97 protein-coding genes and 2 pseudogenes (1 of these 99 cut by a window edge) are annotated in these 115,343 nt (G+C 73.8%); 50 read left to right on the top strand and 49 right to left on the bottom strand.

Going from position 1 to position 115,343, the window contains the following annotated elements; genetic code table 11:
- Positions 1-1,445, bottom strand: partial view of a class III lanthionine synthetase LanKC gene (gene lanKC, locus AC07A6_RS08055; protein WP_478776486.1) — the 5' portion only. Its footprint begins 1,153 nt before the window's first position; only the first 1,445 of its 2,598 coding nucleotides appear in the window; the start codon lies at positions 1,443-1,445; its stop codon lies beyond the left edge, outside the window.
- Between the two features lie 293 nt (positions 1,446-1,738).
- On the opposite strand from lanKC, the gene AC07A6_RS08050 reads away from it, so the two are divergent.
- The 4 genes from AC07A6_RS08050 (at position 1,739) to AC07A6_RS08035 (ending at position 10,152) form a co-directional block, all read left to right on the top strand.
- Positions 1,739-4,750, top strand: a complete 3,012-nt coding sequence (locus AC07A6_RS08050) for a type 2 lanthipeptide synthetase LanM family protein (protein WP_478776485.1) — start codon at positions 1,739-1,741, stop codon at positions 4,748-4,750.
- Positions 4,751-4,834: 84 nt separating this feature from the next.
- Positions 4,835-5,041 (top strand): hypothetical protein, encoded by a 207-nt coding sequence (locus AC07A6_RS08045; protein ID WP_362463540.1) that lies wholly within the window; start codon positions 4,835-4,837, stop codon positions 5,039-5,041.
- Positions 5,042-5,167: 126 nt separating this feature from the next.
- The gene (locus AC07A6_RS08040) at positions 5,168-8,137 is read left to right on the top strand and encodes a helix-turn-helix transcriptional regulator (protein WP_478776484.1); all 2,970 of its coding nucleotides are present in this window, start codon (positions 5,168-5,170) and stop codon (positions 8,135-8,137) included.
- A 197-nt stretch (positions 8,138-8,334) separates the two neighbouring features.
- Entirely contained in the window at positions 8,335-10,152 is a 1,818-nt protein-coding gene (locus tag AC07A6_RS08035; RefSeq protein ID WP_478776483.1) for an AfsR/SARP family transcriptional regulator, read from the top strand.
- Between the two features lie 53 nt (positions 10,153-10,205).
- Here the strand turns inward: AC07A6_RS08035 and AC07A6_RS08030 are convergent, their stop codons facing one another.
- The 6 genes from AC07A6_RS08030 to AC07A6_RS08005 form a co-directional block, all read right to left on the bottom strand.
- Positions 10,206-12,344: a prolyl oligopeptidase family serine peptidase gene (locus tag AC07A6_RS08030; protein ID WP_478776482.1), complete on the bottom strand. Its 2,139-nt coding sequence runs from the start codon at positions 12,342-12,344 to the stop codon at positions 10,206-10,208.
- An 11-nt stretch (positions 12,345-12,355) separates the two neighbouring features.
- A complete protein-coding gene (locus AC07A6_RS08025; protein ID WP_478776481.1) occupies positions 12,356-13,873 on the bottom strand; it encodes an MFS transporter in 1,518 nt (505 codons plus the stop codon).
- The gene (locus AC07A6_RS08020) at positions 13,870-14,799 is read right to left on the bottom strand and encodes a DUF6895 family protein (protein ID WP_478776480.1); all 930 of its coding nucleotides are present in this window, start codon (positions 14,797-14,799) and stop codon (positions 13,870-13,872) included. Before AC07A6_RS08020 ends, AC07A6_RS08025 begins: the two co-directional genes overlap by 4 nt.
- Positions 14,800-14,801: 2 nt before the next feature.
- Entirely contained in the window at positions 14,802-15,998 is a 1,197-nt protein-coding gene (locus AC07A6_RS08015) for a radical SAM protein (RefSeq protein ID WP_362463688.1), read from the bottom strand.
- 38 nt (positions 15,999-16,036) lie between these two features.
- Positions 16,037-16,999 (bottom strand): DUF6895 family protein, encoded by a 963-nt coding sequence (locus AC07A6_RS08010; RefSeq protein ID WP_478776479.1) that lies wholly within the window; start codon positions 16,997-16,999, stop codon positions 16,037-16,039.
- A 71-nt stretch (positions 17,000-17,070) separates the two neighbouring features.
- On the bottom strand, positions 17,071-18,252 hold the full coding sequence (locus AC07A6_RS08005; RefSeq protein WP_478776478.1) for a glycosyltransferase: 1,182 nt from the start codon (positions 18,250-18,252) through the stop codon (positions 17,071-17,073).
- Between the two features lie 528 nt (positions 18,253-18,780).
- Between AC07A6_RS08005 and AC07A6_RS08000 the strand changes: the two genes are divergently transcribed.
- The 6 genes from AC07A6_RS08000 to AC07A6_RS07975 are packed head-to-tail and all read left to right on the top strand — an operon-like array spanning position 18,781 to position 25,393.
- Positions 18,781-19,866: a radical SAM protein gene (locus AC07A6_RS08000; protein WP_478776477.1), complete on the top strand. Its 1,086-nt coding sequence runs from the start codon at positions 18,781-18,783 to the stop codon at positions 19,864-19,866.
- A complete protein-coding gene (locus AC07A6_RS07995) occupies positions 19,863-20,525 on the top strand; it encodes an iron-containing redox enzyme family protein (protein WP_362463566.1) in 663 nt (220 codons plus the stop codon). Before AC07A6_RS08000 ends, AC07A6_RS07995 begins: the two co-directional genes overlap by 4 nt.
- On the top strand, positions 20,522-20,764 hold the full coding sequence (locus AC07A6_RS07990; protein WP_386272640.1) for an aroma-sacti cluster domain-containing protein: 243 nt from the start codon (positions 20,522-20,524) through the stop codon (positions 20,762-20,764). Before AC07A6_RS07995 ends, AC07A6_RS07990 begins: the two co-directional genes overlap by 4 nt.
- A gap of 40 nt (positions 20,765-20,804) precedes the next feature.
- A complete protein-coding gene (locus AC07A6_RS07985) occupies positions 20,805-23,930 on the top strand; it encodes an adenylate/guanylate cyclase domain-containing protein (RefSeq protein ID WP_478776476.1) in 3,126 nt (1,041 codons plus the stop codon).
- A complete protein-coding gene (locus AC07A6_RS07980) occupies positions 23,927-24,760 on the top strand; it encodes a S8 family peptidase (protein ID WP_362463571.1) in 834 nt (277 codons plus the stop codon). The genes AC07A6_RS07985 and AC07A6_RS07980 overlap by 4 nt, the downstream gene beginning before the upstream one ends.
- 24 nt (positions 24,761-24,784) lie before the next feature.
- A complete protein-coding gene (locus AC07A6_RS07975) occupies positions 24,785-25,393 on the top strand; it encodes a GAF domain-containing protein (RefSeq protein ID WP_478776475.1) in 609 nt (202 codons plus the stop codon).
- A 17-nt stretch (positions 25,394-25,410) separates the two neighbouring features.
- On the opposite strand, the gene AC07A6_RS07970 is transcribed toward AC07A6_RS07975, so the two are convergent.
- From AC07A6_RS07970 to AC07A6_RS07945, 6 genes are all read right to left on the bottom strand, one after another.
- Complete coding sequence (locus AC07A6_RS07970) at positions 25,411-27,291, bottom strand: ABC transporter ATP-binding protein (RefSeq protein WP_478776474.1); 1,881 nt, start codon at positions 27,289-27,291, stop codon at positions 25,411-25,413.
- Complete coding sequence (locus AC07A6_RS07965; RefSeq protein ID WP_478776473.1) at positions 27,288-28,982, bottom strand: ABC transporter transmembrane domain-containing protein; 1,695 nt, start codon at positions 28,980-28,982, stop codon at positions 27,288-27,290. The genes AC07A6_RS07970 and AC07A6_RS07965 overlap by 4 nt, the downstream gene beginning before the upstream one ends.
- Positions 28,979-30,526, bottom strand: a complete 1,548-nt coding sequence (locus AC07A6_RS07960) for an AMP-binding protein (protein WP_478776472.1) — start codon at positions 30,524-30,526, stop codon at positions 28,979-28,981. Before AC07A6_RS07960 ends, AC07A6_RS07965 begins: the two co-directional genes overlap by 4 nt.
- Before the next feature lie 31 nt (positions 30,527-30,557).
- Entirely contained in the window at positions 30,558-32,306 is a 1,749-nt protein-coding gene (locus AC07A6_RS07955; RefSeq protein ID WP_478776471.1) for a condensation domain-containing protein, read from the bottom strand.
- Positions 32,303-34,036 carry a carbamoyltransferase family protein gene (locus AC07A6_RS07950; RefSeq protein WP_478776470.1) on the bottom strand — a complete coding sequence of 578 codons (1,734 nt, stop codon included), beginning with the start codon at positions 34,034-34,036 and terminating at the stop codon, positions 32,303-32,305. Before AC07A6_RS07950 ends, AC07A6_RS07955 begins: the two co-directional genes overlap by 4 nt.
- A 69-nt stretch (positions 34,037-34,105) precedes the next feature.
- Entirely contained in the window at positions 34,106-34,693 is a 588-nt protein-coding gene (locus AC07A6_RS07945; protein WP_362463591.1) for an XRE family transcriptional regulator, read from the bottom strand.
- A gap of 528 nt (positions 34,694-35,221) precedes the next feature.
- Between AC07A6_RS07945 and AC07A6_RS07940 the strand changes: the two genes are divergently transcribed.
- The 9 genes from AC07A6_RS07940 (at position 35,222) to AC07A6_RS07900 (ending at position 46,923) form a co-directional block, all read left to right on the top strand.
- The gene (locus AC07A6_RS07940) at positions 35,222-36,613 is read left to right on the top strand and encodes a KamA family radical SAM protein (RefSeq protein WP_478776469.1); all 1,392 of its coding nucleotides are present in this window, start codon (positions 35,222-35,224) and stop codon (positions 36,611-36,613) included.
- Between the two features lie 57 nt (positions 36,614-36,670).
- Positions 36,671-37,801 carry a capreomycidine synthase gene (gene vioD, locus AC07A6_RS07935; RefSeq protein WP_478776468.1) on the top strand — a complete coding sequence of 377 codons (1,131 nt, stop codon included), beginning with the start codon at positions 36,671-36,673 and terminating at the stop codon, positions 37,799-37,801.
- Positions 37,802-37,806: 5 nt separating this feature from the next.
- Positions 37,807-39,858, top strand: a complete 2,052-nt coding sequence (locus tag AC07A6_RS07930) for an amino acid adenylation domain-containing protein (protein ID WP_478776467.1) — start codon at positions 37,807-37,809, stop codon at positions 39,856-39,858.
- Between the two features lie 108 nt (positions 39,859-39,966).
- A complete protein-coding gene (gene vioC, locus AC07A6_RS07925) occupies positions 39,967-41,001 on the top strand; it encodes an arginine beta-hydroxylase, Fe(II)/alpha-ketoglutarate-dependent (RefSeq protein ID WP_478776466.1) in 1,035 nt (344 codons plus the stop codon).
- 7 nt (positions 41,002-41,008) lie between these two features.
- On the top strand, positions 41,009-41,746 hold the full coding sequence (locus tag AC07A6_RS07920) for a hypothetical protein (RefSeq protein WP_478776465.1): 738 nt from the start codon (positions 41,009-41,011) through the stop codon (positions 41,744-41,746).
- A gap of 39 nt (positions 41,747-41,785) precedes the next feature.
- Positions 41,786-43,825 (top strand): NAD-dependent epimerase/dehydratase family protein, encoded by a 2,040-nt coding sequence (locus tag AC07A6_RS07915; RefSeq protein ID WP_478776464.1) that lies wholly within the window; start codon positions 41,786-41,788, stop codon positions 43,823-43,825.
- A gap of 29 nt (positions 43,826-43,854) precedes the next feature.
- Positions 43,855-44,547 carry a PIG-L deacetylase family protein gene (locus AC07A6_RS07910; protein ID WP_478776463.1) on the top strand — a complete coding sequence of 231 codons (693 nt, stop codon included), beginning with the start codon at positions 43,855-43,857 and terminating at the stop codon, positions 44,545-44,547.
- Positions 44,540-45,772: an ATP-grasp domain-containing protein gene (locus AC07A6_RS07905; protein WP_478776462.1), complete on the top strand. Its 1,233-nt coding sequence runs from the start codon at positions 44,540-44,542 to the stop codon at positions 45,770-45,772. Before AC07A6_RS07910 ends, AC07A6_RS07905 begins: the two co-directional genes overlap by 8 nt.
- Positions 45,773-45,843: 71 nt before the next feature.
- A complete protein-coding gene (locus tag AC07A6_RS07900) occupies positions 45,844-46,923 on the top strand; it encodes a glycosyltransferase family 2 protein (protein WP_478776461.1) in 1,080 nt (359 codons plus the stop codon).
- Here AC07A6_RS07900 and AC07A6_RS07895 read toward each other — a convergent pair.
- Positions 46,888-48,507, bottom strand: a complete 1,620-nt coding sequence (locus AC07A6_RS07895) for a CocE/NonD family hydrolase (RefSeq protein ID WP_478776460.1) — start codon at positions 48,505-48,507, stop codon at positions 46,888-46,890. The genes AC07A6_RS07900 and AC07A6_RS07895 overlap by 36 nt on opposite strands.
- 34 nt (positions 48,508-48,541) lie before the next feature.
- On the opposite strand from AC07A6_RS07895, the gene AC07A6_RS07890 reads away from it, so the two are divergent.
- The 4 genes from AC07A6_RS07890 to AC07A6_RS07875 are packed head-to-tail and all read left to right on the top strand — an operon-like array spanning position 48,542 to position 52,635.
- A complete protein-coding gene (locus AC07A6_RS07890) occupies positions 48,542-50,062 on the top strand; it encodes an AMP-binding protein (RefSeq protein WP_478776459.1) in 1,521 nt (506 codons plus the stop codon).
- Positions 50,059-51,075: a macrolide 2'-phosphotransferase gene (locus tag AC07A6_RS07885; protein WP_478776458.1), complete on the top strand. Its 1,017-nt coding sequence runs from the start codon at positions 50,059-50,061 to the stop codon at positions 51,073-51,075. Before AC07A6_RS07890 ends, AC07A6_RS07885 begins: the two co-directional genes overlap by 4 nt.
- The gene (locus AC07A6_RS07880; protein WP_478776457.1) at positions 51,072-51,908 is read left to right on the top strand and encodes an alpha/beta fold hydrolase; all 837 of its coding nucleotides are present in this window, start codon (positions 51,072-51,074) and stop codon (positions 51,906-51,908) included. Before AC07A6_RS07885 ends, AC07A6_RS07880 begins: the two co-directional genes overlap by 4 nt.
- Entirely contained in the window at positions 51,898-52,635 is a 738-nt protein-coding gene (locus tag AC07A6_RS07875) for a nucleoside 2-deoxyribosyltransferase domain-containing protein (RefSeq protein ID WP_478776456.1), read from the top strand. The genes AC07A6_RS07880 and AC07A6_RS07875 overlap by 11 nt, the downstream gene beginning before the upstream one ends.
- Here the strand turns inward: AC07A6_RS07875 and AC07A6_RS07870 are convergent.
- The 5 genes from AC07A6_RS07870 to AC07A6_RS07850 all read right to left on the bottom strand — a co-directional run bounded on the left by AC07A6_RS07870 (position 52,611) and on the right by AC07A6_RS07850 (position 57,450).
- Positions 52,611-53,183 carry a GNAT family N-acetyltransferase gene (locus AC07A6_RS07870; protein WP_362463636.1) on the bottom strand — a complete coding sequence of 191 codons (573 nt, stop codon included), beginning with the start codon at positions 53,181-53,183 and terminating at the stop codon, positions 52,611-52,613. The two genes, AC07A6_RS07875 and AC07A6_RS07870, sit on opposite strands and share 25 nt — an antisense overlap.
- 41 nt (positions 53,184-53,224) lie before the next feature.
- A complete protein-coding gene (locus AC07A6_RS07865) occupies positions 53,225-53,962 on the bottom strand; it encodes a Sua5/YciO/YrdC/YwlC family protein (RefSeq protein ID WP_478776455.1) in 738 nt (245 codons plus the stop codon).
- Positions 53,959-55,179 carry a 2-isopropylmalate synthase gene (locus AC07A6_RS07860; protein WP_478776454.1) on the bottom strand — a complete coding sequence of 407 codons (1,221 nt, stop codon included), beginning with the start codon at positions 55,177-55,179 and terminating at the stop codon, positions 53,959-53,961. The genes AC07A6_RS07865 and AC07A6_RS07860 overlap by 4 nt, the downstream gene beginning before the upstream one ends.
- A 134-nt stretch (positions 55,180-55,313) precedes the next feature.
- A complete protein-coding gene (locus AC07A6_RS07855) occupies positions 55,314-56,432 on the bottom strand; it encodes a fatty acid desaturase family protein (RefSeq protein ID WP_478776453.1) in 1,119 nt (372 codons plus the stop codon).
- Between the two features lie 7 nt (positions 56,433-56,439).
- Positions 56,440-57,450 (bottom strand): ferredoxin reductase, encoded by a 1,011-nt coding sequence (locus AC07A6_RS07850; RefSeq protein WP_478776522.1) that lies wholly within the window; start codon positions 57,448-57,450, stop codon positions 56,440-56,442.
- Between the two features lie 131 nt (positions 57,451-57,581).
- Between AC07A6_RS07850 and AC07A6_RS07845 the strand changes: the two genes are divergently transcribed.
- Positions 57,582-58,721 carry a PucR-like N-terminal domain-containing protein gene (locus AC07A6_RS07845; RefSeq protein ID WP_478776452.1) on the top strand — a complete coding sequence of 380 codons (1,140 nt, stop codon included), beginning with the start codon at positions 57,582-57,584 and terminating at the stop codon, positions 58,719-58,721.
- A gap of 22 nt (positions 58,722-58,743) precedes the next feature.
- On the opposite strand, the gene fabG is transcribed toward AC07A6_RS07845, so the two are convergent.
- A complete protein-coding gene (fabG, locus tag AC07A6_RS07840) occupies positions 58,744-59,535 on the bottom strand; it encodes a 3-oxoacyl-ACP reductase FabG (protein WP_478776451.1) in 792 nt (263 codons plus the stop codon).
- Between the two features lie 686 nt (positions 59,536-60,221).
- On the opposite strand from fabG, the gene tsaD reads away from it, so the two are divergent.
- A complete protein-coding gene (gene tsaD, locus AC07A6_RS07835; protein ID WP_478776521.1) occupies positions 60,222-61,280 on the top strand; it encodes a tRNA (adenosine(37)-N6)-threonylcarbamoyltransferase complex transferase subunit TsaD in 1,059 nt (352 codons plus the stop codon).
- 46 nt (positions 61,281-61,326) lie between these two features.
- Here the strand turns inward: tsaD and AC07A6_RS07830 are convergent, their stop codons facing one another.
- Positions 61,327-63,063 carry an amidase gene (locus tag AC07A6_RS07830; RefSeq protein ID WP_478776450.1) on the bottom strand — a complete coding sequence of 579 codons (1,737 nt, stop codon included), beginning with the start codon at positions 63,061-63,063 and terminating at the stop codon, positions 61,327-61,329.
- 174 nt (positions 63,064-63,237) lie between these two features.
- Between AC07A6_RS07830 and AC07A6_RS07825 the strand changes: the two genes are divergently transcribed.
- Positions 63,238-63,960 carry a TetR/AcrR family transcriptional regulator gene (locus tag AC07A6_RS07825; RefSeq protein ID WP_362463652.1) on the top strand — a complete coding sequence of 241 codons (723 nt, stop codon included), beginning with the start codon at positions 63,238-63,240 and terminating at the stop codon, positions 63,958-63,960.
- A gap of 64 nt (positions 63,961-64,024) precedes the next feature.
- On the opposite strand, the gene AC07A6_RS07820 is transcribed toward AC07A6_RS07825, so the two are convergent.
- From AC07A6_RS07820 to AC07A6_RS07805, 4 genes are all read right to left on the bottom strand, one after another.
- Positions 64,025-65,590 carry an InlB B-repeat-containing protein gene (locus AC07A6_RS07820; RefSeq protein ID WP_478776449.1) on the bottom strand — a complete coding sequence of 522 codons (1,566 nt, stop codon included), beginning with the start codon at positions 65,588-65,590 and terminating at the stop codon, positions 64,025-64,027.
- Positions 65,591-65,806: 216 nt separating this feature from the next.
- Positions 65,807-65,932, bottom strand: coding sequence for a hypothetical protein (locus tag AC07A6_RS07815; RefSeq protein WP_478776448.1), 126 nt, complete (start codon positions 65,930-65,932; stop codon positions 65,807-65,809).
- Entirely contained in the window at positions 65,929-66,225 is a 297-nt protein-coding gene (locus AC07A6_RS07810) for a hypothetical protein (RefSeq protein WP_478776447.1), read from the bottom strand. The genes AC07A6_RS07815 and AC07A6_RS07810 overlap by 4 nt, the downstream gene beginning before the upstream one ends.
- Positions 66,226-66,322: 97 nt before the next feature.
- Positions 66,323-67,027, bottom strand: coding sequence for a winged helix-turn-helix transcriptional regulator (locus AC07A6_RS07805; protein WP_362463664.1), 705 nt, complete (start codon positions 67,025-67,027; stop codon positions 66,323-66,325).
- A gap of 152 nt (positions 67,028-67,179) precedes the next feature.
- On the opposite strand from AC07A6_RS07805, the gene AC07A6_RS07800 reads away from it, so the two are divergent.
- The 7 genes from AC07A6_RS07800 to AC07A6_RS07770 all read left to right on the top strand — a co-directional run bounded on the left by AC07A6_RS07800 (position 67,180) and on the right by AC07A6_RS07770 (position 72,592).
- Complete coding sequence (locus tag AC07A6_RS07800) at positions 67,180-68,550, top strand: FAD-binding oxidoreductase (RefSeq protein WP_478776446.1); 1,371 nt, start codon at positions 67,180-67,182, stop codon at positions 68,548-68,550.
- A 166-nt stretch (positions 68,551-68,716) separates the two neighbouring features.
- Entirely contained in the window at positions 68,717-69,058 is a 342-nt protein-coding gene (locus tag AC07A6_RS07795) for an ArsR/SmtB family transcription factor (protein WP_478776445.1), read from the top strand.
- Positions 69,059-69,132: 74 nt separating this feature from the next.
- Complete coding sequence (locus tag AC07A6_RS07790; protein WP_478776520.1) at positions 69,133-70,788, top strand: SulP family inorganic anion transporter; 1,656 nt, start codon at positions 69,133-69,135, stop codon at positions 70,786-70,788.
- Positions 70,785-71,207 carry a pyridoxamine 5'-phosphate oxidase family protein gene (locus AC07A6_RS07785; RefSeq protein ID WP_478776444.1) on the top strand — a complete coding sequence of 141 codons (423 nt, stop codon included), beginning with the start codon at positions 70,785-70,787 and terminating at the stop codon, positions 71,205-71,207. Before AC07A6_RS07790 ends, AC07A6_RS07785 begins: the two co-directional genes overlap by 4 nt.
- On the top strand, positions 71,204-71,629 hold the full coding sequence (locus AC07A6_RS07780) for an ATP-binding protein (RefSeq protein ID WP_478776443.1): 426 nt from the start codon (positions 71,204-71,206) through the stop codon (positions 71,627-71,629). The genes AC07A6_RS07785 and AC07A6_RS07780 overlap by 4 nt, the downstream gene beginning before the upstream one ends.
- 16 nt (positions 71,630-71,645) lie before the next feature.
- Entirely contained in the window at positions 71,646-72,056 is a 411-nt protein-coding gene (locus AC07A6_RS07775) for an STAS domain-containing protein (RefSeq protein ID WP_478776442.1), read from the top strand.
- A 200-nt stretch (positions 72,057-72,256) separates the two neighbouring features.
- On the top strand, positions 72,257-72,592 hold the full coding sequence (locus AC07A6_RS07770) for an ArsR/SmtB family transcription factor (RefSeq protein ID WP_045946683.1): 336 nt from the start codon (positions 72,257-72,259) through the stop codon (positions 72,590-72,592).
- 161 nt (positions 72,593-72,753) lie between these two features.
- On the opposite strand, the gene AC07A6_RS07765 is transcribed toward AC07A6_RS07770, so the two are convergent.
- Genes AC07A6_RS07765 through AC07A6_RS07755 form a run of 3 tightly spaced genes read right to left on the bottom strand, consistent with a single transcriptional unit; the run spans position 72,754 to position 73,558 of the window.
- Positions 72,754-72,912, bottom strand: coding sequence for a DUF6126 family protein (locus AC07A6_RS07765; RefSeq protein ID WP_362463279.1), 159 nt, complete (start codon positions 72,910-72,912; stop codon positions 72,754-72,756).
- Positions 72,909-73,115 (bottom strand): hypothetical protein, encoded by a 207-nt coding sequence (locus AC07A6_RS07760; protein WP_362463281.1) that lies wholly within the window; start codon positions 73,113-73,115, stop codon positions 72,909-72,911. The genes AC07A6_RS07765 and AC07A6_RS07760 overlap by 4 nt, the downstream gene beginning before the upstream one ends.
- Positions 73,112-73,558 (bottom strand): ATP-binding protein, encoded by a 447-nt coding sequence (locus AC07A6_RS07755; RefSeq protein ID WP_478776441.1) that lies wholly within the window; start codon positions 73,556-73,558, stop codon positions 73,112-73,114. Before AC07A6_RS07755 ends, AC07A6_RS07760 begins: the two co-directional genes overlap by 4 nt.
- A gap of 70 nt (positions 73,559-73,628) precedes the next feature.
- Here AC07A6_RS07755 and AC07A6_RS07750 point away from each other — a divergent pair, with 70 nt between their 5' ends.
- A complete protein-coding gene (locus tag AC07A6_RS07750) occupies positions 73,629-73,805 on the top strand; it encodes a hypothetical protein (RefSeq protein WP_362463287.1) in 177 nt (58 codons plus the stop codon).
- A 66-nt stretch (positions 73,806-73,871) separates the two neighbouring features.
- On the opposite strand, the gene AC07A6_RS07745 is transcribed toward AC07A6_RS07750, so the two are convergent.
- Both AC07A6_RS07745 and AC07A6_RS07740 read right to left on the bottom strand, forming a co-directional pair.
- Complete coding sequence (locus AC07A6_RS07745; protein WP_478776440.1) at positions 73,872-74,615, bottom strand: carbonic anhydrase; 744 nt, start codon at positions 74,613-74,615, stop codon at positions 73,872-73,874.
- A 114-nt stretch (positions 74,616-74,729) separates the two neighbouring features.
- Positions 74,730-75,707, bottom strand: coding sequence for an ArsR/SmtB family transcription factor (locus tag AC07A6_RS07740; RefSeq protein ID WP_478776439.1), 978 nt, complete (start codon positions 75,705-75,707; stop codon positions 74,730-74,732).
- Between the two features lie 228 nt (positions 75,708-75,935).
- Here AC07A6_RS07740 and AC07A6_RS07735 point away from each other — a divergent pair.
- A pseudogene (locus AC07A6_RS07735) lies at positions 75,936-76,290 on the top strand (hypothetical protein); the annotation flags it as partial.
- Complete coding sequence (locus AC07A6_RS07730) at positions 76,280-76,885, top strand: DinB family protein (RefSeq protein ID WP_478776438.1); 606 nt, start codon at positions 76,280-76,282, stop codon at positions 76,883-76,885. The pseudogene AC07A6_RS07735 and the gene AC07A6_RS07730, both read left to right, overlap by 11 nt.
- Positions 76,886-76,993: 108 nt before the next feature.
- On the opposite strand, the gene AC07A6_RS07725 is transcribed toward AC07A6_RS07730, so the two are convergent.
- The 6 genes from AC07A6_RS07725 to AC07A6_RS07700 form a co-directional block, all read right to left on the bottom strand.
- The gene (locus AC07A6_RS07725; RefSeq protein ID WP_478776437.1) at positions 76,994-77,923 is read right to left on the bottom strand and encodes a fatty acid desaturase family protein; all 930 of its coding nucleotides are present in this window, start codon (positions 77,921-77,923) and stop codon (positions 76,994-76,996) included.
- A 106-nt stretch (positions 77,924-78,029) separates the two neighbouring features.
- Positions 78,030-79,295, bottom strand: a complete 1,266-nt coding sequence (locus tag AC07A6_RS07720; protein WP_362463305.1) for a lysine N(6)-hydroxylase/L-ornithine N(5)-oxygenase family protein — start codon at positions 79,293-79,295, stop codon at positions 78,030-78,032.
- A 62-nt stretch (positions 79,296-79,357) separates the two neighbouring features.
- Positions 79,358-80,566, bottom strand: a complete 1,209-nt coding sequence (locus AC07A6_RS07715) for an ATP-grasp domain-containing protein (protein WP_478776436.1) — start codon at positions 80,564-80,566, stop codon at positions 79,358-79,360.
- On the bottom strand, positions 80,566-81,333 hold the full coding sequence (locus AC07A6_RS07710) for a hypothetical protein (RefSeq protein ID WP_478776435.1): 768 nt from the start codon (positions 81,331-81,333) through the stop codon (positions 80,566-80,568). Before AC07A6_RS07710 ends, AC07A6_RS07715 begins: the two co-directional genes overlap by 1 nt.
- Entirely contained in the window at positions 81,327-82,553 is a 1,227-nt protein-coding gene (locus AC07A6_RS07705; RefSeq protein ID WP_478776434.1) for an argininosuccinate synthase-related protein, read from the bottom strand. Before AC07A6_RS07705 ends, AC07A6_RS07710 begins: the two co-directional genes overlap by 7 nt.
- A 115-nt stretch (positions 82,554-82,668) precedes the next feature.
- Positions 82,669-83,949, bottom strand: coding sequence for a hypothetical protein (locus tag AC07A6_RS07700; RefSeq protein WP_478776433.1), 1,281 nt, complete (start codon positions 83,947-83,949; stop codon positions 82,669-82,671).
- A 426-nt stretch (positions 83,950-84,375) separates the two neighbouring features.
- On the opposite strand from AC07A6_RS07700, the gene gpmI reads away from it, so the two are divergent.
- From gpmI to AC07A6_RS07650, 10 genes are all read left to right on the top strand, one after another.
- The gene (gene gpmI / locus AC07A6_RS07695; protein WP_478776432.1) at positions 84,376-85,845 is read left to right on the top strand and encodes a 2,3-bisphosphoglycerate-independent phosphoglycerate mutase; all 1,470 of its coding nucleotides are present in this window, start codon (positions 84,376-84,378) and stop codon (positions 85,843-85,845) included.
- 10 nt (positions 85,846-85,855) lie between these two features.
- Positions 85,856-86,698 carry a TauD/TfdA family dioxygenase gene (locus AC07A6_RS07690; RefSeq protein ID WP_478776431.1) on the top strand — a complete coding sequence of 281 codons (843 nt, stop codon included), beginning with the start codon at positions 85,856-85,858 and terminating at the stop codon, positions 86,696-86,698.
- Positions 86,699-86,826: 128 nt separating this feature from the next.
- Positions 86,827-87,684, top strand: coding sequence for an isocitrate lyase/phosphoenolpyruvate mutase family protein (locus AC07A6_RS07685; protein ID WP_362463323.1), 858 nt, complete (start codon positions 86,827-86,829; stop codon positions 87,682-87,684).
- A complete protein-coding gene (aepY, locus tag AC07A6_RS07680; RefSeq protein ID WP_478776430.1) occupies positions 87,681-88,799 on the top strand; it encodes a phosphonopyruvate decarboxylase in 1,119 nt (372 codons plus the stop codon). Before AC07A6_RS07685 ends, aepY begins: the two co-directional genes overlap by 4 nt.
- Positions 88,789-89,940 (top strand): phosphonoacetaldehyde reductase, encoded by a 1,152-nt coding sequence (locus tag AC07A6_RS07675; RefSeq protein ID WP_386273986.1) that lies wholly within the window; start codon positions 88,789-88,791, stop codon positions 89,938-89,940. Before aepY ends, AC07A6_RS07675 begins: the two co-directional genes overlap by 11 nt.
- Before the next feature lie 17 nt (positions 89,941-89,957).
- Positions 89,958-95,084, top strand: a complete 5,127-nt coding sequence (locus AC07A6_RS07670; RefSeq protein ID WP_478776429.1) for a S9 family peptidase — start codon at positions 89,958-89,960, stop codon at positions 95,082-95,084.
- A 38-nt stretch (positions 95,085-95,122) separates the two neighbouring features.
- Positions 95,123-96,376 (top strand): ATP-binding protein, encoded by a 1,254-nt coding sequence (locus AC07A6_RS07665; protein WP_478776428.1) that lies wholly within the window; start codon positions 95,123-95,125, stop codon positions 96,374-96,376.
- Between the two features lie 58 nt (positions 96,377-96,434).
- On the top strand, positions 96,435-97,325 hold the full coding sequence (locus tag AC07A6_RS07660) for a hypothetical protein (protein WP_478776427.1): 891 nt from the start codon (positions 96,435-96,437) through the stop codon (positions 97,323-97,325).
- The gene (locus AC07A6_RS07655) at positions 97,322-98,542 is read left to right on the top strand and encodes an MFS transporter (protein ID WP_478776426.1); all 1,221 of its coding nucleotides are present in this window, start codon (positions 97,322-97,324) and stop codon (positions 98,540-98,542) included. The genes AC07A6_RS07660 and AC07A6_RS07655 overlap by 4 nt, the downstream gene beginning before the upstream one ends.
- Positions 98,529-99,497: a hypothetical protein gene (locus AC07A6_RS07650; RefSeq protein ID WP_478776425.1), complete on the top strand. Its 969-nt coding sequence runs from the start codon at positions 98,529-98,531 to the stop codon at positions 99,495-99,497. The genes AC07A6_RS07655 and AC07A6_RS07650 overlap by 14 nt, the downstream gene beginning before the upstream one ends.
- Positions 99,498-99,526: 29 nt before the next feature.
- On the opposite strand, the gene AC07A6_RS07645 is transcribed toward AC07A6_RS07650, so the two are convergent.
- From AC07A6_RS07645 to AC07A6_RS07605, 9 genes and pseudogenes are all read right to left on the bottom strand, one after another.
- A complete protein-coding gene (locus AC07A6_RS07645) occupies positions 99,527-99,790 on the bottom strand; it encodes a class I SAM-dependent methyltransferase (RefSeq protein WP_478776424.1) in 264 nt (87 codons plus the stop codon).
- 32 nt (positions 99,791-99,822) lie between these two features.
- Positions 99,823-100,163: pseudogene (locus tag AC07A6_RS07640) on the bottom strand (M15 family metallopeptidase domain-containing protein); the annotation flags it as partial.
- Positions 100,164-100,287: 124 nt separating this feature from the next.
- On the bottom strand, positions 100,288-101,640 hold the full coding sequence (locus tag AC07A6_RS07635; protein WP_478776423.1) for a phosphotransferase: 1,353 nt from the start codon (positions 101,638-101,640) through the stop codon (positions 100,288-100,290).
- A 26-nt stretch (positions 101,641-101,666) separates the two neighbouring features.
- Positions 101,667-102,758: a protein-L-isoaspartate O-methyltransferase family protein gene (locus AC07A6_RS07630; RefSeq protein WP_478776422.1), complete on the bottom strand. Its 1,092-nt coding sequence runs from the start codon at positions 102,756-102,758 to the stop codon at positions 101,667-101,669.
- Positions 102,759-102,802: 44 nt separating this feature from the next.
- On the bottom strand, positions 102,803-104,272 hold the full coding sequence (locus AC07A6_RS07625) for an NUDIX domain-containing protein (RefSeq protein ID WP_478776421.1): 1,470 nt from the start codon (positions 104,270-104,272) through the stop codon (positions 102,803-102,805).
- A gap of 61 nt (positions 104,273-104,333) precedes the next feature.
- Entirely contained in the window at positions 104,334-105,677 is a 1,344-nt protein-coding gene (locus AC07A6_RS07620; RefSeq protein ID WP_478776519.1) for an MFS transporter, read from the bottom strand.
- Positions 105,674-105,850: a hypothetical protein gene (locus AC07A6_RS07615; protein WP_478776420.1), complete on the bottom strand. Its 177-nt coding sequence runs from the start codon at positions 105,848-105,850 to the stop codon at positions 105,674-105,676. The genes AC07A6_RS07620 and AC07A6_RS07615 overlap by 4 nt, the downstream gene beginning before the upstream one ends.
- Positions 105,847-107,859, bottom strand: coding sequence for an ABC transporter ATP-binding protein (locus AC07A6_RS07610; RefSeq protein ID WP_478776419.1), 2,013 nt, complete (start codon positions 107,857-107,859; stop codon positions 105,847-105,849). The genes AC07A6_RS07615 and AC07A6_RS07610 overlap by 4 nt, the downstream gene beginning before the upstream one ends.
- A 374-nt stretch (positions 107,860-108,233) precedes the next feature.
- Complete coding sequence (locus AC07A6_RS07605; RefSeq protein WP_478776518.1) at positions 108,234-108,608, bottom strand: hypothetical protein; 375 nt, start codon at positions 108,606-108,608, stop codon at positions 108,234-108,236.
- Between AC07A6_RS07605 and AC07A6_RS07600 the strand changes: the two genes are divergently transcribed.
- Positions 108,501-108,743: a hypothetical protein gene (locus tag AC07A6_RS07600; RefSeq protein ID WP_478776526.1), complete on the top strand. Its 243-nt coding sequence runs from the start codon at positions 108,501-108,503 to the stop codon at positions 108,741-108,743. The genes AC07A6_RS07605 and AC07A6_RS07600 overlap by 108 nt on opposite strands.
- A 171-nt stretch (positions 108,744-108,914) precedes the next feature.
- On the opposite strand, the gene exaC is transcribed toward AC07A6_RS07600, so the two are convergent.
- Entirely contained in the window at positions 108,915-110,438 is a 1,524-nt protein-coding gene (gene exaC, locus AC07A6_RS07595; protein ID WP_478776418.1) for an acetaldehyde dehydrogenase ExaC, read from the bottom strand.
- 56 nt (positions 110,439-110,494) lie between these two features.
- Positions 110,495-111,781 carry a GAF domain-containing protein gene (locus tag AC07A6_RS07590; protein ID WP_478776417.1) on the bottom strand — a complete coding sequence of 429 codons (1,287 nt, stop codon included), beginning with the start codon at positions 111,779-111,781 and terminating at the stop codon, positions 110,495-110,497.
- Between the two features lie 197 nt (positions 111,782-111,978).
- Here AC07A6_RS07590 and AC07A6_RS07585 point away from each other — a divergent pair, with 197 nt between their 5' ends.
- Entirely contained in the window at positions 111,979-112,569 is a 591-nt protein-coding gene (locus tag AC07A6_RS07585; protein WP_478776416.1) for an MOSC domain-containing protein, read from the top strand.
- A 48-nt stretch (positions 112,570-112,617) separates the two neighbouring features.
- Positions 112,618-112,794, top strand: a complete 177-nt coding sequence (locus AC07A6_RS07580; RefSeq protein ID WP_478776415.1) for a hypothetical protein — start codon at positions 112,618-112,620, stop codon at positions 112,792-112,794.
- Here the strand turns inward: AC07A6_RS07580 and AC07A6_RS07575 are convergent.
- Positions 112,791-113,267 carry an SAM-dependent methyltransferase gene (locus tag AC07A6_RS07575; protein WP_478776414.1) on the bottom strand — a complete coding sequence of 159 codons (477 nt, stop codon included), beginning with the start codon at positions 113,265-113,267 and terminating at the stop codon, positions 112,791-112,793. The genes AC07A6_RS07580 and AC07A6_RS07575 overlap by 4 nt on opposite strands.
- Before the next feature lie 88 nt (positions 113,268-113,355).
- Positions 113,356-114,144 (bottom strand): hypothetical protein, encoded by a 789-nt coding sequence (locus AC07A6_RS07570; RefSeq protein WP_362463486.1) that lies wholly within the window; start codon positions 114,142-114,144, stop codon positions 113,356-113,358.
- 144 nt (positions 114,145-114,288) lie between these two features.
- On the opposite strand from AC07A6_RS07570, the gene AC07A6_RS07565 reads away from it, so the two are divergent.
- Positions 114,289-115,203 (top strand): oxygenase MpaB family protein, encoded by a 915-nt coding sequence (locus AC07A6_RS07565; RefSeq protein ID WP_386270790.1) that lies wholly within the window; start codon positions 114,289-114,291, stop codon positions 115,201-115,203.
- Positions 115,204-115,343: the final 140 nt, after the last annotated feature.

Below are 115,343 nucleotides of genomic sequence, written 5' to 3'. Positions count from 1 at the left end.
GGGCGGCCGGGGCCGTCCTCGTCCTGCGCCCGCTCCGGCGCCCGGTGGAAGGCGGTCGCCCGCTGCCACAGGTCCTGCGGCACGGCCACGTCCACCAGGTCGCGGCGCAGCAGTTCGAGGTTGCCGGGCGCGTGCTCGGCGGTCTCGTTGAACGGCGCCAGGAAGGCGAGCGCGACCGCGGCCGTGCCGTACCGGTCCCGCAGCAGCGGGTCGGTGCCGGCCCGGACCAGGCCGGGCGGCGGCGTGAACCCGGGGGTGCTGACGCCGGAGGGCGCCGCGGACAGCGCCGTGGCCGCCTCGAAGTCCACCAGCCGGAGCCCGCCCGACGGGGAGACCATGATGTTGCCCGGGCTGAGGTCGCCGAACTGGTAGCCGGCGGCGTGCAGCCGCCCGAGCGTGGCGTCCAGCTGGTCCAGCAGGTTCCGGCACTGCGCGTAGTACCCGGCGACGGATCCGTCCGTGCGGTCGGCGCGGGCCAGCGGGGTGCTCCGGCTCAGCCAGCCGACCAGCGGCTGCCCCTCGACGAACTCGGTGACGAGGAAGTCGTGCTCCCACTCCGTGAAGTGGTCCAGCGGCTCCGGCCCCACCCCGGGTGCAGCCGCGTGCAGTTCGCGCAGCACGTCGTACTCGTGCCGCAGCCGCTGCTGCGCGTCGGTGCCGTCGAAGACCAGGCCGTTGTGGGCGCGGGCCTCCTTGAGGAAGACGGTGCGGCCGGTCCGCCGGTCCAGGGCCTGGTAGGTGCCGCCCGCGTTGCTCAGCCGCACCGCGCGGGTCACCTCGTAGTCGCGGATCAGGATGGGGCCCGTGTGCGGGGGCTCCTCCTGCTCCACGAAGGGGTCGGTGATCCCCGGCGGCATCAGGAAGGCGGGCACCCGCACGTCCACGGCCTCCCGGCCGGAGCCGTCGGTGACCAGGCCCTCCCGGGTGCCGTCGGCCCGCAGCCGAGTGCGGGGACCGAAGGCTCCGTAGCGGTAGTGGACCGTCCGCGAGTCGCGGAAGCGCCGGTCGGTGAGGACGTAGGGGCCCTCTTCCCCGTCGAGCGCGTCACGCAGGCGCTCCAGCAGCCGGCGGGCGGTCGCCTCGTCGGGCGGGTAGACGGCGCAGAACTTGCCCGACTGCGCCCGTGCGGCGTGCTTGTGGTGGAGGAACAGGAAGAACAGCCGGGCGCGCAGGTGCTTGAACGGCACGCCCTCGTCGGAGCAGATCCCGGCGACCGTGTCGAGCACGTGCTGGGCCCGCTCCAGCCGCGCCGACACGTGGATCTTCCAGCCCTGTTCGGCGAGTCCGGACCGGGGGCTGCCCCAGAACGTCCAGATGCCCTGGTCGGCGCTGCGCAGGCCGACCGGCGCCGTGCCGGGGACGAAGCGCGGCCCGGGGTCGGCCACGCTGGTCAGCGGCAGGAAGTACTCCCGGTCCGCGAGCGCCTCGCCGAAGCCTTCGAGCACGGGATCTCCTTGCGGGATGTGGGGCGGCCACAACGGTCGTGCCAGACGCTAGGAACGGCGGGTATGGAAACGGTTCGGCAACGCCATGCGACCGGTATCGGCCGAGATCACCCTCCGCGGTCGCTCCGACGGCCGGCTGTCGGGGGCGGCTGCGGGCCCGCTTGACCCCTGCTTGAGGTCCGGTGGTGCCCGAGTGGAAGAACATGGGGGCTCCTTCCCCATGTGGGGGGTGGCGCCTTCCGTACAAGATCGTGCGTGGGCCCGGAGCGGAGGGTCGGGGTCGAGGAGGGGCGATGGGGGCAGGACAGGTGCGGACCGAGGTTCCGCTGTCGGCTGTGGAGCGGTGGTGGGAGCCCGGGCTCGTCGGCGGTGGCGCCGGTCGAGGGCTGCCGGACTGGGCCGCGTTCGCCGAAGCGGCGGCGGCCCGCGCACCCGAGCAACCCCTGGCGCCGGAGGGGGACTTCCCGGGGCTGAGCGGTTTCGAGTGGGTGCTGCGCCCGTTCACCCGCGGTGCGGGGGAGCGGCTGGAGCGGGGCGTGTCGGCACGGGCGCGGCGGCTCGTGGACCTGGCCGCCGTACGGGACGACCTGGAGCGGCACCTCAGCGGCCGACTGGCCCGGGCGGCGGCGCGGACGCTGGTGCTGGAGCTGTACGAGGTGCGCAGCGCCGGGCGGTTGGACGGGGACGACACCCGGGCCCGGTTCCGGGACTTCCTGGGGCGGACCGCGTCCCGGCGCGGCCTGGCGGCCCTGCTGGCCGGCCGGCCGGTGCTGGCGCGGATCCTGGGACGGGCGGCGCTGGACGCGGCGGACGCCCTCGCGGAGGCGCTGGAGCGGCTGGCGGACGACCGGGCCCGGCTGGCCGCGGGCCTCCTGGGCGGGGACCCGGGGCTGCTCGTGGGCGTCGCGCCGGGCGCCGGCGACGGGCACCGGGGCGGCCGGAGCGTGATGCTGCTGCGCTTCGCCGACGGGACCCGGCTGGTGTACAAGCCGCGGCCGCTGGCCGTGCACCGCCACTTCAACGACCTCGTCGACTGGTTCAACGGGCTGCCGCACTCCGCGGACCTGCGTACGCTGCGGCTGCTCGACCGGGGCGGCTACGGGTGGGTGGAGTTCGTCGCCGCGGGACCCTGCGCCGATGCCGCGGAGATCGAGGTGTTCTACCGCCGCCAGGGCGCGCTGCTGGCGCTGCTGCACCTGATCGACGGCACCGACCTGCACCACGAGAACCTGATCGCCGCCGGCGCCCACCCGGTGCTGATCGACGTGGAGACCCTGTTCCACCCCCCGCTGGCGGCGACCGCCACGGAGGACCCCGCGGCGCGCGCGCTCCACGACTCGGTGTACCGGGTCGGACTCCTGCCCCAGCTCATGGTGGGCGACGACAGCGCCCTGGACGTGTCCGCGGTGGGCGGCGGCCGGGAAGCGGTCTCGCCCGTCGCCCGGGCCACCTGGGCGGACGCCGGTACGGACCGGATGCGCCTGGTGCGCAGGGCCGGGACGTTCGGGGAGTCCGCCAACCGGCCGCGGCTCGCGGACGGCACGCCCGTCGAGCCGGCGGACCACGTCGACGCGCTCTGCGCCGGATTCCGCACCGCGTACGCGGCCATCGCCGCGGCCAGGGGGGAACTGCTCCACGGGACGCCGCTGTTGAGGGCGTTCGCCGACGACGAGGTGCGGGTGCTGGCCAGGCCCACCTGGGTGTACAGCACCATGCTCGACGAGTCCACCCACCCCGACCTGCTGAAGGACGCGGCTGAGCGGCAGCGGGCCCTGGAGACCCTGCGGACCGACGACTCCGGGGCGGCCCTCACGCCCGACCTGGTCGACGAGGAGATCGCCCAGCTCTGGGCGGGAGACGTACCGCTGTTCACCGCCCGGCCGGGCACCGACCGGCTGTGGGGCGTGCCGGAGCGGCCGCTGGCCGGCCGCGCGGACCGGTCCGGGATCGCCCGGGTCGCCGCCCGGCTCGCCGCCTTGGACACGGTCGACCGGCAGGACCAGGAGTGGATCGTGCGCGCCGCGATGGCGACGGCCTCCTGCGCGCCCGTGCACCGGCCCGTCGGGGAGCGGCGCGCCCGTGCGGCGGAGCGCGCCCCCGAGCCGGAGCGGCTGCTGTCGGCGGCCCGGTCCGTCGGGGACCGGCTGGTCTCCCTCGCGTACCGCCGGGGACCGCGCACCAACTGGATCGGCCTGGAGCTGCTGGACGAGCGCTACTGGCGGATCGGCGCGATGCCGGCCGACCTGGCCGGCGGGTACACCGGGCCGGCGCTGTTCCTGGCCCAGTTGGCGGCGCTCACCGGGGCCGGCCACTACGCGGAGGTGGCCCGGACGGCCCTGGCGCCGGTGCCCGGACTGCTCGACGCGCTGCGCGCCCGGCCCGCCGACCTGGGCGCGGTGGGGTCGGGGGCCTTCTCGGGCCTCGGCGGCATCGCGTACGCGCTCGCCGAGACGGCACGGCTGCTGGACGATCCGGAGGCCGGCTCATGGGCGGCCGCGATGCTGCGGCTGGCCGGCACGGCGGCCCGGTCCGAGCCGGAGCACGGGGTGGCCGCGGGCGTCGCGGGCGGGCTCGCCGCACTGCTGGCCGCCCACCGGGCCGGTGCCGGGGGGCCGGAGACCTGGCGGGACGCACAGGCCGCCGCGGACCGGTTGGCGGCGGCGGATCCCACGGCCGGCGGGCGGGGCTTCACGACCGGGGCCGCCGGGCGGGGCTGGGCCCTGCTGCGGTTCGCCGAGGCCGCCGCGGGATCCGGGAGCGTGGCGGCCGGGGGCGCTGAGCGGTACCGGTTCGCGGGCCTGGCCGCACTGCGGGCGGCCGTCGACGGCGAGCCGGCCGGCGGCCGGGGTCCGGGGGGCCACGGGGCAGCCCCCGCGGACCCGCCCGGCCCGTCCGCATCCGGGGCGCGGGCGTCGGCCTGGTGCCGGGGGCGCGCCGGCATCGCACTCGCGGTGCTGGACGCGCCGGGCGCCCTGGCGGACCAGGCCCTCGCGACCTGGGCGCGCGGGACCGTCGAGGCGCTGGGCCGGGACCTGCCGGCCGCCGACGACAGCCTCTGCCACGGCGAGGCCGGGGTGTGCGAACTCCTCGGCCACGGCGCGGCCCCGGAGGCACGCGCGCACTGGATCCGCCGGGTCGGGGCGCTCCTGGCCTCCGTGGAGGAGACCGGTTCCCGCAGCGGCGCCCCGGACGGAGTCGCGCATCCCGGCCTGCTGACCGGGCTGGCGGGGATCGGCCACGGACTCCTCCGGGCCGGGTTCCCGGAGCGCGTGCCGTCCCTGCTGCTCCTGCACACGTCCGGCTAGGGGGGCCGGGTACACCGCATCACCGCATCACCGCATCACCGCATCACCGAGCACGACGACCACTCTCACGCACACGAAAGACGGATGGCGACCATGCAGATCAACGACTCGGTCAGGTACCTCGACAGCAGCGCCGGCGCGGAGACCGCGGCCCTCGACCACCCGCTGGGCGAGGTGGCGTTCGGGGCGAGCGGGACGCTGGGGCTGCGCAGCCGGCTGCTCAGATCGGCCGAAGCCGACACGGCCTTCACCATGGACATGCCCTGGACCACCGGCACCTGCCCGTTCTGAGGCGCGGCGGGGGACCGGCCCGCCGCCCGGCGGCGTACTCGGGATGACGTATTGACAGCTCAGGCAAAGGGCCGGGGAACCCCCGGCCCTTTGCCGTGCCCGAACAAGATCAAGTAGCCTGCGCTCATGCGAGCGACGTCGTCGGTCATCGTGGGGCGGGACGCCGAGATCCGGCTGCTGGACGAGGCCCTGGAGAGTGTCAAGAGGGGTGCCGGACGGGCGCTGTTCCTCGTCGGTGAGGCGGGCATCGGCAAATCCCGGCTGGCCGGCGAGTCGGCCCTGCGCGCCTACGAGCGGGACATGCCCGTGCTGCGCGGCCGCGCCACGTCCACCGGGCTCGTCGTGCCGTTCCGGCCGCTGGTCGAGGCGCTGTCCTCGCGGTTCCGGGCGGCGGGTGCCCCCGACGACCCCGAACTCCAGCCCTACCGGCCCGCGTTGGCCGGACTCGTACCGGAGTGGCGGTCCGGCACAGTGGCGCCCGGATATGCGATCTCGCTGGTCGAACTGGCCGAGGCGCTCCTGAGGTTGCTGGCCGTGCTCGGCCGCGAGCGGGGCTGCGTGATCCTGCTGGAGGACCTGCACGACTCCGACACCGAGACGATCGCGGTCGTCGAGTACGTCGTCGACAACGTCGCCGAGCTGCCGGTCCTCCTCGTCGGCACGCTGCGGCCCGACCCCGGCCCGGCGCTGGACCTCGCGCTCGCCGCCGAGCTGCGCAACACCGCCTACCTGCGGGAGTTGGGGCCGCTGGACGAGGCCGCCGTACGGGACATGGCGGCCGCGTGCCTGGACGTCGGACCGGGTGAGGTGCCCCCGGCCGCCCACCGCCACCTCGCGCAGTGGGCGGCCGGGAACCCGTACCTGGTGGAGGTGCTGCTGGCCGACCTGCTGGACACGGGACGGCTGAGCAGGGCCGACGGCGGGTGGCAGCTGGCCGAGCACGGCGGGGCGGCGGTTCCGACGGGCGCGGTCCGCAGCTGGGCGCGCCGGCTGGACCGGCTCGACGAACCGGTGCGCGAACTGCTGCTCGTCGCGGCGACGCTCGGCGGCCGGTTCTCCGTCGGGGCCCTGCGGGCGGTGACCGGGCTCGACGACCGGGCGCTCTTCGCCCACCTCCGGTCGGCCTCCGAGGTGGGGATCATCGCCCCGGACGGGGCCGCCCACGACCACTACGCCTTCCGGCACGCCCTGACGGCGGACGCGCTCCGGGCCTCCCTGCCGCCCGCCGAGCAGGCGGCGCTGGCCCGGCGCGCGGCCTCGGCCATCCAGGAGTCCGCCAGCGAACTCTCCGGCGACCAGCGTCAGTTGGTGGCCACCCTGCAACTGGCGGCGGGCGACATGGTGGCGGCGTCCCGGCAGTTCGCCGAGGTCGGCCGGCAGATGCTCGATGCCGGCGCGTCGGGCTCGGCCGCTGTGCTGCTGGAGCGCGCCCGGGGCCTGGCGACCGACGCGGAGCGGGACGAGATGACCGTCCAACTGGCCATCGCCCAGGCCGAGTCCGGGCGACTGGACGAGGCGGCCACGCTGCTCGACGACCTCCCGCCGGCGCCTGCCGGGTCGCGGGCCGCGGAGGAACGGGCCCAGGCGCACACGCAGGTCGCATGGGTCGCGACCATGGGCGAGCAGCAGGAGGAGGCGCACCGCCGGATCCGGGCCGCCCGCACCCTGCTGGGGGCCGCCCCGCGCCCGGAGCAGGAGGCGGCGCTCGCGGTGGTCGAGGGCCATCTCGCGCTGCTGCCGGAGCAGGACGGCGGGGGCAGGGGCCACGGTCCGGTGGGCCGGGGCGATGACGACGGCCGCGAGCGACTGGCAGCGGCGGAACGTTCCGCCCGGTCCGCCGCGCTCACCGCCGAGCAGCGCGGCCGGCCCGTGGTGGCCTGCCAGGCCTGGCAGCTGCTGGCCATGCTGTCCCGGGAGCGCGGCTTCGACGAGGCCGACGCCTGCCTGGAGCGGATGCTGGCGGTCGCCGAGCAGCACCGGCTCGCCGTCTACCGGACCGAGGCGTTGGTCCGGCTCGGCACCAACGCGTTCATGCGGACCGGTGAGGCGACGCGGCTGGAGACCGCCCGCACGGCGGCCCACGAACTCGGTTCGCTGACCCTGCTCCAGACCGTCGACGGGTTCCTCGCCATGCAGAGCGTGCTGGCCGGGCGGTGGGACCGGGCCCGGGAGGTCGTCGAGCGGCTGGTCGAGGCCAGCGCCCGCCTCCAGAACCTGTCGACCCACCGCTACCTGCTCCTCGTCGACGCCACGCTCGCCGCCCACCAGGGGCGGGCCCGCGACCAGGAACGCGCCCTGGTCCGGTTCCGCCGGGCCGGCGGCGAGGAGTCCATGCTCGTGCCCCTGCAGCGCGGACTGTGCCAGGCCGTGGGCGCGCTGATGGGGGAGGACCGGGAACGCGCGAAGGCCGAGCTCGACGCGGCGCTGGCCTGGGAGCGGGAGCACCCGAGCTTCTTCTACCTCAGCGGCCGTTACGGGCTCGGCCCCCTGCTGCGGATCCTCGACGGCGAGGACGCCGGCCGGGAGGCGTACCGGGAGGCGCTGGCCTCGCCGGGCGGGCAGTTGGCCTGGAACCGGATGTTCCTCGGCATGGCGGACGCGGTGCAGCGCGGCCGGGACGGCGACGCGGCCGGTGCGCAGCGCGCCGTGGAGCAGGCCGGCCGGGCGGCGGCGGTGTTCCCGCAGGCGTGGCACCTCGCCCTGCGGCTGACCGCCGAAGCGGCGCTCGCCGACTCCTGGGGAGAGCCGGTCGCCTGGCTGCGGACCGCCGAGGAGTACTTCCACGAGGCCGGCGTACCGACGGTGGCCGGGGCCTGCCGGGCCGTCCTGCGGCAGGCGGGGGTCAGCGTCCCGCAGCGCCGGGGCGGCCGGGAGCGGATCCCCGCGGAACTGCGCACCGCGGGCGTCACGCCGCGCGAGTACGAGGTGTTCGTGCTGCTGGCGGAGCGGCCCGGCAACCAGCAGATCGCCCAGAGCCTGTGCATCTCGCCCCGGACGGTGGAGAAGCACATGGCGAGCCTGATGCTCAAGACCGGCTCCGCGGACCGGGCTGCGCTGTGCGCCCTGTCCGCGCGGTGCGCGGCGGACCCGCACTGACTGCGGCCGACGGGAGCCGGGATGGGGGTCCCGCCCGTCTATATGGGGGCCCGCTCCCCTATATGGGGGCCGGTTCCCCCATACGGGGGAGCGGGCGGGCGCGACTCTGCGGGCCCGGCACCGATGTGCGCAGGGTGCGGGCCGCCGATGATCGAGGGGACCCACCCACTCCCCGTCCCCCTCCGGAGGTTCGTCCGATGCCGCGTCCGTTCGCGCAGCCCGCAGCGTCACCCGGCACGCTCAGGTTCTCCGTCCTCGGCCCGCTCACGGCCCACCGCGGCGACCGGGCGCTGAACCTCGGCCCGTTGAAGCAGCGGGTCGTGCTGGCGACCTTGCTCGGCTCCGCCAACACCCCGGTGTCCGTGGACACGTTGACCGACGCGGTCTGGCACGAGGACCCCCCGCGCACCGCCCGCAAGAACCTCCAGGTGTACGTGAGCGCCCTGCGCGCGCTGCTCGCCGACGACGACCCGGACCGGCCGCGGCTCACCCACACCTGCGGCGGATACGTGCTGCGCGTGGCGGAGGACGAGCTCGACCTCCTGCGCTTCCGCTCCCTGGTACGGGAGGCCGAGGGCCAGGAGCCCCGCCCGGCCGCCCGGCTGCTGCGCCAGGCCCTGGACCTGTGGCAGGGCCCGCCGCTGGGCGACGACCTGCGGCAGTCCTCCCGGCTGGCCGAGGAGGCCGAGCGGCTGGAGCTGCGCCACCTGACGGCCTACGAGAGCTGGGCGGAGGCCGAGCTGGAGCTGGGCGGCGCACCGGCGGTGGTCGAGGGGCTGCGCGACCTGGTGGAGCAGCACCCGCTCCGGGAGCGGCTGCGGTCCGCCTGGATGTGCGCGCTGAGCCGGTCCGGCCGGCAGGCCGAGGCGCTCGCGGCGTACGACGACTACCGGCAGCTCCTCGCCCGCGAACTGGGCCTGGAACCGGGGGGCGCCATGGCGGCCCGGTACCGGACGGTCCTCGCCGGCGACGGCCGGGCCGCGGCGGCCGCGGCCGCCCGCCCGCCGGCTGCCCGGCCGCCGGCCGTGCTGCCGCCCGACCTCGTGGACTTCACCGGACACGGCGAGGAACTGCGCTACCTCGTCGACCTCTTGGAGGACGACGGCGCCGGCCGGATCGTGCTGCTGTCGGGCCCGGCCGGGGCCGGGAAGACCGCGCTGGCGGTGCGGGCCGCCCACCAGCTCGGCGACCGGTTCGCCGACGGTCGGCTCTGCGTCTCGCTGCGCGACGCGGACGGCCGTACCCGCCCGCTGTCGGCGGTGCTCGCGGAGCTCGGGGAACGGACCGGCCAGAGCGGGCTGTCCGGGCCCGAGGCGTGGCGGGAGTGGCTGGCCCGGCACCGCGTGCTGGTGGTCCTGGACGACGTGCCCGACGAGCGCGCGGTACGGCCGCTGCTCCCGTGCGGCGGGCGGGGCCGGGTGCTGCTCACCGCACGCGGCCAGCTGGGCGGTCTGGCGCCCGTGCACCGGATCGGGGTCCCGCCACTGGGCACGGCCGAGTCCCTGCAACTGCTCGCGGGGCTCGTCGGCCAGGGCCGGGTGAGGGCCGACCGGGAGGCCGCCCTGCGCATCGTGCGCGCCTGCGGCGGGTCCCCGCTGGCGGTCCGGGTGAGCGGGATGCGGCTCGCGGTGCTCCGCCACGTACCGCTGTGGGAGTTCGCGGACCGGCTCACCGATCCGGCCGGGGCGCTGGACGAACTGACCTCCGGGGACGTCTCCGTCCGGCAGTGGCTCGCCCACGGCTGGGAGGCGCTGCCGGAGGACCGGGGCCGCGCCGCGGGACGGCTGGCCGCGGGCACCGGGGAGGGCCCCTTCGGCCTGACCGAGGCGGCCGAGGCCCTCGGCTGCGACGAACGGAACGCGGTGCGGGTGGTGGAGGCGCTCATCGACGCCGGAATGGTGACGTCGCCCTGCGGCGAGGTCACCGCCCACGCGGCCCAGTACGAACTGCCGCACCTGATACGGCTGTACGCGCGCGGCTCGGGACTCGGCACCCCCGTGCTGACCCCGGGCTGAGCGGCCCGGGCACCGGGCCCGGCCGCCCCCGTCGGGCGGCCGGAACCGGTGTGTCAGAGGGACTCCGGACCGGGACGCCCCGGGGCCGGCAGGCCCACGTGCCCCGCCAGGAAGGTGAGGCACTCCGCCTGCAGGGCCACCGCCCGGGACGCCGACCGGTCGCCGTGGCCGACGCCGCGCTCCAGCCGCAGCAGCACCGGACCGGTTCCGGTCGACGCGTGCTGGAGCGCCGCGCACATCTTGCGGGCGTGCAGCGGATCGGTCCGGGTGTCGCCGTCCGCGGCGACCAGCAGCACCGCCGGGTAGGCGGTCCCGGGCACGACCCGGTGGTAGGGGGAGTAGCCGAACAGCGTCGGCAGCAGGGCCGGGTCCTGAGCGCTGCCGTACTCGGGCGTCCAACTGGGCCCGAGGCCGGAGCGCTCGTAGCGGACCATGTCCAGCAGGGGGGCCATGCACACCACGGCGGCGTACTTCTCCGGCTGCTGGGTCAGGGCGGCGCCGACCAGCAGCCCGCCGTTGGAGCCGCCCATGATCGCGAGGCGGCCCGGTGCGGTCCAGCCCTCCGCGAGCAGGTGGTCGCCGGCCGCCGCGAAGTCGTCGAAGGTGTTCTGCTTGTTCCTCCCGCTGCCCGCCCGGTGCCAGGCCTCGCCCTCCTCCCCGCCGCCGCGCAGGCCCGCCCAGGCGAACACCCCGCCGGCCCTGACCCAGGCGAGGACCTGGGCGCGGTACCGGGGGGACATCGTCTTGCCGAAGCCGCCGTAGCCGGTGAGCAGCGCGGGGCGCGGCACGTCCGGACGGCCGGTGGGGGAGATCACGAACATCCGCACCACCGTGCCGTCCCGCGAGGGGAAGGCGACCTGGCGGGTGACCGCGCCGCCCAGGCCCGGGGTGTCCGGGGCGTCGCGCTCCCAGCGCACGGCCCGACCGGTCAGGGCGTCGAAGCGGAGCAGCCGGGGCGGGGTGACGAAGTCGGTGTAGGCGAAGTAGGCCTCGTGGCCGCCGGGCTGCCCGGCCGAGAAGTCGCCGACCGCGCCGGTGCCGGGCAGCGGTACCGTGCCGACCTGCCGGCCCTCGACCAGGTCGTGCACGGTCACCTCGGCCACCGTGTCGCGGGTCCAGGCGGCCAGCCCGAGCGGGTGCTTGACCTCGGGGCCGGACAGCACGACGAGGTGGGTCAGCACCGCGTCGGGCCGTTCGGGGACCACCTCGCGCCAGGCGGCGGGGCCCAGGTGCAGCTCGTCCGGCCGGCACGCGACGACGCGTCCGCGGGCCGCGTCGCGGTCGGTGCGCAGCCACACCAGGTCCCGCGGGCCCGTGCCGGACACCGCGTACAGGCGGGTGGCGGCGTCCATGCCCTCCTGCACGGGCCGCAGCTGCGGGCGCTCGACCGGCCCCGCCGACAGGTCGGCGAGGTAGAGGTCGGTGCCGCGGCCGGTGCCGAGCGTGGCCGTGACGCCGAGCCAGCGGCCGTCCGCGGTCACGGAGACGCTGTAGAACTGGGTCTTGTCCCGCCCTTCGCCGAAGACCACGGCGTCGGTCTCGGGGTCCGTGCCGATTCGGTGCAGGCACACCCGGCGGTGGTAGCGCCCCTCGCCGGGGTGCAGCCGGGGGTCGAGGTTGCGGACGTAGAAGAACGCCGCACCGCCGGGCAGCCAGCCGATCGACGACCTGCGCACCCGGTCCACCGGGCCGTCGACGATCTCCCCGGTGGCCACGTCCAGCACCCGCAGCAGCGAGTCCTCCGTGCCGTTGCGGGACACCTGGAAGGCCAGCAGAGTGCCCTCCACTGAGGGCTCCCAGGCGTCCAGCACGGTACGTCCGGACGGGTCGAGGGCGCCGGGGTCCAGCAGCACCCGCTCCGTCGTGTCCGCCCCGGCCTCCGCCACCATGAGCACCGGATGTTCCCGACCGGCGTCCTGGCGCAGCCAGAAGACCCGGCCGCCGCGCACCTCGGGCGCCCGGACGTGGTCCACGGCGTCGATCGCCGCCACCTCCGCCCGCCAGCGCTCCAGGTCCGCCCAGGAGGACCGGTCCGCCTCGAACAGCTCGTCCTGCTCCGCGCCCCAGCGCAGCGTCGCGGGGGCCCCGGCGTCCTCCAGCAGGCGGTACGGGTCGGGGACGGGCACGCCGTGCAGTTCCTCGACGAGGTCCTGCCGGTCCGCGTGCGGATAGCGGCGGGGCTCTGGGGTCACGTGTCGCTCTCTCATCGTTCGGTGGGTCGGAGTTCGCCGGAGTCGTCGATGCCGTGGTGGCCTGCGGGTTCCTCGTCGTCGCGGTGGGCGACGACCTCGGCCCGCTCGTGCGACCCGGGGTGCGCAGTCCCGGTCCCGGGCATGTCCGTCGTCTGTCGGGTGGGGAGTCCGCGGCGCGTGCCGTGCCCGGACGGACGGGTCTTCGGCCGGGAAGCGGAGCCTTCGGTGCCGGGCAGGGCGGCCATCGCGAAGAAGCCGGCCAGGAGGACGATCAGTCCCGAGGCGGCGATGACCGTGTCGACGGGGCCGAAGCGGAGCCCGCCGAGCGAGCCCCCGACGTCCTGCAGCAGAGATCCGGCGAGCCAGCCGGACAGGACGGCGGAGAGCATCGACGCCAGCCTCGTCACCGGGTAGAACACCGCCATCACCCGGCCCCGGTACTCCGGGGGCGCGGCCGCGAGCAGCAGCGGCGACATCGCGGTGTTCAGCATGGTGAGCGGAACGGTGAACACGAACAGCAGGGCGACACCGCCCGCGAAGCCGGTCTGCCGGGAGTAGGCGACCAGCAGCACACCGCTCACCAGCAGGGCGATCCAGGTGGTCCGCCGAGCCCCGAGCCACTGCACCGCCCGGCCCCCGGCCAGCGCTCCCGTGATGCCACCCGCACCCATGGCCATGCCGAGGTATCCGTAGAGGTCGGCGTCCGCGTGGAGGTTGTCGGTGGCGAAGAAGACGTTGAGCGTGCCCAGCGCCCCGGTGCCGAACTGGCCGATGGCGGAGAGCAGGAGCAGCGTCACCAGGAACCTGCTGCCCGCGAAGAAGCGCAGTCCGTCCGTGAACTCCCGCCGCAGCGCCGGCCCTTGCCGCTTGGCGGGCCCCCGTGCGCCGCCCGGTCCGGCGGAGCCCGTGCCGGCCCCGGGTACGCGGATGGAGCGGATGGCGACGTAGGACAGCGCGTACGTCAGGCCGTTGAAGAGCAGGGCCCACTGCAGCCCGGCGGTGAACAGCAGCGGTGCGGCCAGCGGCGGCCCGATGATCCAGGCCGTCTCGCCGGTCGCCTGCCCGATGCCGGCGGCCCGGGCGCGGTCGGCGTCCCCGCTCACCAGGTCCGCCAGGACCGCGAACCGCGCCGGGGAGAAGAACTGGCCGGCCGCGTTGAGCAGGAGCACGGTCGTGTAGATCAGTGCGAGCCAGACACCGGCCGGAAGGGCGCCGGCCGGCAGGAAGGTGAGGACCGTCAGCACGGCCACCACGGCGCCGCGGAGCACCTCGGTGCGCAGCATCGTGGCGAGCTTGTCCCAGCGGTCGACGAACACGCCCGCGAGCGGGCCGATGACCAGCACGGCGATGCTCGACGCCAGCACGATCCCGCTGACCGCCAGCGGCGCCCACGACTCGCCCTTCGCCAGCACCGTGGCCACCCACAGCACCAGCGTCGTGTTGAAGACGGCGTCCCCGACGGACGAGACTGCCTGGCCGAACCAGAGCCGGGTGTAGTCGCGGTTGATCAGGGTCAGCCGCGGCTTCATGACGGCCTCGGCGAGGAGACGACCAGCGCCATGAGGGCGGTGACCAGGGTGGTGTGGTAGGCCTTCGCGAAGAACTCCGCGGCCGGGGCCGACGGGTCCGCCCGGAGCGCGGCCGACCGGCCGGGGATCGCCCCGTCGGATCGCTGGGCCCGCACCAGGCATTCCACGGCCGCGGCTCCCGAGGGCGTGTCCAGCGGCTCGCTCCCCAGGATGTACTGGGTGAGGACCAGCTCCGCGGCCAGGTCCCACCGGTCGTGTTCGACGCAGTGGACCAGCAACCGGTCGACCAGGTCCCGGGCGTGCGCCAGGGCGGGCCCGTCCAGCCCGGGGGCGGTCCGGCCGAAGTCGCCGAGGTAGAAGGCGGTGTGCGTCACGCCGTACGCCTGCGGTTCGGTGAGCGGAGCCCCGTCCGCTGACGCCGGGTCACCCGGCCCGGCGGCGCGGAACGCGACGAGCGGGCTGTCCGGCAGGAGTTCGGCGTACGGTTCGAGGGTGTGGCGGACACCGGCCTTGTCCGCGTAGTGGCGGACCTCGATGCGCTGGTAGGCGGACTTCCCCTGCGGCGAGAGGACCCGGGCGTCGAGTCCGGCGAGCGTCGCCCGCACGTGGGTGCCGTCGATCGCGTCGGGGGCCAGGGCGGCGTAGATCAAACCGTACGTGGACCCGTGCGTCGGGATGTCGGCGAACAGCCGGGGAAGGTCCGGGTCCTGCCAGAGCCTGCGGACCAGGGCACCCGCCCCGCCCAGCTCGTCCGTGGGGTCGGGCAGGCGGGCCGCGCAGTGGCAGAGCAGCGCCAGTTCCAGCGCCGCCTTCGCCCGTCCGAGGGGTGCCGACGGGGCACCCGCCGCGAACGGGTCGAAGTGGTCCAGGTTTCCGCTCAGCCAGCCGAGCGCGCCGGCGGAGAGCCGGTCCAGGGGTGCGGACATGACTACAGGCGCCCCGTCTCTTGCAGGTAGTCGAGCAGCGCCGTGTCGACGGAGTCGCGGAACCTCGCCAGCGTCCGGGCGTCCTCGTCGTAGCGGTAGAGGTCCTGGCAGCCGATCCACTTGTCGCGGGTCTCCTCGCCCGGCAGGTAGCCGTCGGCGACCGTGCCGACCTCCCAGTCGGGCTTGCCCGCGGTCTCCCAGCAGCTGGCCAGGGTGCCGTCCGCGCTGACCACCGCGCCGTAGCGGCCGTCGGTGTGGCCGCAGGTGGCGCAGGTCTGGTCGGCGCCGGGGCGGCCCACGTTGAAGCCGAGGTCGAGCGCCCGGCGCTGCCAGCGGGAGAAGGCGGCCGGGAGTTCGCCCGTGTGCAGAAGGCTGTTCTCGTAGCCGACGCCCACGTCGCCGATCCGGGCGAAGTACAGGGTGCAGCGGGCGGGGTCGAGCGCGCCCGCGAGCCGCTCGACCAGGGAGTCCACGCCGTGGAAGGTCTCCTGGGAGACGTTCACGCGCAGCGTCCACTTGATCGACGTGTCCTCGGAGGCCTTGGCGATGTTCCCGACGATCTTGTCGAAGGTGGCGCCGCCGTCCGCCCGGCCGATCCGGATCCGGTCGTGGTCGGGCTTGTCGCCGTCGAACGTGACCTGGACGGCGTTGAGTCCGAGGTCGGCGAGCCGGCGGGCGAGGGACGGGGTGAGCAGCGTGGCGTTGGAGATCATCCAGGCCGAGGTCGGCGCGATCTCCGCGGCCCGCTCCAGCAGCTCCAGGCAGCCGCGCGGGTTGAGCAGGGGCTCCCCGCCGAAGAGCAGGATCCGGAGCTTCTCCAGGCCGACCGCGGCCATCTGCCGCTCGGTGAAGCCGAGGATGTCGGTGATGGTGTCCGAGGTGAGGCGGGTCTGGGCGATCCGCGGCGGCCGGCTGCCGCCCAACTGGTCCTGGGCGGTGTTCTGGAAGCAGTACCCGCAGCCCAGGTTGCAGTGGGTGCTGGTGAGGACGGTCAGCGAGTAGGACCTGATCCGGCCGGCGCCGAACATGCCGGTCTCGTGCAGGCGCTGCTCCGCGTCGGGGAGCAGGCCGCCTTCGGGGGTGACGTGCCGGTCGCGGAGCCGGGCCACCCCGCCCGGGCCCAGGAACCACCAGTTCCGCTCGCCCTTCAGGAGGCGGGCGCCGGAGGGGAGGGGGGCGGGCGGCGTGGTCGGGCTCAGGTTCACCGGCAGGCCGATGTTCACCGCTTGGTCGATGCTCACAGGGTCTCCCGTACGGCCGTTGCCGCTGTCAGGGCGGGGTCGTCGGTCCGGCCGCCGGTGATGACGAGCGTCACCAGCGCCACGACGAGGGTCACTTTGTAGGACTTGCGGAAGTAGTGCTCGGGCGTGGCGTCCGCCGGGATCCGCTCGGCGGCGGTGCGGCCGGGGATCGATCCGTCGGGGGCCTGGGCGGCGCAGAGCATCCGCAGGGCGGCCGCGCCGGAGCGCGTGCGCAGCGGATCCGCGCCCAGGCAGTGCTGGGCGAGCAGCAGCTTCGCCGCCACGTCCCAGTCGCCGAGCGCCACGTAGTGGTCCGCCAGCCGTTCCACCACGCGCAGCGCCCGCTCCTGCTCCCCCGCGGACAGCGGGAGCTCGCGCAGGCCGAAGTCGCTGAGGTAGAAGAGGGTGTGCGCGACCTGGCAGCCGTCCAGGTCGGCCACCGGCAGCGTGGCGGCGCGGGGGAGCGGACTCGCCTCGTACAGCTCCTCGTACGGGGCGAACAGGTGCGGGACGCCGGCGAGGTCGGCGTAGAACCTGGCCTCCAGGTGCACGAACGGCGGCTTGCGGCCCGGCGTCAGATGACTGCCGGCCGCCAGCCGGGCCAGCATGGCGCGGGGCGCCTCGCTGTCGGGCCCGGCCGGTGCCAGCGCCGCGTAGATGAGCTCGAACTGGCGCACGTGCCGCTCGTCGACGGCGAGGAGCTCGCGGAAGTCGGGGCGCTGCCAGACGCGTTCGACGACCTGGGTCACCTCCGCCAGGGCGGGGTCCGCGGGGGCGCACTTCTCCCAGTAGCGGCGGACCATCGCGAGCTGCAGCAGGGCCTTCACGCGCGGGGTCACCGGCAGTTCGGTGTATGCGGCGGGGGAGTCGAGGTAGGCCGCGTGCCGCCCCAGCCACCGCCGCGCGCCCGCCGACAGGCTCGCCACGGCCTGGTCGGGGCCTGCTGATCGCGTACTCATGGTTCTCCTTCGGGGAAACGGACGCCTCGGCCGAGGGGCGGTGGAGGCCTCGGCCGAGGGAGCGGTGGGGCTTACGCCGCGGCGCCGGCCGGGGCAGTGGCCGGCAGCCCGGCCGCCTCCTCGACGGCGTCGGCCGCGCGTGCTGCGCTGTCCGTCACGGCCAGCCGGCTGCCGAGCACCTGGGCGCGGACCCGCAGACCTTCGTCCCACCACGCGGACTCCAGCAGCGCCGTAGCCGCCACGGACGGGTCGTTCGGGAAGTGCACGGCCACGCCGGCCCGCAGGCAGGCGCCGGTGAGCAGGGTCTGCTCGGAGCCGTTGGGCGACAGCGCGAGGGGCTTGCCGCGCAGCAGCGCGGCCAGCACGGGCGCGGAGGTGCCGCTGCTCAGCACGAGGTTGGCGCGGTCGACCAGCGGTCCCAGCCAGCGCTTGCGGACCAGCAGGATGTCGGCATCGGGGGCGGGCTGCGGGTCGGTCGAGCGGCCCTGTTCGACCACGGCCTGGAACCGGCCGCCGGTGAAGGCCTCGTTGAGCCGCGGCCACAGGCTCCTGCCCTCGAAGAAGCGGCCGAGGTGGACGTAGACCACGGGCTTGTCGGAGCGCGACAGGTGGTCCCCGATCGCCTCGACGTCCGCCGGGTCGGGCGTCGGTTCCCAGGACAGCGGGCCCACGTGCCGGACCCGCTCGGGCAGTTGCGCACCCGGGTACTCCAACTCCGGATCCCCGCGCAGCAGCAGCGCGTCGCCCAGCAGCGGTTCGTCCCCCCACCGGGAGGCGCGCCCCGCCAGACCGGCCTCCTCCCGGAGGTCGGAGTAGAGCCCCAGGCATCCCTCGGTCCGGCTCCGCCGGGTCCGGCCCAGGTGCGGCTCGTCGTCGCCGCCGGTCCGGTAGTCCCACAGGTGGGCCGCGAGCCCGACCACCACGACCGGGATGTCCAGTGTCTCGGCGGCGAGCAGGGCGCCGTTGCAGAGTACGGAGGTGACCAGCAGGTCGGCCCCGGTCTCCCGGGCCGCGCGTACGGTCGCGCGGTACTGTGCCGCGCCCTGCGGCCCCCACCACGTGGCGGAGAACGCACGGTGGCCGCCGAAGTCCTCGGCCGCCGCGAACGGCAGTCCGGCATCGGCGGCGACGGGCGCTGCGGTGGCCCGGCCCAGCACACTGACGTGATGGCCCCGGCGCCGTAGTTCCCGGCCGGCCGCGACCGCCGGGTAGAGGTAGCCGCCGTCACTGAGCGGACAGAGAAGGATCTTCATGGTGTGCCGCTCCTCACGTTGTGGCGGATGCCAGGGTGGCCGCGGGCCCCCGGCTCTTGGCAGCAGCTGCCGAGAGCCGGGGGGCCCGCGCGGTCATCAGGCGAGATGAGCAGTCATCACATCTCGTGGGAGTGGTTGATGATGCACGAGCCGGCCTCGGCCTCTTCGTCCTCGCGGTGGGCGACGACCTCGATGTCCTCGTTCTCGGTCTCGGGGGTGATGTTCTCGCTCATGTTCTTCTCCTTCGGTTTGTCGGCGTCGTTCCGCCGTCTGAGAAGAAAGTTAGGGAGCCCGGGTACGGGAACGCCTGGCCGGCGGTTCGGCACCGGTATACCCCGAGGCCACGTACGCGGTACGACCCCGAAACCCCGCCGGACGCCCCGCCGCGCCCCGCCGTACGACCGCTGCGACCTGCGGACCAACCGATCACCAGGCGTTCTCGAACCGGAAGTTGGCCGCGCGCGGAGACGATCCGGGCCTGATCCGCGCGCGACACGAGCGCACGGCGCGAGTACATGAGGGGGAGACGTGGAACTGGCGGAGCTCATAGGCCTGCGGCCGGTGCCCTGTGGCGGCCTGCTGGTGGCGCTCACCCGCCGCTGCCCCATGAGTTGCGCACACTGCTCCACCAACTCCTCCATGGCGGCCTCCGAGGAGCCCGACCAGGAGCACCTGCTGCGCTTCATCGGTTCGTTCGGCGCGGAGGACCGCCCCGAAGTGGTCATGCTGACCGGCGGCGAACCGCTGCTGCTGCCGGAACTGGCCGCCCGCCTGGCCTCTCTCGCCCGCGCCGCGGGCTCCCGCACGGCACTGCTCAGCGGGATGTTCTTCGCCCGCGGCGGACGCGTCCCGGACCGGATCATGCGGGCGATCACGTCCCTCGACCACTTCTCGGCGAGCCTGGACGTCCACCACGAGCGCGAGGTCCCCCGCGCGGACGTGCTGTGCGCCCTGCGGGCCGTGCTCGACGCCGGGATCCCCGTCAGCATCCACCTCACCGGCACCGGAGGCGACGACCCGTACCTGGCGGACGCCGTCGCGGACATCCGCCGCACCTTCGCCGGCCGGGTGCCCCTGCTCGTCAACGAGGTCCGGCCGCTCGGCCGCGCCGCGGGCCTGGTCCGGGCGACACCGGACGGACCGGACGGCACCGTGGCGGCGCCCTGCACCCTCGCGGCCTGGCCGGTGATCGCCTTCGACGGGACCGTGGCCGCCTGCTGCAACCAGTGGACGGTGGACCGCCGCCCCGTACCCCCGCACCTGCGGCTCGGACACATCGCCGACGACGACTGGCAGGCCGTCCGCGAGCGCTCCCTCGCCTCCCCGGTGCTGCGGATGCTGCGCTCCGTCGGCCCCCGGCGGCTGCACGCCCGGTACGGGACCTCGCCCGCCCCGGCCGGCTACTGCCGCAGCTGCCACGCGCTCGCCGACCGCCCCGAGGTCCTCGCGGGCGCGGCCCGCGACGCCGGCGGCCGGGTCGGCGAACTCCTCGACCGGCTCAGCACGGAGCAGCAGCTCGCCGCCGGGCCCGCCGCCCTGGTGAGCCGCATGGGCTGCGCCCGCTACGCGCACCTGGTCGAGACGCTCCCCGCTCAGGAGAAGAGCCACCGATGACCGTCACCGCATCCTTCGCGCTCACGACCAAGCTCGCACCCACCACCACCGCCCTGAGGGCCGCGACCGCGGCCCTCTGGCGGCCGGACGGGCTGCGGCAGCGGTACCTGCGCTACCTGGCCGCCATGTACCCGCTCGTCCGGGCCTCGGTGCCGCTGCTGGAGCGGGCCGCCGAACGGTGCGCCGAGCTCGACGACCCGGCCGCGCGGACCCTCGCGGCGTACTGCACCCGCCACGCCGAGGAAGAGCGCGGCCACGACACCTGGCTGCTGGAGGACCTCGCCGCCGCCGGCGCCGGGCCGGCCGCCGTGCCGCACCCCCTCGTCGTCGAACTCGCCGGGGCGCAGTACTACCGGATCGAGCACGAGCACCCCATTGCACTGCTCGGCTACGTCGCGGTCCTGGAGGGCAACGCCCCCGGGCCCCGGCTCGCCGACCGCCTCGCCGAGGCCACCGGCCTCCCCGACGCCGCGTTCCGCACCCTGCGGGAACACGCCGAGCTCGACGGCGGCCACCTCGACGACCTCCACCGGGTGCTCGACGCCCTCGCGCCGACCCCGACCCGGCAGACCGCCGTCTCCGTCAGTGCCCTGCACACGGCGGACCTGCTCACCCGGCTCTTCCTCTCCCTCGCCGACAACCCCGGAGAACACCCGTGACCGACCACACCGTGCCGTACGACGACGCCCCGTCCGACGCGTCCCCGTCCGAGCCCACGCTGGAGGCGCTGGCCGCCGCCGGCTTCGAACTCGACGCGCTCAGCGAAGAGCAGCACGAGGTCCTGCGCGCGCTGGCCCCGGAGGAACTGGCCCTGCTCGTCGACATCAGGGGGCGGCTCGACGCGGCCGCGCCCGAGGTGCAGGCCCACGCCGACGTGGCGGGCGGCGCCCTCTTCTGACACCGGCCGCCCCGCCGTCCCGCGTCCACCGGAGGAATCCATGCCCTGTACCTCGTGCCGGAGCGCACTGCCGCCCGGCGCCCGGTTCTGCCCGTCCTGCGGCAGCCCGTGCGCCCCCGGGCCGGCCACGGTCAAGCCGACCGGCCGCAAGGTCGTGACCGTCCTCTTCTGCGACCTGGTGGGTTCCACCGCGCTCTCCGGAGCACTGGACGCGGAGACCCTGCGCTCGGTGACGCTCCGCTGGTTCGACCTGATGAGGCTCCGGATCGAGGAGCAGGGCGGCACCGTGGAGAAGTTCATCGGGGACGCCGTGATGGCCGTCTTCGGCGTGCCGACCGTACGGGAGGACGACGCCCGCCGGGCGGTCGCCGCCGCCCTGGCCATGCAGAAGGCGCTCGCCGGACTCAACGTCCGGCTGGAGCAGGGCGTCGGCGTCCGGCTGGAGATGCGCATCGGTCTCAACACCGGCCAGGCGGTGACGGGTTCGGCAACCCTGCGGCAGGCGATGGTCTCCGGCGAGGTGGTCAACGTCGCCGCCCGCCTGGAACAGAACGCCGTCGCCGGAGAGATCCTCATCGGACCGGACACCCTGGCGGCCGCCGGGCCGGGCGTCCGGACGACCGAGACCGGACCGCTGCTCCTCAAGGGCAAGACCGACCGGGTCGCCGCCCACCGCCTGCTCGGCCTCGACGAGGCGGAGGGACCGGAGGCGCTGCGCCGCTTCGACCTCGCCTTCATCGGCCGGACCCGCGAACTCGCCCTCCTCGACCAGGCGCTGGACCGTGTGGTCCGCACCCGCGGGGCCGGCCTCGTGGTGGTCGGCGGGGAGGCGGGCCAGGGCAAGACCAGGCTCGTCCGCGAATGGCTCCACAAGGCGCCGGCCACGGCCGGCGGACCGCGCCACGGCTTCGGGCACGTCCGGGCCCGGGGCGAACAACCCAGCCTCGGGCCGCTCGCCGAGGCCGTGGCCGACCTGCTGGAGACCGCCGGCCCGGTCGTACCGTCGCCCGAACTGGACCTGCTCCACCAGGGCCTGCTCCTGGACGGCACGCCCAACCCGTCACCGGCGGACACCTGCGCCGCGCTCGCCAAGGTCCTCGCCGGGCTCTCCGCAGCCGAGCCGGTGGTCCTGGTGATCGACGACTGCCACTGGGCCGCGCAGCCGCTCTTCGACACCCTCGACCGGCTGCTGCGGGCACTCGCCGACGCGGCCGTCCTGATCGTGCTGCTCACCCGCCCCCAACTGTTCGACGTACGACCCGAGCTGGCACTGGACGCCGTGCCGCTCGGCGGGCTCTCCGACGCCGAGGCGCAGCTCCTCGCGGCCGAGCTCACCGGGGGCGCGACCGACGGCGAGCCGCTCGGTCCCCGGGTCCTGGCCCGGGTGGGCGGAAACCCGCTGCACCTGGAGCAGTTGCTGGTCGCGGGCGACCCCGTCGACGCGGACCGCGTCCCGCTCCCGCTCCAGGCCCTGATCGGCGCCCGGATCGACGCGCTCGACCCGCCCGAGCACCGGGCCCTGGGCCTGGCCTCCGTCCTCGGTGGCGACTTCACCGCCGACGAACTGACCGCGCTCGCCGGACAGCCCGCGCCGGAGTGGACCGGAGCCGCCCTCCACCCCGTGCTGCACCGGTTGGTCCGGCACCGCCTGATCAGGCCGGACGGCGGGGCGTTCCGCTTCGCCGGCGGGCTGATCCAGGAGGTCGTCTACACCAGCCAGTCCAAGCAGGACCGGGCCGACCAGCACGAAGAGGCGGCCCGCCTGGACTCGGTCCGCCGGCGGGGCAGCGCGGCGGTCGGGGGCCATCTGGAACAGGCCTACCGCTACCGGGTCGAGCTGGGCGCCCAGGACGCCCACACCGACGGGCTGCGCCGGCGCGCCGCCGACGCGCTCGCCGAGGCCGGGCGGCTGGCACTGGCGCACGCCGACCCCGTGTGGGCCGCCGACGTGCTGTCCCGCGCCGCGGCCCGCTACGCGGCGGGCGAGCCGGGCAGCACGGCGACCCGCCGACGGCTCGGCCAGACGCTGCTGGACCTGGGGCGCGGCACCGAAGGCCGAGCGCTGCTCGAAGAAGTACTGGCCGAGGCCCGGGCCGACGGCGACGAGGACGTGGAGACCGCGCACGCCCGCCTCGCCCTGGCCTCGGCCGGCCGGTCCACGGGACCGGACGAGTCGCCGGCCGAGGCAGCCGGCGCCACCCTGCCGGTCTTCGCGGCCGCCGGCGACCACCTCGGCCAGGCCAAGGCCTGCCTGAGGCTCGCCCAGCGCGCCCAGGAACAGGGCCGGCACCGGCCGGCCGAGGGCCTGCTCGCCGACGCGCTGGAGCACGCGGTACGCGCCGACGCCGAGCCGGAGCGCGCCGCGGCCCTCGGCGCGATGGGGGTCTCGCTCTGGCGCGGCCCCCAACCGGTCGAGGCCGCGGCGGCCCGCTGCCGTGAGCTCCTCGCCGACCAGGGGCCCGGCCGCCGGGCCGTCCGGCTCACGCTCAACTGCCCGCTGGCGGTGCTGCTGGCCCTCCACGACGACCGCGACGGAGCCCTGGCCTGCCTCGCCGAGGCGGAGCAGCTCGCGCAGCGGCTCGGCTACGCCGAGGCCGACGCCTTCCTGCCGATCTTCACCGCCACCGTGGCCGACCTGACCGGCCGCCGGGAGGAGGCACTGCCGAGCCTGGAACGGGCCGCCACCGCCGCGCGGGAGCTGGGTGCCACGGCACTGCTGCGCAGCGCCCTGGCCGACGCCGCCCGCATCCGGCTGGACCTCGATGACTGGCGCACCGCCCGCGACACCCTCGCCGAACTGGACGGGGAGCGGGCCGGGCCGGCCCGACCACGCGCCGAGTCGGCCGACCTCGACGGCCTGCGCGCCCGGATCGCCGCCGCGCGCGGGCAGGCCGCGACCGCCACCCGGTTGGCCGCCCGGGCGCTCGTCACCGCCGACCGCACCGACTCGCCCATCGTCCAGGGCACCGCCGCCCTCGACATGGCCCGTACCGCCCTCGCGCTGGGGCGCCAGGCCGACGCAGCCGCGGCGGCCGCGCGCGCCCGGAGGCGCTTCGCGGCGAAGGGCCATCTCCCCGCCGTACGCCAGGCCGAGGCAGTGGTCGCCCGCTGCCACGGCCGTACCTCCGGGCACGGTCCCGGAGCCGGAAAGGAAACACCACGATGACCACCGCGCAGCACCCTGCGCCCGCACTCACCTGGGGCCTGCGAGGGCGAGGCCCCGCGGACGTACCCGTCGAGGCCGACGGCCCGCCCGAACCGCCGGGGGAAGGCCTCCTCGGCGGCACCGGCCGCGGCATACGCGTCTGCGTGGTCGACTCGGGCGTCGAACGGGACCACCCCATGGTCGGCCCGCTCGACCGCTCGTGGCGGGTCTTCAAGGACGCCGACGGGGTCCACGTCGAGGAGACGGAGGACGGGGACGCCTGCGGTCACGGCACCGCCTGCGCCGGGATCATCCGGCGCACCGCTCCGGAGTGCGAGATCTCCAGCGTCCGGGTGCTCGGCGACCGGTTCTCCGGCAGCGGGGACGTCCTGCTCGAAGGGATCCGGTGGGCCGTGCGCCAGCGGTTCGACGTGGTCAACCTCAGCCTGTCCACCACCCACGACCGCTTCGTGGACGAGCTTCGCCGGCTGGCCGACGAGGCGTACTTCCAGCAGACCGTGATCGTCGCCTCCGCGCACAACACCCGCGTGGAGAGCTTCCCCTGGCGCTTCTCCTCGGTGATCTCGGTCGGCAGCCACCAGGAGGACGACCCGGACCTGCACCTGTACAACCCCGAGCCGCCGGTGGAGTTCTTCGCCCCCGGCCAGAAGGTCCAGGTGGCGTGGCTCGGCGGCACGTCGATCCGCAGCTCCGGCAACAGCTACGCCACGCCGTTCATCGCGGGGCTCTGCGCGCGGATCCTGTCGAGCAGCCCCCGGCTCACGCCGTTCCAGCTCAAGAACGCCCTGTACCTGTCCGCAGCCAACGTCCGTGTCCACGGACGCCGGTAACAACCGGCACCGGAAGGAAGCCCCATGACCCAGACGATCGCACCCGTCGTGAACGCAGCACCCCGGCCGGATCCCGCCGTGGCGGAGCTCCTGCAGTCGGTGGTGGACACCGCGCGCGCCATCTTCGGCGCGCAGGCCAGTTCCATCATGCTCCTGGACGCCGCGGCGGACGAGCTCAGCTTCGAAGCCGTCTCCGGCCAGGGACAGGAGTTCCTGGTGGGCCGGCGGTTCCCGGCCGGCCGCGGGATCGCCGGGTGGGTCGCCGCCTCGGGGGAGCCGATGGTGGTCGACGACCTGCGCGACAGCATCGCCTTCGACCGGGACATCGCCGAGTCCACCGGCTACGTACCGGACGCGCTGATGGCCGCCCCGCTCATCCGCGGGGACCGGGTCCTCGGCGTCCTGGAGGTGCTCGACCCGTCCCCGCAGGCCCGGTCCGGCCTGCCGGAACTCGACCTGCTGTGCCTCTTCGCCCGGCAGGCCGCCGTGGCCCTGCACGTGCTGACCACCCGCCCGGCCCGGGTGGCCCCGGAGCCCCCCGACACCCGGGACACTCCCGACGGCCCGGACGGCCCTTCGCGCACCGAGCTCCTGCGCCTGCTCACCGAAGCCCGCCGCCTCCTCGGAGAGTGACGGCGGGGCCGGGTGCTTCACCCGCCCCCGGACCAGGAGCGCCACAGGGCCGCGTAGGCCCCGCCGGCCGACAGCAGTTCGGTGTGGCTGCCGAGTTCGACGATCCGGCCGGCCTCCATCACCGCGATGCGGTCGGCGTCGTGCACGGAGTCCAGCCGGTGCACGATCGAGATGACCGTGCGGCCCTCGATCAGGGCGGCCAGCGAGCGTTCGACGCGCCGTGACGCGGTCGAGTCCAGCAGGGCGGTGGCCTCGTCCAGGACCAGGGCGTGCGGGTCGGACAGCAGCAGGCGGGCCAGCGCCAGCTGCTGGGCGTGGGAGGGGGAGACGGGGGCTGCGCCCGGGCCGATCCCGCTGTCCAGGCCGTCGGGCAGGGAGCGGGCCCAGTCCGCGAGGAGGACGGTGTCCAGCGCCTCCCAGAGGCGGGCGTCCGCCGGTCCGGACGGGGCCGCGGTCTCCTCGGCGGCCTCCGTCTCCTCGACGGCCTCCGTCTCCTGGGCGGCGGCCAGGGTCAGGTTGTCCCGCAACGTGCCCGAGAACACGTGCTGCTCCTGGGTGACCAGGACGACCTCCCGCCGCAGCTGGCCCACCGGCAGCCGGGCCACGTCGGCGCCGCCGATGCTGACGGTCCCCCGGGTGGCGTGGTGCACCCCGGCGATCAGCTTGCCGAGGGTGGACTTGCCCGCCCCCGAGGCACCGACGACCACCAGCTTCTCGCCGGGGGCGACGGACAGGTCGATGCCGCCGAGCACCTCGCGGCCGGGGCCGTAGCCGAAGCCGACGCCCTCCAGGCGCAGGGCGTGCCCGTCCAGCACGGCGGCCGGCCGCGGTTCCTCCCTGGGCAGCCGTTCGACACCGAGGATGCGCCGCAGCGCGGCGTTCCCGATCTGGAGTTCGTCGGTCCAGGTCAGCAGGTCGTTGAGGGGTTCGCCGAGGGCCTGGACGTAGAGGACGACGGCGGTCAGTTCCGCCAGCCCGACCTCGCCGCGCTGGTAGGCGAGACCGCCGATCAGGAGGGTGAGCGCCATCGGGACCATGGTGGCCAGGTCCAGGCTGGGGAACCAGACGGTCTGCAGCCAGGTCGTGCGCTGCCGGGTGCGGACCACCCGGTCGACGGCCGCACCGTGGCGCCCGGCCTGCCGGGGGCCGAGCCCGAGGGCCTCGACGGTGGCGGCGCCGCGGGTGCTCTCGTGCGTGACGGCCAGCACGTCGGCCTCCTGCGCGAGCAGCCGCTCGTACGCGCGGGTGGCGCGCGGCCGGTACCACCACGTGGACAGGGCGGCGAAGGGCACGCCGGCCAGCAGGCCGAGGGCGAGCAGCGGAGAGGTGAGCAGGATCGCCGCGAACGTGAACACCAGGGTGACGGCGGCCAGCGCGATGCGCGGGACGGCCTGGCGGATGCTCTCGTTCAGCCGGTCGGCGTCGTTGGTGGCCCGGCTGAGCAGGTCGCCGGTGCCGACGGCCTCCACCTCGGACAGCGGCAGCCCGAGCACGCGGCGGACGAAGCCCTCGCGGGTGCGGGCCAGGACGCGTTCGCCGAGCAGGGTGGCCTGGGTGCGGGCGGCGCGGGCGAGGAGGGCGTGGGCGACGAGGATGGCGACGAAGGTCAGGGCGAGGACGTCGACCCGGCCGGCGGTGGTGCCGTTCTTGATGGACTCGACCAGGTGGCCCAGCAGCCGCGGGCCCGTCAGTCCGGCCACCAGGGCGGCGGCGAACAGTCCGAAGGTGAGCGCCAGCCGGCGCGCCTCGGTGCGGACGAACGCGCCGGTCCAGGCACGGACCTCGGCCCGGTCGGCGAGGGGCAGCCGGCCGGCGGCGGACGGACCGGCGGGAGCGGGGTCCTCGGTGCTGCCGGCGGCCGCCGCCGGGGCCCGGGTGGAGGCGGGGGTGGTGGTCATGAGGGCACTCCTGCGGAGCGGTCGGGGCCGGCGGGGGCGGCGTCCGGGTCCGCGGCGAGGCGGACCGTGCGGTCGGCGGCGCCGCGCCAGAGCGGGCTGTCGGTGAGCACCACCGTGGTGCGTCCGGCGCGCAGCGCGGCGACCCGGTCGACGATGCGGGCCTCGGTGTGGGCGTCGACGGAGGCGGTGGGGTCTTCCAGGACGAGGACGTCGGGGGCCGCGAGCAGGGCGCGGGCGAGGACGAGGCGCTGGCGCTGGCCGCCGGACAGGGCGCGGCCGCCCTCGTCCAGCCACGCGTCCGGCCCGCCGGGCAGGGCCGCGACGACGTCGGAGGCGTCGGCGGCGTACAGGGCCCGGGCCAGCTCTTCCCGGGACCGGGCGGATCCGGCGCTCAGTTCCTCGCGCACGGTGCCGCTGAAGAGGGTGTCGGCCGGTCCGGAGCGCAGCAGCCGTGCGGAGAGTTCCGCGGGGTCCACCCGGTCCAGCGGTACGCCGCCCAGCCGGACGGGCGCGGGGCCGGCGGGCCCGGGGCGGGCGAGCCGGTCGGCGAGGCCGGCCATGCGGTCGGCCGGGCCGGTGAGCACGGTGAGCCGGCCGGCCTCGGCGGTGATGCCGCTGTCGGCGTCGGTCAGGTCGAGGGCCCCGGCGGGCAGCGGTTCGGGGTGCTCGGGCCGGGCGGCGTCGGGGGTCAGGCGCAGCAGGGTGCAGACCCGGCCGGCGGCGACCTTGGCGAGGCTGAGGGTCTCGGCGGCCTCGGTGGCCGTGCTCACGGGCAGGGTGAGGAAGGCGGAGGCGCCGTAGAACGCGACGAGTTCCCCGGCGGTGATGGTGCCGTTCAGGGCGAGCCGGGCGCCGAGCCAGACGATCCCGACGGTGACCAGCCCCGGCAGGAAGACCCCGGCGGCCTGCAGCCAGGCCTCCATGCGGCCGGCGGACTCGCCGGCCCGGCGGACCTGCTGGCTGGTGCGGCGGAAGCGGGCGGCGAAGGCCGCCTCGCCGCCGATGCCCCGCAGGATGCGCAGCCCGGCGACGATGTCACCGGCCTGGGAGGTGGCGACGCCCATCAGCTCGCGCTGGGCCTCGTCGCGTTCCTGCAGGGGCCGCAGGAGCGGGCCGATGCCGAGCACCGCGGCGGGGACTCCGACGAGCACGGCCAGTCCGAGGACGGGCGAGGTGACGGTGAGCGCCACGGCGACGAGGACGGCGGCGACGACCGCGCCGACGGTGCGGCCGATGACCTCGAAGGAGTTGCCGATGCTCTCCACGTCGGCGGCGGCGGAGGCCGCGACGTCCCCGGAGCGGGCCTTTCCGCGCAGGGTGGCGCCGAGGCGGACCACCTGGCGCATCAGCACCCGGTGCGTGGTGGACAGGGCGTGGGCCTCGGCCCCGACGGCGGCCTGGATCAGGCCGGCGCCGGCGAGGGCCTGCAGGACGCCGAGACCGAGGGCGAGCAGCGACCACAGGTACAGGCCGGTCTGCCCCGTGTCCTGCCCGGCCGCGTCGATGGCCCGGCCGATGACCAGCGGGACCAGCGCGAGGGGGATCATCCAGAGCACGCCGAGCGCGGCGGCGAGCACCAGCGGCCAGGGCCGGATCCGGACCAGCCACCACAGGTAGGCCCAGGGGCCGCGGGAGTCCGCCTCGGGGACGGCGGCGGGGGCGACGGAGGCGTCGAAGAGCCGGTTGCTCACAGGTACCGGTCCAGGGTGCCCGCGCGGTCGACCTTGCCGGTGCGGGTGTGCACCAGTTCGGGCACGGCGATGATCCGGTCGGGGACCAGGGGGGCGGGCACCGCGTCCCGCATCCGCTCGCGCAGGTCCGCGGTGGTGCCCCCGCTTCCGTCAGGTCCGTCTCGCCCGTCCCGTCCGTCCCGTCCGTCCTGTCCGTCCCGTCCGGAGAGGACGACGAACGCGACCAGCGCCATGTGCTCGCCCTTGCGGTGGCCGGCCGCGGCGACGGCCGTGACGCCGGGGAGCCGGCCCAGTGCCCCCTCCACGTCGAGCAGGTCCACCCGGTGGCCGCGGATCTTGACCTGGTGGTCGATCCGGCCGTGGAAGACGAGCGAGCCGTCGTCGGTCTCCGTGACGAGGTCCCCGGTGCGGTACCAGCGTCCGGTGCCGAGCGCGGGGTCGGGGTCCGGGAACCGGTCGGCGGTCCGCTCCGGGTCGTCCACGTAGCCCAGGGCCAGCTGGGGCCCGGCCAGGAGGAGTTCGGCCGGCCCGTGCGGTGCGTCCGGGCGGGGTACGAGCGCCTGCCGTACGGCGGGCAGCGGCCGGCCGATCGGCACCCCGTCGGGGAAGGAGGCGGGTGCGCCCGGCCCGGCGAGGACGGCGCTGTGGGTGACGAGCGCGGTCTCGGTGGACCCGTAGGTGTTGAGCAGGACGACGTCGTCGGCGCCGAGCCGCCGCCAGCGCTCCAGCATGTCGGGGCGGACGGCCTCGCCGCCGATCACGACGGTGTCGACCGAGGCCGGCACGGTCCGCCCGGCGTCCAGCAGGTGGCCCGTCCAGACGTGCCAGTAGTCGACGGGCAGGTTGACCAGGGTGATCTCGTGGTCGGTCAGGACCCGGTCGAGATCGGCCTCGCCGTCCTCGTCGAGGACGACGAGCCCTCCGGCCAGCAGGACCGGCAGGACCTCCTCCAGGCTGGTGTCACCGTCCATGCGGTGGAAGTTGAGGGCGACCGTGCCGGGCCCGACGCCGTACTGCCGCCGCAGCGGGGGCAGTACGGCGTGGAGGGCGCCGTGCGGGACCGCGGCCGCCTTGGGGGCGCCGGTGGAGCCCGAGGTGAACAGCACGTACGCGGGGTCCTCCGCCCGCACCGGCTCCCCGGCTTCGCGCAAAGGGGCCTGTGTGCGGCCCCAGTTGGGCCGCAGCACCCGGTCGACGGCGGGCAGCGCCTCCGGGCCGGCGGTGGCGATCAGCTCCCGGCAGCCCAGCCGGCGCAGGGCCGCGTCGGCGTGGCCGGCGGGGCCGGCGGCCACCGGGACGTAGGCGCGGCCGGCGGCGAGGACGCCGAGGACGGCCGCGATGTCGCGGGCGGCGTGGTGGACCTGGACGGCCACCGGCGGCTGTTCGCCCGCCGGGCCGCGGGTGGCCACCAGGTCGGCCACGGACCCTGCCCAGCCGGCCAGTTGGCCGTAGCCGACGGTGACTCCGTGGTCGACGACCGCGGGCCGGTCCGGGTCCGAGCGGGCGAGGGCGAAGAAGGGGTCGAGCAGGCTGGGCAGGGTCATGGCAGGGGGTTCCGGTCCGTCCGTGGGGCGTTCAGCGGGTGGGTGCCTCGGGGGCGGGGGGCGACAGTGCGGTGAGGAGGTCGCCGAGCAGGTCCCGGTGGCGGGCGGCGAGCGCCCGCACGGTGGCCGCCCGGTGCAGGGCGGTGGAGTACCACCACTCGACGCGCAGCGTCCCGTCGTCGGTGGTGGCGATCACCTCCACCGCGTGCGGGCGGGTCCAGTGGGGAGCGGTGATGTCGCCCACCGGTTCCGGGGCCATCTCCGTCAGCAGGGTGCCCAGCGGGAGGGAGTCGACGTCGTCGCCCTCGTAGTCGAACGAGACGTCGCTGGGCGGGGCGGCCCGCAGGACGGCCGCGGTCCGGGGCCGGCCGTGCCGGGCGAGCGCTCCGTGGCCGACCCCGCCGCCGGGGAGGGCCGCGAGGTGGCCCACGGTCCGGGTCAGGCGTTCGGCCGGCGTTCCGGGAGCCAGGTCGAGGCGGACCGGGACGGTGGAGGTGAACCAGCCCGTGGTGCGGGACAGATGGGCGTCCCCGACGGTCTCCTCGCGGCCGTGGCGCAGCAGGTCCACGCGTACGGCCGGCTCCCCGAGCCGCTCGCCGAGGGCCTCCCCGAGGGCGTGCAGCACGAGGTCGCCGGGGTGGGCCCGGTGGGCCCGGGCGGCGGCGTGGAGGCGGGCGGTGAGCTCCGGCGGGAACTCCTCCAGGTGCGTGGCGGCGGTGGCCGCGGTGTTCCCGGCCCGCGGGTCGGCGGCCGCCTCCGTGCCCTCCCCGGCCGCGGGCCGGTCCGGCGCAAGCGTGGCGGGGGTGCGGGCGACCTGCGTCCACCACTCCGCCTCGGCCTCCGCCTCGGGGGTGCGGGCATGGGCGGCCAGGGCCTGGGCCCACTCGGGGTACGAGGTGCCCTCGGACGGCCAGACGTCGTCCCGGCCGGCCTCCAGCGCCGTGTAGGTCTCCTCCAGGTCGGCGAGCACCACCGACCACGACAGCATGTCGATCGCGAGCTGGTGGAAGACGATCAGCAGCCGGCCGGGCCGGGAGGGGCCGGCGTCGAACCGGACGAAGCGGGCCACGCGCCCCGCCCGCGGGTCCAGGGAGCGCTGCTCCAGCTCGCACCGGAGGGTGACGGCCGCCGCCAGGTCGGCGTCGGCGAGTTCGGAGATCTCCACCGTGTCGAGCACGGGGCCCAGGGCGTCGGCGGGCGGCCCGTCGGTCGCCAGGGCCGCCGTCCGCTGCCGGGGCCGCCGGGCGGGGCGCTCCTCGACGGCCAGGCGGAGCGAGGCGTGGCCGGCGACCAGCCGCCGCACGGCCTCGGCGAACAGGTCCGCATCGATGCCCGGCCGGGTGGTGAAGAGCATGGCCTGGTTCCACTGGCCGCGTTCGCCCGTCTGCTCCTCCCAGGCCTGTTCCTGGGACGGGGTGAGGACGACCGGGTCGTGGGCGGTGCCGGGCGGGGCGGTCTCGGTGCCGCCGCGGCGGGCGGCCCGTTCGGCGACCAGCACGGCCAGGGCGGCCGCCGTCAGTCCGGGGGCGAAGAGCTCGCGCAGCTGCACCCGTACCCCGTACGCGGTCTCGATGCGGCGGGCGGTGCGGATCAGGTCGATGGAGTCCACGCCGAGGTCGCGCAGCGGGGCGGCGAGGTCCGTGTCCGGGGTCAGGACCGCCTCGGCGAGCCAGCCGGTGAGCCGGCCGTGGACCTCCTCGGCGGCGGGCCCGGGCGGGGGGACGGGCGGCGCGGTGCTCGTCCCGGCCGGGGGAGCGTCCTGGCGTGCCGGGGCGGTCACGCGCCGGCCTCCCGGAGGGCTCCGGCGGGGCGGCGCACGAGGAACGGGCCGAGGGCGAGGGCGTCCAGCGGCAGCCGGTGGAAGGTGGCGAGGGCGTCCCGGGGCGTGCACACCACGGGTTCGTCACGGCCGTTGAAGGAGGTGTTCATGACGACGGCGGTTCCCGTGTGCCCGCCGACCTCGCCGATGAGGCGGTGGTAGAGCGGGTCGACGGCGGCGGAGACGGTCTGCGGACGCGTGGTGCGGTCGCTGTGGACCACGGCCGGCATGGCCGCGGCGCCGGCCTCGGTCACCGGGGTGGTGACGATCATGTACGGCAGCGGGGTGGCGGTGCCGATCAGGGACTCGGCGACCTCCTCCTGCATGCTGGGGGCGAACGGGCGCCACGCCTCGCGGTCCTTGATGCGGATGTTGACCCGGTCCCGGGTGGACTCGGGGTCCGGCACGGCGACCAGGCTGCGGTGGCCCAGGGCGCGGGGGCCTCCCTCGGCGCGGCCCTGGAACCAGCCGGCGACCCCGCCGGAGGCCAGGACGCCGGCGGTGGCCGCCGCGATGTCGGCGGGCTCGCTGAAGGCGGTGCCGGTGGCCTCCAGGGCCTCGCGGATCTCCCCGGCGGACCACTGAGGGCCCCAGGCGACCGAGCCGGTCATGGGCAGGATCCGGTCGCCCTCCTCGGCGGCGGCCCAGACCGCGGCCCCCAGCGAGACCCCCGCGTCGCCCGCGATCGGCTGGACGAAGAGGTCCTGGACCTCGGGCATCCGCAGGAGCTTGCCGTTGAGGGTGGCGTTGAAGCCGACCCCGCCGGCGATCATCAGCGTGGTCTCGCCGGTCTCCCGCAGCAGGCCGCGGACCAGGCCCGTCACGGCCCGCTCCAGCGCGGCCTGCGTGGTGGCGGCGAGGTCCCGGTACTCGAACGGGTCCCGGTCCGTGACCTTGGTGTACCGGCCGGAGCGCGGGTCGAAGCGGCGCACGGTGCGGTTGGGGGCGTCCTGGAGGGTCTTCTCCAGGTGCTCCAGCCAGTACCGGATGGTGGCCGTCTCCTCGTCGGTGCTGCCGGTCGAGCGCAGACCGGGCGGGACGACGCCGACGGTGAAGTCCTCGTCGGTGAAGCCGAGGGCGCCGCCGAAGGTGAGGTCGCCGGGGGTGCCGTAGGAGGCCAGGCCCATCATCTTGCCGGCGTTGTCGGCGCCCAGGCCGGCGTAGGCGCAGACGGCCGCGTAGAAGTAGCCGAGGGACCAGCCGGGGGTGTGGGAGCGCAGGGTCTTGATCCGGCCGTCGATGCCGACGGCGAGGGTGGTGCTCGCGTTCTCGCCCTGGCCGTCCAGGACGAGGACGGCGCCCCGGTCGCGTCCCGAGAGGAGGTAGGCGCTGGCGGCGTGGGCGACGTGGTGGTCGACGAACGTGAGCCGGGGGTCGCGTGCGCGGGGGAAGAGGGTCTTGGGCAGGAGGTGTTCGAGGGCGTCGGCGTCGCTGTCGAACCAGTCCAGGCCGCGGTCCGCGAAGAGCGTGGGCAGGTCCCACCCGTGGGCGACGACGTCGATGTCGTCCAGGGTGAGACCGCCCTCCGCGAGGCAGTAGGCAGCGGCGTTCAAGGGTGCCTCGCCGTAGGCGTGCTTGTTGCGGGTGAAGCGTTCCTCCTCGGCCAGGGCGATGACTTCGCCGTCCACGACGAGGCAGGCAGCACCGTCGTGGCTGGCGCCGGGCCAGCCGTTGACTCCGAGCACACGCATGGTCAGTCCCCAAGGGTCGGTCGTCGGGTCTGCCGGGTGCGCCGGGGGCCCAGGCCGCCGGCGTTCCGGTCACGCCAACGGATCTTGGCGGTCCGCCGGGTTGTACACGACCAGGGAGTTTGTGCGGAGATCCGCGGCGAAGATCGCGGAGGCCGCCTTGAGCACGGCGTTGGCGTGCCGCAGTTCCTCGACCTCGCTGCGCAGCCGGCGCAGTTCGGCCCGCTCGTCGCCCGTCAGGGTGTCGGCGGCGAGCCGGCGCCGGACGGGGCGGGCCCCGGGGGCGGGCGGGGCGGAGGACGCGGAGGTGCGGGGCGCGGCCGGCCGGGCGGCGGGGGCGGGTCCCCCGTCCGCGGGGCGGCGGTGGCCGGCGGCCGGCTGGGGCGGCACCAGGCCGGGGGTCCGCGGCTGGCCGCGGGCGGGGGAGTCGTGTGCTTCCAGTTCGCCGCTGAGCCGGTACCAGCGGCGGGTCCACGGCTCGGGGTCGCCGCCGCAGGCGACCACGTAGGCGAGGGTCACTTTCAGCGAGGGTTTGTGCAGCCCGCGGGCCGCTTCGGCGAGGGTGGCCACGGAGTAGTGGGCGATTCTGGCCATGGTCCGGTAGGAGGGGTTCCCTGCCTGCCTGCGCAGCAGGCGCAGGTCGTGGGCGAATTGCTCCAACGGTCCTGCCGTGGGGTCCAGTAACCGCTCTGGCCTGGGCATGCTTCTCCCCCTGCTCATCGATGGTGTTGAACGAAGCACATGGTCCATCCGGGCCGTACAACCTGGTCGGGGCGGACGGCCGGGCGGTGCGCCGAGCTGGAGGCCCCGAGGGCGACCGGGAATCCTCTGCACCGGATCTCTCGGACATTGGTACATGCCACTGACAAATCGATCAATCGCCAGTCGAGAATTCCGGCCACTTCCGACGCGGGTCGTCCGATTTCGGTTCCCTGCCGAACCGGCGGGTCACCGCCCGTTCCCCGGGCATTCCGCTTCGGCCGTACGGCAGAGGACTGTACGAGGTCGCTCCCGTGTGGCGACCCGTACAGGAGCCCGTGCAACCCTCCGTCCCCGCCGGCCGGTTGTACAGGGGCGTACGGCAGCAGCGCCCCGTACAACCTGACCTCGTGTACAACGCCGGCGCTCTGCAAGATCGGTTGACGTCAGGCGATACGGCCGAAACCGACGGGATTGGGTGGCGGGTTGGTGGACACAGGACGCAGCCAGACGGAATCACCGGCTCTCGAAGCCGTCTACGCGTACCGGAGCCGTCCGCTCGTGGAACCCGACTGGAGACGCTTCCCCGGCTGGCGCGAGGTCACCGAGGCCGAGTGGGCGGATCCGCAGTGGCAGCGCGCCCATTGCGTCAAGGACGCGAAGGGGCTGCGCGCAGTCGTCGGCGACCTGCTCGACGAGGAGTTCTACGAGGACTGGGAGCAGGACCGGTTGCACCGGGCCACGATGTCGGTGCTGCTGCCGCCCCAGATGATCAACACGATGGCCGCGGAGGCCTCGGCGGCCCGCCCCGGCGAGCTGACCAAGGCCTTCTACGACGACCCCGTACGGCGCTACATGCTGCCGGTCTTCTCCGACCGGCACCCGGTGTGGCCCTCGCACCCGATGGCCAGCCGGGACTCGCTGCACGAGCAGGACATGTGGGTGGTGGAGGGCCTGACCCACCGCTACCCCACCAAGGTGCTGGCGGAGCTGCTGTCGACCTGCCCGCAGTACTGCGGGCACTGCACCCGGATGGACCTGGTCGGCAACTCCACCCCGCAGGTCACCAAGAACAGGCTCCAGCTCAAGCCGGTCGACCGGGCCGAGCGGATCCTGGCGCACCTGCGCGCCTCCCCGGGCATCCGGGACGTGGTGGTCTCCGGCGGCGACCTGGCGAACATGCCCTGGCCGCGCCTGGAGCGGTTCGTGGACGGGCTGCTGGACATCGAGTCGATCCGCGACATCCGGCTGGCCAGCAAGGGCCTGATCGGGCTGCCGCAGCACTGGAACTCCGCCCCGGTGCTGCGGGGCGTGGAACGCGTCGCCGCCAAGGCGCGCTCCCGGGGCGTACGCCTCGCGCTGCACACCCACGCCAACGCCGCCCAGCAGGTGACGTCCGGCGTGGCCCGCGCTTCCTGGGCCCTGCTCGGGGCCGGTCTGCACGACGTACGCAACCAGGGCGTGCTGATGCGCGGGGTCAACGACAGCGCGCACGACCTGCTCGACCTGTGCTTCGCGCTCTGCGACCACGCCGGCATCACTCCGTACTACTTCTACATGTGCGACATGATCCCGAACGCCGAACACTGGCGGGTCCCGCTGCACAGCGCCCAGCTGATCCAACGTCAGATCATGGGCTACCTCCCGGGGTTCGCCACTCCGCGCATCGTGTGCGACGTGCCGATGGCCGGCAAGCGGTGGGTGGACCAGGCGGACGCCTACGACCGGGAACTCGGGGTCTCGCACTGGAGCAAGAGCTACCTCACCCCGCTGGAGGCGGCGGACCCGGACGCCCACAGCGGCTCGTACCACTACTACGACCCCATCGACACGCTCCCCCTCTCCGGGCAGCGCTGGTGGCGGGAAACCCGTCAGGGGTAGAGAAGGGACAGTTGCACAGCCATGAGCAGTCTCCGTCCACGGCGTGAAGAACCTCCGGTGCTGGAGGAGTGGTACCGCCGCCACCTCGGCCCGGACATCCACGACATCAGCTCCAGCGGGGTCCACCCGTACACCTTCGCCGAGATACGCGACCTGTGCCGGATCTCCGCCGCCGACCTCGACGAGATCGTCATGGACGACAGCGTCTCGCAGGGCGGGGCCGGTGTCCGCGCGGCCATCGCCGACCGGTACGCGGGCGGTGACGCCGGCCGGGTGCTGGTCACGCACGGCTCCAGCGAGGCCATCGCGCTGACCCTGAGCACGCTGCTGCACCCCGGCGACCGGGTGGTCGTCCAGGAGGGCATCTACCACTCGCTCGGCCACTACCCGCGGGCGGCCGGATGCGAGGTCGTCACCCTGCCGGCGACGGCGGTCCGCGACGGCGAGATCGACCCGGAGGTGCTGACCGCCCTGGTCACGCCGGGCACCGCGGCCGTGATCGTCAACTTCCCGCACAACCCCACCGGAGTCTCCCTCTCCGCCCAGGGCCTGAAGGCCCTCACGGAGCGGACCGCCCTCACCGGCGCCACGCTCGTCTGGGACGCCGCCACCGCCGAGATCGCGCACCGCTGGGACGTGCTGCCCGATCCTGCTGCGGGCGGCGGTGACACCGTGTCCTACGGCACCTTCTCCAAGACGTTCGGCCTGCCCGGCCTGCGCGTGGGCTGGGCCGTCGCACCCGAGCCCCTGCTCACGGCCACCTTCCCGCTGCGCGACCGGACCACCCTGTTCCTGTCGCCGCTGGTCGAGCTGATCGCCGAGCGGGCGATGCGCCACGCCGACGTGCTGATCGGGGCCCGGGCGGCCGAGGCCCGGCGCAACCTGGCGCACCTGACGCAGTGGATGGCCGAGCACGAGGCGCTGGGGCTGGTCCGGTGGACCCCGCCCGAGGGCGGGGTGTGCGCGCTGCCCGTTTTCCGCGAGCTGGAGCGGGCCGGCGCCGGCCCCGAGGCGGTGGAACGGTTCTGCCTGGAGCTGCTGGACCGGCACCGCACCCTGCTGGTTCCGGGCACGGCCTTCGGCGCGCCGCACGGCGCCCGGCTCGGCTTCGGCGGCCCGGAGGAGGCCTTCCGGGCGGGCCTCGACGGCCTGTCGGCCTTCCTGCGCACCCGCGGGCCGGGCCGGTGACCGCCGTGACCGGGAGCGGCCACGGGCTCGACGGGCTCGACGTGCTCGACCTGTGGGAACGGTCGGTGCGCGCGCATCCCGACCGGCCGGCTCTGGTGACCCCGCACCGGGTGCTGGCGTACGGCGAGGCGGACCGGCTGACCGACGCCTGGGCCGACTCGCTCGCCGGGCGGGGCGCCGCCCCCGGCCGGCTGGTGGGCCTGGCCTTCGGCGATCCCGCCCGTACGGTCCTCGGGATGCTGGCGGCGCTGAAGGCCGGAGCGGGCTTCACCGTCCTGGACGACCGGCTCCCCGACGCCGCCCGCGCGGCGCTGGTCCGCCGCACCGCGGCCGCCGTCTGGCTGGGCGACGGCGACCACGCGCCGGAGGCCGCGTACGTACCGGCGCCGGCGCCCGGCGCACCGGGCCCGGCGGACGGCGGCCCGGCCGGGCCGCGGCTGCGGGCGCGGGCCGGCGGGTCCGACGTGGCCTACGTGCTGTTCACCTCCGGCTCCACCGGGCAGCCCAAGGGCACGGTCGTCGAGCGGGACGCCCTGGGCCGGTTCGCGACCGCCGTCGCCGAGCGGCTCGCGCTGACCCGGGACGACCGCTGGCTCCAGGTGGCCTCGCTGGGCTTCGACGTCCTGATCGAGGAGGTGTTCCCCGCCTTCGCGGCCGGTGCGGCGGTGGTGTGCCGGCACGACACCCGGGCCCTGGACGCCGAGGAGCTCCACGTCACCCTGGCCCGCACCCGGACCACCGTGGTGGAACTGTCCACCCAGTACTGGCTGGAGTACGCCCGCTGGCTGGAGGCCGCCGGGGAGACCACCCCGCAGGCCCTGCGCACCGTGGTGGTCGGCGGCGAACGGATGGACCCGCGGCCCTACCGCGACTGGCAGGACCGGCAGCCCGCCGCCCTCGCCCACGTGTACGGCCTCACCGAATGCACGGTCAGCTCCACCTTCTACACCGGACGGCTGCCGGCCGACGCCGACGAGGTGCCGCTCGGCACTCCGCTGCGGGACGTGGAGATCACCGTCCGGCGCGACGGCCGGCCGGTGCCCGACGGCGAGACCGGGGAGATCCACATCGGCGGTCCGCTGCTGGCCCGCGGCTTCCTCGACGACGACGCGGCCACCGCCCGGCGCTTCGTCCCCGACCCGCACGCCACCGCACCCGGCGCCCGCGTGTACGTGACGGGCGACCTCGGCCGCGTCGACGCCGACGGGCAGCTGGTGTTCCTCGGCCGGGCCGACGACCAGATCAAGATCCGCGGGCACCGGCTGGAGCCCGCCCGGGTGGAGCGCGCCCTGTGCGAGGCGGCCGGCGTGGGCCAGGCCGTGGTCTTCCCCGACCCCGCGACCGGCACGGTCCTGTGGGCGTTCACCGTGCCCGCCGATCCGGCGGCGGCCCCGCCGCCGGGGGAGGCCGTACGGCTCACGGGCGCGGACCGGGACGCGCTGCTCGCGCCGCTGGAGGCGCAACTGCCGGACTGGGCGGTGCCGCGGGTGCTCCACCGGGTGGCCGCCCTGCCGAAGAACCCGCACGGCAAGATCGACAAGAAACTGCTGGCCACCTGGGCGGCCGGCCCGGCGACGACCCCGGGCCAGACCCCGGGCCAGGCTCTGGGTCAAGCTCCGGGCCAGGCTCTGGGCCAGGCTTTGGGTCAGGCCTCGGGCCAGGCTCTGGGTCAGGCCGCGGGCCAGGCCTCCGCAAAGGCTCCGGGCCAGGCTTTGGGTCAGGCCCCGGGCCAGGCCCCGGGACAGGCTGCACCGGCCCCGGTCCGTCAGGACCCCGGCGGCGGGGCGCACGGCCCGGACGGGGGCGGGGAGCCGCTGGACGCCACGCTGGGCCTCTTCCGCGAGGTCCTGGGCGACCCGCGGCTGGGTCCCGACGACAACTTCTTCGACCACGGCGGCCAGTCCCTGCTCGCCATGCGCCTGCTCGCGCGGCTGCGCGAGTCCCACCCCGGCGCCGCCGGACTCCGGGCGAGCGCGCTGTTCGCCTCGCCCACGCCCCGGCTGCTCGCCGCGGCGCTCACGGCCCCGTCCTCCGGCGAACCGCCGGCCGGACGCTGAACCGGCGGATCCGCGCCACCGGCCACCCGCACCACCCGAGGGCCCCGGCCCGGCTCCGGCCGGCCGCGGGCAGCAGCAACCATCCCCGACCACTCAGCGAGAGTTGGCATGTCGAACCTCACCGACCAGTCCACGCACGGCTACACCCTGACGCCCGACGAGGCCTCCGCCACGGCGGACCTGTGCCTCGCACTGGCCTCCGCCTACCCGTCCTTCGGCGACCCCGGGCTGCTGCACGACCTGCCCCGGCTGGCCGCCGGCCTGCCGGAGGGCGTGCAGCGGTTCCTGCGCGAGTTCCAACTGGCCGACCGCCACGGCCACGCCGTGATCAGCGGCCACGACTTCGACCAGGAGCGCATCGGCCCCACCCCCGAGCACTGGCGCGGCCGCCGGCGCCCCGGCCCGGAGTTCCCCGAGGAGCTCCTCCTGATGCTCTACTCGGCGCTGCTCGGCGAGCCGTTCGGCTGGGCCACCCAGCAGGACGGGCACCTCGTGCACGACATCTTCCCGATCCGGGCGCACGAGAACGACCAGCTCGGCATGGGCAGCAAGGAACTGCTCACCTGGCACACCGAGGACGCCTTCCACCCCTACCGCAGCGACTACCTGATCCTCGGTGCGCTGCGCAACCCGGACCACGTCCCGACGACGGTCGGCGAGCTGGACCTGTCCTCGCTGTCCGCCGACGACGTCGACGTCCTCTTCGAACCCCGCTTCCACATCGCGCCCGACGAGTCGCACCTGCCGAAGAACAACACCATCGCCTCCGAGGAGGAGGCCGCGCGCTTCGCCACCATCCAGCGGATGATCGACGAACGGCCGCTCGGCCCGCTGCTGTACGGCTCGCGCGTCGACCCGTACATGCGTCTCGACCCGTACTTCACCTCCGTCCCCGAGGACGACACCGACGCCCGGCGCGCCTACGACGCGCTGTTCAAGGTGGTGGACGCCGCGATGCGGGAGGTCGTGGCGGACCAGGGGGACGTGCTGTTCATCGACAACCACCGGGCGGTGCACGGCCGGCTGCCGTTCCGGGCCCGCTACGACGGCACCGACCGCTGGCTGAAGCGGGTGTGCGTGACCTCGGACCTGCGGCGCTCGCGCGAGATGCGGGCCACCGCCCGGACCCGGCTGCTGGGCTGACCCGCCGGTGGCCCTCACCCTGACCGACCTGTCCCGGGACCCCGGGCTGCTGCCCGCCGTCGACGCCCTGATCGGCGCCAACATGCCGGAGTTCATGAGCTGGGAGTCCCCGGGCAACTGGCGCTGGCACGGCATGTACGACCGCTACCCCGCCCACCAGCTGTGCCTGGTGGACGGCGACGGGCACCTGGTCGCGGCGGCCAACGGGCTGCCGGTCCGCTGGGACGGCAGCCCGGCCTCGCTGCCGGGAGGCAGCGACGAGGTGCTGGTGGAGGCCGTCGACCACGGCCCGCCGGACCGGGCCGACGCCGTGTGCATGCTCTCGGTGTCCGTGGACCCCGCGCACCGGGCGGCCGGGCACGCCGAACGCCTGCTCACCGAGGTCCGCCGGCGGGCCGCCGGCCACGCCCCCCGCGGCGTGGTCATCCCGGTCCGCCCCACCCGCAAGCCGTACTACCCGCTGATCCCCCTCGCCGACTACGCCGCCTGGCGGCTGCCCGACGGGCGCTGCTTCGACCCCTGGCTGCGCACCCATCTGGAGCTGGGCGCGCGCCGGCTCGGCATCGCCGAGCGCTCGCTGGTGATCCGTCAGCCGGTCGCGCGCTGGGAGCAGTTCCTCGGCCGGCCGCTGCCGGGCCCGGGCGCGTACCCGCTGCCCGGCGGCCTGGTGCCGCTCCAGGTCGCCGAGGACGGCTACGGCACCTACGCCGAGCCCAACGCATGGGTCCACCACCCGGCCCTCTGAAAGCCCCTTCCCCCGTTCCGTACACCTCTGGAGACGACCATGACTCCCGTACGCCTCGCGATCGTCGGGTGCGGCGCCGCCGCCCGCGGCTGCCACCTGCCCGCCCTGCCCCCGCTCAAGGGCGACGTACAGCTCACCGCGCTGATCGACCGCGACCCGCGGCAGGCCGAGGCCGCGCTCGCCCTCTACCGTGAGCTGGGCGGCACCGCCGCCGAGCAGGTGGTGCTCGCCACCGATCCGGCCGAGGCCGCCGACGCGTTCGACGCCGCCGTCGTGGTGGCCCCGCACACCCTGCACGCGCCGATCGTCGAGGCGCTGCTCGCGGCGGGCAAGCACGTCCTGCTGGAGAAGCCCATGACCACCTCGGTCGAGGACGCCCGCCGGCTGGCGCTGACCGCCGCGGCCGAGGGCGCGCCGGTGCTGGCCATGGCCCACCCGCGCCGGCTCTTCCCCGCCTACGCCTGGATCAAGCGGCTCATCGACGCCGGCGCGCTCGGCGAGGTCGTGCGGGTCGACTGGTCCGAGGGGCACCCGTACGCCCACGAGCCGGTCTCCTGGTCGATGTTCGACCGGCGGCTCGCCGGCGGCGGCGTCCTCACCGACACCGCCTCGCACGTCTTCGACACCCTGCTGTGGTGGCTGGGCCCCGACGTGCGGGTGGTCGGCGCCGAGGACAACTCGCTGGGCGGGGTGGAGACCGACGCCCACGTCCGGCTGCGGTTCGGCACCACCGACGTGACCTGCGACTTCAGCCGGCTGCGCGACCTCGGCATCAGCTGCACGGTCACCGGTACCCGTGCGACGGCGACGATCGGCACCGACTTCCCGGCCGGGGAGTGCACCCTGGTCACCACCGACGGGGTGGAGCTGCACCGCGGGGACGTGCCGGCCGTGGCCCCGGCCCAGGACGAGTGGGAACTGCTGTTCAGTGAGCAGCTCGCAAACTTCGCGGCGGCCCTGCGCGGGACGGCCGCCGTCCACTCCACCGCGCAGGACGGCGTGCGGGTGGTCGAGCTGATCCAGGAGTGCTACGGCGGCCCCGCCCACGAGCGCTCCGCGCAGCCGTGGACGACCCGGGGACAGGAGGCCGCGGCCGGGTCCGGAGACCTGCCCGCGCTGGCGGGACGCACCGTGGCCGTCACGGGCGCGAGCGGCTTCATCGGCGGCCGGCTCGTCGAACGGCTGGTGCTCGGCACCGAGGCCCGGGTCCGGCCGGTGGTGCGCGGCTTCGGCCGGGCCGCCCGGCTGTCGGTCCTGCCGCAGGACCGGCTGGAGTTCCGCCAGGGCGACCTGATGGACCCGGCCGCGCTCCGGGAGGCGTTCGAGGGCTGCGACACCGTCGTGCACTGCGCGTTCGGCAGCTCCGGCGACGAGGGCGACCGCTGGGCCGCGTCCGTCGCGGGCACCGAGAACGTGCTGGCCGCGGCCCGCGCCGCCGGTGTGCGGCGCGTGGTGCACCTGAGCACCGTCGACGTCTACGACCCGGCGGTGACCGGAGCCCTCACCGAGGACTCCGCCGCACGCCCGGCGGACCCCGCCGACCGGGAGTACGAGCAGCAGAAGCTCGCCGCCGAACAGCTCGTCGTCCGGGCCCACGGCGACGGCCTGGAGACGGTGGTGATCCAGCCGGGCGTGGTCCACGGCCCGTGGGGCGGCCAGTGGACGACGGCGCAGCTCCGCCGCCCGGCGGGCGACTTCGACCAGCTCCCGGCCGGTGACGACGGCGGCGTGTGCAACGCCGTGTACGTGGACGACCTGGCCGAGGCCGTCCTGCTGGCCGTGGACAGCGCGGCGGCGGCCGGCGAGCGCTTCCTCGTGGGGCACCCCGAGGAACTGCGCTGGGGCACGTTCTTCGACGCGGTCCGCGCGCTGCGCGGGCCGGCCGGCCCCGAGGCCGGGACCGCCGGGGAACCGGTGGCCGACTGGGAGCTGGACCTCTACCGTGCGACGGCCCGCGCCGACTACGGCAAGGCCCGCCGGCTGCTCGGCTTCACCGCGCGCACCCCGTTCGCCGAGGCGTCCGCGGTCACCGCCGAGTGGGCCCGCTGGGCCGGGGAAGCCCCGGAGGCCGGGGCGTGACCGCGGGGAGCCGGGGGACCGGGTCCGGGGTGACCGACGTCCTGGTGGTCGCGCCGCACCCCGACGACGACGTGATCGGCTGCGGCGGCTCCATCGCCAAGCACGTCCGCGACGGCGCCCGGGTGACCGTGGTGATCGTCATCGGCCGTGAGCGCAGCGCCCTGGACGACGCCGTCACCGACGCCGAGTTCGCCGCCGAGACCGAGGCCGCCGCGAAGGCCCTGGGGGTGCACCGCTGCATCCGCTTCGACGAGCCGTCGCGGGACTTCACGCTCAGCCGCCGGGTCCACCTGGACCTCGTCCGGGTACTGCGCGAGGTACGGCCGCAGGTGGTGTACCTGCCGCACGACAACGACGACGACGTCGAGCACCGCATGGTGCACCAGCTCACCCTCGAAGCCCTGTGGATGGCGGGCTCCGAGTTCTTCCAGGAGGCCGGCGGGCCGCCGATGCCGGCGCCGCGGCTGGTCCTCGGCTACGAGGTGTGGGCGCCGATGGCGCGCTTCCAGTACGCCGAGGACATCGGCGGGCAGATCGGGGCCAAAGTGGAGGCGATGCGCGCGTACGTCTCCCAGCTCCGGCACGCCGCCTGGGACGAGGGCGTGGAGGGCCTGGCCCGCTACCGCGGGGCGGTCTCGGGCGGCTCCGGCCACGCGGAGGTGTTCCAGGTGCTGAGCCTGGGCGCCCCGCCGGCGGGTGCGGCGGGAGGCGGCCGTGACTGACCGCCTGCTGGTGTGCGGGCTCGGTTCGGGCATGGACCGGTCGCTGGCCGAACTGCGCTCGCCCCGGCGGGAACTGGTGGTGGTGACCGAACGGCCCACGGACCGGGTCCGGGCCGCCGCCGACGTCCTGCTGGTGTGCGACCCGAACGACGCGGTGGCGGTCCTCGCCGAGCTGTCCGCCGCCGGGATCGACCGGATCGACGGCGTGTTCTCGCTCGGCGCGGACAACCCGCCGGTGATCAGCACGCTCGCCCGGTACCTGGGATGCCCGGGCCTGCCCCTGGAGACGGCCCTGAACTGCACGTTCAAGGACCGGCGGCTGGCCGTCCTGCGCAAGGCGGGGCTCGACCTGCCGCGGTACGCGACCGCCGAGAGCGTCGGCGAGGCCGTGCGGGCGGTCGAGGAGATCGGGCTGCCGGCGGTCATCAAGCCCAGCGACCAGACCGGTTCGCTGGGCGTGATGAAGGTGGAATCGGCGGACCGGGTGCGGGAGCTGGCGCAGGAGGCGCTGCTGCTCAGCCCGGGCGGCCGGATCGTGATCGAGGAGTTCCTGGAGGGCACCGAGCACACCCTGGCGGCCTTCATGGTCGACGGGCAGCTGCACCGCTTCGGGTTCGCCGACCGGGAGTACGGGCGCAAGGAGGAGTTCGCCCCGCACTTCTTCGAGGGCGGCGACACCCTGCCGAGCGTGCTGACCGAGGAGCAGATCGAGGAGGTCACGGACACGGTCCGGCGCGGGGCCCGGGCCCTGCGCCTGGACCCCGCGGTGATCAACACCGACATCCTGCGCACCCGTGACGGCCGGGTGGTCCTGCTGGAGATCACCTGCCGGATCACCGGGGCCCGGATCGCCACCGAGGTGATGCGGCTGGCCACCGGGGTGGACCCGCTGCCCAACGTGGTCCGCCTCGCCCTGGGGCAGCCCCTGGACCTCGACGAGCTGACGCCGCGGCACAGCCGGGCGGTGGTGCAGCGGTTCGTGCCGGCGGACGGCGGGGTCGTCGAGTGGGTCGGCGACCCGCGGCACGTCGCCCGCCGGGCCGGGGTCCACGACGTGTTCTGGGGCATCGACCTGGAACCCGGCACCGAACTGCCGGCCTACCGCGGCGGCGCCGAGGTGCTGGCCGGGGTGATCGCCCACGCCGAGGCGCCGGCGGAGGCCGAGGCCATCGCCGAACGGACGCTGCGCGCCCTGCCCCTGCGGTTGCGGGAGCCCGCCGGATGACCGCTCACCGACCGGCCCGCGGCACCGCGCGGGCCCACCGTACGGACACGAACGACACAAGGGAGAACGGGATGGCCACCGACCCGGTGGACGAGGCCGCGGTCGACAAGGGCATCGCCCGGACCGCCGTGATCATCGCCCTGCGCGACGACCTGCGGATCGCCGACTGCATCGCCTCCGTCGACGAGGACGTCGAGATCGTCCTGGCGCTGAACGGCCCCAGCGACGCCGTGCTGAAGCTCATCGCCGAGCATCCGCGGGCGCTGACCGTCACGGAGATCGAGGACGTCGGCAACCTCGGGGCCGCCTACAACGCCGGGGCCGCCGCCACGGACCGGCAGTACCTGCTGCTGATGGACTCCGACTGCACCTTCGCCCCGGGCGTGGTCCGCGCCATGGTGCGGTCGGTGCTCACCGAACCCGTGGTCAAGGGCCAGGTGGTGTACGGGGAGTCGGAGGGCCTGCTCAGCCGGCTCACGGCGCGGGTCCGCGAGTTCGACGAGGGCGACTACGTCAGCGCGCTGTCCCCGCCGCTGATCTACAACCGGGACATCGTCGACCACATCGGCGGCTACCACTTCGACGAGCTGATCCACTGGTGCGAGGACCGGGAGTTCGACTTCCGGCTCCAGCTCGCGGGCATCCCCGTGGTGTACCTGCCCCAGGCGCGGATCTTCCACGACGCCCAGCACGGCTTCGCCAACATGCGCAGCTACTTCCGCTACGGCGTCGGCGAGGGCATCGCCCAGGAGACGGGAGTGTTCACCACCCCGGCGGTACCGGTGGCCTGGCGGCTGTTCGAGGCCTCGCGGACGCTGGTGCACTGCGCCCGGGACAAGGGGGCCGGAGCGGCGGCGTACTACGCCCTGCTGAAGGCGGCGTTCCACGTGGGCACCGCCCACCACCTGCTCAACGACCCGTACCAGGTGCGCGACCGCTACCCGGCCTCGGCCAAGCGGGCCCGGATGGTGCGGTCGATCCCGCAGCACAGCACCAAGCTGTCCGGCGCCCAGCTGCGGCGGCTGCGGCGGGCCCACTGGGAGGCGGGCCGGCGGATCGAGAAGGTGGCCGACCTGGCGGTCTTCCACCCGGACGCCGCCGGCCCCGGCCCGGGGTCAGGCGCCGGGCAGGCGCGGCAGCAGCAGGCGTGAGGGATGGTCACCGCCGTGGTGGACGGTGTGGTGGGCCAGGGCCGGCGGGTGGACGTCGAAGCGCGGTGCGTTGCTGGCCGCGACCTCCAGACGGATCCGGTGGCCCGCGCGGAACACGTGGCCGACCGCCCCCACCGCGACGGTGACCTCCACCGGCCCGCCGGCGCCCTCGCCGTCCGGCCCCGCCGCGAGCCGGCGGATCCCGTCGCACAGCAGCTCGGCCCGGCCGCCGGGGTGGACGTCGACGAGCTTGGCCGTCACGTCCGCGCCGGCGGCGTCCGGGGTGACGTACACGGTCAGGACGGTGTCACCGACGACGGTCAGCGGCGCGCTCAGCGGCTCGCCGGTGAAGCACAGCACGTCGGGGCGGCGTTCCACCTCGCGCTGGTCCAGCGGGCCGCAGTCGCCGCCGGTGAACTGCCCGGGCAGGGCGGTGGCACCGCCGGTGGTGGGCACCGGGTCGGCCGGGTCGTGACGGATCCGGCCGGTCCCCGGGACCGCCGGGGCGGGGCCGGGCGTCAGGCGGCGGCCGTCGAGGTGCAGGACGAGGTCCTCGGTACCGGGGACGGGCCAGTCGGGGAAGGTGCGCCAGGCGTCGGCGCCGGTGAGGAACAACCGCACCGCATCCCGCCGGTCGGGGCCGCCGCCGCAGCCGCGCAGATTCCGGTCGAAATGCTCCAGGTGCAGAGCGGTGACATCGAGCTCGGCCTCGTCCGCGGCCAGTCCGTAACGGCGCTGCGGAAATACTCCGCCGGTGACGCAGTGGGACCACGGGCCGACCACCAGGCGCGTCCTTTTCCCGCATTCCCGAATTCCCCGGTAATTCTCCAGGGCGCCGGCCAGGAATATGTCGTACCAGCCGGTGAGCTGGAGCACGGGGACGTCGATCGCCGGGTACGCCGCGCGGGGTGCGGCGCGCAGCCAGTACGGATCCCCGGACGGGTGCTCGCGCCAGCGGCGGTAGTACGGCGCCAGCCGGTCCAGCAGGTCCGCGGCGGCGGCCGGGTCTCGGTACAGCTCGTCGATCCGGTCGACGGCCGCGGCCACCTCGGCCCGCTCGGCCGCGCTCAGCCCGGCCCCTTCCAGCAGGAGGTCGTAGAGCACCCAGTACAGGACGAAGCCCAGCTGGAAGGCGCCGCCCTGGCGGGTCCAGCCCTCGTCGAAGCCCGATCCGGCCACGTGCGGGACGACGGCGCCCAGGCCCGGCGGGCGCTCCGCCGCGGCGAGCAGCGCGGCCATGGCCTCGTAGGACCGGCCGAACAGCCCCGCCGAGCCGTCGCACCAGGGCTGCGACACGGCCCAGGCCACGGTGTCCGCGCCGTCGGCGGCCTCGTGCCAGTACGGGTCGAAGGCGCCGCCGGAGCCGAACCGGCCGCGGACGTCCTGCACCAGCAGGGCGTACCCGGAGCGGACCAGGCGCAGCCCGTCGACGGAGGCGCCGCCCGGTGCGCCCGACCTTCCGTAGGGCGTGCGGCGCACCAGTACCGGAACGGGGTCCGCGGTGTCGGGCCGGTAGAGGTCGGCGGCCAATAAGACGCCGTCGCGCACGGGTATTTCCAGATCGTGTTCCACAACAATACGCACCCGCTCATATTCCATCAGGACGAGGATATTCACAATGCAGTCCTCCGGAAACACCGGAATTCCTTTGCTGGAACCGTTCTTCGAAACGGCGCGCACCGATCCCGCCCGCCCGGCCGTCATCGACAACGGACTCGTCATCGGTTACGGCGTCCTCGCCGCCTGGGTGCTGGAGGTGGCGGGCGCCGTCACCCCGCGCACGGACCGGCCGCAGCCGCCGGTCGGCGTGGTCGTGCACCACTCGGCCCGGGACGTGGCCGCCCTGCTGGGCGTGCTCGCGGCGGGCCGCGCGTACGTACCGCTGGAGGCCGGACACCCGCCGGCCCGGCTGGAGTCGGTCCTGGCCCGGCTGGGGGTCGAGGAGGCCGTGGCGACCGCGGACACCGGCTGGCAGCCGCCGGTCGCGCGGGTGGTCCGCCCGCGCTTCGCGCCCACCGCGCCCGCACCGGGGGCCGCCGTGCCCCCCGCCGCCGGCGCCCGGCCCGAGGACCCGGCGTACGTGCTGTTCACCTCGGGCTCCACCGGCGAGCCCAAGGGTGTCGTGGTGCCGCACCGGGCGCTGTCCGCCGTGGTGCCGCCGCTGCGCACGCTGTACGGGACCGGACCGGACGCCACCGTGCTGCACTTCCACGGCGCCGGCGGTGACACGAGCCTGGAGGAGATCCTCCCGGCCCTGACGGGCGGCGCCACGCTCGTCGTCGACGACGCGGCCCGGGAACGGTTCGCCCAGGTGGCCGAGGAGCAGGAGGTCACCGTCGCGGTGCTGCCGACCGGCTTCTGGCACGGCCTGGCCGGAGACCTGCTGCACCAGGGAGCGGGGCTTCCGGCCTCCCTGCGCACGGTGGTGATCGGCGGGGAGGCGGTCCGGGCCGACATGCTGGAGCGCTGGCGGCTCCTCGGCTCCGACGGGGTGCGCCTGCTCAACACGTACGGGTCCACCGAGACGGCCCTGGTCACCCACGCCGTGCAGCTGGCCGGTCCGGGAGCGCCCGCCCTCCCCGCGGCCGGCGGCGACCTGCCGATCGGGCTCCCGCTGCCGCACGTCGGGCAACGCCTCGACGCGGCGGGGGAGTTGTCCGTGTCCGGACCGGGCCTGGCCCTGGGCTACCACGGCGATCCCGCCGGTACGGCCGCCCGGTTCACCGAGCACGAGGGCGTCCGCTGGTACCGCACCGGGGACCTGGTCTCCGAGGCGCCCGGGGGCGCCCTGGTCTTCCGGGGCCGCTCCGACCACCAGGTCAAGATCCGCGGCCACCGGGTGGACCTGATCGAGGTGGAGGGCCTGGTCGGCAGCTGCCCGGGCGTCCTGGAAGCCGCCGCCGCCCGGGTGGACCGCGCCGAACACAGCACCCTGGCCGCGTTCTTCGTACCGCTGCCCGGCCACGACCCCGCCGAGGTGGCGGCCGCCGTCCGCGCCCGCCTGTCCGCCACGGCGGCCCCGCAGCTCGTCCCCAGCGTGCTGGTCCCCGTCCCGGCACTGGAACGCACCCACACCGGCAAGGTGGACCGCGACGCCACGCGGGACCGGCACCTCGCGTCCGCCGGGGCGGACCGGTGAACCGGCCCGCCGGAGCGGAGCCGGCCGCCGCACCCGCCCGCGGAGCCGGCCCGTCCGTGCCGCCCGGCCGCGCCGGCACGGACGCGGACGGCCGCGCCCGGGTGGAGGACCTCGTCGGGGAGGCGGCGCGGCGGCTCGGTACGGAGCTCGACCCCGGGAGCGCCCGGACCGACGAGTCGGGCTGGGACTTCCGGGTCGTGCACGTCCGGGCCGCCGACGGCACGCCGTGGATCCTGCGGCAGCCGCGACGGCCCGAGGCCGCAGCGCTGCTGGCGTTCGAAGGGGCCGTCCTGACAGCCGTCCGCGACCGCGTGCCCGTGCCCGTGCCGCACTGGCGCCTGCACACCCCGGACCTGGTCGCCTACCCCCGCCTGCCCGGTGAGCCCGCGGGCACCGAGGACCCGGACACCCTGGTCTACGCCTGGTCCATGGACCCGCTGGCCCACCCCGACCGGTACCTGGAGCCGCTCGCCCGGACCCTGGTCGCGGTGCACACGACGGCGACCGACGCCTCCCCGGCCCTCGCGCTCCGGGCGGCGACGGACGGCGCGGACCCCGGCACCGTCCGAGCCCGCACCGCGGACCGCCTCGCCCGGGCCCGGGCCGTACTCCCCCTCCCGGCGGCCGGGGTGCGCCGCTGGCGGTCCTGGCTGGACGACGACCGGCTGTGGCCCGCGCGGCTGACCCTGGTGCACGGCGACGTCCACCCCGGGCACACCCTGGTGACCCGCCCGCCCTCCGGGCCGCCCGTCCTGGCCGGCCTGCTGGACTGGGCGAACGCCCACGTCGGCGATCCCGCCGTCGACTTCGTCGACCTGCTGTACGCGGGCGGCCCCGCCGTCCTCGACCCGCTCCTCGCGGCCTACCGCGCGGCGGGCGGCGAGGTACGCCCCGGCCTGCGGGAACACGTCCTGGCCCGGGCCGACTTCCTGTGGGTCCACGTGGCCCTGCGCGGCCTGGACACCGGCCGCCCCGCCTGGGTGCGGACGGCGCTGCGCAGGATGGCGCCGTGACGGGCCCGGGCGCCGGGGCGCGCACGAGCGGCCGCACCCCCGGCGGGACGGCGTACACGGTGCACGGAGCGGCCGGCCCGCCGGTGGTGCTGGTGGCCGGCGCGGGCGGGTCGGGCCGGATCTGGGAACACCACCAGGTCCCGGCCCTCACCGCCGCGGGCCGGCGGGCCGTCACCTTCGACCACGGGCCCACGGCTGCGGGGCCCGTCGAACTGGCCGGCCGGACCAAGGAGTTGCTCACGGCCCTCGGGCTCCCCGGGTGCCCGGTCGTGGGCCACTCCCTCGGCTCCCTCGCCGTCCAGGAACTGCTGCTGACCGATCCCGGCCTGGTGGGCGGCGCGCTGCTCGCCGCCACCCGGGGCCGGCCCGACGCGGTCGGGGAGGCCCTGGCGCGCGCGGAGGCGGCCACCGCCCGGGCCGGGACCCCGCTGCCCCCCGAGTGCGAGGCCTTCGTTCGGCTCGTACAGAACCTCTCGCCCCGGACCCTCGCCGACGAGGGGGCGACGGCGCACTGGCTCGATCTCTTCGAACTCGCCGCGCTGACCGGCCGGCCGGCCGCCCACCGGCCGGGGCCGCCGCTCCCGGACCGGCTGGCCGAGTACGGCCGGATCACGGTGCCCGTGCACGTCGTGGGCTTCGCCGACGACGTGCTGGCACCGGCCCCGCTCGGCCGGGAGGTCGCGCGGGCGGTCCCCGGCGCCCGCTACACGGAGCTGGCGGACGCCGGCCACCTCGGGTTCCTGGAACGGCCCGGGGCCTTCAACACCGTCCTGCTGGACTTCCTCGCCACCCTCGCCCCGACGACCGATCCCGGAGTGTCCCGTGTCCCTTGAGAGCCCCGTCACCGTCGTCCACGTCGGCCAGGAACCGCCCGCGTCCTGGACGGCGGCCGTGTACCTCTGCGGCCCGACGCCCACGGACCCGGCCGAGCCCTCCTGGCGCCCGGACGCCGTCGCCGCGCTGCGGTCGCTGTGGCCGGGGGCCGGGCGGCTGGTGGTGTTCCTGCCCGAGCCGGTGCGGGGCGGCCACTACCCGGCGTACGCGGACCAGATCGCCTGGGAGGAGGAGGCCATGCGCCGCTCCGACGTGGTCCTGTTCTGGATCCCCCGGGACATGGCCCGGCTGCCCGGCCTGGTGTCCAACGTCAAATGGGGTACGTGGTACGACTCGGGCCGCGCCGTGCTCGGAACGCCGCCGCAGGCCGAGCGCATGGAGTACCTGCTCCACTTCGCCGGGGACCGGGGCGTACCGGTGGCCCGGACCCTCGCGGAGGCCGCCAGGGCGGCCCTGCGGGTGGTCGGACCGGGTGGCGCGCGCAGCGGCGGCGAGCGGTCGGTGCCGCTGACGGTGTGGCGGACCGAGCCGTTCCGGGCCTGGTACACCGCCCGCCGGGAGGCCGGGGACCAGCTCCTGGACGCCCGGGTGGAGTGGTACGCCCCGCCGGCGGAGCCGGGCGGCACCGCCGCGTGGCTGCTGACCGTGACGGTCGCGCCGGGCGACGGCTCCGGCCCGGCCGTCGCCCGCCTGCTCGCGGCTCAGGGGCAGGGCATGCTCATGTAGAGCGCGTGCTCGCCCTCGGACTCGGTGCCGTGGTACAGCGCGGTGTCCAGGCCGCAGAAGGCGAAGCCCATGCGCCGGTAGGCGTGGATGGCCGGGGCGTTGACGTTGGTGACCTCCAGCCAGATGTGCCCGGCACCGCGCTCGCGGGCGAAGCCGATCGCACGGCCCATCAGCTCCCGCCCCACGCCCCGCCCCCGGTGCCCCGGGGCGACCTCGATGTCCTCGATGGTCAGGCGGCGGTTCCACGGCGAGTAGGAGACGGCGGCGAAACCGGCGAGCACGCCGCCGGCGCCGACGGCCACGAAGGTACGGCCGTCGGCGTCCTCACCGTCCTCACCGTCCCCCTCGTCACCGCTGCCGTCGTCCTCGGGGAACACCTTCACCAGCGGCGGCTCCACGGCCACCTCCCTGAAGGCGAACCCGTCCTCGCTGACGGCGACCTCGAAGACGGTGCCCGTGGTGAAGGACCCGTCGATGGCCTCGATGGCCTCGGCGTCCTCGGGACGGGCGGTGCGGAACTCGTAAGCGGTGTCACTGGTTGCGGTCATGGCCCGAGCCTATGATCACCCCGTCCGGGTAAGGGCTGGTTTCAGCCGATTCCGCTCCGGCCCGAGCCGGCACCATCGGCGGGAAGTGCCCGCGCGTGGAGGTGGCGCAGGTAGTCCTCGGCCCGGCCGTGGGCGTGGTCCTGGGCGCCGTGGCGGTGGAGCCGCAGCTGTCCGTCGGGGGTCACGCGGACGGTGGTGGTGGCCCGTCGCACCTGTGTGCCGGACCGTGGACCGCGGTGTCCGGGCTCTCCGGGCTCGGGCAGGTGCAGGACGGGCACTGCGGGAGGGAACATCGCGAGAGCCTCGCCGGTGTCGGAGGCGGGTGGGCGGCCGGTGAGGTTGGCGCTGCTGACGTACAGCACCGGGTGGTCGTCCAGGAGGGGGTGCAGGGGCTGCCAGCGGGCGCCGAAGAGCAGCATCCAGCCGTCCTTCACCGCCGGTTCCAGCCAGGTGGGGAGCGTGGCGCGGGCGCGCACCGGCAGGAGGACCGTGAGGTGTTCCCCGGCCAGCAGGTGGAGTGCCGTCGTGCGGGTCCGGGGGGAGAGGTCCCACAGGCCGGTGAGGGTGTCGAGGGTGTCGGGGTGGTGGGCCCACAGGGCGACGGGCTGGCCGGCGGGCCGGTGTTTGGCCTGGTTGACGGCGGCCGCGGTGGTCGCGGCGACCACGTGGGTGAGGGGCGCGGGGTTGGGCAGCACGACCGCGCTGCCTTGCCGGAGGGCGTGGCGGGCCCGGGCCAGGGTGACGGGTGTGCGGGCCGGGGAGTGGCCGGCGGCGGTCACGGGGTGCTCCCGGCGGTGGTCCCGGTGAGGCCTTCGAGGTAGGCGGCGAAGGAGGTGTCGTCGATGACCGGCTCACCGGTGCGGTAGGAGCGGGTCTTGGCCCAGTTCATGGCGGCCCGGCTCTGCTCCGGGTCGAGGGTGTGGCCGAGGCGGGCGGCGACGGCGGTGACCACGCGTGCGCTGGCCAGCTGGGTGAGGACGACGCGCGGTGCTGTGCCCAGCACTTCGTGGGGGTCGAAGGGCTGGAACAGCTCGGGGTGGACGAAGGGGGTGCCGGTGGAGATGGCTGCGACGCCGGTGCCGACGATCGGGGTGGTGACGCCCAGGGGCGCCCCTGTCTCCTCCGCCACCATGCGGGCGATGCCGGGCAGCCGGGTCAGGTCGGGGGCGGTCCACCAGGGTGCCGCGTCCGCTCCGAGCAGTTCGTCGCCGTGGCGGGCGAGGAGGAAGAGCAGCTGCTCGGTGGCGACCATGCCGGCCCGCTCGGCGATGCCCAGCCAGGAACTGGAGAGCACCCGCACGCCGGCCGCCAGTGCCCGAAGGGAGTTGGCGAGGCCCAGCCCGAGGTCGTTGTGGAGGTGGGAGGCGAGCACCACCTCCGGGCCGCTTGCCGCCCCGACCCGGGCGAACATGTCGTGGCAGGCGTCGGGCAGCTGGGATCCGACGGTGTCGGCCAGGACGACGAGCCCCGCACCCGCTGCGGTGAGGGCCTGGGAGTGGTGGGCCATGAGCGAGGTGTCGGCTCGGGAAGCATCCGCCAGGCAGATGTCCACCGCGACCCGGTCGTCCCGGTCCCGGGCCCGCTTGACCAGGTCCACGGCCGCTTCGAGGGCCTGGGCGGCCGTGCGGTGGACCATCACCCGCGCCATCGCGTCCGAAGCCGGAACCACCACCATCACCCGTGCGTTGCTGCTGCCCCGCACCGAGGCCAGGGCCTGCTCCACGTCACGGTCCACACCGCGGCACACGGCGGCGACGCTCACCGCGCCCTCGGCCTCCACCGCGACCTGTCGTACGGCCTCGAACTCCTCGGCGCACACCGCCGGGAAGCCGGCGGCGAAGACGACGTGCCGGGGACCGTCGGCACCGAAGATCCGGCCCGTCTCGCGGGCCAGCCGCACCCGGAACCCCGCCCCCATGAGGGTCTTGGCCTGTGCCCCGTCCCGTGCCGACTCCTCCCAGAACACGACCCGTCCCGCCCGGGCCGACTCCCGCACCGCATCCACCCCGCACCACACCCCTCCGCACAGCCGACCGTCCGTCGAGGAAACGTTCTCCTGGACTTGATCCAGCGGCGGCCCCCGCCGGTCGGGATCACCCGATCGGATGATCCCGACCGGCGGGGCGGGAATCAGGCGGCGACGAGCTCCTGCTCGCGGTCCGGCGTACCGGCCTTCGGCCTCTTGTTCGGCAGCGAGAGCCGGAAGACCTTGCGCCACGCGGAGAACACCTGCTTGGGCAGCGGCCCGGTGACGTACTCCAGCTCGTACTTCTCGAACAGCGCGCGCACCTTCACCGCGACCTCGGCGTACCGGTTGCTCGGCAGGTCCGGGAACAGGTGGTGCTCGATCTGGTGCGACAGGTTGCCGGTCATGAAGTGCATGGCCCTGCTGCCGCTGATGTTCGCCGAGCCCATCATCTGGCGCAGGTACCACTGGCCGCGCGTCTCGCCCTTGATCGACCGGCGTTCGAAGACCTGCACGCCCTCGGGGAAGTGCCCGCACATGATCACCGAGTGGGACCAGAGGTTGCGGACCAGGTTCGCGGTGAAGGTGGCGGCGAGCGTGGTGAGGAACGACGGGCCCGACAGCAGCGGGTGGATCACGTAGTCCTTGAGCACCTGCTTGCGGATCTTGCGGCCGACGGCCCTGGCCCGCGCGCGGAACTCCGGGTCCTTGCGGCGGCGCTTGTGCAGGTTCTTGCCGAGCTCCAGGTCGTACGCCGCGATGCCGTACTCGAAGAAGCAGGCGTTGATGAAGTTCCACAGCGGCTGGCCGAGGTGGAACGGGTGCCACTTCTGGTCCTCGTCGACGCGCATGATGCCGTAGCCGAGGTCGTTGTCCTTGCCGATCACGTTGGTGTACGTGTGGTGCAGCTCGTTGTGCGAGTGCCGCCACTGATCGGACGGCGAGACGTGGTCCCACTCCCAGGTGGTGGAATGGATCTTCGGGTCCCGCATCCAGTCCCACTGGCCGTGCAGGACGTTGTGGCCGATCTCCATGTTGTCCATGATCTTCGCCACGGACAGCCCGGCGGTGCCGATCAGCCAGGCGGGCGGGAAGATCGAGAACAGCAGCACGCCCCTGCTGACCAGCTCGAGCTTGCGCTGCGCCGAGATGACCTTCCGGATGTAGGCGGCGTCCTTCTCGCCCCGGCTGGCGATCACCTCGTCGCGGATCGCGTCCAGCTCGCGGCCGAGCTCCTCGATCTGCTCCGCGGTCAGGTGGGCGGTGGGGTCGATGGCGGTCAAGGTGCTCCTACCGTTCGATGTCGCAGGGGCCCGCCGCGGCGGACACGCAGGTCTGGATGAGGACGCCCGGCTCGGCCTCGGTGATCTCGCCGGTGCGCAGGTCGCGGACGGCGCCCGCCTTGAGCGGCGTGACGCAGCCGAAGCAGATGCCCATGCGGCAACCGGACGGCATGAGCACGCCGGCCTCCTCGCCGACGTCCAGCAACGGCGTGGCGCCGTCCGCGCCGACGGTCCTGCCGGTGGCGCTGAACGTGACCTCGCCGCCGTCACCGGTGACGACGATGGCGGGGCGGAAGCGTTCGGTGTGCAGACGCTCTTCGACGCCGTGTTCGCTCCAGAAGCCTTCGGCGGCGTCGAGCAGGCCCGCGGGCCCGCAGGCCCAGGTCTCGCGCTCGGCCCAGTCGGGCACCAGCTCATCGAGACGGGCGATGTCGAGGACGCCGTCCGTGTCGGTGTGCACCTCGGTGAGCCGCAGCTTCCCGTCCGCGACCAGGTGGTGCAGCTCGTCGCGGAAGATCACGTCCTGCGGCCGCGGCGCGCAGTGGACCATGGCGACGTCGTCGAGCTCGGTGTCGCGCAGCATGCCCATCACGGGCGTGATGCCGCTGCCGGCCGTCAGGTAGAGCACCTTGGCGGGCTTGGCCTCCGGCAGTACGAAGTCACCGGCCGACTGGTCGAGCTGGACCAGCGTGCCCGGCTTCGCCCTGCGGACCAGGTGGTTGCTGACCTTGCCGTCCGGGATCGCCTTCACGGTGATCGTGACGCGGCCGTCCTGGCGGTTCGCCGGCGAGGTGATGGAGTAGGCGCGCCACAGGCGCCTCCCGTCGACGTCGACCCCGATCCGCACGTACTGGCCGGCCGTGTGACCGCGCCAGCCCCTTCCCGGCCTGATCACGATGGTCGCGGCGTCACCCGTCTCGGGGTGCACGGCCTCGATGCGCCCGCGCAGGTCAGCGCCCGCACGCAGCGGGCTGACCAGGTCGAGGTAGTCCGACGGCAGCAGCGGCGTCGTGATCATCTCCAGCAGTTTCCACGCCCTACTGCGGAGGGCTGCACTCGTCATGCCCCCAGCTTGATGCGCCTCAAGGCGTAAAGTCCTGACCGTAAGACGTGAATCTGGCCGGTTGAATTGTTCGCAGGGAATAAAAAATGAGTCATCCCATCCGGAGGGTCGCCGAACCGGCCCTGGATCGGACAACGGTCACCGCGCTCCGGGCCGCGCTGAAGGCCACCGCCGACGAGGTCGTCCAGGCGATCATCGACGAGGTCCCTCCCTACGCGAACGCCCTCTCGGGCCGCATGGGCGTCACCATCCGCCGAGCCGTCCGCACCGCCCTGGGGAACTACCTGGACCTCGCGAGCGGGAACGCCACGGGCGGCGACGCCGGTGACGCCGCATACGAGCTGGGCCGCGGCGAGGTGCGCGACGGGCGTTCGATGGACGCCCTGCTCAGCGCCTACCGCGTCGGCGCCCGCGTGGCCTGGCGATGCCTGGCGGCGGGTGCCGTACCCGCGGGTCTGCCCGCCGCCGAGGTCGCCAAGTTCGCCGAGCTGACCTTCGCCTACATCGACGAGCTCTCCGCCGCGAGCGCCGCGGGCCACGCCGACGAGCTGGCCGCCCGGGGCCGGGACCACGAGCGCCACCTGGAACACCTGGCCCGCGACCTCCTCGCCGGCGCGAGCCCGGACGTGCTGCTGGCCTCCGTCCAACGGGCCGGGTGGCAGCCCCCTGCCTCGCTGACCGCCGTCCTGCTGCCCGCAGCCCAGGCCCGGCCCGCCTACCGCACGCTCGACCCGGGCACCCTCGTCCTCGACGACCTGCCGGACGCCTTCGGCGTGCTGCTCGTCCCCGACGCCGACCGGGCCCATCTCCTGCGGCAGCTGACCGGCCGCAGCGCCGTGGTCGGCCCGGCCCGGCCATGGACCCGTGCATCCGCCTCGTACGCACGAGCCGCACGCGCGCGCTCCCTCTCCGGCGACATCCGCGACACCGAGGAGCACCTGCCCGAGCTGGTGCTGAGCGCCGACGTGGACGCGTTCGCGGACCTGCGGGCCCGAGCCCTCGCACCGCTGCGGGCCCTGCCCGTCGCGACCGCACGGCGGCTGGAGGAGACGCTGCGGGCGTGGCTGCTCCACCAGGGCAGGCGGGACGAGGTGGCGGCGGCGCTGTTCGTCCATCCCCAGACCGTCCGGTACCGGATGTCGCAGCTGCGGGAGCTGTTTCCGGATCTCGCATCGCCCCACCGCGTCCTGGAGCTGACGCTGGCGGTCGGTCTCCGGGCCGGCTGACACCGGCCCGGGCGGCCGCGGGTCAGGTGGTCCGTGCGGTGAAGGCGTCGAGGGATTCGGGGAGGGTCTGGCCGCCGTCGACGGTGAGGGTCTGGCCGGTGATGAAGGCCGCTTCGTCGGATGCCAGGAAGAGCGCGGCGTGGGCGATGTCGGCGGTCTCGCCGAGGCGTCCGAGCGGGATCGACGCGGTCATCCGCCTCAGGTACTCCTCGCCCAGGCCCGTGAGGCCCTCGGTGCGGACGTTGCCGGGCAGGACGGCGTTGACCGTGATGCCCGAGGGCGCCAGCTCCAGCGCGGCGCCCCGCAGGAATCCGAGCTGCCCCGCCTTGCTCGCCCCGTAGTGGGTCCAGCCGGCGTACCCGGTGGCGGGCCCGGTGATCGAGGAGGTCAGCACGACGCGGCCGTGACCGGCGCGCTCCATCGCCGGGAGGAACGCCTTCACGGTCAGGATCGAGCCGCGCAGGTTGACCGCCAGGACGTCGTCCACGTCCTCGGCGCTCATGTCGCGAAGGGGCTTCTCGGGGAAGACCCCGGCGTTCGCACACACCACGTCCACGTGCCCCTGGCACCGTTCCGCCTCGGCGGCCGCCTCCTCGATCGCCGCCGGATCCCGCAGGTCCACACCGAGGCCGACGACCCGCCCGCCGGTGGTGCCGGCCAGCTCGCCGGCGACCTCGCGGGCGACCGCCCCGTCCCGGCCCGTGACCACCACGGCCGCGCCGCGCAGGGCGAACAACTCCGCGATGCCCCGGCCGATCCCGCGCGTCCCGCCGGTCACGACCACGGACCGCTTCCGCCAATCGGTGCCCGTCATCCCTCGCCCGTTCCCTCTCCACCTCGACAGCGCCACCGCACGAGCCGGAGCCACCGGCACGCCTCGGCTCCGCCACGTTCCGCGAACACCCTGGACAACGCCCAGGCCCTGGCAGCCGTCACGGCGCCGCGCCGACATCGGCGGCGGACGCCCGTACGCGTGGACCACGACCACATTCGTGATCGCGTCGGTGCTCGGCGCTGCTCGTCGGCCGGATCCTCGCCCGGTGCGGCCCCAGGGGCGGGTACGGCATCGGCATCGCGGCGTTCACCGTCGGCACGCTGGCCGCGGGCGCGGCTCCCGTGACGGAGGTGCTCCTGGCCGGGCGGGTGTCCGGGGGTTCGGTTCCGGACTGCCGAGCGGGCTGAGCTACGTGACCGTACGGTGCTGCCCGAGCGGCATGCCCCCCGAGGCCGTGGCCGACCTCCACGAGGCCCTCGAAGCCGCCCGCATCACGTTCACCGCCGAGACCTACCGGACACCGTGCACGGCTTCACCATGGCCGACACCGCCGCCTACAGCCCAGCCGGACTCGCTGCGCACTGGGCCCGCCTGCCCCTCTTCCTCGACCGCGCACCGGCCACCACCTGAGCTCCGGCACGCAGGCGTCCACCAGCTTCCTTATTGCACATATATTGCACCTGCAAGACTTAGTGCAGAAGGAGTGGGGAGCTGTGGGCGGACCGGTGGTGCTGGGGATCGAGTCGTCGTGCGACGAGACCGGCGCGGGCATCGTTCAGGACGGGAAGCTGCTCGCGCACGTGGTGGCGTCGAGCATGGACGAGCACGCCCGGTTCGGCGGCGTGGTGCCCGAGGTCGCGGCCCGTGCCCACCTGCACGCCTTCAACCCGGTGGTCCGGCAGGCCCTCGACCAGGCCGGGCTGCGGATCGGCCAGCTCGACGCGGTCGCCGTCACCACCGGACCCGGCCTGTCCGGCGCCCTCCAGGTGGGCCTGGCCGGCGCGAAGACCCTGGCCTACGCGGCCGGGGTGCCGCTGTACGGCGTCCACCACCTGGCCGGGCACGTCGCCGCCGACACCCTGGAGCACGGCCCGCTGCCCGAGCCCTGCGTGGTGCTGATCGTCTCCGGCGGACACACCTCGCTCCTGCTGGTACGCGACCTCGTGCGCGAGCCGATCCTGCACCTCGGGGACACCCTCGACGACGCCGCCGGAGAGTGCTTCGACAAGGTCGCCCGGATCCTCGGCCTCCCCTACCCGGGCGGCCCGGCCGTCGACCGGGCCGCCCGGGAGGGGAACCCGAAGGCCGTGGCCTTCCCGCGCCCGCTCACCCGGCCCGGTGACGACCCGTACGCCTTCTCCTTCTCCGGCCTCAAGACCGCTGCCGCCCGCTGGGCCGAGCAGCACCGCCTGCGCGGCCAGGACGTGCCGGTGGCCGACGGGGCCGCAGCCCTCCAGGAGGCCGTGGCCGACGTCCTGACCCGCAAGGCCATGGCGGCCTGCAAGGCGTACGACGTGAGGACACTGGTCGTGGTCGGCGGAGTGGCCGCCAACTCCCGCGTCCGCGCCCTGGCGGAGAAGCGCTGCGCTTCCGCCGGCATCGAGCTCCGCGTTCCACCCATGACCTTGTGCACGGACAACGGCGCGATGATCGCCGCGGTGGGCGACCTCCTCGTCAGGTCCGGCGCCGAGCCGGCCCCGCTGGACGTGTCGATCGACCCGTCCGCCCCGCTCGAATACGCGTCCCTGACCCCGCGGGCCCGTACCGCCGCCCGGGTCGCCTGACGCCCGTCCACGTCCTTGGCGCGTCCGCCCGGAGGCTCCCGTCAGATCACTGTCCCGGCAGGCGCGGGGTGCGCGGCGGCTCGGTGCGGCGGCTGCCGGTCTTCTCGAAGGCCGCGGCGAGGGCGAGCAGGGCGTTGTCGTCGTAGGCGCGGCCCGCGAAGGTCAGGCCGACGGGCATGCCGGTGTCCGCCATCGCGCCCATCGGCACGGTCACGGTCGGGATGCCGAGGTGGCGGGGGACCAGGTTGCCGTTGGCGACCCAGACGCCGTTGCGCCAGCCGAGGTCGGCGGACGCCTCGGAGACGTCCATGTCCGCGGGGCCCACGTCCGCGACCGCGGGGAAGACGACCGCGTCCAGGCCCAGACCGTCCATCCACAGCTCCAGGTCGACCCGGCGCGTCTCCTCCAGCCCGCGCAGACCCTGCTCCAGGTGCGGCATGTCGGCCAGGGAGGCGTACGGGCGCTCGCGCACGAAGCGCGGGTAGTCGCCGATCGTGTCGTCGAAGCCCTCGTAGCGGTCGGGCAGCTCGCCTTCCTGCTTGGGCCAGATGCGGGTGCCGTCGACCTCGGCCAGGGTGGAGAGCGCCGGGTCGCCGTTGGCGCGCAGGAAGTCGTCCCAGGACCAGGCGGACAGGTCCTCGATCTCGAAGGTGAGGTACTCGCGGCTGACCAGTCCGCGGGTGAGCAGCGAGGGCGCACCGGGGCGGTCGGACTCGTAGTTGGACACCACGGGGAAGTCGACCTCGACCACCTCGGCGCCGGCGGCCTCCAGGTCGCGGCGCGCGGCCTCCCACAGCGCGATCACCGAGGGGCGCGTGTCGACGGGCTGCCCGGTCTGGCCGCCGATGCCTCCGTCGGGGTTCGTGCCGGCGGCGGGGTCGGCGTTGATGTACATCCGGGGCACGCCGACCCGCTTGCCCGCGAGCGCGTCGGATGCGGCCCCGGCATCGGCGGGGGCGAGCGCCGGGTAGGAGGCGGGCCGTACCTGCGAGGGCGCGGGCAGCTGGACCCACGGCTGTGCGCGCCACAGGTCCCCGCGCGTGTCCGGGTCGTCGGCCACGATCACGTCGAGCAGTTCGAGCAGGTCGGCCATGGTGCGGGTGTGGGGGACCACGACGTCCATCGTCGGCACGAGCGGCCAGTTGCCGCGGACCGAGATCACGCCGCGGCTGGGCGTGTAGGCGCACAGCGCGTTGTTCGAGGCGGGGGCCCGGCCCGAGGACCAGGTCTCCTCGCCGAGGCCGAACGCGCCGAACGACGCCGCCGTCGCCGTGCCGGAGCCGTTGGAGGAGCCGGAGCCGTAGGCGCTGGTGAGCCAGTCGGCGCTGTACGGGCTCTCCGCGCGGCCGTACACACCGCGCTGCATGCCGCCGTTCGCCATCGGCGGCATGTTGGTCAGGCCGATGAGGACGGCCCCGCCCGCACGCAGCCTCTCGATGGCGAAGGCGTCGCGCTGGGCGACGAGGTGCTCGAACGCCGGAGAGCCGGAAGCGGCCGTCAGTCCCCTCGCGAGGTAGCTGTCCTTCGCGGTGTAGGGGATGCCGTCCAGCGGGCCCAGCGTCTCACCCCGCGCGCGGCGTGCGTCGGAGGCCTCTGCTTCCGCGCGGGCGTCCGGGTTCATCACGACCATCGCGTTGAGGGCGGTGGACGTGCCGGGCCGGTCGTACGCCTCGATCCGCGCGAGGTACGCGTCGAGCAGCCCGACCGCCGTGGTCTCGCCCTTCTCCAGCGCAGTGCGCAGGTCGGCGATACAGGTCTCCACAACATCGAATCCGCGCGTCATGAGGGTGTCTCCTGGTGGTGGGTCGCACAGGCGGGTCGCCGGCCGTCGGGGCGACCGCGCACAGCCGGTCGTCACACTCCCCGTGGGGCTGACTAGATTTTCAGTCTAGATTAAGAGTCTAGATTTCTGGAACCTAGACTTGGGGCCTGGATTTCCGGAACCGAAAGTGAGCTCATGCCGACGTCAGAGACGGGGTCCTCGCCGTCCGACCGCCTCCCCCCGCCGGAGGGCGGGAGCGGATCGGCGGGCACGGAGGCCGTCGCCGCCTCCCGGTCCGGGGTGCCGGCACCGGTCCACAGGAAGCGTCAGCCCAGCGGGGACGAGGCGCGAGGGCGGGCGATGCGGGCCGCCATCAGCCTCATCGCCGAGAAGGGCACTGCGGGCCTGAGGATGTCGGACATCGCCGAGCGGGCCGGCATGAGCACCGGGCACATCCTCTACCACTTCGGGAAGAAGGACCGGCTCCTGCTGGAAGTCCTCGTATGGAGCCAGGCGGATCTCTGGGCCCGGTTCCAGCAGGCCGCCGACCGGGCCGCATCCCCCGCCGAGAAGCTGGACCTGTTCGTCCGCTTCTACCTGCCCCGCCACCAGGGCGACGAACGCTACGCGCTGTGGACGCAGGTCATGATCCAGGGCCACGACGAAGCCGGCCGACGCGTCCTCACCGAGCTGCTGGACGGCTGGGACGAGCGCCTGGAGGCCATCGTTCGTGAGGGCCGGGACCTGGGACAGTTCGCCGAGGTGGATCTTCCCGAGTTCACCATCCGGGCCGTGGCCATGCTCAGCGGGCTTTCCGAGGACCTGATGTTCGGAAGGTCCCGCTGGCAGCACAGCTCCGCGCACGCCTTCGCCCTGTCCGCCCTCGAACGCGAACTGCGTCCCACCGGTCGGGCATGACGGCGCGGAGCTGCTGATTCCGGCCCTGCCGAGTGTGCGCGGCGGGCCGGGCCGGGGCCGGGCCTCAGGCCTCGATGAAGACCGCCCTGAGGGTGTGGGCGGCGTCCATGGTCACGTTGACCTGCTCGTTCGGGCCGTACTGCCGGCCGTCGTAGATCCAGGCCGCCAGGCGGTGGCCGGGGGCCGGGGTGGCGGTTACGGCGACGACCGTGCCCGGCTTGTAGGGGCCGTAGACGGCGGGGCGGACGCTGCCGCCGTCGGAGCTCTCCAGAGTGAGGGCGTAGCGGGCCCGGGGGATGGTCAGGGAGCGGTACCCGGCCACGATGGGAGTGGTGAGGCGGGCGAGCTTGGCGTTGTTGTTGCTCTCGTTGCCGAGGGGCTGGCCGTAGATGCCGAGGGCCGGGTCGGAGTACGCGTTCTCCGTGCGACACGGCCGGCGGCAGGAGCTGGCGTACGCCATGAGGGAGGTGTGCTCCTCGTCGGAGGTGATCCAGCCCGTCCCGTAAGGGGTGTTGAGGTCGTTGACCCAGCTGCCGTCGGGGACCTGCTGGGACAGGGTCCGCCGGTCGTGGAAGAGACCGAGGTTGTGGCCGATCTCGTGGCCGAGGTTGTACCAGCCGGTCAGCGAGTCGTAGTCGACGACGGAGAAGGCGAGGCTGTCGTCGAAGTTGCCGCGCACCGGAAGGCTGCCCTGTCCGGAGGACTGGCCCGGAACGCTGTTGACGACGGTGATCAGGTCCACGCCGTAGCGGCGGCGCAGATCGGCGGCGGTGCTGCCCAGCTCGGAGTCCTGCGGGTTGCGCAGCTTGTTCCACATCACCGAGGAGGTGTTGTTGCCGGTGTAGCCGGTGTTGTAGGTGCCGATGACGTCGATGCTGGCCGGGACGCCGCTGTCCGCGAGGGCCTCGTTCATCTTGCGCTCGGCCCAGTAGAGGGTGTTGACGACCTGCTGCTCGCTGCCCGCCCGCTGGACGGCGAGGGGGGTGTACCCGGCGATGACGTCGATGACGGCCGGGTCCTGAGAGGTGGCCGCGGCCCGTCCGGCGAGGGACGTACGGGGCGCGGTGCGCGCGGCCGGGTCCACCGCCGGCTCGTCGGGAGCGTGGTGCGGCTGCTTGGCCGGGTCCTCCTCGGTGATGCGGGCGCGCAGGGGGCGGCCGGGCAGGGTCTCCAGGTGGTAGACGTGCTCCCCGAGGTCGGCGACGACCTCGACGACGCTGGTGCCGAGCAGGGTGCGGTCGGTGGAGCAGACGCCGCGCAGGGAGACGATGACGCTGGTGTCCGGCCTCCCCTTGACGTGGCCGGACCAGGTACGGGTGCCCCCGTCGTCGTCGATGCCGTCCTCGACGGCGGTGAGGCGGACGTTGTCGAAGAAGTCGAAGGTCCATTCGCGCGGGGCGCCGAACGGGGCCGCGGTGCACAGCGTCCGGAAGGCGTCGAGAGCGAGCGGGACGGTCCGGTCGCGGAGCACCTCCGCCCCGTCGCCGTCCGAGGGCGACGGGGCCCGGGTGACGGCGGGGGCGGCGGAGACACCGGTGGCGGAGGCGCTCGCCAGGGGCAGAGCGGCCAGTGCGGCCACGCAGAGCGCGAGCAGACGGGTGCGGCGGGGGCGGCGGCGGGGAGGAGTCATGCCGCACACAAAGCCACAGGCGTCACCGCATATGCCGGAAACATGCCCGCTCGGAAGGGTGAGGTCACCCGACCGACACGTCCCCGCCACTCCGCTGCCTTCCGCCTCCCGGGAGGCCGCCACCCGCGAACCGGGGTCTATCGCGGACGAAGGAGGAGCGTCCGACGCCGAGGCCCCCGACGGCAAACCGCCGGGGGCCTCGCGTCTGTCGGTGCGTCAGGCGAGAGGCGCCGCGATGTCGGCGTTGCGGTGGAAGGCGTCGCGCCGCGAGTGGTCGTTCGGCAGCGCGATCACCTCGTCGGTGAGCTCCGTGAGGGGCAGCCCGAGGACGCCATCGTTCACGCCGGGCTCGGCGGCGCCGTCTTCAGGCCCGAAGGGCGGTCGGCGAACGCCTGCTCCGCGTCGACCTCGTAGCACACGTTGACGCTAGAGTCCCCGAGAGTCGTATCGGTGAAGCCCTGGACGTCAGCCACGGAGTTGGTCTCCCAGAGGCATGTCACGACGGATCCGTCGACGTGCGGGTAGAACTGCAGCACCCGGGTGCCGTCGGGCGCTCCGGTGCCGTCGACAAGGGCCTGGCCACGGGGGAACGCCGTCTCCGGGTTCAAGATCTTGTGGTGGACCACGACGTACATGGGTCCTCCTCGTTCGGTGTCGTGCCATTCCATTGTGGGCTGGATCGTCACGCCCGGCATGTCGGCGGCACGGCCGTGCGGCCGTTGTCGACGGGTGTCAGGCAGCCGCGCCCGCCGCAGGCCGGGAGACGGGCTTGATGTGGGCGAAGGCGCTCTTGGCGTTCCAGGTCGGGAAGGCCCGTACGAGCCATGACGGGCCGAGGAGTTGGATGCGGCCGTCGCGGGTGGCCTCTGCCCAGGTGAGCTGGCCGGCATGCCATTTCACGAAGGCCTCGGCTTCCGCCGTGATGTAGAGGTCCTCGTCGAGGCCCGGGTACGTCTTGCAGATCTCGGTGTCCGCATGCTCGATCAGCAGCCAGTACCGCTCCGGCCGCCGGGCGCCGGCGAAGTCGAAGCGGATGACGACACGGCGGTCCGGGAGCCGGTCACGGCGGAGCATGTTGCACATCGACCACAGGGCCACGAAGGGATCGAGGTGCTGGGGGGCGATCTCCAGCCAGCGGGCACCCCACTCGCCCAGCGACCCGCAGACCTTGAAGAGATCGCGGCCCGCGGGCGTGAGCTCGTAGCGGCGCCCGTGCCCGTGCCCGCCGGGTTTGGGTGCCGACTCCACGATGCCGAGCCGTTCGAGCTGCTTCAGGCGCTGCGAAAGCAGGGTGCGGGAGAGTCCGGGCGCGCCTTCCAGGATCTCGCCGAAGCTTCCGCAGCCCAGATACAGGTTGCGGATGATCACTGGCGTCCAGCGCTCGGCGAAGATCTCGGCGCCACGGGCGATGGGACAGTACTGGCCGTAACTGCGCACAAGACCAGTGTCGCGCTCCCGGCTCCGGGCGTGAAGTCCAGATTCTTGACTTCACGGCGCCGGTCCCCGGTGGTGTGATGGGGCCCTCGGGAGGGGACGGCCGATGGCCCGCCGACGGGCGAGTCGGTCACCTGAGCGAGGAGGCGACCGCGATGGAGTTCAACGGATTCCGGGGCCGGCTGATCACCGCCGACCACGCAGACTACGACACCGCCCGAGCCGTGTGGAACGGCGCCGTCGACCGCCGCCCCCGGCTGATCGCCCGATGCGGCGGGACCGCCGATGTGGCCGCGGCCGTGCGCTTCGCGCGTGATCACGACCTGGAGATCGCCGTACGGGGCGGGGGCCACAACGTGGCCGGCACCGCCGTGTGCGACGACGGGATCGTGATCGACCTGTCCGCGATGCGGGCCGTGTCGGTCGACCCCGCCGGGCGCACGGCCCGAGTCCAGGGTGGTGCGCTGTGGGGCGACGTCGACCGGGCGACGCAGGCCCACGGCCTGGCCACCACCGGCGGGATCGTGAGCCACACCGGCGTCGCCGGGCTCACCCTCGGCGGCGGCATCGGGTTCCTCATGCGCGCGTACGGGCTCGCAGTTGACAATCTCCTGGCCGCCGAGGTGGTGACCGCCGACGGCGGCACCCTCCGGGCGGCCGCCGACGAAAACCCCGACCTGTTCTGGGCCCTGCGGGGCGGCGGCGGCAACTTCGGTGTCGTCAGCTCGTTCGAGTTCGCCCTGCACCCCCTCGGCCCGACCGTTCTGGCCGGACCCGTCTTCTGGGCGGCCGAGGACACATCCGACGTGCTGCGCTTCTACCGGGACTTCGCCGCCCAGGCGCCCGACGAACTCGGCACGGTCGTCCGACTCGGCACGGTCCCCCCGCTGCCGGTCATCCCCGAGGAGCTGCACTGGCGGCCGGCCGTCGCCGTGGCCTGCTGCTACGCCGGCGCCGTCGAGGACGGTGAGCATGCGGTGCGGGCCCTGCGCCGGTTCGGGAAGCCGCTCGTCGACCTGCTCTCACCCACGCCCTACGTCGCCTTCCAGAGCGGCATCGACGACACCGTCCTCCACGGGTGGCACTACTACTGGAAGTCCACGGACCTCACCGGCCTCTCCGACGACGTCATCGCCGTGATCGCCGACCACGGCTACCGGGCCGGCTCGCCCCGGTCGTACGCGGCGATGTTCCACATGGGCGGTGCCGTCGGCCGAATCCCCGGTGACGCCACTGCCTACGCCGGCCGGGACGTGGCCCACAACATCGTCATCGACGGCGTATGGCTCCCCGACGAGTCCGGCGAGCACGCCACGGCCGAGAGCGCCTGGGCACGGCGGTTCCTGCAGGCCCTCCAGCCGCACCGGGCGGGAAGCGTCTACGTGAACTTCCTCGACTCCGACGACGACACCGGCCGCGTTCGAGAGGCCTACGGCGACCACACCTACCGGCGACTCGCGGAGGTCAAGGCCAAGTACGACCCCGACAACACCTTCCACCACAACAAGAACATCCACCCCGCCTGAACGCGGGGACCTTGTGGGCCGTCCCGTCGGCTGGGGCGGTTCGCAGGATCTGTAAATTGCAGAAATCTGCAATTTCATAGATGCTGTGATTGCTGTGTCCGTAGGTAGCCGCGGGCACAGCATCAGGCGTTTGCCCCGTTCGGGGTGGTGAGAAGGGTGCGAGACCGTGCCGGTTCCGCTGTATCAGGCGAAGGCCGAGTTCTTCCGGATGCTCGGACACCCGGTGCGGATAAGGGTTCTGGAGCTGTTGCAGGACGGGCCGACGCCGGTGCGGGAGCTGCTGGCCGCGATCGAGGTCGAGCCCTCCGCCCTGTCCCAGCAACTCGCGGTCCTGCGCCGCTCGGGGATCGTCACCTCCTCCCGTAACGGCGCGACGGTCGTCTACGCACTGGCCGGCGGGGACGTCGCGCAGCTGATGCTGGCCGCGCGGCGGATCCTGACCGAGGTCCTGACCGGGCAGAGCGAGCTGCTGGAGGAACTGCGCGGGTCCGAGGTCGCGGCCTCGTGAGCGTGAACACCGCCCTGGCGGCCGTGCTCGGCCGGATCCGCTCCGTCCTGCCCGCCCGGGCGGACTACGCCGTCATGGCCCGCGACCCCGCCCGGGACCTCCTGGCCGGCCTCACGGTGGCGATCGTCGCTCTCCCGCTGGCCCTCGGGTTCGGCGTCTCCTCCGGCCTGGGCGCGGAGGCGGGGCTGGCCACCGCCGTGGTCGCGGGCGCGCTCGCCGCGCTGTTCGGCGGCTCGAACCTCCAGGTGTCCGGCCCGACCGGTGCGATGACCGTGGTCCTGGTGCCGATCGTCGCCCGGTACGGGCCCGGCGGCGTCCTCACCGTCGGCCTGATGGCCGGTGTGCTCCTGATCGGTCTCGCCCTGCTGCGGGCCGGGCAGTACATGCGGTACGTGCCGGCACCGGTGGTGGAGGGCTTCACACTGGGGATCGCGTGCGTGATCGGCCTCCAGCAGATACCCAACGCGCTCGGGGTCGCCAAGCCGGAGGGCGAGAAGGTACTGCTCGTGGCGTGGCGGGCGGTGGCGGAGTTCGTCGCCTTCCCGAACTGGACGGCGATCGGCCTCTCGGCGGGCGTCGCGGCGGTGATGCTGGCCGGGGCCCGGTGGAAGCCGGCCATCCCGTTCTCGATCGTCGCGGTGATCGCCGCCACCGCACTCGCGCAGCTCTTCCACATGGACGCGGCGGCCCCGATCGGCGACCTGCCCGCCGGGCTCCCCGCTCCTTCCCTCGCCTTCCTGGATGCTGCCGCGTTCGGCTCGCTGCTGGCGCCGGCAGTCGCCGTCGCGGCGCTCGCCGCGCTGGAGTCGCTGCTGTCGGCGACCGTGGCGGACGGGATGACGGTGGGGCAGCAGCACGACCCGGACAAGGAGCTGTTCGGGCAGGGCGTCGCCAACCTCGCGGCCCCGCTGTTCGGCGGCGTACCGGCCACCGCCGCGATCGCCCGCACGGCCGTCAACGTCCGAACCGGCGCCTCCTCCCGGCTGGCCGCCCTCACCCACGCCGCGGTACTCGCGGTGATCGTGTTCGCCGCAGCACCCCTGGTCTCGAAGATTCCCCTTGCCGCACTCGCGGGGGTGCTGCTGGCGACGGCGATCCGCATGGTGGAGGCCGGCTCGCTGCGCGCGATGGCCAGGGCGACCCGCTCCGACGCGGCCGTCCTCGTCCTCACCGCTGCCGCCACTTTGATCCTCGACCTCGTGTACGCGGTGATCATCGGCCTCGTCGTCGCCGGAGCGCTCGCGCTGAAGGCGGTGGCGGGCCAGGCGCGCATGGAGCAGGTCGACTTCCGGCCGGACCTGCCCGGCGAGCACGGCGACGAGGAGCACGCGCTGCTGGCGGAGCACATCGTGGCCTACCGCATCGACGGTCCGCTGTTCTTCGCAGGAGCCCACCGCTTCCTCCTCGAACTCTCCGAGGTCGCCGACGTGAAGGTGGTCATCCTGCGCATGGCGCGGGTGACGACGCTGGACGCCACCGGAGCCCTCGTCCTGAAAGACGCCGTCGAGAAGCTGAACCGGCGCGGCATCGCCGTGATGACCTCCGGTATCCGGCCCGGCCAGCGCCAGGCCCTGGACGCCGTCGGCGCCCTGGAACTGCTGCGCCTGGAGGGCCGCGAGTACGCCACCACCCCGGAGGCGATCGCCGGGGCCCGAAAGCACCTGGAGCAGGCGGGCCTGCTGCCCCGTACGCATCACCGACCGCACCGCATCCGGAAGGCCGCACCATGACCGTCCCCGCCGACCTCCGCATGATCGAGGTCTCCGGCACCGAGGCCCTGTGGCTCCTGGAAGGCTCCTCCCAGGGCCGCCTCATCTACGTCCAGCGGGAGGTGGCCGTCGTACGGCCCGCCGTACACGTGATGGAGTACGGGCGCCTCGTCGTCCGAGCCCCGGTACAAGCTGCCACCATCCTCGGCCGGGCACTGCTGACCTACCAGGTCGATGAGATCCGCACCCCGGTGGGGACCGGCTGGACGGCCAGCGCCCACGGGCCGGCTGACGTCATAGCCGACCCGGACGAGGCCGCCCACTACCGGCGTACCCTGCCCGGCTGGAGTCACGGCCCGCACGACACCCTGCTGCGCCTGCACCCGCAGTCCGTCTCCGGGTTCCGTCTCGCCCGTACGGTCTCGGGGGCGGGCCGGTGAGTGTCCAGGTCGAGGCGATGCCTTACCGGCACGTGCTGGACGTGCCGGCCATGGGCTCCGCCGTGCGTATCGCCCGGGAGACCACCGAGCTGGTCCTCGTGGAATGCGGGGTGGGCCTTCGCCACCCGAGCGTGGGACCGGCGCTGCTGATCGTGGCCGAGTTGGTCACCAACGCCGTCCGGCACGCCGCGGTGACCTCACCGGTGATCACCGTGACCTACGCCCACGGACCCGGCGCCTTTGCGTTCGCCGTCCACGACCGTCACCCCTACCAGCCCGCTCTGTTCGGTGCGCTCGGCACCGCGCCGGGCAGCGGCCTGGCCATGGTGGTGGAGATGACGATGGAGCTCGGCGGCACCGCCGTCGTCCGGGCGGATGCGGACGGGCGCGGCAAGGCCATCTGGATCACCCTTCCCTTGTGAAGTCGAGGAGCTGACGATGACGATTGAATGGCGCTACACCACCCGTCAGGACCTGGGCGTGTTGTCCTTGGCCGGGTATCTCGGCGCGGAGGCCACCGACCGGTTCACCGGAGCGATCGGCTGGGCGCTCGCCCGTGGCACCGGCCCGGTCATCCTGGACCTGACCGGTCTGCTGGGCTGGTCGGCCGGCGGGCAGATCGCGGTCGCCCAGGCCGCCCGCCGTCTCTGCGAGAGCGGACGCCGGCTCGAGCTCGCCGCGATCCCCGCCGACGGCTCGCTCGTCCCCGATGCGACCTGCCCGCCCGTGCCCGTCCACTGCGACCTCGCCGCCGCTCTGGCCGCCCACGGAGCTCGCGGGACGGTCAAGCAGTGGACCACCGACGAATGGCCCACCGGGCAGTCGCCCGAGGCGCACGCCCTCATCTGAGACCAGCACCACCAAGAAGGCCTGACCGGCGAAGGCCCCGCTCCGGGGAGTCGAAGGTCACGAAGGCACCCCGCCAGGACCCGTGAGTTGCAGGGATCTGCAATTGTGGAGGTCGCAAGGTGTGAAGAGGGCAGAACGGATGCCCTACGGAGGAACGGTTCCGGGTGGATGAGATGGGCAGTCAGGGGAGAAGTACACAGGTGAGCACGCCGCTGTACCAGCTGAAGGCAGAGTTCTTCAAAACGCTGGGGCACCCGGTGCGCATCCGCGTCCTGGAGCTCCTGTCCGAACGCGAGCACGCGGTCGCCGAGATGCTGCCCGAGGTCGGGGTGGAGGCCGCGAGTCTTTCCCAGCAGCTCGCCGTCCTGCGCAAGGCCAACCTGGTGGTCACCCGCCGCGAAGGATCGAACGTCCACTACAGCCTGACCCATCCCCAGATCGCCGAGCTCCTGAGGGTCGCCCGCGGCATCCTCTCCGGAGTCCTGGAAGGCCAGGCCGAACTCCTGGCCGACCTCAAGGCCGGCCGCCACACCTGAACGGCGCCCCACGGTGCCGGCCCCGCAGGGGCCGCACCCCACATGCGGCGGCCGTCTTCCGTTAGTGCGGGTTCAACGCGCTTCTGACACCGGGAGACGGCCGCTCTCTCCCACGCCGAACCCGCACCCCAGGCGCGCCCGGATCCCCCCCGGTCCCGGCCTCACTTCTGGGCGTGCTGCCCCAGGTAGAACAGCAACCAGACGAACCCGGCGAACACGTGCGTGCCGAAGATGTAGAAGAAGGCCCGCATCGCAACGCCCTTCTCCTTCCACTTCTCGTGCCCCGCCGCCGTGTCGTCCTCGGGCAGGTCGTTCCTCATGACGCGCCTTCCTTCCTGGTGCCCGGGCCCGCGGCCGGCCGGCGGCACGGACGGACGAGGACCTGCATGCCGTGCTGGCCGGCGTACGCGATGACGGCCGCCACCTCGCCGATCTCCACCGTGTGAACCTCCGGCTCCGGGCCGGTACCGAGGCAGGTGATCTCGTACAGCCGGGCGGCCTCTCCGCTGCTGCTGCTGGTCACGGCGTGCCTTCCGGAAGGATGAAGCGGACGACAACCGTCTTGCCGCACCCACCGGAGAAGGGCTCGATACGGACGTCGCCGCCGAACGTGCGCGCCAGGTCGGCCACCGTGCGCAGCCCCTGCCCGGCGGCCCGGCCGGCGTCGGCCAGCGTTATCGGGCGCGAGTCCAGGTCCCCGACGGAGGCCACAAGCAGGTGCTCGGTCATGTGGAGGGTGACCTCTGCGTCCGGGGAGCGCTGAGCGTGCCGGACGGCGTTGGTCACGAGTTCGCTGACCACCAAGAGCACGGCCCCGAAGAGCGCCGAGGAGCTCTCCAGCCCGAAGAGGACCAGAGAGCGTTCGGTGCGCTCGCGCGCGGCCCGCACGGAACCCGGCACCAGCGGCACCGTCCACACGTGCTTGCGTACCTCGACAGCCGTCTGCCCGCCGGGGCGCCTGGCCATCACCGACGCCCCAGACCCACCGAGGGCACCCCGGGGCTCATCGGGTGTCCTCCGCACCGGTGGCCACGCCGTGATCACGGGCCACGCGCAGCGCGTCCTCCAGCTCCTCCGTGGCCTGCGCCTCATCGAAGGCATCGCCAGCCTCCTGCGCAGCCTGGAGGCGAGCCCGCGCCACAAGGACCCGTTCCAGCGCCGCTTCCTCGAACCCGGCCACACCGCAACCCCCGTCCGTCATATCCAGAACTAGTAAATTGCATAACTCTGCAAGTCTAGCTGGTGCGGGTCCGCCCGGAAGTTCACCGGCCACGGCTGATCAGGGCACCTTGTGCACCAGCTGGCTGGTCAGCTCGTAGCGTGCGCCGACAATGGCCAGGCAGCCGTCGGCGATCCGGGCGGCGAGGTCCGGCTCGGCGGTAAGGCGCGCCCGGACCCGGCGCACGTTCTCGGTGACCGCCGCGTCGATCCGGGCCTCGCCCTCAAGCCCGTGATCGATCGCCGGCCGGATCCGGTCCGCCAGGTAGCGGATGTGCGCCGGGAGTGCGCCGCCGGCCTCGGCGTGCACGGCAGCGGCGACCGCTCCGCACCCCTGATGGCCCAGGACGACGATCAGCGGGACGTCCAGTTCCAGCACCCCGTACGCGATGCTGCCCAGGACCGCTTCGTCCAGGACCTCGCCCGCCGACCGCACGGTGAGCAGATCACCCAGCCCCTGGTCGAAGACCAACTCCGGTGGCACCCGCGAGTCCACGCACCCCAGGATCACCGCGAACGGGTGCTGCCCGCCCACCAGCGCCCGGCGGACATTGCCGGCACGGTCCGGATGGCTCTCGTGAAACGTTCGCCACCGCCGGTTCCCGGCCACCAGCTCACGCCACGCAGGCCCCGGCGCGCACGGCTGCGACCCGCCGACGGCTGCCGCCCCGGCTCGCACCCCCGAGGCAGCCGACGCCCCGCACATCAGCCCCGCCCCTAACGTCGCGGCCCCGCTCAACCCGGCACGCACCAGTCGGCGACGCGCGACGGACACCTCTGACCCACACCCACGATCGACACTCATGTCCGGACAAGCTAGACGCCTCCCGTGCCCGGGCGGCGGGCGCAGGCCCGGCCTTGAGCAAGATTTGGCCCACTCCACCCCAGGATCGGCCGACCCTCTTCGTGGACTGCGCCCTCAGCCCGAGCCGGCGACCAGTGCCTCACCGAGCGGGGTGCGCCGGTAGAGCACCGACCGTCCGGACCGGGCGCGGACGAGCAGCCCCGCGCCTCGCAGGATGGCGAGGTGGTCTCCTACCGCGCCGGGTGCCATGGCGAGGCTCCGGGCGAGGTGGCTGGTACTGGCCGGGGCGTCCAGTGCCGACAACAGCCGGGCTCGGGCCCGGCCGACCAGGGCGGTCAGCGCGTCCGGTTGGGGGGCGCTCTCCTGTTCGCCCCACAGGGCGGCGGTGCCGCGGGCACGATAGACCAGGGTCCTGGGCCAGGGGTCTTCCAGGTGGGCGGCGACATGCCCGACGAACACCGAAGGGATCAGCAGGAGCCCGTCGCCGACGAGGGGAACCGTTCCCCCTCGGAAGAAACCGATCTCGATGCCGCCGCCGCGCCAGGCGATGCCCGGGTGCAGGCTCTCGATGGTCGTGGCCCATCCGTGTTCGCCGAGCACACCCACCCGGTGCACGACGTCACGCTCACAGATCGCGCGCAGTTGCGGCCAGTCCGCGGCGAGCAGCTCGTGCCACGCCCGGTCCATCGCCTCGGCGATCCTGGAGACGGCGTCCGGCGAGTCCAGCACCGCGCGTACGCGGGGATCACGGGCGGACGGGCCGGTTGCGGTTGCGGCGAATTCGCGGCGGGCCGCTTCCAGCGGTGTGGCCCGGATCGCGGCCAGGTCGTCCGCCCACGTCTGGTTGAGGCCGCGCGGAGGCGGGGCTACGAAGTTCGGTCCGCCCTGCCGGGTCTGCAGGGCGAGGGCGGCGTTCAGTTCGGTCTCGCGGCGAAGCCGTTCAAAGGCCGGCATGAGCCGGGTGGCCCAGGCTCGCGGCAGCGGCGGGGTGTGGCCGGAGAGTGAGCGCAGCAGCAGGCAGAGGTCCAGCGCGGGCGACAGCGCGAAGCGGCTGCGCAGCAGGTCGTCGACGGAGACTTCGAAGCGCAGCACCCGGCCATGCTACTGCGGGGTATCTGCTCCGATTCGTCCAACCACGAATCAATGGTGAGTGACGGGGGCGCACGGCGAGGCTGGGCGCCATGAACCCGACCGCCGAATCCGCGCAGGGCAACCGCCGTGCCACCTACCGGGAGGTGCGGGCCGAGCCGCGGTTCCGGCTGCTCTTCTCGACCCGCACCGTCGCGGCACTCGGCCCGCACCGGACGCTCGCGGCAAGCGCCTCTGCTGCTGTTCTGCGGCTTCGGATTCTCCTACGGTCTCGGCCCGCAACGGACGTTGCTGGACGCCCTGCCGCAGGACGGCCAGGGTCAGGCCTTCGGCCTGCTCGGCTCCGGCAGCATGACGCTGCCGGGCGTCGGGCCGGCCCGCTTCGGCTCGGTAGCCGCAGGCATCGGAACGGGCGGCGCGATCGCCCTGCCCGGCGGCGCTCACCGCCGGCCGGATTCTCACGTGGCACCGGCCCAGTCGGGTCGGCCGCGAGTCGTCAAGCACCTCGCGCCCACCCCCACGTCTCCTTGTGACAGAGACGAGACCACGAACAACCCATGGAAGGCTCATGCCGCATGATCGATGAATTCGCGAAGGACAACTTGCACGGGAGACTGCGGCGGGACCGCGAGACCCTGCTCTGGAAACTCGACGGCTTGTCCGAATACGACGCCCGCCGGCCTCTGACGGCGACCGGGACCAACCTGCTCGGCCTGGTCAAGCACCTGGCCACCGTCGAGGCCAGGTACTTCGGCGAGGTCTTCGACCGCCCTTCCCCGGAACCGCTGTCCCGGTGGCAGGACTACGACGGAAGCGACCAGTGGGCGGCCGAGGACGAGACCCGCGACCAGATCATCGGGTTCTACCGGCGCACGTGGGAACACTCGGACGCGACGATCCGGGCGCTTCCCCTGGACGCCCCTGGCCACGTGCCGTGGTGGTCGGAGCCATACCCCAACACGAACCTGTTCGCCCTCACGGTCCACGTCCTCGGCGAGACCCTCCGCCACGCCGGCCACGCCGACATCCTCCGCGAGGGCCTCGACGGCCGGACCGGGCTGCGCGCCGAACACGAGAAGCAGATCGACGAGGAAGCCCGTGCCGCCCACTGTGCGAAGATCGAGATGGCCGCCAGGTCGGCCGTACCAGTCAAGGCTCAGACAATCGCTCGGGCGACTTGATGTGGAGGCGGCGGCTCGGGGCATGCCTTCGGACCCGGTGGCGCCGGCCCCCGTCACGGAGGACGGGGGAGGGCGTACCGGGTCCGAAGGGTGGGGCGGGGGCGGCTGTCAGGCCGTGCGGTGGCGGGTGTTGCGGTGGGCTTCGCGAGCCACCTTCAGGTAGAAGGCCACGTAGCTCTGCTCGGTGTGGGTGGCCAGTTCGCGGGCCAAGGGGTGGCGTTCGGCGAGGCGGTTGATGGGTACGACCATGGCGGCGTGGTGCTCAACGTGGAAGTTGTTGCCGTTGGTGTACCACTGGCTGAACCAACTGCCGCTGATCGTGCGGGTGTTCTGCAGAACGTCCGTGCTGCTGGTGTCGCACAGCACGTGCTCCGGCAGTTCCAGCAGGAAGTGGATCGGGATCGATATGAGGAGGGGTATCGCCCACAGGACGAGTACCGCACGGCCGTAGCCGGCGAAGCCGAGGGCCACGGCGGCCGCGATGGCCAGGGCGAACAGGCGGTACTCCGCGATGATCTGCTTCCTCGGGCGGTCGCCGATCTTGCCGCGGGTGTAGGTCCACGTGCCCGCGCAGCTCTTGACGACGTCGACGGCGACCTGGAACAGGCGCTCCGGGCTCAGCGTGCTGCGCAGCAGGGCGCCCCACGTCAGCGGCTTGCGCGTGTCGAAGCCGAAGAACTCCGAATCGTCCGGCGTGCCCAGGTACTTGTGGTGCTGGAGGTGCTGGACGCGGTAGTGGCTGTAGGCGGTCAGCAGGGGCAGCCCCAGCGCGATGCCGACCGGCCGGTGCAAGCCGCTGCGCCGGAACGACGAATGGTGCAGGCACTGGTGCTGGAGCTCGACCATGTGCGTGTAGATCGCCGCGAGCAGGAACACGCCGACGGATGTGCCGAGCCACCCGCAGGTCAGGGCAAGGAAGCCGCCGAAGACACCGATGGCCCCCGCGACCACCAGTTTCAGGACGAAGACCGTCTCATCGGTCTGCGAGACCCTTGTTCGCTCGAACAAAGGCTTGACTGCCGCGTTGCTGATGGTCATGATCCCCTCGTTGGATTGGTCGTCCGGCTCGTCGCATGGGTGGCTCCCCGGGCCGGGCAGGCGGCCGGATCGGCGCACTGCCCGGGCGGGACACCGGAGCCGGGAATTACCGCCAGGCCACCGTGGTCGTGGTGTTGTCGACGCGGTGAATCTCGCGGCCGGCAATCGAGTTCAGGATGCGGGCGCTGCGCCACGACGCCAGGCTGAGCAGGCTGTCGGCGATTCCGTGCGTGCGCTCCGCGAGGCCCTGGACGTAGATCTTCAGGTCCTCGGGGCCGTCGAAGTCGATGGTGTAGTCCGGGCGGATGGCGAAGTCCCCGTCGACGAGCCGCAGTCGGTCGTGCAGCGGCTTGAGGTACTCCGGGATGCCCCGCCGGTACCCGGTGCAGAAGATCACCAGGTCGACCGGGAGCCTCTCCACCGAGTCGTGGTTGACGTCGAGCAGCTCCGCGACGTAGTGGGAGCCGTCCCGCTCCAGGCCGACCGCCCGGCGCGACGGCAGGAGGCGGTGCCGCATCTGCGAGTCCAGCACCATGTCGAGGTGGTACAGGCGGCGGTAGACCGACGTGACGAGCTCGTCGGTGATCCCGTCGCCGCCCGCGTCCTTCTGCTCGCGCAGGATCTCGGCACGGCGCCGGTCGGAGAGGCCGTTGAAGTAGTCGACGAAGGGCGCCGCGAACCACTCGTTGGTGAACGGGGAGTCGTCCAGGGGCTGGAAGCCGATCCGGCTCGACGTCCAGGTGAGGGAGGACGGCAGCGCGTTCTCGTCGGAGAGCAGGTGGCTGACGACCTCGGCGCCGCTCTGGCCCGCGCCCACGACCAGGACCCGGCGGCCCTTCCACTCGGGGCGGACCGCGGTCAGCCGGCTGCTGTGCAGGACCGAGTCGCTCGCGAACGGCTTGGCGAAGTCCGGCAGGTGGGGTTCGGATCCCGAACCCAGGACGAGGGTACGGGTCGTACGGACGTCACCGCCCGACGAGGTGACCTCGAAACCCTCACCGGACAGGGCCACCGACTCCACGGGGGTGCCGAAGCGGACGGACGGCAGCTGCGCCGCGGCCCACTGGAAGTACTGCTCGAACTCGCGGCGCGAGCAGCCGAGGCCGTTGGCCTCCAGGAACCGGAACGCCCGCCCGTCCTGCACGAGGAAGTTCAGGAACGAGAACCGGCTCGTCGGGTCGACCAGCGTGACCAGGTCCCGGAAGAAGGTCACGGTGAGCTGGGAGTCGGGGAGCATGAGCCCGGGGTGCCACCGGAACTCCGGCTTCGCCTCGAGGAACTCGGCGGTCAGCTCGGTCACGGGGGCGGCCAGCGCGGCGAGGCTCAGGTTCGCCGGGCCCACGCCGATGCCGAGGAAATCAAAGTTGGTCATGGCTCGTCTTTCGTCCAGAGAGGGATCGTGCTGGCACTGCGCTGGGGGAGTCCCGTACCGCCTCAGCGGCGGTAGGTCTCCTCGACGCGGGCGATGCGACGCAGGAGCTCCGCGTCGTCGGGGGCCTTGACCACATAGGCGTCGAGGAAGTCGGTGGAATGGCGGACGCCGCCGCGTCCGTTCCCCGCCCCCCGGTGGCCGATGTGCTCCACGATGCCCAGGTCCGCGAACTCGGCGGGGTCGATGCCGAGTTCGTCGCTGCCGCCCGGGTAGAAGGCGATGAATCCGCAGGTCCCGCCGGTCTCGGAGGCCGGGGCGGGGCCCAGGGAGATGTCGAGACCGGCGTCCAGCCTGATCTGGGTCTCGACGATGTTGAACCCGTACTGCCACTGGATCACCGGCGGGATGATGCCGCCCGGCGGCCGGCCCGCGACCTCGCAGAAGACGAGTTCGTCGGCGGGGGTGTGGAACAGCTCCAGGTGGGTGGTGCCGTCCTGGAGGCCCAGGCCCCCGAGGACGGCCGTGTTGAGCTCGTTGATGCGCTGCTGCAGCTCGCCCTCGCGGACGAGTACGGTGCCGAAAATGCCGCCGGGCGAGTAGCCGGCCGGGTCCGCGAGGTACTTCCCGACGCTGGTGAAGAGGATCTCGCCGTCCTTGACGACCGAGTCGCAGTGGTAGATCTGGCCGGTGACGAAGTCCTCGATCTCGTAGTGGGACCCGGACAGGTCCAGGCCGGCCACCAGCGTACGGGCCTCCTCCAGCGTGTCGACCATGTAGAGGTCCTTGGCGGCCAGCCCCAGGCGGCTCTTGATGACCTTCCGCCCGGTGCTCCAGTCGACGTTCTCCAGGTCCGCGGTGCTGTCGAGGGCGGAGAACCCGGGCACCTTCGCCGCCCCGCAGGCGCGGACCGCCTCCTTCATGACCACCTTGTCGCGGAAGCGGGCGGCGGTGGCGTGGTCCATGCCCGGCAGGGAGAACTTGGTCCGCAGCTCGGCGGCCAGCAGGACGGCCCGCTCGTGCACGGCGATGACGCGGTCGATGCGGTGGTTGCGCAGCGTCCATTCGCAGATCGCCCGCCAGCGGTCCTCCTCCTCCGCGTCGCACAGCGACACGTGGGCGAGCGGATGGTCGGCGAGACCCGAGACGCCGCCGTGGAACTGGTTGCGCGTCACCAGGTGGATGTCGACCTCGTCGGTCGGCAGGATGTAGGTGCCGCCCCGGTTGAAGTGCGCGTACGGGTGCTTGTTGATGAACAGTGCGGTGGGAGTCATCAGGCGCTCGTCTCCAGGGTCCGGTCGGACACCGTGCAGTGGGCCTCCCGGAGGCCGAGGGGCCAGCCGAGGGCCCAGCGGGTCAGGTCGATCCCGGTCGCGCGGCGCACCAGCGCCGCCTCATCGGGGCTGCCGGGATGCGGGCGGGTGGCGATCACGTGGACCGCGTCGCCGGACACCCGGGCGCGGGTGCGGGAGGGCCCGTTCAGCAGGCCGGCGCCGTCGAGGTGGGAGCCGAGCGCCGCCGCGGCGGCGGCCTGCTCGTGCGGGGTCAGCGGCGGCCCGGCCTGCGCCGCGGACGCGGTGGGCAGCGGGGTTACGGCCAGCAGCCGGTGGTCGCCGTCCGTGGAGAAGGCGTGCAGGATCACCTCGCGGCCGGCCGGCCCGGTGGCGGCGGGGGACACGCCGGCCAGCCCGGCGAGCACCTCGGGCCGGAGGCCCGGGGTGCCGAGGAGCGCGCCCGCCAGGGCGGCCGCCCCCAGCCCCGCCGCGCTGAGCGAGACGACCGCGGTGGGGGCCAGCGGGGCCAGTACGTCCGTGACGAAGCCGGGGAACAGCTCGCCGGTGAAGTCGACCGAGTAGTAGCCGGACTGGTCGTCGACCAGGTCCGGTACGGGGGAGCCCGGCTGCTGGACGAACACGGTGTGGCAGCCGAGCGTGTGCGCGGTACGCGCGGTGGGCACGTCGGCGTCGATGACCACCAGGCGCAAGCCGGAGAGGTCCGGGCCCGGCACCGTCGGGCTGGTGGTGTGCTGGACGTCTACCATTGCGCGATTCCGATCCGGTCGTCCGGGCTGCCGCCGCAGTGCGACAGCTCCTGCCTGACGGAGACTTCCTCCCAGTCCTCCCTGCTGCGGACGTACCGGGGGTCCGCCGCGACGATGGAGCTCGTGGCGAGCCGCCCGTCCGCGAGCCGCCAGGTGACCGTGCCGGTGAGGGCGGAGCTGAGCCGGCCGATGAACGCCTCGCCGGCCGCCCGCAGTTCGCCGAACCAGCGGCCCTCCAGGGCCTCGCGCACCCAAATCTGCTCGATGTGGAGCTTCTCGCGGAGGGTCTCGGAGTCGAGCACCGCGGTTTCCAGGTGGCGGCGGGAGGCGAGCAGCAGCCTGGCGGCAGGCATCTCGCGCACCTCGAGGACCTTCACGCCGCCCGGCAGGTGCTCCAGGCCGGTGTAGCGGCCGAGGCCGTGGGCGCCCACGGTCCGGTTCAGCTGCTCGATGATGTCGATGAGGGGCAGTTCGCGGCCGTTCACGGACACCGGTACGCCGGCACGGAAGCCGACCTCGACGTACTCCGCCGGCACGGGGGCGTCGCGCCGCGCGGTCCAGCGGTAGTACTCCTCCGGGACGTCGTGGTCCTCGGGGTCGTCGAGCACGCCGGACTCGAACTCACGGCACCACAGGTTGGAGTCGCCGCTGGCGGTGCGTTCGGCCATCTGGTCCAGCCCGATGGACTGGAGCTCCTTTATCTTCTGCTCCCGGCTCACCGGTTCCAGGTCGTACGGGCTGCCGAACTCACCCTCGAAGCCGAGGAGTTCGAGCGCGCCGTTGATGCGCCGCAGGGTGTTCTGCGAGCGGTTGGCAGTGTGCAGGATGAGGGGGGCGCCCAGCTCCCGGGCCACGCCGACCGCGGTCTCGGCGATCAGTGGGCGGCTCAGCGAGGAGCTGATCGGGTGCGTGTCCAGGTAGATGGCGTGCGCGGCGATGGCGGGCCGGACGAACTCGTCGACGAAGCGCGTCCGCGCGTCGATCGCGTGCAGGCGCACCCCGAGGGAATCGGCGATCTGCTGGATCTGGGCGGGCTCCTCGTCGCTGCCCAGGCCCACGCTCACGGCGTGCACCTCGGTGGCTCCGGCCTGGACCAGCCTGTGCAGGAGGTAGGTGCTGTCCAGGCCGCCGCTGAACAGGGTGACGACGGGGCGTCGCACGTCGATGGTGTGGTGAGTGATGTCGCGAAAGGAGCGGACTCTCCTTCGACTTGTCTTCACACTGCACGTCCTTATGGTTCTGCTGGTGTTGAGTAGCGATGAGGGGTGTCGCCGGCCGCCGTCCGGACCGCGGCGGCGCGTCGGGACCGGGAGGGCCGGGATGGCGCGGGGTGGGTCAGGCCCCGGCGGCTTCCGCGGCAGAACCCTCCAGGCAGTCGCGCAGGAAGGAGAGCTTGGAGTAGAAGGTGCGCTCGGTGGTGATGCCCTGGTCGGCGAGGTACCGCTCGACGAGGGAGGTGAGCCGGTCCATGTCGGCGTCGATGGTCGTCGCGTCCATGCCGGCGTGGCGGCGGGTCTCCAGGTACTCCATCTCGACCTGCTTGAGCTTGCGGCCGGCGTGGTCCGGGACGGTGACCTCGTCCGTCTCGATGCCGAAGCAGTGACCGGTGGCGAGGGACTGGACGTTGACGTCGAACCGGGTACGGCGGAAGCCCGGCAGCTGGCGCACCGTCAGGCCCGGGTACGCGCGCGCCAGGTACCCCTCGAAGTCGCCGTCCTCGACCACCACGCCCTTCACGAAGGACTCCTCGCGGCGCAGCGCGTCCGCGGCGAACTTCTTGATCTTGAGCTGGTAACGGCCGTCCGGGTTCGCCTGGAACGCGATGTGACCGATTTCACCGGCCGGTGCCAGCACCTCGAAGTTGTGCTGGACGAAATGCCAGCGGGTGAGTTCGTAGCCGGGATCAGTGATGAATCCGGGGAACTCGCCGCGGTCGACCGCGCCCCATACCCGCTTGCTCAGGTCCCAGATGGACACCTCGTCGAGCAGGTTCAGCTTCTGCTCGATCTCGATACCTGATTCGGGGTTGAGGTACGCGGTGTTCTCGATGCGCACGTAATCCTGCAGGGAATCGGCGGCGGCGAGTGCGCGGTGGGTGAGTTCGGCGATACCTGTACTCGCCGCGTGCGCGAATTGTGTCACTCTTGTGAAGAGCGTGCCGATGCTGCGGACGCGGGCGCACACGAGGACTTCCGTGTACGACTCCTCGGGCCCGGTGTGCGTACGCAGAACAAGGAGAGCGCCCAGCGCCGAAAGGCCGGCCTCGGAAATTTCCGGATCCTTTGCCTCCGGTATTCCGGTCGCCCGCAGATACTCCTCGAACTCCGCCGTGAACGCGGTCGCCGCCCAGGAGGCGAGCGGCTCGGCCGGCGGTGCGAGGGTCAGCTCCGCGCCCGCCCCGGTCAGCACGGTGACCGTTCTGGCGGCCGTGTCCTCCCTGCGGAGGAACTCCATCGCGGCAGTTCCGCCGCCCTCCTCGGGGGCGAGCTCGGCCACGAGGACCGGCGCGCCCGGCGTGGCCGCCATCGAGTACTGGTGCGCGGCGTCGACGAAGACGAGGTGCCTGGCGACGGGCGCGCCGTGAGGTCCGTCACTGTGGTTCAACTGCGCGGTCAAGGAAGCTCCTAGAGCAGTACGCGGGGCATGAGGGAGGTGCGCGTCAATCGCGGGCGACCGCTCGGGGTGACGCGCCCTGAAGGGAATTGACGGCACCGGGATTTCGCAACGGAGGCGGGCCCGAAGGGGCGCACTGTGGCGACAAGGGAGAATCGGCCGGGGATCGGAAGTCCAGCCGCACGGCCACCAAGATGATCAGTGGCAGATTTAAGCAGTGTCTGGTTTGGCCGTCAACCGCTCCCCGCTTCCTTTCGATTTCACCGCCCCCGTCGGGAAATAGGGTAATTTCGGGGTGGAAACGGACATTTACCCCTCGGGTGAACGTGGAATTAACCTTCTTGACGCCCAGCGATCAATCACGCAAGCTTGATTGGCGATCTTGCTGGAACCGCACCAACGTTTCAGATCGACATACGGGGGCAGTGCATGGACGGCGCGAATCCGCGCGTTCTTTTGCTGGTGCTGGACGGTTTTGGATGGGCCCCAGAGGGCTCCCATAACCCGCTGTTGGAAGCTCACATTCCTTTTATCTCGGCACTGGCCGAGCAATCCCCTCCGACCCTGCTCGAGGCGTCGGGGGAAGTGGTCGGCCTGCCGGCCGGCCAGGTGGGCAACTCCGAGGTGGGGCACCTCACGATCGGCGCGGGGAGAACGATCCCGCAGGCGGCCGTCGTGATCGACCGGACCATCGCGGGCGACGGATTCCGCAGCAGACCGGAGCTGGCCTCGGTCTTCGAGAGGGCGATCGGGTCGAGATCCGCGGTGCACGTCATCGGCATCGCCTCGACCGGCGGCGCACACGGCCACGTCGACCACATCGCGGCCGTGCTGGACCTGGCCGAGGAGTTCGGCTGGTCGGACCGCACCTACGTCCATGCCGTCAGCGACGGGCGGGATGTTCCCGCTCACAGTGTGATTGACGATGTGTCAGGTCTGGTGAAACGCGGCGCCCGGCTGGCCACGGTCGTCGGGCGGTCCTTCGCCATGGACCGCTCTGGGCGCACCGAGAGAACCGCGGCGGTCGTCGCCGCACTGACCGGGGACGGTCCCGCACCCGTGCCGGACTGGCGTGCCGCCGTGCGGGAGCAGTACGACGGCGGAGCGACCGACGAGAACCTGCTGCCCGTCGTGCTCGACGCGCCCAGGATCGCGCCCGGCGACGAGATCGTCATGACCAACTTCCGCCCTGACGGCCTGCGTCAACTCGCCGTCGTGCTGGCAGGATCCGGTCACTCCCTCACCACCATGACGAAGTACAGTGACGACATCGCGGCACAGGTGGTGTTCGATCCGGGCCGGCTGGAGGGTACGCTGGCGCAGGCGGTTGCCGCTGCTGGCCTGAAGCAGCTGCACGTGGCCGAACGGGAGAAGTTCGGGCACGTCACGTATCTCCTCAACGGCTACACCCAGGTCCTTGAACCGGGTGAGCGGCACGTCCTTGTGCAGAGCCGGACCGACGTTCCCTCGTTCGACCGGGCTCCGGAGATGTCGGCCCGTAGGATCACCGAAGAGCTGCTGGCCGAAATCACCACGGGCGAAGCCCAGTTGATGGTCGCCAACCTCGCCAATGTCGACACCGTCGGACACACCGGCAACTACGACGCCGTACGCCGGGCCGCCGAGACCGTCGACGGGTGCGTGGCCGACCTCGCGGCCGCCGCGCGCGAGCACGGCGTGTTCATGGTGATCACCGCCGATCATGGCAACGCGGAGTGCATGCGCGAGGAGGACGGCGCCACGCCCCACACGCGGCACACGGCCAACCGTGTACCCCTGTGGGTGCTGGGGGCCGGCCGCGAACCGGCCCGGTCCGGCGACCTCCGCGACATCGCACCGACCTGCCTCCACCTCCTGGGCATCGACTCTCCGAAGGCGATGTCCGGTCGAGTTCTTTGAAGGACGTTTCATGGCAAGGCACAACGTGTTCGACGCGGTCAGCTTTCCCGTCCCGCCGGAACTGACCCGGGACGCCCCCCACGACGTACTCGCCGCCGAACTGCGGCCGTACGCCGAACGCTGTCTGAACGGTGACCCCGGCTACTTCGTGCTCACCGGACTGGGGCATCTCGACCTCGAAGGCCACCGCGCCTTCGCCCTCGCCGCCTCCGCGGCCCTGGGCGAGCTGCTGCCGCAAGACGGCGCCGGCACCCTGCTGCGCGAAGTCCGCTACCGTGGCGTGGAGTTGGGCGAGGGATCGACCGGCCGCTACTCCGACTCCCGGACCGGCGGGAACCTGCACACCGACTCCCCCCACCGCCCCGGTCAGGTACCCGACTACTTCGCCCTCAGCTGCGTCCGCCAGGCCGCCGTCGGCGGCGACCTCGTACTCGTCCGGCTGGCCGACATCGTCGAGCGACTCGCGTCGCGGCCCGACGTCCTCGAAACCCTGCGCACCCCCGTCCACTTCGACACCCGGGACGACACTCCCGGCGCCCCGCGGACGGTCCTCCGGCCGGTCCTGGACTCCCGCAACGGCAGCGACCGCGTGCACTACCTGCGGGAGTACATCGACATCGGCCACCGTCAGCCCGGAATCCAGCCGCTGACGCCCGAGCAGGTCCACGCGCTCGACACGCTGGACGCCCTGCTCGACTCGCCCGAGCTGCGGTCCCAGGGCCGTCTCCAGGAGGGCGAGATGATCTTCATCGACAACCGGTGGACCCTGCACGGCAGGGTGGAGTTCCGCGACCTCGACGGCGGTCACCAGCGGCTGATGCTGCGCACCTGGATCGCCGCCCAGGACTCCTGACCCACCGGATCACCCCGCACGAGCTTTTCCCGCCCGGCCGCGCTGTGCGCGCCGCGCGGTACTTCCACCTGCCCGCCGGGACCGCACGGCGCCCTTCGGTGTCCCCGGCATGCCCAGAAGGAGTAGCGTTGCCCGCTCATCGTACGTCGTTCCGCGAACTGATGGCCCGCGGCGAACTCGTCCGCGCCGCCGGTGCCCACGATGCCCTCGGCTCCACGCTCGCCCAGCAGGCCGGCTTCCAGGCGGTATGGGCGTCGAGCCTGGAGGTCTCCGCCTCCCGCTGCCTGCCTGACGCCAGCGTCCTGACCATGACCGAATACCTCGCCGCCGCGGCCAACATGCAGAAGGCGGTCGACATCCCCGTCGTCGCCGACGTGGACACCGGCTACGGCAACAACCTCAACGTGGCGCACATGGTCCACGAGTACGAGGCCGCCGGCATCACCGCGGTGGCCATGGAGGACAAGCTCTACCCCAAGGTCAACAGCTTCGCCTCCGCGGCGCAGACCTTGCTGCCGATCCCGGACTTCGTCAGCAAGATCGAGACTGCCAAGTCCGCCCAGCGCACCGAGGACTTCTTCCTCATCGCTCGCTGCGAGGCACTCATCAACCAGATGGGCGTCGACGAGGCCCTGACCCGGTGCAACGCCTACGCGGACGCCGGCGCGGACGCCATCCTGATCCACTCCAAGAAGCGCGACGAGGGCGAGATCGTCGAGTTCCTCGACGCCTGGGACGGCCGCCGGCCCGTCGTCATCGTGCCGACCACCTACCCGCAGTGGAGCGCGGCCGAGGCCGAGAAGCACGGCGTTTCCATGGTGATCTACGCCAACCAGGGCCTGCGGGCCACGGTCCAGGCCCTGCGGGACACGTTCACGGCCATCGTCGCCGAGGGCAGCTCCCTGGGCGTCGAGGACGAGATCGCGCCCGTCTCGGACGTCTTCGCCCTGCAGAACCTCGGCGATTGGCTGGCGCTCGAGAAATGATCTCCAACGACGAATTCTGCGCGGCCCTCAAGGACCGCGGCTTCGACTTCGTGGCCGGTGTGCCGTGCTCGTTCTTCAGCGGCCCCATCGACCAGCTGACACGCGACGGGCTGTACCTCGCCGCGTCCAACGAGGGCGCCGCGCTGGCCGCCGCCGCCGGCGCCACGGTCGCCGGGCACCGCTCGGCGGTCATCGCCCAGAACTCCGGGCTCGGCAACCTCATCAACCCGCTGACCTCGCTGGCGCAGACCTACGAGATCCCCGTCCTGGTGTTCATGAGCCTGCGCGGCTGGCCGGACCCCACCAAGGACGAACCGCAGCACGCCGTGATGGGAACCGCCACGCACCAGATCCTGGACGCCGTGGGCATCGCGCACGTGACCGTGCCGGCCGCAGCGGACGCGCAGGCGTTTGGCGCGGCGCTCGACCGCGCCGTGGCGGAGATGGCCGAGGGCCGGACCGTGTTCGTGCTGACCGAGAAGGGCGCCATCGCCAAGCACGAGACCCCGGTCGCGGACCCGGGCGGCGGCCTCAGCCGCCTGGAGGTGCTCAGGGCGATCGAACCCGTGGTCGCCGAGGCCGCCGTCATCTCGACGACGGGCTACACCTCCCGGGAGCTCTTCGGTGCCACCGGCTCCAAGGAGCACTTCTACATGCAGGGGTCGATGGGCCACGCGGCCGCGTTCGGCCTCGGGGTGGCCCTGCGCACCCCCGACAAGCCCGTGGTCGTCCTCGACGGCGACGGCGCCGCCATCATGCACATGGGCACCATGTCGTCCGTGGGTGCCTCGGCCCCCGCCAACCTCGTCCACCTCGTGTTCGACAACGGCACGTACGAGTCGACCGGCGGCCAGGCCACCACGTCCCACGCCACCGACTTCGCGGCGGTCGCCCTCGGCTCGGGCTACGCCACGGCGCGGACCTGCCGCACCCTCGACGAGGTCGTGGACGGCCTGGCCACCGCGCTCCGCGAGACCGGCCCGCACCTGCTGCACGTCCACGTGGCCAGCACCGGCACGTCCTTCTCCCGCGCGACGGCGGCGATGACCACCCGGGACATCCGGGACGGTTTCGCGGGCCGGCTGGGTGTCCAGGAGCCCCCCCTTGACGCCTGACACGCGCGGGGACGACACCGTTCCGGTGACCTTCGGGGCCGGTGCGGTCCGCGAACTGGACGCGCTGATCGAGCAGTCCGGCGCCCGCCGGGTGCTGGTCGTGGCCACCGAGAGCGGACTGGTGCGGACCGGGTTCGAGCACTGGCTGGACGCCCCCAGCCACCGGCTCTTCGCGGACTTCCGGCCGAACCCCGACCTGGCGGACGTACTCGCCGGCTGCGCCCTGCGCGACAGCTGGCGGCCCGACCTCGTCGTGGGTCTGGGCGGCGGCAGCGCCATGGACGTGGCCAAACTGGTGCGCGGGCTGCCCGCCGGGCGCGACGCGGCCCTCGCCTGCCTCACGGGCGGCGAGGGCCCCGTCGCCACCGACGTGGGCGGGCTCCTGCTGGTGCCCACCACCAGCGGTACGGGCAGCGAGGTCACGCGGTTCGCCACCGTCTTCGACGGCGAGCGCAAGTACTCCTTCGACCACCCCCTGGCCGCCGCCACGCGGTCCGTGATCGATCCGGAGCTCACCGCCAGCTGCCCGGCGGACGTCCTGACCAGCTGTGCGATGGACGCCCTCTGCCACGCCGTCGAGTCGCTGTGGGCCCGACGGTCGGATCCGGGCTCCCGGGCCCACGCGCTCGACGCGCTGCGCGGCCTGGCCGGGCCGCTCGGCGACGGGCTGAAGGACACGTCGGCACCGGTGCGCGAGGAGCTCGCCCGCTGCTCACTGGCCGCGGGCCGGGCGATCAACATCACCCGCACCACGGCCGCGCACGCCTTCGCGTACCGGCTCACCCGCCGGTACGGCGTCCCGCACGGGGTCGCCTGCCTGCTCAACCTCCAGTGGCTGTACGGCTACAACCTCGAGCGAGCCGGGACCCACTGCGACGACGAGCGCGGGGCGGCCCACGTCCACGCCCAGCTGGAGGCCGTGGCCGCCGCCTGGGGCATCGAGCCGCGAGGGGTGCCGGAGCGGCTCGGCCGGCTGCTGTCGGACCTGGGGTGGTCCCCGCGGCTGTCCGACTACGGGGTGTCCGCCGAGGACCTCCCGGAGCAGGTCGAGGCGGGCCTGGGGTCGACGGCCCGGGCCGGCAACAACCCCGTGCGCCTCGACGGCGCGCTGGTGCTGCGGGCTCTGCGCGAGATCCACTGATTCAGGAGGAGACGGGCGTGAAGAAGGCAGCTCCCTACGGGACGTGGAACTCCCCGATTTCGGCCGAGGACGTCAGCGCCACGGACAGCCACCCCAACTGGCCGGGCTTCGTCGGCGATGAGATCTGGTGGTCGGAGCGGCTGCCCCACGAGGGCGGCCGTACGACACTCATGCGGCGCACCGCCGACGCGGCCGAGGCGCGCAGCGTCCTGCCCGCCCCCTGGAACGTGCGCAGCAGGGTGATGGAGTACGGCGGCCGGGCCTGGGCCGGGAAGCAGACGGCGGACGGCCCCCTGGTCGTCTTCGTCCGGGCCGAGGACCAGCGCCTCTACCGGTTCGAACCCGAAGCCGCCGGCGCGGTTCCGCAGCCCCTCACGCCCGTCTCAGGAGCCGCCCTCGGCCAGTGCTTCGCCGACCCGGTCCTGGCGCCGCGCACCGTCGCCGCGCGTTCGGCGGGGGAGGTGTGGTGCGTACGCGAGACCACTGGGCCCGACGGGGTGCCGCGGCGCGACCTGGTGGCGGTGCCGCTGGACGGCTCCGCCGCCGAGGACGCCGCCGCGATCCGCCCGCTGGCCGGCGGGCACGATTTCCTGACCGGCCCCCAGGTGTCCCCCGACGGCCGGCACGTCGCCTGGATCGGCTGGGACCACCCGGACATGCCGTGGGACGCCAGCCGGGTCCAGGTGGCGGCCGTCGGCCCCGACGGCACGCTCGCTGTGCTCGACGGGGTCGCGCCGCGCCCCACGGACAGCGCAGGCAGAGCAGGCCGAGCGGACATGGCAGCGGATACGGCAGACACGGCCCGCACCCTGGATACGCCGGAGTCGGTGGCGCAGGTGGTCTGGACGGACGACGGCGCGCTGTACGCCCTGACGGACCGGCCGGGCTGGTGGAACGTCCACCGCGTGCCGCTCGACGGCGGCGAGCCCGTCAACGTGTGCCCGCGCCAAGAGGAGTTCGGCGGGGCGCTGACCAAGCTGGGCCTGACCTGGTGCGCATCGCTGGAGGGCGGGCGGCTGGCCGTCCTGCACGGTACGCACGCGTTGACCCTCTCGATCCTCGACCCGGCCACCGGCGAACTGTGCGCACTGCCCTGTCCGTTCACGGAGTGGGAGCCGCTGCTGGCCAGCGACGGCCGCCGGCTGGTCGCCATCGGCGCCAGCGCGGTGGCCGACTTCACGACCGTGTGCTTCGACACCCGCGCCGGCACCTACGCCACCCTGTCGGTGCCCCGGGCCACGGCCGACCCGGAGCTTCTGCCCCGGCCCGAGGCCAGGTCGTTCGAGGGACCGGACGGCCGCGAGGTCCACGCCGTGGTCTTCCCGCCGCGCCACCCCGACGTCGAAGGGCCGGCCGGCGAGCTCCCCCCGTACGTCGTGTTCGCCCACAGCGGTCCCACCAGCCGCTTCCCCATGGCCTACGACCTCCAGGTCGCCTACTTCACCAGCCGCGGCATCGGTGTCGTCGGGGTCAACTACGGCGGCTCCACCGGATACGGCCGGCAGTACCGCGAACGGCTGCGGCACGCGTGGGGCGTCACCGACGTGGCGGACTGCGCGGCGGTCGCCCGCGGGCTCGCCGCCGAGGGCAGCGCCGACCCGGCGCGGCTGGCCATCCGCGGCGCGAGTGCGGGCGGTTGGACCGCGGCGGTCTCCCTGACCGCCACGGACACGTACTGCTGCGCCGCCCTGTACTACCCCGTCCTGGACCCGGTGTCCTGGCGGGAGTCCCAGAACGGCGGCTTCGAGGCCTTCTACCTCGACACGCTCATCGGCCCGTGGCCGCAGGCCCGGGAGCGGTACCTGGTCCGCTCCCCGGCGCACTCCGCCGACCGGGTCGAGGCGCCCTTCCTGCTCCTCCAGGGCAGCGCGGACCCGATCTGCCCGCCGTCGCAGGCCGAGCGCTTCCTGGCGGGCGTACGGCCAGGGGCGGCGCCCCACCGGCACGTGGTGTTCGAGGGCGAGCGGCACGGGTTCAAGCGCGGTACCACCATCATCGAATGCATCGAGGCGGAACTGACCATGTACAAGCAGGCGTTCGGGGTCGCCGCGGGCGGTGCGCCCGGGCCGGCCGAGCCGGAACCCGGCTTGTCGGCACCGGAGTTGGTACACGAGCTGGTGCGGTCCCAGGCGCTGCGTGCTCCCGGACGCGTCGCGGTGCGGGACGCCGACGGCCCCTGCACGTACGCCGAACTGCTGGCCCGCGCCGAGGAACTGGGCGAACGGCTGCGGGCGGCCGGGGTCCGGGCCGGCGACCGGGTCGGCATCCACCTCGACAGGTCCCGGGACCTGGTGGCCGGCATGCTCGCCGTCCTCCTGAGCGGCGGCTCCTACCTGCCGCTCGACCCGGAGTACCCGGCGGACAGGCTGTCGTTCATGATCGACGACGCCCGGCCCGCGGCGCTGCTCACCCGGCTCGGGCTGAACGTGCCCCCGCACGGGACGGACCAGCGGCTGGTGTACGTGGACGGGGAGCCGTCGGGGAGCGGTGCGGCCCCCGCCGCCGAAGCCCCCGCCGCCCGGCGCCCGGCCGCCGTGACTCCGGACGACGCCGCGTTCGTCATCTACACCTCGGGGTCCACCGGTACGCCCAAGGGCGCCGTGCTGCCGCACCGGGGCATCGCCAACATCCTGCGGCACAGCCTCGCCGAGTTCGGCTTCGGCGCGGACGACGCGGTGCTCGCCCTGGCCCCGGTGTCCTTCGACTTCGCCCAGCTGGAGATCCTGCTGCCGCTGGTCGCCGGCGGCGCCGTACATCTGGTCGACCGCGCCGTGGCCCGGGACCCGGAGCTGCTGGACGCGGCGCTGACCGCCGGCGGCGCCACCTTCGTCATGGGCACGCCCTCCATGCTCGCGGCCCTGACGGCCTCGGGCTGGCGGCCCGGGAGCCGGTTGTCGATCGTCTCGGGCGGGGAGGCCCTGACCGGCTCGCTGGCCGCCGCGCTGGCCGGTGCGGGCGCACTGTGGAACATCTACGGGCCCACCGAGACCTCGGTCTACTCCCTCTGCGAGCGGGTCGGCGCCGACGCGGCAGGTGACATCACCCTTGGCCGGCCCGTGGGCAATACGGTCGTGGAGATCCTGCGGGACGGCGAGCGCTGTGCCGACGGCGAGACCGGTGAGATCCACATCGGCGGCCACGGCCTGGCCGCCGGCTACCTCGGCCGGCCCGACCTGACCGAACAGCGTTTCATCGCCGACCCGTTCCGCCCCGGCGGCCGCCTCTACCGCACCGGCGACCTGGCCAGGCGCCGGCCCGACGGGCGGATCGCCTACGAGGGCCGCAACGACGACCAGGTCAAGGTCCGCGGCCATCGGGTCGAGCTCGGCGAGGTGGAGGAGCGGCTCCGCGGCCACGACGGGGTCCGCGCCGCCGCCGTGGTGGCGGAGCGGGCCCACCACTCCCTGCGCCTGGTCGCCTACGTCGTCCTCGCCGAGGGCACCGACACCGCCGGCCTGCGCGCGCACCTCGCCCGGTCGCTGCCCGCCTACGCCCTGCCTTCCCGGTTCGTCGCCCTCGACGAGATCCCGCTGAGCCCGAACGGCAAGACCGACCGCCGGGCGCTGCGTGAACTCGGCGGCCCCGCGGCCGCCGAGAGCCCGGAACTGGCCGGCATCTGGCGCGACGTCCTGGGCGCGGCGACGGTTGAGGACACCGACAACTTCTTCGACATCGGCGGTGACAGCCTCAGCGCCATGGAGGTCGTCGTCCGGGCCCGCCAGGCCGGCATCCCCATCCGCCCCGCCGACCTCTACGGCACCGCTACGCTCGGCGAACTGCTGGCGCTCGCTGCGGAGCGACGCGCCGCCGCGCCCGCCGGCCCGGCACCCGCCGCCGACCTGCCGCCGGCCTTGTCACCGGCCCAGCACCGCTTTCTGGACTGGGGATACCGGGAGTCCGACCACTACAACGTCTCCGTCCTCCTCGACGTGGACGGCACCGTCGACCGGGCGACCCTGGGCACCGCCCTGGGACTGCTGGCCGACCGCCACCCGGCGCTGCGGCTGCGCCTGACCGGGCCCGTGGAGGCGCCCGAGGCCGTCACGGACCCCGCGCCGCCGGTACCGCTGTCCTGGCACGAGCTGCCGCCGGGCACCGAGGCGGAGGAGGACGAGGCGTTCCTGGCGGAGGCCGACCGCCTGCAGCGCTCCCTCAGCCTGCGCGAGGGCCCCGTCTGGCGGGTCGCCGTCTTCGCCGGCCGCCGCGGCCACCGGCTGCTGCTGGTCTTCCACCACCTGGTCACCGACGGCATGTCCCGCAAGATCCTCACCCGCGACCTCGGGACGCTGTACGACCAGGTGGCCGCGGGCCGCACCGCCGGGCTCCCGGCGGCTGTGTCCTGGGCCGCGCACGCAGGCACCCTGCGCCGCTTCGCCAACGGCCCACTGGACCGGCACTTCCTGCGCCGCTGGGAGGCGCTGCCCTGGGACGCCCTGCGCCCGCTGCCCGCCGACCGGGCCACCGGCAGCATGCACCTGCGCCACATCAGGTCCTTCGCCACCACGGTGGCCCCGGCCGCCGAGGCCGGCCCGGCCGAGCAAGAGGAACTGCTCGTCCTCGCGCTGGTGATGGCCGTCACCGCGGAGACCGGCGCGCGCGCCGCGGCCGTCGACGTGTGCCGGCACGGCCGCACCGACCCGACCGGCGGACCCGGCTTCCCCGACACCGTCGGATGGCTCAACAGCATCGCCCCCTACGTGCTGGCACTGCCCGAGCACAGCGGTCGGAGCGGGCAGACCGGCCCGGAAGCGGACGCCGACGCCACCGTCGCCGCAGCGCTGCGCCGGCAGATCGGCGAGATCCGCGACATGGAGCAGACCTGGGGCGCGCTGCGCCACCTGCACGACGACCCCGCCGTCCGCCACCGGCTCTGCGCCCTGCCCGAGCCGGACGTCTACCTCAACTTCCTCGGCCACCGCATGAACGACCTCGGCCCGAGCGGACCGTTCCGGGCCCGCGCCGGGGCGGTGGGCACCGAGATGACCACGGACCGCACCCAGCCCTACGCGGTGAAGCTCTACGCGCAGTACGTCCCGGCAGGCATGGAGCTGTGCTGGCAGTTCAGCTCCGACGTGCACGACGAGGACCGGATCCGGCGCGTCGCCCGGGCGACCGAGCAGTGGATGGAACGGCTTTCCCCTTGACCCAGACCGCCGGGCGGCCCGTCCGGCCAGGAGATCACATGCAGCACATACTCATCGCCAACCGCGCTGCCATCGCGGTGCGCGCCGCACGGACCTGCCGATCGCTGGGCCTGGAGACGACCGCGCTGTGCGCCGCGACGGACACCCAGGACACCCACGCGGCGTGGGCCCACCACACCGTCTCCGTCGAGGGGTACGGCCTGCCCGACACCTACGACAGCGCCGAGCGGGTGCTCTCCGCGGTACGGCGCAGCGGCGTCGACTGCGTGTACCCCGGATACGGGTCGCTCGCCGAGAACGCCGACTTCGTCGCCGGCCTGGAAGCCCTGGGCGTGACCTTCGTGGGCCCCTCGGCCGCGGCCCTGCGCCTGGCGGGCAGCAAGGCGGCGGCGGTGGAGGCCGCGCACCGCATCGGCGTGCCCGTCCTCCCGCACGCCTCGGCCCGCGGCCGCGACGAGGTCCTGGCCCGGGTCCGGGAGGTCGGCCTGCCCGCCGTGCTCAAGCCGGAATACGGCTACGGCGGCCAGGAGGTCCGCATCGCCCGCTCGGCCGAGGACGTCGAACGCGCCCTCGCGGCAGGCGGGGCGGACACGTCCTGGTACATCGAGAAGTACCTGACCGTGAACCGGGTCATCGGTGTGACCCTCGCCGTGGACCACCACGGCACCGTGATCCCGCTGGGCGAGCGGGAGAGCCTGCTGGTCGCGGACGGGCTCAAGCTCCTGGAGGCCTCCCCCGTCCAGGGCGTCGGCGCCGACACCCTGGCGGCGCTTCGCGCGGACGCGGCCCGGGTGGCGGAGGCGTTCGGCCTGCGCAACGTGATGACGGTGGAGTTCATCGTCGGCCCGGACCGCTACTACTTCCTGGAGGTCAACGGGCGGCTGCCGCTGGCGTACCAGATGTCCGAGCGGCAGACCGGCGTCGACCTGGTCGGACTCCAGCTGCGCATCGCCCGCGGCGAGCACATCTCCCCGGACGACGTCCGCGTGGACCGAGCCCGGCACTGCCTGGAGGCCCGCCTCTTCACGCACCCCCAGGAGCTGGCCGGCTTCCCGGAGGTCGGCAAGCTCGACCACTTCGAGCTGGCGGACACCGAGGGGGTCTCGTACGCGTGGTCGGTCGACCCGCAGCGGCCCGTCACCTACGAACTCATCCTCGCCCAGGCCCTGGCCGACGGCGCCGACCGGCCCGCGGCGGCGCGCCTGGTCCGCAAGGCGCTGGAGGCCTCCCGCGTCGACGGACTGCGCTGCTACGTGGAGGAGATCACCCAGCGGCTGAACGACGAGTGCTGAGCCGCCCCCCACCCGGAGCGCACCGAACCCCCCCAGTGGAACACCAGGAGAGCAGAACATGCAGCAGGGACTGACCGTCGCCTTCCTCGGCATCGACGGCATAGGCAAGAGCACGCTGTGCCGTGCCTTCGAGGAGCGCCTTCGGGAGGCGGGCCAGGAGGTCGTGACCGTCAGCTGGCGCGCCGCGCTGGAGGAGACCGCGGCGCCCTGGCCGGCCGTACCCCTCCAGCAGCTGTGGCTGGAGTCCTTCCGCACCCTGTACGGCGCGGGGCTGCGCGACGACCGCCCGCTGGACATCCCGCGCGGCTACGACGAGTGGCGCGACAAGGACTGGGAGCGCCACCTGGCTGCCGAGCCGGTCATGCGGAACAGGGCCTCGGGCGCCCTGGCCGCGGCGTTCGTGGAGATCGCCGGCAACGTCCTGCTGGCGGCGGAGGTCACCCGCCCGGCGCTCGCCCGGGGCGCGGTCGTCGTCCAGGAGTCCTTCCCCCTCAAGCACGTCCTGAAGGAACTCGCGGTGGCCGAACGGCTGGCCGCCGAGGGCCAGGGCGACCCGGCGGCGGCCCCGGTCGGCGAGCTGGCCCGCGCGCTGCGGGGCATGCTCGACCTCGTCTTCGGTTCCGGGCTGCTGAAGCCGGACGTGGGCATCCTGGTCGACGGCCCGTCCGCGTACGCCTACCGGTGGCGCACCGCCCAGAACGGCGCGGTCGGCGCGCTGGAGGACTACGGCGTGGCGGGTGAGCGGAGCGAGGAGTCGTTCAGCCGCATGCAGGACGAGACGGCCGCCCTGTTCCGGGAGTATGCGGACACCTGGGGCTGGATCGTGCACCAGGTTGACGACGCCGGAGTCGAGGCGAACACCCGGCGCGGCCTGGACGCGCTGTGCGCCCACCCGGCGCTGGCCGCGCGGCTGTCCGCGTCGGCCGGCGGCGGAGCGGACGCCCGATGACGGACGGCACCGCCGCGTCGGACCGGCGGGTGCTGCGCGCCCTGCTCGGCTCGACCATGCTGTCCAAGGTCGCCGACTGGCAGCTGGGCATCGTCATCCCGCTGGCCGTGCTCGACGCGACGGACTCGGTCGCCATGTCGCTCGTCTCGTTCGCCATGCGCGGCGTGACGTATGTCGGATCCCCCTTCCTCGGCGCGCTCATCGACCGCTACGACAAGCGGGCGATCTACGTGCTGTCCCAGCTGCAGCAGGCCGCGTGCCTGGTGCTGCTGGCCGGTCTGCTGTCCGATCAGGTGGCGGTGGCCGGCCTGCTGCTGCTCTCCGGCATCGGCGGAGTGGCGAGCACCATCACCGGCCAGTTCGTCCTGATCCCGCGGCTGATCAGCGAGCCGGGCCGGCCCGTGGCGGTGGCCAAACTGAACTCGACGATCGAGTTCTCCAAGGTCATCGGCCTGGTCCTGGGCGGGGCGGCGTTCTCCGCGCTGGGCGGAGTCCCGGCGGCCCTGTGCATCGCGGGGCTGTACCTGCTCGCCGGGGCGACGGCCCTGCTGTTGCCGAAGATCCCGTCGGACCACGGGAAGATGGACCTCCGCCGCGATCTCGCGATCGGGTTCCGCTGGGTCGGCAAGCGGGAGATCCTCTGGCTCGTGGTGACCATGTCGATGACCAACCTGGCAATCGGCCAGCTCGAACCGGCCCTGATCACCGAGTTCGGGCAGCGGGACATGAACACCACCGTCATCTCGGGCGTCCTCGCGGTCGGGTTGCTCATGGGCGCGGTGGCCAGCCGACTGGCGCCGGCCATCCTGCCCGCGGTGGGCCCCGAACGCCGGATCCTGGCCTGCCAGTTGGTCGCGTTCGCCGGACTCGCGCTCGTCTCGGTCCCCAACGTGCCGGTGAAGCTGGCCGGGTTCATGATCGAGTGCTTCGCCGTCGCCGTGAGCAACGTCGCCTCCATCACCTACCGGCAGGAGACGATCCCGGTCGAGATCGCCGGCCGGGCCAACGCGACCATCCGGATGTTCATCACCGGGGCCACGCCCCTGTCGGGCTTCCTCTACGCCTGGGCGAGCCGCTTCGAGGGCTTCCGCTTCTGGCTGCCCTCGCTGTGCATCTGGGTGGTCTCGATCGCCATCTGGGCCGTGTACACCCGCCAGGCGGGGCGGACCGCGGTCGCAACCCCCCCTCGGGAAGGAGCCTTCGGTGGAAATCGCTGAGCAGGACGGACTGGTCATCGCGACGCTGGACCGGGCCGAGGCCGAACGCCGGGCCTGGCGGGAGGCCGCCGTGCCGCTGGACATCGCCAGGCTCGCCGACTCGGAGGAGGCCGACGACGACGTCCTCGCCGAACTCGGCTTCACGGCCCGCCCGCACTGGGTGAACTGGTGCGCGCCCGTACGGTCCTCCGAGGCGGAGTACACGGCCGCGCTCTCCGGCACCGAGCGGCGCAACGTCCGGCTGGGGCGCCGGGTCATCCTCGACGAGTCGCTGCGGCTCGTGGTCCAGGAGGGCCTGACCGAGGAGCTCATGGACGACTTCCTGGACGTCTACGACGCCCAGATCGCCGGCATGCCGCGCGGGAGGAACTTCGCGCGCGCCCGGCGCGAGCGGCTGCTGGACGCGGCCGCGGAGCACATCGGAGTCAGCGTCTACGCGGGCCCGACCATGGTCGCCGGGTCCCTCTGGCGGGTCCGGCCCGAGCCCTCGGTGCTCCAGATGCGCTTCTCCGCGTCCGCCCCGGACGCCCGGTCGGGCCGGGTGCTGCGGGCCGTGTACGCCGAGGCGCTGGAGTTCGCCCGCGGCAGGGGCCTGGCCCACGCCTCGCTCGGCAACGACCCGTCGCTCTTCGGGCACGTGGTCCAGCCCGGCCTGTTCAACTTCAAGAGCCGGTTCGGCTTCACCCCCGTGCCCTCGCAGATCCTCGACCCCCACCTGGGCGGGGAGCACGCGGACCGGTTCCTGAGCCTGCGGTCCCTGGCGGACCCGACCCTCGTCGTCGCCTCCGGCGGGTACCGAGGCACGTCACCGACCCTGCCCGAGGCCCTGTCGGCACGCGGCCACGACCTGCTCCTGCTGTCGGTGAACCCCGCCGAAGAGGCGGCGGCCGGCTTCCTCACCGGGGCGTTCCGGAACGTCTCGGTCCTGCCGGTACCGGCGGGCGCGGCGGACTGACCCCGGGGCCGCGCCCGGAGCCCCCTCGGCTACCCCCTGCCCGGGACCGGAGTGCGCGGGCCCCTTGCCGGGGGAGCCCAGTCCACGGCGTCGACTTGGTACCCGGTCGAGGCGAGGAACCGGGCGAGCTCCCCGGTCCCGCAGGCCACCTCCAGGGCCCTGGCCCCCCGAGTGCCCTCCGGCAGGGCCAGGTGCTCGGCGAGGATGGTCTTCTCGGTGTCGGTCAGGGGGCGGAAGTCGCGGCCGGACTCGTAGTGGGCGTGCCAGGTCTGTGCGGTGTGGGTGGTGCTCATGCGGTGCAGGCTCCCTCTGGGGCGGGGGTGGCTCAGGAACGGTCGATGGGGTGCTGGGAGGCAGGTCCGTAGAGGGCGGCGGGCCGGCCGGTCATGAGAGCCCGGTAGCGGTCGCCGAACGACCAGTGACACCACTCCGTGCCGTAGTTGACGAGGCCGGCGGCCGTGAGCGCACGGCTGAGGGTGGCGCGGAGCTCGGCCGCGTACTCCTCGAAGTACCGCTGCTGGAGTGCTGGGGCCGGAACCCTTCGACGACGAGGAGGCGCAGGCTTTCGGGCAGCAGCGACTGGGCGTGCGGCAGCCGGTCGAGGACACCGGCGCGGAGGTGCGCGAACGCGTACGCGGGATCGGCGCGGCGGTTGTCGAGGAGAAGGGCGGTTCGCTGAGGATGTTGTCCGAGCGCAGGCGGGTGATCTCTGCTGCATCGGCCGGGGTGGCGAGGCGGGGTTCGGGCACGGGGTTCCTTTCTCGAAGGGGACGGTGCGGTGGGGCCCGGTTCAGGGGCGGTAGATCGTGTGGAGCCGGCCCAGGGTGCGGTGGCCGCGTTCGGTGACCTCGGGGTCGCCGTGGCTGGTGCCGTAGGCGATGCCGGAGACAGCGTCGAAGGCGGCCTCGCAGTCCAGGCGGAGCTCCTCCTCGGAGGTGAGGATCAGGCCGTAGCCGTCGAGGAACGCCTCGCGCAGGTCCGGGCGGCCGGTCCAGGTGTCGCTCAGCCGCACCAGGTCCCGCGTCGCGGTGTTGTACTCGGAACGCTCGAAGTCGAACAGCAGCGGTTCGCCGTCGTCGCCGATCAGGACGTTGCGGTACTGCAAGTCCCCGTGCGTGGGCACGAGCACGGGCCTCGGCAGGTCCGCGTAACTGCGGGCGAGGGCGAGGATCAGGTCCTCGTCCCCGTCCGCCAAGTACGGCCGAGCGCCCTCCAGATGGCGCTTGATCTTGTCGGCCGCCGTTGCGGTTTCGGCGGGCCGTTCGGGTGAGCTGCCGTGGAGGGCACGGACGAGGCGGCCCAGAGCGTGCTGGATGCGCGCCTCGTCGGCCGGGTCGAGGACCATGCCGTGCAGCGGGCGCCCGGGCAGTGCGGTGACGACGACGGCCTGCGCGTCGGTGTCGGCCGCGACGAGACGGGGCGCCCGCGGCCCGAGGGACGGCACCCACGACCGGTACGCCGACACTTCCCGGCCGTGGAACTTCGCCCCGCGATGCCGCTTCAGGTACCAGGTCCCGCCGCCAGGCGCGGTGAGCCGCCACACCCGGCTGCCGGTGCGAACCCAGGACACCTCCGATGCTTCCGCGATCCGGCCGATGGCCTGCTCGGCGAACAGCCGCAGCCGGTACGGCAGCTCCGCCGCGTCGGCGGGCGGCCCGGCCAGGAGCTGGGTGCGGTCGGCGTCGTCCGGGCTGTACTCGATGGCGTCGTGCGGTTGTTGGAAGTGCACGGCGGCGGGCAAGCCTGCGCGGTAGGTGTCCAGTCCGGCCCGGCAGTACGCGACCATCGGGTCGGGCAGGGAGTTCAGCGGGTACCAGTCCATGCCGTCGCACCGGTCCGGTTCCGTGATCCGGGGCTGACCCGACCAGCGGCGTACCTCGAAGAACACGCCGATTCGGGAGCGGGATCCGGTCGGCGGGCGGTGGTGGACGGTGATCGCCGCGGTCACGTCGTCCGTCTCGATCTGGACGCCCGTTTCCTCAAGGGCTTCCCGGATGACGGCTGCGACCATGTCCTCGTCCGGGTCGAGGTGCCCGGACGGGAGGTGCCACAGGCCCGACGCATACACCGGCCCTGCCCGGCGCGACAGCAGCACCTCCGGGCCGATCTCGCCGTCGCGGCGCAGGATGAGGTGGACGTCCACGGGCACCGTGTGCCGGGCCCCGGCGCTCACCGCGCCGCCCCCGGGCGGCGGGCGAGCAGCACGGTGAACGTGCCGTCCTCGTGCAGGACTCCGCCCTGCACATGCCGAGAGTCGGGGGCCCCGATGACCAGGTGGTCGGCGGCCCGGTTCCGCACGAGCCCGGGGCGCAGGTGGTCCAGGGCGAGCCAGAGCCCCCGCGCCTCTTCCGGCGGCGGACCCGTGCGGGTGGTGCGTGTGCTGCCCCCGTCCGCGGCCTCGATCCGGCTCCGCAGGCCGGGCTTGAGGTACAGCCGGCTCCAGCCGTGGCCCGCCCGGTGCCCGAGCCGCACCGCTTCCAGACGGGCCTGGACGCGCCCGCTGCCGGTCCGGGTCAGGACGCCCAGACCAGGCCAGGACGGCGAGGACGTCGACAAGGTCGCCGGCGCCAGCCCGCCGACGGCAAGCTGCTGCGACCAGGCATCCGGCACCCGCGTGACCGCGTACGACACGAAGATCCGGTCGTAGTCCGCGCCGGCGGGCCAGCCGTGCTGTCCGTCCCCGGTCACGGCCGTGGGCCGGTGACCGAGCAGGGCCAGCCGTTCGCGGGCGGCGGCGGTGACATGCTCGTTCCGGTCCATGGTGACCACCTCTGCATCGCCCGTGATCCGGCAGGCGACGGCTGCAGTCACCCCGGCACCGGTTCCGGCGTCCAGGACTCGCTGGCCCGGCCGCATGCCGAGGCGCTGCAGGAGCGCGACGGTCATGCCGACCGTGCTGGACATGGCGGTCATCGAACCGCCCGACCGCGGGGCCGCCACCCGGCCGAGCACCGGCTCGCCGTCGTGCTGGACCAGCACGCTCTCCCCGCCGTACAGCAGCCCGAGCAGCTCCTCCCGGTCTGCGGGAACGGCCCAGTCGAGCAGGTCCCAGCGCGGCGGGGTCTCGTCCGGCCCGCTGCGCCGCACGTACGCCCGTGGCATCAGCACCTCCCGCCGCACCGCGAGGAACGCGCCCCGGAGCGGGCCCGCCTGGAGATGACCGGCGGCTTCCAGCGCGGCGACCATCTCCGCCCGCGCGACTGCCGCCCTCTCATCAAGGGCGACTCCGGTACGGGCGGGCGGTACGAGGGGATCGAGCACGGACGACTCCTCAAGCTGAGTGGGGCGGGTGGGGTGCAGGGTGGTCAGGTCCAGCCGAGCTCGGTATAGGGACGGCCGGCCTGGATGCCTTCGATGGCCGCGCGGGTGTAGGGGACGATCGGCTCGGGGAGGCCGTCGGTGGGCCACCAGCCCCAGGAGACGCACCGGTCCGGCTCCCGGACCTCGGGCGTTCCGCTCCACTGCCGGGCGCGGAAGACGAGCCCGATTCTGGGCTGGTCCCCGGGCTTGTCCACCATGTGCACCACGTGCGCGAGGTCGATGTCGGCGGGGTCGATGAGCAGCCCGGCCTCTTCCCGCGCCTCGCGGACCAGGCAGGCCACGGCGGACTCCTGCTCGCAGTGCCCGGCGAGGAAGTGGTGGGTGCCGCCGGCGTACGCGGAGTGGGGGTGCCGCAGGCCGAGCAGCACCTGGCCGTCGCGTTCCAGGTAGAGGTGGACGCCGACGATGTGCGGAACGCTGGTGCTGCCCGCCTTCGGCCTGTCCGGCCCGCCGGCTCCGCCGTGGGGCACCGTCGTGCTGCGGGCCGAGTGTTGGACGTGCCGGCGTACGAGGTCCAGGGTGGAGGGGTTCAGCCGCAGGCGCGCCATGGTGTCGGGGTGGAACCAGGCCAGCATCACGCCCTCGGTGAGCGGCAGGCCGGCGGGGTCGCCGTTCCACTGGGCGGTGAACACCTGCACCGGCACGGTCAGGCCGTCGGTGCCGGTGGCGAGGTCGACGGCGAACGGCTCCACGACTCCCGGCTCGAGCCCGGCCTCCTCCCGCAGTTCACGGCGGACGGTGTCTTCGAGGGACGTATCGCCCGGCTCGCGGCCTCCGCCGAGTAGCGCCCAGGCCCCGGGTTCCCAGATGCCGGGGATGTCGTCGCGCAGGTGCAGCAGGTAGCGGCCGTGCCCGTCGTGGATCAAGGCCGAGGCGTTGACCGGCTCGATGCGGCCGTCGAGTTCGGAGGAGCAGAGCTTCGCCCGCAGCTGCGGGGCGGTGACCTCGTCGAAGGCGCGCCACTCGGCGGCCGAGACCTCCTCCGTCTGCACGGTGACTTCGACCTCGCTGTCCACCAGCTGGAAGACGAAGCGGAAGTCCCAGTGCTGGTGGGCGCCTTCGCCCTTGACCGGGTTGGCGTCGACGTCGAAGACGTCGATGTCGATGGGCAGGCTCCCGTAGGCGGCGGTGGCGCACAGGGCGCCGGGCGGGATGCCGGCCTCCTCGTGGACCTCGCGCAGTGCCGTCTCCAGCAGCGAGCGGTCACCTGCCTCGACGTGCCCGCCGGGTGCCAGCATCAGCCCGAAGGTGTTGTGGTGGATGAGCAGGACACGGCTGCCGTGGCCGACGACGACGGCGCTGCACGTGATGTGCCCCGGGATGGTCGAGCGGCTCGTGGGCTCGGCGTCTTCGTCCAGCATGCGCAACAGAGGTGCCAGCAGGGGCGCTTCAGCCGGGTGCTGTTCCAGGTAGGCGGTGACGAGATCGCTGATGTGCTCGCGGGTGGGTGGCAACAGAAGCCTCACAGTAGGGCGAGAGGGCGAGAGGGCGGAGTGAAGGGGGCGGCGGTGGCGCTCACGTGTGCGGGTCCGCTTCGGTGGCCTCGGCGGGCGGACGGTCGCCCCGGGCGAGGGCGCAGTCGCCGGGGGGAGGGGCGGGGACGGGCATCGCGCTCAAGCGGCTGACCGGGGAGCGCCAGAGCACTACTGCCGGTAGGACCAGCACCAGCGCCCCGACGGCCAGAGCGGTACGCGCCCCGTACGCAGTGGCTACGGCGCCGCCGGCCAGGGCGGCGAAGGGCTTGCTCCCGGAGACCAGCCAGGTCGAGGTCTGCTGCGCCCGCGACTGCAGGTGGGGCGGGCAGATTTGCTGGCGTACCGACCTCTGGGTGGTGCCCGCCACCGCCGCGGCGGCGAGCTGGAGCCCGCCCGCGGCGGCGAGGACGGCCAGCCAGCCGGGCCCGGGCCGGGCGAACAGCAGGGGCACGCCCGCAACTGGGCAGGTCGCGAATCCGGCGAGCAGGGTGGGGCCGGGGCCGAGGCGGGCCACGATCCGCGGAGCCGCCAGGGCACCGACGAGCGCGCCCGCGCCGGAGACACCCATCACGATCCCCAGCCCGGTCGGTCCCGCCTCCAGCGCGGTCAGCAGGTAGTACGCGAACAGGGCGCCGGACACGCCGACACCCACACCAGTGAGGGTCAGCGCGAGGACGACGTCCCTGACCAGCGGAGTCCGCGCCGTGTAGGCCACGCCCTCCCAGATCTCCCCGGCCAACCGCCGCCGGGGCCGCCCCTTGCCCGCTGCCGGCCGGCCAGGCTCCGGAATCCGGGCCGCGCACCATGCGGACACCAGGTACGACAGGGCGTCCAGCCAGAAGGCCTTCGCCGCGCCGACGGCAGCGACGACCGCGGTGCCCAGGTAGGTTCCGGCCGTGTCCGCGGCCCCGAACGCGGCACCCACCCGGGCGTTGGCCCGGTGCAGCAGGGCGGGTTCGACCAGCTGCGGGACGATCGCGATGGCCGCCGCCTGGTGCAGGACGGTCACCGCACCCAGGACCAGAGCGACCGCGTACAGGACGTGCATCGACAGCACCCCGGCCAGCGCCGCCACGGGAACCACCGTGACGACGACAGCGCCCGCAAGGTCCGTTCCCACCAGCAGGGCCCGCTTGGCGTACCGGTCGACGATGCCGCCCGCCGGGAGGGCCAGGAGGAAGGTGGGCAGGTGGGCCAGGGAGGCGAGCAGAGCGGCCTGCCCGGCCGTCGCGTCCAGTTCGAGGACGGCCAGGGCGGGCAGGGCCACCAGGTGCACCGAAGTCCCCACCAGACCAGCGGACTCCCCTCGCAGGTACAACCGGAACCCCGTCCCGAGGTCCGGCGCCTTCTCGCGTGCGGAAGGCCGGGGGCGAGGGAGCGTCACCACAGGACGGCCTCCGTCAGCAGCCGGTCTGCGGGCAGCAGCTCGAGGTGAAGGCCGTCGACCGGCATCAGCGCAAGTCCGGCTCCGGAGGCAGGCGGACGGGCCTCGTCGCGTTCCGCCGCGCTGCGGACGTTCACCCCGGTGTCCTGGCCCTGGGTCGCGGCGGCGGTCATGCGTGGTCCTGGGTGTGCAGAGTGTCGTGGCCGCCGGCCGACTGGGTGGGGATCGCGGCATTGAAGGCTGAGGCCTGGACGAGGTAGGCGTCGCGGAAGTCCCCCGTACCCGTAGCCGGGTCCATCAGCTCGGCGAAGCTTCCCGACTCGGCGACCCGGCCGGCCTTCAGGACGTGGATCAGGTCCGCATGGCGCACGGAATGCAGGCGGTGGGTGATGAGCACGATCGTCTGCCCGGTGCTCGCGGCCAGAGCCCTGATCTGGTCGAAGACCCGCTGTTCCGCGACCGCGTCCAGGGCGCTGGTGGGCTCGTCCACGATCAGGATCTCGGCCTGCCGGTACTTGGCGCGGGCGATGCCGATGCGCTGCCACTGGCCGCCGGAGATCTGGTGCCCGCCGCGGTAGCCCCGAGCCAGCAGCGTGCCGAGCCCGCGCGGCAGGTCGTCGAGGACCTCGTCGGCACCGGAGAAGCCGGAGGCTTCCTCGACCGCCCGGTCGTCGATGGCCTGACCGGGCTGGCCGATACCGACGTTCACCCGGAACGTGAAAGGCCAGTGGTAGAAGTCCTGCGACATCAGCGCGACGCGGCCGAAGACCTGGTCGCGGTCGGCGGTACGGGCATCGACGTCGTCCCACCAGATCGTGCCGCTGCCCTCGTCCGGCAGGTAGAGGCCGGCGAGGAGCCTGACCAGGGTGGACTTGCCGGAGCCGTTCTCACCCACCAGCGCGATGATCTTCCCTGTCGGGAACGAAAGGCTCACCTCGCGCAGCGTGGGTTCCGGCTCGCCGTCACCGCCACTGCCGGGGTAAGTGAAGGTGACCTCCTCGAACCGGACTTCCCGCAGCCGCTCTGGCAGTGGGTCCCCGCCCACGGGGATGGCCCGGGTCTTCGCCTCCCGGCACAGCCGCTCGAAGTCGGCGACGAACAGGGACTCCTGGTGGAGTTCGGTGACCTGGAGCACCAGGCTGTCGAGGCTGGCGGCGCCGGTACGGATGGCGAGTACCGCCGTGCCGGCGACGCCGAGTTCCATCGCTCCGCCCCAGAGCAGCGCGCCCAGGGCGCCGTAGGTGAGGAGGGTGGCGAGGCCGCCGGCGCCGTCGGCGGCGAGCCCGATCCGGGCGGCGCGGCGGGCCAGCCGGGTCTGTTCGCGCTCGCTGGTCTCGGCCATGGTCCGGAAGTGCCCGAGCAGGAAGGGCCCGACGCCATGGACGCGGACCTCGGCAGCCGCTTCCTTCTGGGTCAGCAGCTGGCCGAGCAGGTGTCCGGCGCGGGCGTGTTGCACGAATGCGTGAAAGGAGATGTACCGCTGGCGGGAGATCATCAGCGAACTCCACGCGCTCGGCAGGGTCATCAGGACCAAGAGCGGCAGCAGCACTGGGTGCAGGACGGTGAGCACGCCGGCCGCTGCGATCAGCGAGACCGCGGAGTTCAGGGTGTTGGTGCAGTAGCGGATCATGCGCCGGGCCGAGTCGGCGCCGTACCGGGCCGCGTCCAGCAGCCGATGGAACTCGTCGTCCTCGATCGCCGACAACTCCGTGCGGTGCACCAACCCGAGGTACTGCTCGGTGGCGACTCGCTGGACCTTGGGCTCCAGGGCCCCGGTGGCCGCCGTTGAGGCCGAGCGCAGGAGCGACCCGAGGAACGCCGTGACGGCGACGACCGTGAGCGCGGGCAGCGCCTGAGTCAGGCGCTCGTTGGTGCTGCCGGCCGCGAGGACGTGGCCGAGCACGCTGTTGACGGCGACCAGGCCGACAGCCTGCGCGACGCCCCGCCCGGCCTCGGAGGCCAGGACGACGCGCAGGGCCCGTGCGTCGGCGAGGTGGGCGAGCCGCAGGCCGGTCCCCGCCAGCCGGGGGAGCCGGCGCGCCATCGTCCAGAGCCCGAGCCCCAGCCAGGCGCCCTCGTGCTGGTCCCAGCCGATGTCGTAGGCCAGCTCGCCGCCGAAGAGGAGCCGCTCGGAGTCCGATACCCCCGCGGCGCCGGATCCGCTTGCCGAGTCCTTGCTCACGCAGCCCTCCCGAAAATCGGTCGTGAGCCGCGGGAGCAGGCAGATGAGGCGTCAACACGACTCCCACCCGCTGGGTGCAGGCGCTGGGCGGGCTCGCCGTGTTCGATTAATGGGACGGTGTCCAAGTGTTTCGGCAGGAGATTCACGGGATCCTCCGGATGGGCGCACGACTGGCACTGGTGCTCTAAGAACGGCTCCGATGCGGGTGCGTCACGGCTGAATCAGGGGCAAAAGGGGAACGAATGTTCCCGTCTGTCTGGGTGGGCTTGGTGCGCCTGCGTTCGTGGCGACGAAACTCGCTCGAACAGGGCGTGTCACCCGGGCGGGGGATTGCCGACCAAATGCGGACGTCGGCTTCCTCAGCCCGTAGCAGCTCAGGGGGCCGACAGGCTGTCTCTGATCACGCGGTCGCTCCGATGTAGAGCCCAGGGCGCAGGCTTCGACGAGGTCGCGACGGTCCTGGAGCTGTGTCGGGGTGGCGAGCTCGGTGAACAGCGGGTCGTCCAGGACTTGCCGAGAGGCACCCACCGGTCGTCTCGGCGTTCGTGGACGATGGAGGGGGAGACGCTGCCCTTGATGCGCTGGGGAACGATGAGCCGCCCGCCGGGCGCGCGCTGGTCGAGCCAGGAGTGCGGGATGCCGTGGGTGCTGACAGTGGCGATGATCCGGTCGTACGGCGCCCCGTCGGCGTAGCCGGCGGCTCCGTCGCGGGTCAGGGCTTCGACGTTCGCGTACCCGGCGGCGGCCAGGTGCGCGCGGGCGCCGTCGACGAGGTGGGCGATGAGGGCGGCGTTGATGGCGTTCAGGAGCAGGCCAACAGTCTCATCGAGCAGTCCATGGAGGAGTGGTACCGCGTCAGCAGGGGCGTGCCGCCCACCCCGTGAGCCAAGTCTGGTCCGTGACTGGTCCGGGACTGGTCCGGGACAGCTGGTCTGGAGTGGGAGAGGCGCGGGAGGAACTGGGAGGAGCAGGAAATTCCGATGTCCGCGTCGAGCGGGTCGCGCCAACGGCGCCTGACGGGCAAAAGCCCGGGTCAGGCGCCGTTTTCCGTGCTCCTAGAAGAAGCCGAGCTTCTTCGGCGAGTACGAGACGAGGAGATTCTTCGTCTGCTGGTAGTGCTCCAGCATCATCTTGTGGGTCTCCCGGCCGATGCCCGACTGCTTGTAGCCGCCGAAGGCCGCGTGGGCCGGGTAGGCGTGGTAGCAGTTCGTCCAGACGCGGCCCGCCTGGATGGCGCGGCCCGCGCGGTAGGCCGTGTTGATGTCGCGGCTCCATACGCCCGCGCCCAGGCCGTAGGCCGTGTCGTTGGCTATGCGGACGGCGTCGTCGAAGTCCTGGAAGGAGGTCACCGACACCACCGGGCCGAAGATCTCCTCCTGGAAGATCCGCATCCGGTTGTCGCCCTCGAAGATGGTCGGTTCCACGTAGAAGCCGCCCGCCAGATCGCCGCCGTGCTCGATGCGGCTGCCGCCCGTGAGGACCTTCGCGCCCTCCCGCTGGCCGATCTCCACGTACGAGAGGATCTTGCGGAGCTGCTCCTCCGAGGCCTGGGCGCCGATCATCGTGTCCGTGTCCAGCGGGTGGCCCGGGACGATGAGTTCGGTGCGGGCCACCGCCGCGTCCAGGAAGTCGCCGTACCGGCCGCGCTCGATCAGCGCGCGCGACGGGCTCGTACACACCTCGCCCTGGTTCAGGGCGAACATCGTGAAGCCCTCCAGGGCCTTGTCGCGCAGGTCGTCGTCCGTCGCCCAGATGTCGTCGAAGAAGATGTTCGGGCTCTTGCCGCCGAGTTCGAGCGTCACCGGCTTCAGGTGCTCCGCCGCGTACTGCATGATCAGGCGGCCCGTGGAGGTCTCCCCGGTGAAGGCGATCTTCGCCACGCGCGGGCTGGAGGCGAGGGGCTTGCCGGCCTCCTCGCCGAAGCCGTTGACGATGTTCACCACGCCCGGCGGCAGCAGGTCCGACACCAGGCTCAGCCAGTAGTGGACGGAGGCCGGGGTCTGCTCGGCGGGCTTGAGGACGACGGTGTTCCCCGCCGCCAGCGCCGGGGCCAGCTTCCACACGGCCATCAGGATCGGGAAGTTCCACGGGATGATCTGGCCGACCACGCCCAGCGGCTCGTGGAAGTGGTACGCCACCGTGTCGTCGTCGAGCTGGCTGAGCGCGCCCTCCTGCGCGCGCAGGGCGCCCGCGAAGTAGCGGAACTGGTCGATGGCCAGGGGGAGATCGGCTGCCAGGGTCTCGCGGATCGGCTTGCCGTTCTCCCATGTCTCCGCGACGGCGAGGGCCTCCAGGTTCTGTTCCATGCGGTCCGCGATGCGCAGGAGGATCGTGGAGCGTTCGGTCACGGAGGTGCGGCCCCAGGCGGGGGCCGCCGCGTGGGCGGCGTCCAGGGCCCGTTCCACGTCCTCCGCCGTGCCGCGCGCGACCTCGGTGAAGGGCCGGCCGGTGACGGGGGAGGGGTTCTCGAAGTACCGGCCGCGGGCAGGCTCCACGTACTCCCCGCCGATGAAGTGGCCGTAGCGGGACGCGTACGACATCAGCGCGCCCTCGGTACCGGGTGCCGCGTAACGGGCCATGGGTGTCCTCCCCTTGCCGGGCGCCGGCCGCCGTCGGACAGCGCTCGGCGAGGAGGCTAGGGGCGGGCAGGTTGCGGATACGTTGCACGCCCGGCGCCGAGTTCCTCGTCGAGGGAGCGTACGCGGGCCAGCGCGGCCGGCCGTCCCTGCGGCGGCAGGGCATCGGCCAGGGCCCGCCACACCGCGGGATCCTCCGCGCCCCACGGGCTGCACACCCAGTCGGCCAGCAGCCCCGGGTCCGCCCGGGCGATCACCGCGGCCCGCGCCTGCTCCTCGATCCGCCGCCGCAGCCGGACGACGCCCGGGGCCGAGGAGGCGGGCAGCAGCGGGCCCGGATAGCGGGTGAGGGCGGCGGAGACGGCGCCCGCCGCCAAGTGCCGGGTCACGGCCGTGAAATCGGCCTCCAGGGGGACGGCCGTGCGGTACGGCCGGGACAGCAGGTTCCCGGCGCCGAGCAGGGCGCGCAGCCGGGACATCTCCGCCCGCAGCGTCACCGCCGCCACCGACTCCTCCTCGTACAGGGCGAAGGCCAGCTCCTCCCCGGACAGCCCCTCGGGGTGGTGCGCGAGCAGCGTCAGGATCTCGCTGTGCCGCCGCCCCAGCGGGATCCGCCGGCCGCCGAGCACCAGCAGTGCCTCGTCCCGCCCGAGCGCGGCGAGCGTGTCGCGGGGGGCCGGCGGCTGCGGCGCCAGCAGCGCCAGCTGGGCCTCGGCGGCCCGCGCCACCGCCTGGACGAACGCCAGCGAATGGGGGTGGGCCAGCCCGTCGCCGCCGGTGATGTCGACCGCCCCGAGCACCCGGCCCGTGCCGGGGTCCCGCACCGGGGCCGCCGCGCACGTCCAGGGGTGCACGCGGCGGCTGAAGTGCTCCGCGCCGAAGACCTGCACGGGCTCCCCGACGGCGACCGCCGTGCCCGGCGCGTTGGTCCCCATCGCCGACTCCGCCCAGCGCGTGCCCGGTACGAAGCCGAGCCGCTCGGCGCGGCGCAGGGTGGCCGTCTCCCCCTCGACCCAGAGCAGCTCGCCGCGGGCGTCGCACACCGCGAGCAGATGGGCCCCGCGCGCCGCGAACGCCCCGACCAGATCCCGGAACAGCGGCATCACCGGCGCCAGCGGATGCTGTTCCCGGTAGGCCGGCAGCTCCGCCTCCGGCCGGGCCTGCCGGGGCGCGGACTCCGGGCTGACCCGCGCCCGCGCGCACCGCCGCCAGGACTGCGCGATGACGGCCCGGACCGGCGGCTCGACGCGGCCGTCCCGGGTGAAGGCCTCGTGCGCCCGCCGCAGGACGCGCGTGCGCTCGACGGGATCGGCCCCGCCCGGCAGCGCCAACGACGGATCGCCCATGTCACCCTCCCGAGGGGTCGTGGAGCCGGGTACGCGGAGGGCCCCATCGTCGTGCGGCTCCCGGACCCCGGCAAGCGTCGCGTCGGCCAGTCCGCGGCGGAACCCGGCCGGGAACACACGGCCGCGCCCGCACGTTGACCATGGCGGAAGCAGCAGTTCGGCCGCCGGGGGGCGGCAGGGGGACAGGGGACTTTCTCATGAGCACCACCACGGGGCACGGCGCGACGGCGGACGGCGCCACGGCGAACGGCGCGACGGTCGCGGCCGTCAGCAGCAACGCCGAGTACTCCTTCACCAAGCCCAACCGGGAGAGCATCACGCTCCTCGCCGGCCTCGGCGTCGAGGGCGACGTCCACGCCGGGGTCACGGTCAAGCACCGCTCGCGCGTGGCGCAGGACCCGACCCAGCCCAACCTGCGCCAGGTCCACCTGATCCACCGGGAACTGTTCGACGAGGTCGCCGGAGCCGGCTTCAGCGTCGCTCCGGGCCAGCTCGGGGAGAACGTGACCACCGAGGGCATAGACCTGCACGCCCTGCCGACGGGCACGCTGCTGCGCATAGGCGAGGAAGCGGTGGTGGAGGTGACGGGCCTGCGCAATCCGTGCCCGCAGATCAACGCCTTCCAGGACGGCCTGCTCAAGCAGGTCGTGGGCCGGGACGAGGAGGGCCGGGTGGTCCGCAAGGCCGGGATCATGGGCGTGGTCCACCAGGGCGGCACGATCCGCCCCGGCGACCCCATCACCACCACCCTGCCGCCCCTCCCGCACGTCCCGCTCGAACGCGTGTGACGGGGGCGGGGCGGGCGGCGGCGGACGGTCCGTCTGGCCGGCCGGGAGATGCACGACACGGACGCCGTGTTCCGGCAGTTCTACGACGCGCTGAGGCTCCCCTCCTGGACACAGCGGCCCGAAGGCATCGAGAGGGGCAGGTTCGTCCTCGTCATGCCGTGTGACGCCGCGGCCGTTCCGTCCCTGCGGGGACGGCTGCGGGCGTGCATGGAGGAGGAGTCCTAGTAGTAGTCCCGCATCAGGGCGTTTGCCCACGGGGGCTGGCGGGTCTCGCCGCGGGGGGCGAATTCCGTCATGTACGGCTTCAGGTCGAGCACGGGGGTTCCGTCCACCGCGTCCAGGCCCTCCACGTGCACGTCCAGGCCGTCGACGGCGAGCACCCTGCACCGGGACAGGCCGATGCGGTTGGGGCGGTTCTTGCCGCGCTGGGCGAAGATCCCGACCAGGGGCCAGTCCAGGTTGCCCCGGGGATGCCGGGCGCCTGTCTCGATCTTCTCCACCGGCACCCGGTCGAAGTGGTACACGACCTCGACGTGGGAGAAGTCCTCCAGCCCGTACAGGGCTTCGGGGCCGAAGCGCTCGGCGTCCAGCCGGATCACCGCCCGCTCGCGTCCCCAGTCGTCGTCGGCGACCTCCACCCGGCCGCCCACGACCAGACCCACCGGCCGGGACTCCACCGGCTCCGTCGATCCCGCCATCACGTTCCCCCGTGTTCCGTTGCCGATTGCCGATTGCCGATTGCCGGGTCTTCCGGTCGTCCGGGCCCGTGCCCCGGGCCCCGCGCACTCAGGCCGGCCGGGCCGCCACGCCGTCCAGCGCCGCCAGCAGGCCGGACAGTTCCGGCAGCCCGGCGTCCCCTTGGCGGGGTACGGAGAGGACCCCGCCCGGTTCCTCGTCCAGCAGGACGAACGCCGGGCCGCCCGTCCGGGCCACCAGCGACCAGCCGGGCCCGTCGGCCCGCAGGGTCCGTACGCCCTCGCCCGCGAAGGCCGACCGGACCCGCCCCGGCGGCGGGGCCTGCCGGGCGTACCCGGCGGCCTCCTCCAGCGCCCGCGCGAGCCCGGGGTGCGCGGCAGCCGCCGCCCCGCCGTCCTCCGCGACGCGCTCGCGCCAGTCCGCCCACTCGCGGGCGATCTGGTCCGCGCCCAGGCGCCGCTGCACCGGCCCCCAGGCCTCCGCCGACGGCGGCGCCAGCGGCACGCGCCCCGTGCCGTCCGCACCCTGTTCCGGGTCGTGCGGCTCGGGGATGCCCGCCGTCGACACCGTCAGCTCCAACGGCCAGCCCGCCAGCGAGACCACGATCGTGCGCTCGTCGGGCGACAGGTCGTAGTCCATACCGCAGTCCCAGGAGGCGATGGCCGCGGCCACGAGCGAGACGTCGTCCACGACGACCGTCCAGCGCGCGCCCTCCTCGTCCTGCCCCAGGACCAGCCCGTACCCGTCGGCGGCCGGCTCCACGCCCAGATGCGCGCACGCCTCGGGGAAGTCGTCGCCGAGCACCGCCGGGAACTGCGCGGGGGTCAGCAGCACGGCCGTCAGCACGTACAGCGAGCCCCCGTCCTCCTCGTCGGACACGTGGCCTCCCGGTCCCTCCCGATCGCGTTCTCGTCGGCGCACCTTAACCAGCGGGTAACTCGCACGTCGAGACCCGACGGGCATCGATTTCCAAGCCCGCTACCTGCACGTAGAGTTGGGGACCCGCCACAGAAAGGGAGACCGGTGCAGCGTTACGACCGGCTGAGGGAGATCCTCCGGCTCGACCCCGACAAGGACTTCCTCGCCATCTACCGGCTCACCGCCACCTACGAGTTCCCCTGGGACTTCACCCGCGCCCTGGAGCTCGCGCTCTTCAGGACCTACGCCGTCCCCTCCATCGGGGCCCTCCTCGCCGAGACCGCGGAGTTCACCGACCGCGCCCAGAAGCGGTACGACGACACCTCGCTGCTCCTCGACGCGGTCGTCGAGCACGGCTTCGAGAGCGACACCGCACGCACCGCGATCCGCCGCGTCAACCAGATGCACCGCAGCTACGACATCTCGAACGACGACATGCGCTACGTCCTGTGCACCTTCGTGGTGATTCCGGCACGCTGGCTCGACGTCTACGGCTGGCGCCCGCTGACCCATCACGAGCGCAGGGCCTGCGCCAACTACTACGCGGCCCTCGGCCGGCACCTGGGCATCACGGACATCCCGGGCTCGTACGAGGAGTTCGAGACCGCACTGGACGCCTACGAGGAGGCCCACTTCGGCTGGGACGAGGGCGGTCGCGCGGTCGCCGACTCCACCCTCGACCTGATGGCCTCCTGGTACCCGGCGCCGCTCGCCCCCGCCGTGCGCCGCGCGAGCCTCGCCCTGCTCGACGAGCCGCTGCTGACCGCCTTCCGGTACGAGACCCCCGGCCCCGGCCTCCAGCGGCTGGTCCGGGGCGCGCTGCGGGCGCGCGGCCGGGCCGTGCGGCTGCTGCCCCCGCGCACCGCCCCGCACTACGCCCGCCAGAACCCGGAGATCAAGGGCTACCGCGACGGTTACGACGTCGGCGAGCTCGGCACGTTCCCCGTGCCCGGCGCGGGCGGCTGCCCCGTGCCGCACCCGCGCCGCCCGGCCGGCGCCGACGCCCAGCCCCCGGCGTAGCCCCCGGGCCCGGCGTGTCCCGGGCCCGGCCCGGGGGGGGCCCCCCCCCGGCGGGGTGAACGGAGAGGAAAAAGAAGAGGGGGTCCCTCCTGGTGGGCGCAGGTCTCTCCCCCCCAGCACAACACACACAAGAAGCAAGG

It is taken from the genome of Streptomyces sp. NPDC044002 (genome assembly GCF_056434525.1).
Note: the sequence above shows the minus strand (reverse complement) of the source record. Positions and strands in the feature narration are given on the sequence as shown.

Bases quoted from the DNA above. Each gene is read 5' to 3' on its own strand.
- AC07A6_RS08005 (WP_478776478.1), bottom strand. From the start codon at position 18,252: ATGAAGATCCTTCTCTGTCCGCTCAGTGACGGCGGCTACCTCTACCCG.
- AC07A6_RS07800 (WP_478776446.1), top strand. From the start codon at position 67,180: ATGGAGTTCAACGGATTCCGGGGCCGGCTGATCACCGCCGACCACGCA.
- AC07A6_RS08020 (WP_478776480.1), bottom strand. From the start codon at position 14,799: ATGTCCGCACCCCTGGACCGGCTCTCCGCCGGCGCGCTCGGCTGGCTG.
- AC07A6_RS08050 (WP_478776485.1), top strand. From the start codon at position 1,739: ATGGGGGCAGGACAGGTGCGGACCGAGGTTCCGCTGTCGGCTGTGGAG.
- AC07A6_RS07615 (WP_478776420.1), bottom strand. From the start codon at position 105,850: ATGACCGCCGCCGCGACCCAGGGCCAGGACACCGGGGTGAACGTCCGC.
- AC07A6_RS07845 (WP_478776452.1), top strand. From the start codon at position 57,582: ATGAGTCATCCCATCCGGAGGGTCGCCGAACCGGCCCTGGATCGGACA.
- AC07A6_RS07690 (WP_478776431.1), top strand. From the start codon at position 85,856: ATGGCAAGGCACAACGTGTTCGACGCGGTCAGCTTTCCCGTCCCGCCG.
- fabG (WP_478776451.1), bottom strand. From the start codon at position 59,535: ATGACGGGCACCGATTGGCGGAAGCGGTCCGTGGTCGTGACCGGCGGG.
- AC07A6_RS07825 (WP_362463652.1), top strand. From the start codon at position 63,238: ATGCCGACGTCAGAGACGGGGTCCTCGCCGTCCGACCGCCTCCCCCCG.
- AC07A6_RS07995 (WP_362463566.1), top strand. From the start codon at position 19,863: ATGACCGTCACCGCATCCTTCGCGCTCACGACCAAGCTCGCACCCACC.
- AC07A6_RS08010 (WP_478776479.1), bottom strand. From the start codon at position 16,999: ATGAGTACGCGATCAGCAGGCCCCGACCAGGCCGTGGCGAGCCTGTCG.
- AC07A6_RS07870 (WP_362463636.1), bottom strand. From the start codon at position 53,183: ATGACCGCAACCAGTGACACCGCTTACGAGTTCCGCACCGCCCGTCCC.
- AC07A6_RS07590 (WP_478776417.1), bottom strand. From the start codon at position 111,781: ATGGGCGATCCGTCGTTGGCGCTGCCGGGCGGGGCCGATCCCGTCGAG.
- AC07A6_RS08025 (WP_478776481.1), bottom strand. From the start codon at position 13,873: ATGAAGCCGCGGCTGACCCTGATCAACCGCGACTACACCCGGCTCTGG.
- AC07A6_RS07790 (WP_478776520.1), top strand. From the start codon at position 69,133: ATGGCCCGCGACCCCGCCCGGGACCTCCTGGCCGGCCTCACGGTGGCG.
- AC07A6_RS07655 (WP_478776426.1), top strand. From the start codon at position 97,322: ATGACGGACGGCACCGCCGCGTCGGACCGGCGGGTGCTGCGCGCCCTG.
- AC07A6_RS07765 (WP_362463279.1), bottom strand. From the start codon at position 72,912: ATGAGGAACGACCTGCCCGAGGACGACACGGCGGCGGGGCACGAGAAG.
- AC07A6_RS07745 (WP_478776440.1), bottom strand. From the start codon at position 74,615: ATGAGTGTCGATCGTGGGTGTGGGTCAGAGGTGTCCGTCGCGCGTCGC.
- AC07A6_RS07970 (WP_478776474.1), bottom strand. From the start codon at position 27,291: ATGACCACCACCCCCGCCTCCACCCGGGCCCCGGCGGCGGCCGCCGGC.
- AC07A6_RS07975 (WP_478776475.1), top strand. From the start codon at position 24,785: ATGACCCAGACGATCGCACCCGTCGTGAACGCAGCACCCCGGCCGGAT.
- exaC (WP_478776418.1), bottom strand. From the start codon at position 110,438: ATGGCCCGTTACGCGGCACCCGGTACCGAGGGCGCGCTGATGTCGTAC.
- AC07A6_RS07715 (WP_478776436.1), bottom strand. From the start codon at position 80,566: ATGACTCCCACCGCACTGTTCATCAACAAGCACCCGTACGCGCACTTC.
- AC07A6_RS07850 (WP_478776522.1), bottom strand. From the start codon at position 57,450: ATGATCACGACGCCGCTGCTGCCGTCGGACTACCTCGACCTGGTCAGC.
- AC07A6_RS08035 (WP_478776483.1), top strand. From the start codon at position 8,335: ATGCCGCGTCCGTTCGCGCAGCCCGCAGCGTCACCCGGCACGCTCAGG.
- AC07A6_RS07915 (WP_478776464.1), top strand. From the start codon at position 41,786: ATGACTCCCGTACGCCTCGCGATCGTCGGGTGCGGCGCCGCCGCCCGC.
- AC07A6_RS07730 (WP_478776438.1), top strand. From the start codon at position 76,280: ATGATCGATGAATTCGCGAAGGACAACTTGCACGGGAGACTGCGGCGG.
- AC07A6_RS07720 (WP_362463305.1), bottom strand. From the start codon at position 79,295: ATGACCAACTTTGATTTCCTCGGCATCGGCGTGGGCCCGGCGAACCTG.
- AC07A6_RS07645 (WP_478776424.1), bottom strand. From the start codon at position 99,790: ATGAGCACCACCCACACCGCACAGACCTGGCACGCCCACTACGAGTCC.
- AC07A6_RS07665 (WP_478776428.1), top strand. From the start codon at position 95,123: ATGCAGCACATACTCATCGCCAACCGCGCTGCCATCGCGGTGCGCGCC.
- AC07A6_RS07580 (WP_478776415.1), top strand. From the start codon at position 112,618: ATGCACGACACGGACGCCGTGTTCCGGCAGTTCTACGACGCGCTGAGG.
- AC07A6_RS07810 (WP_478776447.1), bottom strand. From the start codon at position 66,225: ATGTACGTCGTGGTCCACCACAAGATCTTGAACCCGGAGACGGCGTTC.
- AC07A6_RS07890 (WP_478776459.1), top strand. From the start codon at position 48,542: ATGCAGTCCTCCGGAAACACCGGAATTCCTTTGCTGGAACCGTTCTTC.
- AC07A6_RS07660 (WP_478776427.1), top strand. From the start codon at position 96,435: ATGCAGCAGGGACTGACCGTCGCCTTCCTCGGCATCGACGGCATAGGC.
- AC07A6_RS07710 (WP_478776435.1), bottom strand. From the start codon at position 81,333: ATGGTAGACGTCCAGCACACCACCAGCCCGACGGTGCCGGGCCCGGAC.
- AC07A6_RS08045 (WP_362463540.1), top strand. From the start codon at position 4,835: ATGGCGACCATGCAGATCAACGACTCGGTCAGGTACCTCGACAGCAGC.
- AC07A6_RS07985 (WP_478776476.1), top strand. From the start codon at position 20,805: ATGCCCTGTACCTCGTGCCGGAGCGCACTGCCGCCCGGCGCCCGGTTC.
- AC07A6_RS07900 (WP_478776461.1), top strand. From the start codon at position 45,844: ATGGCCACCGACCCGGTGGACGAGGCCGCGGTCGACAAGGGCATCGCC.
- AC07A6_RS07725 (WP_478776437.1), bottom strand. From the start codon at position 77,923: ATGACCATCAGCAACGCGGCAGTCAAGCCTTTGTTCGAGCGAACAAGG.
- AC07A6_RS07585 (WP_478776416.1), top strand. From the start codon at position 111,979: ATGAGCACCACCACGGGGCACGGCGCGACGGCGGACGGCGCCACGGCG.
- aepY (WP_478776430.1), top strand. From the start codon at position 87,681: ATGATCTCCAACGACGAATTCTGCGCGGCCCTCAAGGACCGCGGCTTC.
- AC07A6_RS07980 (WP_362463571.1), top strand. From the start codon at position 23,927: ATGACCACCGCGCAGCACCCTGCGCCCGCACTCACCTGGGGCCTGCGA.
- AC07A6_RS07575 (WP_478776414.1), bottom strand. From the start codon at position 113,267: ATGGCGGGATCGACGGAGCCGGTGGAGTCCCGGCCGGTGGGTCTGGTC.
- AC07A6_RS07785 (WP_478776444.1), top strand. From the start codon at position 70,785: ATGACCGTCCCCGCCGACCTCCGCATGATCGAGGTCTCCGGCACCGAG.
- gpmI (WP_478776432.1), top strand. From the start codon at position 84,376: ATGGACGGCGCGAATCCGCGCGTTCTTTTGCTGGTGCTGGACGGTTTT.
- AC07A6_RS07960 (WP_478776472.1), bottom strand. From the start codon at position 30,526: ATGACCCTGCCCAGCCTGCTCGACCCCTTCTTCGCCCTCGCCCGCTCG.
- AC07A6_RS07830 (WP_478776450.1), bottom strand. From the start codon at position 63,063: ATGACGCGCGGATTCGATGTTGTGGAGACCTGTATCGCCGACCTGCGC.
- AC07A6_RS08040 (WP_478776484.1), top strand. From the start codon at position 5,168: ATGCGAGCGACGTCGTCGGTCATCGTGGGGCGGGACGCCGAGATCCGG.
- vioC (WP_478776466.1), top strand. From the start codon at position 39,967: ATGTCGAACCTCACCGACCAGTCCACGCACGGCTACACCCTGACGCCC.
- AC07A6_RS07775 (WP_478776442.1), top strand. From the start codon at position 71,646: ATGACGATTGAATGGCGCTACACCACCCGTCAGGACCTGGGCGTGTTG.
- AC07A6_RS07755 (WP_478776441.1), bottom strand. From the start codon at position 73,558: ATGGCCAGGCGCCCCGGCGGGCAGACGGCTGTCGAGGTACGCAAGCAC.
- AC07A6_RS07820 (WP_478776449.1), bottom strand. From the start codon at position 65,590: ATGACTCCTCCCCGCCGCCGCCCCCGCCGCACCCGTCTGCTCGCGCTC.
- AC07A6_RS07950 (WP_478776470.1), bottom strand. From the start codon at position 34,036: ATGCGTGTGCTCGGAGTCAACGGCTGGCCCGGCGCCAGCCACGACGGT.